The organism is Pollutimonas thiosulfatoxidans (assembly GCF_004022565.1).
GTDB lineage: Bacteria > Pseudomonadota > Gammaproteobacteria > Burkholderiales > Burkholderiaceae_B > Pusillimonas_D > Pusillimonas_D thiosulfatoxidans.
This window is the reverse complement of record NZ_CP022987.1, coordinates 3,130,436-3,245,778: the sequence shown is the minus strand read 5'-3', so window position 1 is coordinate 3,245,778 and position 115,343 is coordinate 3,130,436. Positions and strand designations below refer to the sequence as shown.

Annotated in this window: 101 protein-coding genes and 1 pseudogene (2 of these 102 running past the window's edge); 29 read left to right on the top strand and 73 right to left on the bottom strand. The window is 60.1% G+C overall.

What is annotated here, in order from left to right:
* The 8 genes in view from treY to glgA are tightly spaced (at most 44 nt apart) and all read right to left on the bottom strand, a layout consistent with a single transcriptional unit that may run on beyond the window.
* Window positions 1–1,721 carry the 5' portion of a malto-oligosyltrehalose synthase gene (treY, locus tag CKA81_RS15670; protein WP_128356130.1) on the bottom strand. It extends 955 nt beyond the left edge of the window, so only the first 1,721 of its 2,676 coding nucleotides appear in the window; it begins with the start codon at window positions 1,719–1,721; its stop codon lies off the left edge, out of view.
* Window positions 1,718–3,856 carry a 4-alpha-glucanotransferase gene (gene malQ, locus CKA81_RS15665; RefSeq protein ID WP_128356129.1) on the bottom strand — a complete coding sequence of 713 codons (2,139 nt, stop codon included), beginning with the start codon at window positions 3,854–3,856 and terminating at the stop codon, window positions 1,718–1,720. Before malQ ends, treY begins: the two co-directional genes overlap by 4 nt.
* Window positions 3,853–5,715 (bottom strand): malto-oligosyltrehalose trehalohydrolase, encoded by a 1,863-nt coding sequence (gene treZ / locus CKA81_RS15660; protein WP_128356128.1) that lies wholly within the window; start codon window positions 5,713–5,715, stop codon window positions 3,853–3,855. Before treZ ends, malQ begins: the two co-directional genes overlap by 4 nt.
* Complete coding sequence (glgX, locus tag CKA81_RS15655) at window positions 5,702–7,825, bottom strand: glycogen debranching protein GlgX (RefSeq protein WP_128356127.1); 2,124 nt, start codon at window positions 7,823–7,825, stop codon at window positions 5,702–5,704. Before glgX ends, treZ begins: the two co-directional genes overlap by 14 nt.
* A 3-nt stretch (window positions 7,826–7,828) precedes the next feature.
* Window positions 7,829–9,739, bottom strand: coding sequence for a 1,4-alpha-glucan branching protein GlgB (gene glgB / locus CKA81_RS15650; RefSeq protein WP_128356126.1), 1,911 nt, complete (start codon window positions 9,737–9,739; stop codon window positions 7,829–7,831).
* A complete protein-coding gene (treS, locus tag CKA81_RS15645) occupies window positions 9,736–13,152 on the bottom strand; it encodes a maltose alpha-D-glucosyltransferase (protein ID WP_128356125.1) in 3,417 nt (1,138 codons plus the stop codon). The genes glgB and treS overlap by 4 nt, the downstream gene beginning before the upstream one ends.
* A gap of 44 nt (window positions 13,153–13,196) precedes the next feature.
* The gene (locus CKA81_RS15640) at window positions 13,197–16,223 is read right to left on the bottom strand and encodes an alpha-1,4-glucan--maltose-1-phosphate maltosyltransferase (RefSeq protein ID WP_128356124.1); all 3,027 of its coding nucleotides are present in this window, start codon (window positions 16,221–16,223) and stop codon (window positions 13,197–13,199) included.
* Window positions 16,224–16,225: 2 nt separating this feature from the next.
* Window positions 16,226–17,866 carry a glycogen synthase GlgA gene (gene glgA / locus CKA81_RS15635; protein WP_128356123.1) on the bottom strand — a complete coding sequence of 547 codons (1,641 nt, stop codon included), beginning with the start codon at window positions 17,864–17,866 and terminating at the stop codon, window positions 16,226–16,228.
* A 210-nt stretch (window positions 17,867–18,076) separates the two neighbouring features.
* Between glgA and CKA81_RS15630 the strand changes: the two genes are divergently transcribed.
* Window positions 18,077–18,295 (top strand): hypothetical protein, encoded by a 219-nt coding sequence (locus CKA81_RS15630; protein WP_128356122.1) that lies wholly within the window; start codon window positions 18,077–18,079, stop codon window positions 18,293–18,295.
* 9 nt (window positions 18,296–18,304) lie between these two features.
* Here CKA81_RS15630 and CKA81_RS15625 read toward each other — a convergent pair whose 3' ends face one another.
* Both CKA81_RS15625 and CKA81_RS15620 read right to left on the bottom strand, forming a co-directional pair.
* Window positions 18,305–19,279, bottom strand: a complete 975-nt coding sequence (locus tag CKA81_RS15625; protein WP_228255742.1) for a glycosyltransferase family 2 protein — start codon at window positions 19,277–19,279, stop codon at window positions 18,305–18,307.
* Window positions 19,280–19,300: 21 nt separating this feature from the next.
* Window positions 19,301–20,650 (bottom strand): sigma-54-dependent transcriptional regulator, encoded by a 1,350-nt coding sequence (locus CKA81_RS15620; RefSeq protein WP_128356121.1) that lies wholly within the window; start codon window positions 20,648–20,650, stop codon window positions 19,301–19,303.
* A 201-nt stretch (window positions 20,651–20,851) separates the two neighbouring features.
* On the opposite strand from CKA81_RS15620, the gene CKA81_RS15615 reads away from it, so the two are divergent.
* A complete protein-coding gene (locus tag CKA81_RS15615) occupies window positions 20,852–21,814 on the top strand; it encodes a sigma-54 interaction domain-containing protein (RefSeq protein WP_128356120.1) in 963 nt (320 codons plus the stop codon).
* On the opposite strand, the gene CKA81_RS15610 is transcribed toward CKA81_RS15615, so the two are convergent.
* Genes CKA81_RS15610 through CKA81_RS15570 form a run of 9 tightly spaced genes read right to left on the bottom strand, consistent with a single transcriptional unit; the run spans window position 21,744 to window position 31,089 of the window.
* On the bottom strand, window positions 21,744–22,766 hold the full coding sequence (locus CKA81_RS15610; protein ID WP_128356880.1) for a UDP-glucuronic acid decarboxylase family protein: 1,023 nt from the start codon (window positions 22,764–22,766) through the stop codon (window positions 21,744–21,746). The two genes, CKA81_RS15615 and CKA81_RS15610, sit on opposite strands and share 71 nt — an antisense overlap.
* Window positions 22,766–23,830, bottom strand: a complete 1,065-nt coding sequence (locus CKA81_RS15605) for a glycosyltransferase family 9 protein (RefSeq protein ID WP_128356119.1) — start codon at window positions 23,828–23,830, stop codon at window positions 22,766–22,768. Before CKA81_RS15605 ends, CKA81_RS15610 begins: the two co-directional genes overlap by 1 nt.
* Complete coding sequence (locus CKA81_RS15600; RefSeq protein WP_128356118.1) at window positions 23,827–24,810, bottom strand: glycosyltransferase family 2 protein; 984 nt, start codon at window positions 24,808–24,810, stop codon at window positions 23,827–23,829. Before CKA81_RS15600 ends, CKA81_RS15605 begins: the two co-directional genes overlap by 4 nt.
* A complete protein-coding gene (locus tag CKA81_RS15595; RefSeq protein WP_128356117.1) occupies window positions 24,807–26,546 on the bottom strand; it encodes a carbamoyltransferase family protein in 1,740 nt (579 codons plus the stop codon). The genes CKA81_RS15600 and CKA81_RS15595 overlap by 4 nt, the downstream gene beginning before the upstream one ends.
* Window positions 26,534–27,622, bottom strand: coding sequence for a glycosyltransferase family 9 protein (locus CKA81_RS15590; RefSeq protein ID WP_128356116.1), 1,089 nt, complete (start codon window positions 27,620–27,622; stop codon window positions 26,534–26,536). Before CKA81_RS15590 ends, CKA81_RS15595 begins: the two co-directional genes overlap by 13 nt.
* Window positions 27,619–28,203: a D-glycero-alpha-D-manno-heptose-1,7-bisphosphate 7-phosphatase gene (locus CKA81_RS15585; protein WP_128356115.1), complete on the bottom strand. Its 585-nt coding sequence runs from the start codon at window positions 28,201–28,203 to the stop codon at window positions 27,619–27,621. The genes CKA81_RS15590 and CKA81_RS15585 overlap by 4 nt, the downstream gene beginning before the upstream one ends.
* Window positions 28,200–28,934 carry an SDR family oxidoreductase gene (locus CKA81_RS15580; RefSeq protein ID WP_128356114.1) on the bottom strand — a complete coding sequence of 245 codons (735 nt, stop codon included), beginning with the start codon at window positions 28,932–28,934 and terminating at the stop codon, window positions 28,200–28,202. Before CKA81_RS15580 ends, CKA81_RS15585 begins: the two co-directional genes overlap by 4 nt.
* Before the next feature lie 26 nt (window positions 28,935–28,960).
* Window positions 28,961–30,247: a glycosyltransferase gene (locus tag CKA81_RS15575; protein WP_128356113.1), complete on the bottom strand. Its 1,287-nt coding sequence runs from the start codon at window positions 30,245–30,247 to the stop codon at window positions 28,961–28,963.
* A gap of 2 nt (window positions 30,248–30,249) precedes the next feature.
* A complete protein-coding gene (locus tag CKA81_RS15570) occupies window positions 30,250–31,089 on the bottom strand; it encodes a BON domain-containing protein (RefSeq protein WP_228255741.1) in 840 nt (279 codons plus the stop codon).
* Between the two features lie 378 nt (window positions 31,090–31,467).
* Here CKA81_RS15570 and CKA81_RS15565 point away from each other — a divergent pair, with 378 nt between their 5' ends.
* The 6 genes from CKA81_RS15565 (at window position 31,468) to CKA81_RS15540 (ending at window position 37,083) form a co-directional block, all read left to right on the top strand.
* Window positions 31,468–32,949: an RNA polymerase factor sigma-54 gene (locus CKA81_RS15565; RefSeq protein WP_128356112.1), complete on the top strand. Its 1,482-nt coding sequence runs from the start codon at window positions 31,468–31,470 to the stop codon at window positions 32,947–32,949.
* A 21-nt stretch (window positions 32,950–32,970) separates the two neighbouring features.
* Window positions 32,971–33,783: an ABC transporter ATP-binding protein gene (locus tag CKA81_RS15560; protein ID WP_269467473.1), complete on the top strand. Its 813-nt coding sequence runs from the start codon at window positions 32,971–32,973 to the stop codon at window positions 33,781–33,783.
* A 100-nt stretch (window positions 33,784–33,883) separates the two neighbouring features.
* Entirely contained in the window at window positions 33,884–34,699 is an 816-nt protein-coding gene (locus CKA81_RS15555) for a transporter substrate-binding domain-containing protein (protein ID WP_128356111.1), read from the top strand.
* A 6-nt stretch (window positions 34,700–34,705) separates the two neighbouring features.
* Window positions 34,706–35,416 (top strand): ABC transporter permease, encoded by a 711-nt coding sequence (locus CKA81_RS15550; protein ID WP_128356110.1) that lies wholly within the window; start codon window positions 34,706–34,708, stop codon window positions 35,414–35,416.
* Window positions 35,417–36,091, top strand: a complete 675-nt coding sequence (locus tag CKA81_RS15545) for an ABC transporter permease (RefSeq protein WP_128356109.1) — start codon at window positions 35,417–35,419, stop codon at window positions 36,089–36,091. It begins immediately after the preceding gene.
* Window positions 36,088–37,083 (top strand): asparaginase, encoded by a 996-nt coding sequence (locus CKA81_RS15540; protein ID WP_128356108.1) that lies wholly within the window; start codon window positions 36,088–36,090, stop codon window positions 37,081–37,083. Before CKA81_RS15545 ends, CKA81_RS15540 begins: the two co-directional genes overlap by 4 nt.
* On the opposite strand, the gene CKA81_RS15535 is transcribed toward CKA81_RS15540, so the two are convergent.
* From CKA81_RS15535 to CKA81_RS15515, 5 genes are all read right to left on the bottom strand, one after another.
* Entirely contained in the window at window positions 37,077–37,994 is a 918-nt protein-coding gene (locus CKA81_RS15535) for a pseudouridine synthase (RefSeq protein ID WP_228255740.1), read from the bottom strand. The two genes, CKA81_RS15540 and CKA81_RS15535, sit on opposite strands and share 7 nt — an antisense overlap.
* Window positions 37,991–39,019 carry an L-threonine 3-dehydrogenase gene (tdh, locus tag CKA81_RS15530; RefSeq protein WP_128356107.1) on the bottom strand — a complete coding sequence of 343 codons (1,029 nt, stop codon included), beginning with the start codon at window positions 39,017–39,019 and terminating at the stop codon, window positions 37,991–37,993. The genes CKA81_RS15535 and tdh overlap by 4 nt, the downstream gene beginning before the upstream one ends.
* A gap of 12 nt (window positions 39,020–39,031) precedes the next feature.
* Window positions 39,032–40,234, bottom strand: coding sequence for a glycine C-acetyltransferase (locus CKA81_RS15525; protein ID WP_128356106.1), 1,203 nt, complete (start codon window positions 40,232–40,234; stop codon window positions 39,032–39,034).
* A gap of 13 nt (window positions 40,235–40,247) precedes the next feature.
* Window positions 40,248–42,875 carry a TRAP transporter permease gene (locus CKA81_RS15520; protein ID WP_128356105.1) on the bottom strand — a complete coding sequence of 876 codons (2,628 nt, stop codon included), beginning with the start codon at window positions 42,873–42,875 and terminating at the stop codon, window positions 40,248–40,250.
* Window positions 42,876–43,007: 132 nt separating this feature from the next.
* Window positions 43,008–44,006, bottom strand: a complete 999-nt coding sequence (locus tag CKA81_RS15515) for a TAXI family TRAP transporter solute-binding subunit (protein ID WP_128356104.1) — start codon at window positions 44,004–44,006, stop codon at window positions 43,008–43,010.
* A gap of 224 nt (window positions 44,007–44,230) precedes the next feature.
* Here CKA81_RS15515 and CKA81_RS15510 point away from each other — a divergent pair, with 224 nt between their 5' ends.
* The gene (locus CKA81_RS15510; RefSeq protein ID WP_164878424.1) at window positions 44,231–46,144 is read left to right on the top strand and encodes a putative bifunctional diguanylate cyclase/phosphodiesterase; all 1,914 of its coding nucleotides are present in this window, start codon (window positions 44,231–44,233) and stop codon (window positions 46,142–46,144) included.
* Window positions 46,145–46,151: 7 nt separating this feature from the next.
* Here CKA81_RS15510 and CKA81_RS15505 read toward each other — a convergent pair whose 3' ends face one another.
* The 4 genes from CKA81_RS15505 to panB all read right to left on the bottom strand — a co-directional run bounded on the left by CKA81_RS15505 (window position 46,152) and on the right by panB (window position 50,438).
* Window positions 46,152–46,976: a ZIP family metal transporter gene (locus CKA81_RS15505; protein WP_128356870.1), complete on the bottom strand. Its 825-nt coding sequence runs from the start codon at window positions 46,974–46,976 to the stop codon at window positions 46,152–46,154.
* Between the two features lie 77 nt (window positions 46,977–47,053).
* Window positions 47,054–48,520 (bottom strand): DNA recombination protein RmuC, encoded by a 1,467-nt coding sequence (rmuC, locus tag CKA81_RS15500; RefSeq protein WP_128356102.1) that lies wholly within the window; start codon window positions 48,518–48,520, stop codon window positions 47,054–47,056.
* The gene (locus tag CKA81_RS15495) at window positions 48,505–49,506 is read right to left on the bottom strand and encodes a LysR family transcriptional regulator (protein WP_128356101.1); all 1,002 of its coding nucleotides are present in this window, start codon (window positions 49,504–49,506) and stop codon (window positions 48,505–48,507) included. The genes rmuC and CKA81_RS15495 overlap by 16 nt, the downstream gene beginning before the upstream one ends.
* 110 nt (window positions 49,507–49,616) lie before the next feature.
* Entirely contained in the window at window positions 49,617–50,438 is an 822-nt protein-coding gene (gene panB, locus CKA81_RS15490; RefSeq protein ID WP_128356100.1) for a 3-methyl-2-oxobutanoate hydroxymethyltransferase, read from the bottom strand.
* Window positions 50,439–50,596: 158 nt separating this feature from the next.
* Between panB and CKA81_RS15485 the strand changes: the two genes are divergently transcribed.
* Window positions 50,597–51,439: an aldo/keto reductase gene (locus CKA81_RS15485; protein WP_128356099.1), complete on the top strand. Its 843-nt coding sequence runs from the start codon at window positions 50,597–50,599 to the stop codon at window positions 51,437–51,439.
* Between the two features lie 4 nt (window positions 51,440–51,443).
* On the opposite strand, the gene CKA81_RS15480 is transcribed toward CKA81_RS15485, so the two are convergent.
* Window positions 51,444–52,850 carry an MFS transporter gene (locus CKA81_RS15480; RefSeq protein ID WP_128356098.1) on the bottom strand — a complete coding sequence of 469 codons (1,407 nt, stop codon included), beginning with the start codon at window positions 52,848–52,850 and terminating at the stop codon, window positions 51,444–51,446.
* Window positions 52,851–52,877: 27 nt separating this feature from the next.
* A complete protein-coding gene (locus CKA81_RS15475) occupies window positions 52,878–53,315 on the bottom strand; it encodes a carboxymuconolactone decarboxylase family protein (RefSeq protein ID WP_128356097.1) in 438 nt (145 codons plus the stop codon).
* 111 nt (window positions 53,316–53,426) lie between these two features.
* Here CKA81_RS15475 and pdxR point away from each other — a divergent pair, with 111 nt between their 5' ends.
* Complete coding sequence (gene pdxR / locus CKA81_RS15470) at window positions 53,427–54,863, top strand: MocR-like pyridoxine biosynthesis transcription factor PdxR (RefSeq protein WP_128356096.1); 1,437 nt, start codon at window positions 53,427–53,429, stop codon at window positions 54,861–54,863.
* Between the two features lie 15 nt (window positions 54,864–54,878).
* Here pdxR and CKA81_RS15465 read toward each other — a convergent pair whose 3' ends face one another.
* The gene (locus CKA81_RS15465) at window positions 54,879–55,091 is read right to left on the bottom strand and encodes a SlyX family protein (RefSeq protein ID WP_128356095.1); all 213 of its coding nucleotides are present in this window, start codon (window positions 55,089–55,091) and stop codon (window positions 54,879–54,881) included.
* A gap of 26 nt (window positions 55,092–55,117) precedes the next feature.
* On the opposite strand from CKA81_RS15465, the gene CKA81_RS17125 reads away from it, so the two are divergent.
* Complete coding sequence (locus CKA81_RS17125) at window positions 55,118–55,282, top strand: hypothetical protein (protein WP_164878423.1); 165 nt, start codon at window positions 55,118–55,120, stop codon at window positions 55,280–55,282.
* On the opposite strand, the gene acnA is transcribed toward CKA81_RS17125, so the two are convergent.
* Window positions 55,279–58,092, bottom strand: coding sequence for an aconitate hydratase (gene acnA, locus CKA81_RS15460; RefSeq protein WP_128356094.1), 2,814 nt, complete (start codon window positions 58,090–58,092; stop codon window positions 55,279–55,281). The genes CKA81_RS17125 and acnA overlap by 4 nt on opposite strands.
* A gap of 1,110 nt (window positions 58,093–59,202) precedes the next feature.
* On the opposite strand from acnA, the gene CKA81_RS15455 reads away from it, so the two are divergent.
* Window positions 59,203–59,565, top strand: coding sequence for a DUF4148 domain-containing protein (locus CKA81_RS15455; RefSeq protein WP_128356093.1), 363 nt, complete (start codon window positions 59,203–59,205; stop codon window positions 59,563–59,565).
* A gap of 59 nt (window positions 59,566–59,624) precedes the next feature.
* Here CKA81_RS15455 and CKA81_RS15450 read toward each other — a convergent pair whose 3' ends face one another.
* Window positions 59,625–60,710 (bottom strand): FUSC family protein, encoded by a 1,086-nt coding sequence (locus tag CKA81_RS15450; protein WP_128356092.1) that lies wholly within the window; start codon window positions 60,708–60,710, stop codon window positions 59,625–59,627.
* Window positions 60,711–60,803: 93 nt separating this feature from the next.
* On the opposite strand from CKA81_RS15450, the gene CKA81_RS15445 reads away from it, so the two are divergent.
* From CKA81_RS15445 to CKA81_RS15435, 3 genes are all read left to right on the top strand, one after another.
* A complete protein-coding gene (locus CKA81_RS15445) occupies window positions 60,804–61,040 on the top strand; it encodes a hypothetical protein (protein ID WP_128356091.1) in 237 nt (78 codons plus the stop codon).
* A gap of 22 nt (window positions 61,041–61,062) precedes the next feature.
* Entirely contained in the window at window positions 61,063–61,713 is a 651-nt protein-coding gene (locus tag CKA81_RS15440) for a phosphoribosyltransferase (protein ID WP_128356090.1), read from the top strand.
* Window positions 61,714–61,775: 62 nt separating this feature from the next.
* Window positions 61,776–62,045 carry a hypothetical protein gene (locus tag CKA81_RS15435; protein WP_128356089.1) on the top strand — a complete coding sequence of 90 codons (270 nt, stop codon included), beginning with the start codon at window positions 61,776–61,778 and terminating at the stop codon, window positions 62,043–62,045.
* Here CKA81_RS15435 and CKA81_RS15430 read toward each other — a convergent pair.
* The 3 genes from CKA81_RS15430 to CKA81_RS15420 form a co-directional block, all read right to left on the bottom strand.
* Window positions 62,037–62,753 (bottom strand): TerC family protein, encoded by a 717-nt coding sequence (locus tag CKA81_RS15430; RefSeq protein ID WP_128356088.1) that lies wholly within the window; start codon window positions 62,751–62,753, stop codon window positions 62,037–62,039. The genes CKA81_RS15435 and CKA81_RS15430 overlap by 9 nt on opposite strands.
* Window positions 62,754–62,853: 100 nt before the next feature.
* The gene (locus CKA81_RS15425; protein WP_128356087.1) at window positions 62,854–64,062 is read right to left on the bottom strand and encodes a CaiB/BaiF CoA transferase family protein; all 1,209 of its coding nucleotides are present in this window, start codon (window positions 64,060–64,062) and stop codon (window positions 62,854–62,856) included.
* Between the two features lie 21 nt (window positions 64,063–64,083).
* Window positions 64,084–64,689: a 2-hydroxychromene-2-carboxylate isomerase gene (locus CKA81_RS15420; RefSeq protein WP_128356086.1), complete on the bottom strand. Its 606-nt coding sequence runs from the start codon at window positions 64,687–64,689 to the stop codon at window positions 64,084–64,086.
* Between the two features lie 128 nt (window positions 64,690–64,817).
* On the opposite strand from CKA81_RS15420, the gene CKA81_RS15415 reads away from it, so the two are divergent.
* Genes CKA81_RS15415 through CKA81_RS15390 form a run of 6 tightly spaced genes read left to right on the top strand, consistent with a single transcriptional unit; the run spans window position 64,818 to window position 70,891 of the window.
* On the top strand, window positions 64,818–65,510 hold the full coding sequence (locus CKA81_RS15415; protein WP_128356085.1) for a GntR family transcriptional regulator: 693 nt from the start codon (window positions 64,818–64,820) through the stop codon (window positions 65,508–65,510).
* Window positions 65,511–65,530: 20 nt separating this feature from the next.
* The gene (gene ilvD / locus CKA81_RS15410; RefSeq protein WP_128356084.1) at window positions 65,531–67,243 is read left to right on the top strand and encodes a dihydroxy-acid dehydratase; all 1,713 of its coding nucleotides are present in this window, start codon (window positions 65,531–65,533) and stop codon (window positions 67,241–67,243) included.
* Window positions 67,240–68,028 carry a hydroxypyruvate isomerase family protein gene (locus CKA81_RS15405; protein WP_128356083.1) on the top strand — a complete coding sequence of 263 codons (789 nt, stop codon included), beginning with the start codon at window positions 67,240–67,242 and terminating at the stop codon, window positions 68,026–68,028. Before ilvD ends, CKA81_RS15405 begins: the two co-directional genes overlap by 4 nt.
* 15 nt (window positions 68,029–68,043) lie before the next feature.
* Window positions 68,044–69,069, top strand: coding sequence for a TRAP transporter substrate-binding protein (locus tag CKA81_RS15400; protein ID WP_128356082.1), 1,026 nt, complete (start codon window positions 68,044–68,046; stop codon window positions 69,067–69,069).
* A 45-nt stretch (window positions 69,070–69,114) separates the two neighbouring features.
* Window positions 69,115–69,606: a TRAP transporter small permease gene (locus tag CKA81_RS15395; protein WP_128356081.1), complete on the top strand. Its 492-nt coding sequence runs from the start codon at window positions 69,115–69,117 to the stop codon at window positions 69,604–69,606.
* The gene (locus CKA81_RS15390; protein ID WP_128356080.1) at window positions 69,599–70,891 is read left to right on the top strand and encodes a TRAP transporter large permease; all 1,293 of its coding nucleotides are present in this window, start codon (window positions 69,599–69,601) and stop codon (window positions 70,889–70,891) included. The genes CKA81_RS15395 and CKA81_RS15390 overlap by 8 nt, the downstream gene beginning before the upstream one ends.
* Here CKA81_RS15390 and arsC read toward each other — a convergent pair.
* Window positions 70,884–71,243: an arsenate reductase (glutaredoxin) gene (gene arsC / locus CKA81_RS15385; RefSeq protein ID WP_128356079.1), complete on the bottom strand. Its 360-nt coding sequence runs from the start codon at window positions 71,241–71,243 to the stop codon at window positions 70,884–70,886. The two genes, CKA81_RS15390 and arsC, sit on opposite strands and share 8 nt — an antisense overlap.
* 48 nt (window positions 71,244–71,291) lie before the next feature.
* Window positions 71,292–72,326 (bottom strand): glycosyltransferase, encoded by a 1,035-nt coding sequence (locus CKA81_RS15380; RefSeq protein ID WP_128356078.1) that lies wholly within the window; start codon window positions 72,324–72,326, stop codon window positions 71,292–71,294.
* 54 nt (window positions 72,327–72,380) lie between these two features.
* On the opposite strand from CKA81_RS15380, the gene CKA81_RS15375 reads away from it, so the two are divergent.
* Window positions 72,381–73,433 carry an aldo/keto reductase gene (locus CKA81_RS15375; RefSeq protein ID WP_128356077.1) on the top strand — a complete coding sequence of 351 codons (1,053 nt, stop codon included), beginning with the start codon at window positions 72,381–72,383 and terminating at the stop codon, window positions 73,431–73,433.
* Here CKA81_RS15375 and CKA81_RS15370 read toward each other — a convergent pair.
* Window positions 73,430–74,857, bottom strand: coding sequence for an MFS transporter (locus CKA81_RS15370; RefSeq protein ID WP_128356868.1), 1,428 nt, complete (start codon window positions 74,855–74,857; stop codon window positions 73,430–73,432). The two genes, CKA81_RS15375 and CKA81_RS15370, sit on opposite strands and share 4 nt — an antisense overlap.
* 167 nt (window positions 74,858–75,024) lie before the next feature.
* On the opposite strand from CKA81_RS15370, the gene CKA81_RS15365 reads away from it, so the two are divergent.
* The gene (locus CKA81_RS15365) at window positions 75,025–76,140 is read left to right on the top strand and encodes an ATP-binding protein (RefSeq protein WP_128356076.1); all 1,116 of its coding nucleotides are present in this window, start codon (window positions 75,025–75,027) and stop codon (window positions 76,138–76,140) included.
* A gap of 15 nt (window positions 76,141–76,155) precedes the next feature.
* Complete coding sequence (locus CKA81_RS15360) at window positions 76,156–78,435, top strand: PAS domain S-box protein (protein ID WP_128356075.1); 2,280 nt, start codon at window positions 76,156–76,158, stop codon at window positions 78,433–78,435.
* Here CKA81_RS15360 and CKA81_RS15355 read toward each other — a convergent pair.
* Together CKA81_RS15355 and nirK are read right to left on the bottom strand one after the other, a co-directional pair.
* Window positions 78,432–80,027, bottom strand: coding sequence for a hybrid sensor histidine kinase/response regulator (locus tag CKA81_RS15355; protein ID WP_128356074.1), 1,596 nt, complete (start codon window positions 80,025–80,027; stop codon window positions 78,432–78,434). The two genes, CKA81_RS15360 and CKA81_RS15355, sit on opposite strands and share 4 nt — an antisense overlap.
* Window positions 80,027–81,475, bottom strand: coding sequence for a copper-containing nitrite reductase (gene nirK / locus CKA81_RS15350; protein WP_228255739.1), 1,449 nt, complete (start codon window positions 81,473–81,475; stop codon window positions 80,027–80,029). The genes CKA81_RS15355 and nirK overlap by 1 nt, the downstream gene beginning before the upstream one ends.
* 172 nt (window positions 81,476–81,647) lie before the next feature.
* Between nirK and CKA81_RS15345 the strand changes: the two genes are divergently transcribed.
* Entirely contained in the window at window positions 81,648–82,628 is a 981-nt protein-coding gene (locus CKA81_RS15345) for an alpha/beta hydrolase (RefSeq protein WP_128356073.1), read from the top strand.
* On the opposite strand, the gene phnP is transcribed toward CKA81_RS15345, so the two are convergent.
* The 13 genes and pseudogenes from phnP to yghX form a co-directional block, all read right to left on the bottom strand.
* Complete coding sequence (phnP, locus tag CKA81_RS15340; RefSeq protein ID WP_128356072.1) at window positions 82,569–83,351, bottom strand: phosphonate metabolism protein PhnP; 783 nt, start codon at window positions 83,349–83,351, stop codon at window positions 82,569–82,571. The two genes, CKA81_RS15345 and phnP, sit on opposite strands and share 60 nt — an antisense overlap.
* A complete protein-coding gene (phnN, locus tag CKA81_RS15335; RefSeq protein WP_128356071.1) occupies window positions 83,342–83,923 on the bottom strand; it encodes a phosphonate metabolism protein/1,5-bisphosphokinase (PRPP-forming) PhnN in 582 nt (193 codons plus the stop codon). The genes phnP and phnN overlap by 10 nt, the downstream gene beginning before the upstream one ends.
* On the bottom strand, window positions 83,923–85,065 hold the full coding sequence (locus tag CKA81_RS15330; RefSeq protein ID WP_128356070.1) for an alpha-D-ribose 1-methylphosphonate 5-triphosphate diphosphatase: 1,143 nt from the start codon (window positions 85,063–85,065) through the stop codon (window positions 83,923–83,925). The genes phnN and CKA81_RS15330 overlap by 1 nt, the downstream gene beginning before the upstream one ends.
* Window positions 85,058–85,759, bottom strand: a complete 702-nt coding sequence (phnL, locus tag CKA81_RS15325; protein WP_128356863.1) for a phosphonate C-P lyase system protein PhnL — start codon at window positions 85,757–85,759, stop codon at window positions 85,058–85,060. The genes CKA81_RS15330 and phnL overlap by 8 nt, the downstream gene beginning before the upstream one ends.
* A 10-nt stretch (window positions 85,760–85,769) precedes the next feature.
* On the bottom strand, window positions 85,770–86,540 hold the full coding sequence (gene phnK / locus CKA81_RS15320) for a phosphonate C-P lyase system protein PhnK (protein ID WP_128356069.1): 771 nt from the start codon (window positions 86,538–86,540) through the stop codon (window positions 85,770–85,772).
* The gene (locus tag CKA81_RS15315) at window positions 86,537–87,427 is read right to left on the bottom strand and encodes an alpha-D-ribose 1-methylphosphonate 5-phosphate C-P-lyase PhnJ (protein ID WP_128356068.1); all 891 of its coding nucleotides are present in this window, start codon (window positions 87,425–87,427) and stop codon (window positions 86,537–86,539) included. Before CKA81_RS15315 ends, phnK begins: the two co-directional genes overlap by 4 nt.
* Complete coding sequence (locus CKA81_RS15310) at window positions 87,424–88,545, bottom strand: carbon-phosphorus lyase complex subunit PhnI (RefSeq protein WP_128356067.1); 1,122 nt, start codon at window positions 88,543–88,545, stop codon at window positions 87,424–87,426. Before CKA81_RS15310 ends, CKA81_RS15315 begins: the two co-directional genes overlap by 4 nt.
* Window positions 88,545–89,140: pseudogene (gene phnH, locus CKA81_RS15305) on the bottom strand (phosphonate C-P lyase system protein PhnH). Before phnH ends, CKA81_RS15310 begins: the two are co-directional and overlap by 1 nt.
* Window positions 89,140–89,601 (bottom strand): phosphonate C-P lyase system protein PhnG, encoded by a 462-nt coding sequence (gene phnG / locus CKA81_RS15300; protein ID WP_228255737.1) that lies wholly within the window; start codon window positions 89,599–89,601, stop codon window positions 89,140–89,142. Before phnG ends, phnH begins: the two are co-directional and overlap by 1 nt.
* Window positions 89,602–89,614: 13 nt before the next feature.
* Window positions 89,615–90,421: a phosphonate ABC transporter, permease protein PhnE gene (phnE, locus tag CKA81_RS15295; protein ID WP_394342559.1), complete on the bottom strand. Its 807-nt coding sequence runs from the start codon at window positions 90,419–90,421 to the stop codon at window positions 89,615–89,617.
* A 2-nt stretch (window positions 90,422–90,423) separates the two neighbouring features.
* Complete coding sequence (phnD, locus tag CKA81_RS15290) at window positions 90,424–91,434, bottom strand: phosphonate ABC transporter substrate-binding protein (protein ID WP_128356066.1); 1,011 nt, start codon at window positions 91,432–91,434, stop codon at window positions 90,424–90,426.
* Window positions 91,435–91,472: 38 nt separating this feature from the next.
* Window positions 91,473–92,306: a phosphonate ABC transporter ATP-binding protein gene (phnC, locus tag CKA81_RS15285; RefSeq protein WP_128356065.1), complete on the bottom strand. Its 834-nt coding sequence runs from the start codon at window positions 92,304–92,306 to the stop codon at window positions 91,473–91,475.
* A gap of 116 nt (window positions 92,307–92,422) precedes the next feature.
* A complete protein-coding gene (gene yghX / locus CKA81_RS15280) occupies window positions 92,423–93,310 on the bottom strand; it encodes a YghX family hydrolase (protein WP_128356064.1) in 888 nt (295 codons plus the stop codon).
* Window positions 93,311–93,503: 193 nt separating this feature from the next.
* On the opposite strand from yghX, the gene CKA81_RS15275 reads away from it, so the two are divergent.
* Complete coding sequence (locus CKA81_RS15275; RefSeq protein ID WP_128356063.1) at window positions 93,504–94,190, top strand: GntR family transcriptional regulator; 687 nt, start codon at window positions 93,504–93,506, stop codon at window positions 94,188–94,190.
* Window positions 94,187–95,059, top strand: a complete 873-nt coding sequence (locus CKA81_RS15270; protein WP_128356062.1) for a phytanoyl-CoA dioxygenase family protein — start codon at window positions 94,187–94,189, stop codon at window positions 95,057–95,059. Before CKA81_RS15275 ends, CKA81_RS15270 begins: the two co-directional genes overlap by 4 nt.
* Before the next feature lie 19 nt (window positions 95,060–95,078).
* Here CKA81_RS15270 and ada read toward each other — a convergent pair whose 3' ends face one another.
* From ada to CKA81_RS15230, 8 genes are all read right to left on the bottom strand, one after another.
* Complete coding sequence (gene ada, locus CKA81_RS15265; protein ID WP_128356061.1) at window positions 95,079–96,167, bottom strand: bifunctional DNA-binding transcriptional regulator/O6-methylguanine-DNA methyltransferase Ada; 1,089 nt, start codon at window positions 96,165–96,167, stop codon at window positions 95,079–95,081.
* Window positions 96,164–96,811, bottom strand: a complete 648-nt coding sequence (gene alkB, locus CKA81_RS15260; RefSeq protein WP_128356060.1) for a DNA oxidative demethylase AlkB — start codon at window positions 96,809–96,811, stop codon at window positions 96,164–96,166. Before alkB ends, ada begins: the two co-directional genes overlap by 4 nt.
* Window positions 96,812–96,832: 21 nt before the next feature.
* Window positions 96,833–97,429, bottom strand: coding sequence for a methylated-DNA--[protein]-cysteine S-methyltransferase (locus CKA81_RS15255; protein ID WP_128356059.1), 597 nt, complete (start codon window positions 97,427–97,429; stop codon window positions 96,833–96,835).
* 145 nt (window positions 97,430–97,574) lie between these two features.
* Window positions 97,575–98,390 carry an ABC transporter permease gene (locus tag CKA81_RS15250; RefSeq protein WP_128356058.1) on the bottom strand — a complete coding sequence of 272 codons (816 nt, stop codon included), beginning with the start codon at window positions 98,388–98,390 and terminating at the stop codon, window positions 97,575–97,577.
* On the bottom strand, window positions 98,387–99,232 hold the full coding sequence (locus CKA81_RS15245; RefSeq protein WP_128356057.1) for an ABC transporter permease: 846 nt from the start codon (window positions 99,230–99,232) through the stop codon (window positions 98,387–98,389). Before CKA81_RS15245 ends, CKA81_RS15250 begins: the two co-directional genes overlap by 4 nt.
* Window positions 99,233–99,234: 2 nt before the next feature.
* A complete protein-coding gene (locus tag CKA81_RS15240; protein ID WP_164878421.1) occupies window positions 99,235–100,308 on the bottom strand; it encodes an ABC transporter ATP-binding protein in 1,074 nt (357 codons plus the stop codon).
* A 17-nt stretch (window positions 100,309–100,325) separates the two neighbouring features.
* The gene (locus CKA81_RS15235; protein WP_128356056.1) at window positions 100,326–101,372 is read right to left on the bottom strand and encodes an ABC transporter substrate-binding protein; all 1,047 of its coding nucleotides are present in this window, start codon (window positions 101,370–101,372) and stop codon (window positions 100,326–100,328) included.
* Window positions 101,373–101,390: 18 nt separating this feature from the next.
* A complete protein-coding gene (locus CKA81_RS15230) occupies window positions 101,391–102,803 on the bottom strand; it encodes an MmgE/PrpD family protein (protein ID WP_128356055.1) in 1,413 nt (470 codons plus the stop codon).
* Between the two features lie 262 nt (window positions 102,804–103,065).
* Here CKA81_RS15230 and CKA81_RS15225 point away from each other — a divergent pair, with 262 nt between their 5' ends.
* Window positions 103,066–103,956, top strand: a complete 891-nt coding sequence (locus tag CKA81_RS15225) for a LysR family transcriptional regulator (protein ID WP_128356054.1) — start codon at window positions 103,066–103,068, stop codon at window positions 103,954–103,956.
* Here the strand turns inward: CKA81_RS15225 and CKA81_RS15220 are convergent.
* The 11 genes from CKA81_RS15220 to CKA81_RS15170 form a co-directional block, all read right to left on the bottom strand.
* Window positions 103,953–105,116, bottom strand: coding sequence for a glycoside hydrolase family 1 protein (locus CKA81_RS15220; RefSeq protein ID WP_128356053.1), 1,164 nt, complete (start codon window positions 105,114–105,116; stop codon window positions 103,953–103,955). The genes CKA81_RS15225 and CKA81_RS15220 overlap by 4 nt on opposite strands.
* 95 nt (window positions 105,117–105,211) lie before the next feature.
* Window positions 105,212–106,498 (bottom strand): TRAP transporter large permease, encoded by a 1,287-nt coding sequence (locus CKA81_RS15215; RefSeq protein ID WP_199287548.1) that lies wholly within the window; start codon window positions 106,496–106,498, stop codon window positions 105,212–105,214.
* Window positions 106,495–107,010: a TRAP transporter small permease gene (locus tag CKA81_RS15210; protein WP_128356052.1), complete on the bottom strand. Its 516-nt coding sequence runs from the start codon at window positions 107,008–107,010 to the stop codon at window positions 106,495–106,497. The genes CKA81_RS15215 and CKA81_RS15210 overlap by 4 nt, the downstream gene beginning before the upstream one ends.
* Before the next feature lie 18 nt (window positions 107,011–107,028).
* The gene (locus tag CKA81_RS15205; RefSeq protein ID WP_128356051.1) at window positions 107,029–108,000 is read right to left on the bottom strand and encodes a DctP family TRAP transporter solute-binding subunit; all 972 of its coding nucleotides are present in this window, start codon (window positions 107,998–108,000) and stop codon (window positions 107,029–107,031) included.
* 211 nt (window positions 108,001–108,211) lie between these two features.
* Window positions 108,212–109,108 carry an endo alpha-1,4 polygalactosaminidase gene (locus CKA81_RS15200; protein ID WP_128356050.1) on the bottom strand — a complete coding sequence of 299 codons (897 nt, stop codon included), beginning with the start codon at window positions 109,106–109,108 and terminating at the stop codon, window positions 108,212–108,214.
* Window positions 109,077–110,453 carry an exopolysaccharide Pel transporter PelG gene (pelG, locus tag CKA81_RS15195; RefSeq protein ID WP_128356049.1) on the bottom strand — a complete coding sequence of 459 codons (1,377 nt, stop codon included), beginning with the start codon at window positions 110,451–110,453 and terminating at the stop codon, window positions 109,077–109,079. Before pelG ends, CKA81_RS15200 begins: the two co-directional genes overlap by 32 nt.
* Complete coding sequence (gene pelF / locus CKA81_RS15190; RefSeq protein WP_228255736.1) at window positions 110,453–112,000, bottom strand: GT4 family glycosyltransferase PelF; 1,548 nt, start codon at window positions 111,998–112,000, stop codon at window positions 110,453–110,455. Before pelF ends, pelG begins: the two co-directional genes overlap by 1 nt.
* Window positions 111,997–113,001 (bottom strand): hypothetical protein, encoded by a 1,005-nt coding sequence (locus tag CKA81_RS15185; protein WP_128356048.1) that lies wholly within the window; start codon window positions 112,999–113,001, stop codon window positions 111,997–111,999. Before CKA81_RS15185 ends, pelF begins: the two co-directional genes overlap by 4 nt.
* Complete coding sequence (locus tag CKA81_RS15180) at window positions 112,994–114,364, bottom strand: PelD GGDEF domain-containing protein (protein ID WP_128356047.1); 1,371 nt, start codon at window positions 114,362–114,364, stop codon at window positions 112,994–112,996. Before CKA81_RS15180 ends, CKA81_RS15185 begins: the two co-directional genes overlap by 8 nt.
* Window positions 114,365–114,375: 11 nt before the next feature.
* Window positions 114,376–114,912, bottom strand: a complete 537-nt coding sequence (locus CKA81_RS15175; RefSeq protein WP_128356046.1) for a DUF4136 domain-containing protein — start codon at window positions 114,910–114,912, stop codon at window positions 114,376–114,378.
* Window positions 114,913–114,927: 15 nt separating this feature from the next.
* Window positions 114,928–115,343 carry the end of a tetratricopeptide repeat protein gene (locus CKA81_RS15170; RefSeq protein ID WP_128356045.1) on the bottom strand. It continues 4,633 nt past the right edge of the window, so 416 of the gene's 5,049 nt are visible here — the last part of the coding sequence; its start codon lies off the right edge, out of view; it ends in the stop codon at window positions 114,928–114,930.

Below are 115,343 nucleotides of genomic sequence, written 5' to 3'. Positions count from 1 at the left end.
GTAAGTACCGCCAGACGCGCTCGCGCATCCTCACCCCGCTTGTGGTCATGCGTGGCCGTGGCAAGCAGGGCGCGCGGCGCGTGCGCGGCACGCCAGGCATTGCGCTCGTGGTAGCGGTCGGGCCGGATCGCAAAAACCGCGGGATCGGACCCGACTTCGTTACGCGACAGCAGGCGGCCATAACGGTAAAACGTCGTGTCCTCCAGCGATTTGGCAGCCAGGGGCGGTGTCAGTTGCTGCAACCGGCGTATCGCCAGGCCTTGTTTTTCCAGGGTCGACCCCGCAGTCTGTGCCGCTTCGGTTTGGCCAATCCCGGCCAAGCCTGCTTCCAGCCAGGTAAGCAGGGCGGCTCCCTCTTGTGCATCACCGCGGTCCAGGACGGCAAGCGCCTCGCTCATCACCCGGGCAAAAAGGTCGGCATCCTGCGGGTTGCGTCCCTGCGGCCCGACATAAGTGCGATAAACGGGAAAAACCTCCAGGAATCGGTCCAGCACACGCCCTATCAGCTCGCGACTCCAGTCGCGGCCCTGCACACTACCTTGCGCCAGGCCCCACAGCACGCGTAATAACGCCTTGCGCTCGGCCGCAAAATGCCGCTCCAGCAAGAGTTTCTTGGCTGCGCGAACGTGAGCTGCAGCATCGCGGTTGTCCTGGGCGGTCCGCGCCCACAAGTCGGTCAGTGCCATGCAGGCGTCCGGCTGATGCAGTACAGCACCAGCCTGATCCATGAAGTCGTAGCCGCTGGTGCCATCAACCTGCCACGAGGCGTCCAGGGTTTCGCCCGGCGCAAGGATCTTCTCGATGATGAGCCAGGGCGCATCGCTGCGCAGCGCTGCGGGCCGCTGCGCGCGGCGCTCGTCAAGCGCAGCACGAAGTTTGGCGCAGTAGGCCACGGGCTGTGCCAAACCATCGACGTGGTCAATACGCAAGCCGTCGATCAGGCCTTCCGCATACAGTTGCAAGGGAAGCGCATGGACGGCGTCGAACACCTCCGGAAGCTCGACCCGTACGCCTATGAGTTCGCTCACCTCGAAGAAACGCCGCCAGTTGATCATGTCGGCGGCGCAGCGCCACCACGCCAATCGATAGTGTTGCTTCTCGAGCAGCTCGTGCAAGCGTTGACGTCCATCTTCGGTGCTGCCGTCGTAATAACGGGCCGCCATCTGGGCGTCCAGCCCGGCCACCCGCATGGAATCTGGGGCGATGGGATAGCGGGCACCGCTGGCCTCTATTTGCGGCACGCCTTCCGTCTGCTCAAGTACCACTGCAATACTGCCATCGGCCAGGCTCTCGCCATAGGGCTTTGCCAGGAAGGGCGCCAACACCTTGCCTCGCAGGCCGGGCTGGGGCGTGTGCCAATCGACATCGAACCAATCGGCATACCGGCTAAGTCGGCCGTGGCGCAGTACGTCCCACCACCAGGCGTTGCTACTGTGCGTGGCCATGTGATTGGGGACGATGTCCAGCAACAAGCCCATGCCATGTGAGCGCACGACGTCCACCAGGGCGCGTAGCGCCGCCATCCCGCCCAGTTCGTCGCTGACCATGGTATGGTCCACCACGTCGTAACCATGGGTCGAGCCGGCACGGGCCCGCGTAATCGGGGACAGGTAGAGATGACTGATACCCAGTCTGGAGAAGTACGGTACGCGAGCCGCCGCATCGGCCAGCGTGAACTGGCCATGCAACTGCAGCCTGACGGTGGACAAGGGCGTGCTCATGCCGGGTTCCGGTTATTGATGACGGCGGCTACGCTGCGCTGCACCGACGGCTCATCGAAAAGTTGATCAACCGGCACCGGCAAACGTTGCACCCAATTCGGATGACCGGGGCCCTGCGCCGGCGGTGGGCCTGGCAAGTTGGGTTGCTCGGACAAGCCCAGTAGGTCTTCCACTGGCACCACACACAGGGCACTGGGCGCGCTCGAGACAAAAGACAGGATCTCATCACGCGGTGCCGCCTCAGGCACAGCGGCCAGCTTGCTTGTCGTGCAGCCCGCTGCCTGCAGGGCCCGCCATAAGGCGGTCTTCTCTTGCTCGCGTTGTACTCGCTGCTGCTGCGCGCCTGGCGTCTCGCCGGCCTCGCCCAGCCGCTCCCGCCATGCCAGATCGCGGCCGCCCCACCAGCCTTCGACCGTGGGCAAATCATGCGTCGTGGTCGTTGCCATCGCCGAAGCCGGCCAATCTGCCGGCAAGGTGTACGCCAGCTCTCCATCAGTGTCCTCATTGCGCTTCTGCTCAAACCACAACACGCTCATACCCATGATGCCCTTCTCTTCGAGTTTTTCATTGAAACCTGGAGGCACGGTGCCCAGGTTCTCGCCGATGACAATCGCCTTGTGACGCCATGCCTCCAGGGCAACCAGACGCAACATGTCGTCCAGCGGATAGCGCAAGTAGACGCCTTGTCGCGCCTGGGCGCCGTCTGCAATGACCCACATGCGAGCCAGCCCCAGAATATGATCGATGCGTATGCCGCCCGCATGCGCCAGGGCGGCGCGCAGGGTTTCGATAAACGCGGCGTAGCCACTGCTCTGCAGGGCCCGGGGCGAAAAAGCGGTCAGACCCCAGTTTTGACCCTGTGCCTGATACAGGTCGGGCGGTGCCCCGACCGATACGCCGACCAGGATCTCCTTCTTGCGGCTCCAGGCATGGCTGCCGCGCGGATCGGTTCCAATAGCCAGGTCGGCGATCAGGCCCACGCCCATGCCGGCATGGCGCGCCGCCTGTTGCGCCTCGGCCAGACCCTCATCGGCCAGCCATTGCAAAAAGGCGTGGAAACCCACCTCTTCCCCGTGGGCCGCCGCATAGTCCTCTGCTGCCGCGCCGCGTGGATCTTGCAGTGCGGCGGGCCAGTCACCCCAACCATTTTCCGGGCCCAGTTGCCGGCTATACATGGCATGCAAAGCCTCGTAGCGTGCGTGACTTTCCAGCGCTTCGCCACTCCGGCTACGGTAGGCGCGGTACGCTGTCAGCAGTGCCTCGGGACCGCTATGGCAGAACTGGACGTACATACGACGCAGAACCTGCAAGCGACGCTGCACCACATCGGGCCAGTCGATGTAATCGGACACGGGCGCGGGGCCGGCGTCGCCACCGCCTTCGTCGCGCAGGGCCGCCAGCATGGCGTCGCCGCCAAGTACGGCTGCGGGATCGATGTAAGCCGCATTCAGGAACAAGCGGCTGGACGGGGAATACGGGCTGTATCGCTCGGGCGCTGCACTGAACATGGCATGCACGGGACTGATCGCCAAGGCGCTTGCGCCATGACGGGCGGCCGCAGCAGCGGCCTGGCCGACTAGGGTATAGTCGCCGGCGCCATGCAGGGCTTGCCATTGAGGGTTCGTTTCGTTCCGCCTCAAACCATACGCCTGGACGGCGACTCCCCACGCGCGCCCACCGCCCGTGCCGTTACAGTCGGCGACGGACGGACACCTTTGCGGAGCAACCGCCAGCGTCAGCTCACGCGCTCCTATCGACAGCCTGTGGTAGCCGGGACGGGCCAGGGGAGCGATGACTGCGAGCCCCGGACCTTCAACGCTCGCCACCCCGCGAACCTGCCCCCCTCCATCAAGATTGACTTCATAAGACAGTGGGCCGGTGTAGGGGAACACTAGCGCGCGCCCGACCTCCCCGATCACCAGCGCCGCATCGGCCGACACCGACTCTGATCGCAAGGCAGCCAGGCTTTCGCGGATCTGGGCGTCGCTGCCACTGGGTAGATGCAGGCGGCCAAGCATATCGCGCAGTACCGACTCATCTACCTGCTGGGTATCGCCGAAGGCGTCCTCCCAGACGGCCTGCAGTCCTGCTGCCTCGGCGAGTTGATACAAGGGCGACGGGGCCCTCTTCTTCATGCCTGCCCCCCCACCGATGCGCGACCCGGCACCTTGGCCTCCACGGTTGCGATGGTGCTGTAGGGCGCCAGGCGCGCCGTCCGCAAGGTCTCGTCGGCGTGCGCGCCGCTGCTGAACAGAATGATTTCGCTCTTGGATACCTCTTCGGGCAGGTCGACTGCCTGGCCCGACAGATTGCAGTAAATTCGAAGCAGACTGCCATTGCCCAAGCGCCAGCATGCCGCCGCACAATTCGGACCAAGGACTGTCGCCCCCACGCTCTGCGCCCCTTCAAGATGTGGGGTGATGAACTGACGGCGCGCCTGCAGCAAGGCCTGATAGAACAACCTGCTGCGCTTGTGCCGCAAGTCATGTTCGTCGGCCAGCGGTATCGAGTTCTGCCAGGTTTGAAGGTCGTTGGGATCGGGTATGGCCGATCTGGCCTCGGGGTCTGAAAACGCCGGAAACGCCGCAAACTCGTTGCGCCGCCCCTTGCTGACGGCGCGCGCCAGATCCGGATCACTGAAACTGGTGAAGTACTGAAACGGCGCAAGAGATCCGTATTCTTCGCCCATGAACAACAAGGGAATATGCGGTGCCAGCAACTGCAGCGTGACTGCGGCGCGCAAGGCTTCCGGCTTCTGGTCGCACAAGGCGGTCAGCCTCTCGCCCAAAGCGCGGTTGCCGGTTTGATCGTGATTTTGCAAGAAGAAGATGAACGCGTATGGCGGCAGGCCCTTGCTGGGCTCGCCACGTGGCTCACCGCCGCGCGCAGGGCTGGGTTGCCCTTGATAGATAAAGCCCTCTGCCAGGCACTTGGCCAGGTCGCGCGCTGGATCCTCGGTATAGGCGCCGTAATAGCCATGGGCCTCGCCGGTCAAAATATGGTGCACGATGTGATGCGCGTCATCGTTCCACTGCGCATCAAAGCCTTCTCGCAACAGGCTGGCGGCATTGTCGTCGTTTTCCAGGATCAGGTGGGCATGCCGGTCCGGCGACAGGTGGCCACGCACATAAGCGGCCATTTCCACCAGCCAGTCCCGTTCCGAAATGGCATGGACGGCATCCAGGCGCAAGCCGTCGAAGCGGTATTCGTTGAGCCAGTACAGGGCGTTCTCGGCAAAGAAGGCACGCACCTGGGGCTTGCGAAAATCGATCGCCGGACCCCAGGCAGTTTTGATATCGTCCCGGAAGAACTCGGGTGCGTAGGACGGAAGGTAATTGCCGTCGGGACCAAAATGGTTGTAGACAACATCAAGAATGACCTGCATACCCATGCAGTGTGCCGTATCGATGAGCAGGCGCAGGTCTTCGGGACTGCCATAGGCGTTATCCGGCGCATAGGGCAGAACGCCGTCATAGCCCCAGTTGCGCGGACCGGGGAAATCGGCAATAGGCATCAGTTCAATAGCGGTGATGCCCAGTTCGCACCAGTCGGCAAGCCGCTCTTGCACACCGCGAAATCCGCCCAGCAAGCCGCAATGGACTTCGTACAACACGGTCTCGGTCCAAGGGCGGCCCCGCCACTCGACATTGCGCCAGGCGTAGGCAGACGCGTCAGTGAGCACGCTATAGCTGTGGACATCACCGTCCTGCAAGCGCGATGCGGGATCGGGCACACACAGGTCGGCGCTTATGCGGTAGCGATAACGGCTGCCCACCACGCACTCGCAAACCACTTCGTGGAACCCATCGTCTACGCGCTTCATGGGCAGTGGCGGCTGTCCGTTCAACTCCAGCGTCACAGCCTGGACACTGGGTGCCCATAGCCGAAAGCGCGCCGTGCCGTCGCCCAGCATAAGCGCGCCAAATTGATAGGAAGGCGCCGCCGGTGCCGTATCAACCCGGCCGCGGGCCACCTGATGCTCAGGTTCCGCCATTGTCTTGCTCCGTTGTCAGCGCACCCGTAAGCAGGACCAACCCATGCGCTGCCACCATCACACTATCGGTCGAAACGGCCGTGACAGTCGCTCCGGGTTCAGCGGTGTCCAGCTTCAAGGTCCACGCGCAGCCGTTCGCCGGTAGCTGAAAATTTACGTCGTCCGGGCCGCCGTTGACGATCAATAAAGATAGATCCAACTGGCCGTCCTCTTGCAGAAAGGCCCGCCGCAGGCCCAACACCTTTCCTTCCGCGAACTCCCATGCGCTTTCGCTCATGGCTTCGCCATCCAGGTCGTACCAGGCGATGCGTGGCACGCCCGAGATCAATTCGTGATTGCCATCGGCATAGCGCGGCAGGCGCAACGAGGGATGCGAGCGGCGCAGTGCAGTCAGCGAGGCAACAAAAGCGATGCGCTCCCGCCCCTCCGGCGTACTGGCTTCTTCCCAGTCGAGCCACGATATCTCGTTGTCCTGGCAATAGGCATTGTTGTTGCCTTGCTGGCTATTGCCGAATTCATCCCCCGCCAGCAGCATGGGGGTGCCGTTCGACAGGAACACCGTGGCGAGCATGGACCGCAACACACGCGTCCGTAGCGACTTGATGTCCTCGTCGTCGGTAGGCCCCTCCACTCCCCAGTTGTTGCTGAAATTCTCGCCGTGCCCATCGGTATTCTCGTCACCGTTGGCTTCATTGTGCTTGTCGTTATAGCTGACGACATCCTGCGCCGTGAAGCCATCATGCGACGCCAGGTAATTGATGGACGACCAGGGTCGGCGGTGCCGTCTATCGAACAGCTCCGGCGATCCGAGCATGTAGCCCGCCAGTTCGCCGCGCATCCCGGCCTCGCCGGCCCAGAAGCGCCGGACACCATCGCGAAATCGGTCGTTCCATTCGGCAAAGCCAGGCGGGTGGCTGCCCAGTTGATAGCCGTCGGGACCGGTGTCCCAGGGCTCTGAGATAAGCTTCAGGCGAGACAGCACAGGATCTTGCAGGATGGCGTCAAAGAAACCGGACCCGGGGTCGAAACCCGTGCCCTCACGACCCAGCGTCACACCCAGGTCGAAGCGGAAGCCGTCGACCCGATAGCTCTCGGCCCAGTATCGAAGCGAATCCATCACCATCTGCAAAACGCGGGGATGAGACAGATTGACAGTATTGCCACAGCCCGTGTCGTTGATGTAGTAACGCTCATCGCCGGGAATCAGGCGGTAGTAGCTGGCGTTGTCCAGACCGCGCCAGGATAGCGTCGGCCCCAGTTCGTTGCCTTCGGCCGTATGGTTATAGACGACGTCCAAAATGACTTCGATGCCGGCACTTTGCAAGCGCCGTATCGCCATGCGCAGATCATTGGTCTTGCGGTGCGTCAAGTAGGCTGGCTCGGGCGCAAAATAGGACAAGGTGTTGTAGCCCCAGTAATTGCGCAGGCCCCGCTCCACCAGGAAATGATCCTGCAAGAAGGCATGCACCGGCAGCAGCTCGATGGCCGTCACACCGATCCGCAACAGATGGTCAATGAAGCGCGGATTGGCCAGCGCGTCGCAGGTTCCACGGAACTCGCTGCGCACATCGCCCCGGCTAATGGTGACCCCACGCACATGAGCTTCATAGATGACCGTCTCGGCCCATGGGGTGTAGGCCCGGGACCGCTCGCCCCAATTGAAACCGCTATCGGCCACCACGGCTTTGGGTACCAGGTTGGCGGAATCGCGCCTGTCCATGCTCAGATCCGCCCGAGGGTGCTGGACACGATAGCCGAACAAGGCGTCCGACCAACGCACCGCGCCCTCGAGTTGGCGGGCGTAGGGATCCAGCAATAACTTGTGGGGGTTGAAGCGGTGCCCGTTCTTTGGATCGTAAGGCCCATAGGCCCGATAACCGTAAACCAGTCCCGGATCGGCATCCGGCAGATAGCCGTGCCAGACCTCGTCAGTGCATTCCGGCATCGTCAGGCGGCGCAGTTCCTTGCGGCCCCGAGGGTCGAACAGACACAGCTCGATCTTGCTGGCATTGGCGGAAAAAACCGCGAAATTGACGCCCAGCCCATCACTGGTGGCGCCCAGGGGATAAGGCAGGCCAGGTGAGAGGCGATCGGGCAAATGTGTACTCATGCGCTACTCCGCAACGAAAATCAAGGTAGATAAGGGAGGAAGCACCAGCGCCAGCGATTGATCGTACCCATGCGATGGGTGCCCCGATGTCGCCACAGCACCCATGTTCCCCATGTTCGAACCGCCGTAAGATCCGGCATCCGTATTCAGGCATTCCTTCCAGCGCCCCGCTTGGGGCACGCCGATGCGGTAAGCGATGCGAGGCACGGGCGTCATATTGCTGACAACCAGTGCGGTTTGCCCGCCATGGCGACGCAGAAAAGCGAATACGCTGTTGTCCTGGTCGTCTCCGATAATCCAGGCAAAGCCAGCCGGGACGGCGTCGCTGCCATGCAGTGCCGGCGTGCTGCGGTATAAGGCATTGAGGTCGCGCACTACACCTTGCACGCCAGCCTTCAGCGGGTCGTCCAGGGCGGCCCAGTCCAACTGGGCATCGTGGTTCCATTCATGCACCTGCGCCAACTCGCCGCCCATGAACAACAACTTCTTGCCAGGGTGGCCCCACATGAACCCGAAGTACGCGCGCAGGCTGGCGTGGCGCTGCCAGGGGTCGCCCGGCATCTTGCCCACCAATGAGCCCTTGCCGTGCACGACTTCATCGTGGGACAAAGGCAGGACAAATTTTTCCGAGTAGGCATAGACCATCCCGAAGGTCATGTCATGATGGTGATACCGCCGGTGCACCGGCTCATACTGCATGTAGCGCAAGGTGTCGTGCATCCAGCCCATGTTCCATTTGTACTGAAAGCCCAAGCCGCCCTCGCTGACCGGCGCGGTCACCCCCGGCCATGCCGTCGATTCTTCTGCTATGACCAGCGCGCCAGGGCAACGCTCGGCAACGACCTGATTCAACTCTTGCAGGAAGGCTACCGCTTCAAGGTTTTCCCGGCCGCCGTAGCGGTTGGGCGTCCATTGCCCCGGCTCGCGGCTGTAATCCAGATAAAGCATGGAAGCCACCGCATCGACCCGCAGGCCGTCTACGTGGTAGCGGCGCAGCCACTCCAGGGCGCTGGCCATCAGGAAATTACGCACCTCGTTGCGCCCCATGTTGTAGATCAGGGTGTTCCAGTCAGGATGGAATCCCTGTCGGGGGTCTGCATGCTCGTACAACTGCGTACCGTCGAACTCCACCAGTCCATGCGGATCAGACGGAAAGTGCGCCGGCACCCAGTCCAGGATCAGCCCCAGGCCCGCCTCATGGCAGGCATCCACGAACCCCGCAAATTCCGCGGGCGTCCCGTAGCGCGCGGACGGCGCGAACATCCCCAAAGGCTGATAGCCCCAAGAGCCGCCAAATGGGTGCTCGGTGATGGGCAGCAATTCCAGGTGGGTAAACCCCATGTCCACGGCATAATCGATGAGCCGGCGACCGACCGTCGTCCATACGCTGCCCTGCTCGTCCGTCGACATCCAGGAGCCCAGATGCACTTCGTAGATGGAAAGCGGTGCGTCGACCTGGTGACGCGCCGCTCGGTCTTGCATCCACGCATCGTCGGTCCAGACGAAAGCAGTGGGGTCGGTGACCACCGATGCGGTTGCCGGCGGCATCTCGGTCTGGCGCGCCACCGGATCCGCCTTTTGAGGTAATAGCCGCCCGTCGCTGCCACGGATCTGGAACTTGTAAAGCGCACCTGGCCCGACGTCAGGAATAAAGATTTCCCAAACGCCACACTCGCGGCGCAGATACATGTAGTGCCGCTGGCCATCCCAATCGTTGAAATCTCCGACGACCGTCACCTCGCGGGCGTTCGGCGCCCATACCGCAAAGCGTGTGCCGGGCACACCGTCGATCTCCGTCACATGCGCACCCAGGCAGTCGGCCAATTGCTCGTGCCGGCCTTCGGCGATCAAGTACATATCCAGATCGCCCAGCAGATTCCCATAGCGCAGTTTCTCGGTCTCTGTATGCGTCATTCCGTCTCTTTTCCAGAATCCTGGTCCGTGGCCGTCCTGATCAAGCGACGCGCTGCCCGCAGCAGGCCGGACAGGGGAATAGCAATCCAGTCCGGCCGGTGGGCTGCTTCGTAGCAGATTTCGTAAGCAGCTTTCTCGACCAGGGCCAGATCAAGCAAGGCGCGGTCCTGCGACGCCATGACAGCCATCGCGGCTTCGCCATCCTGCTGTTCTTCGACATTGCTACCCGGTTCGGCGATAGCGACGCGATAGCCGTTGAGGAATGCCTCGGTCGCCGTGGCGCAAAATTGGTCCAGCAAGCTGCGGCGCTGATCCATCAGGGCCGCCACCGCCGGTGCCTGCACTTCGCTCGCCCCGCCATCGGTCGCGGCGCCGTGGGGCGCCGTCGTGGTGTCCGAGGTCATGAACGATGCACCTGCATAATCGAAGGAGCGTATCAAGCCGGCCACGTCACGCCATGGCGATGTTTTCGCGCGGCGCTCTTCCAGCGATCTGGCCGGCTCACCCTCGAAGTCGATCAGGTACACATCGTTCTGGGCGATGAGCACCTGGCCCAGATGGAAGTCGCCGTGTGCGCGCGTACGTAGCGTGCCCACCAGATTGCCGGCCTGCGCGTCCACTGCTGCCAGCAACTCTTTCTTGATGGACAGCAATTCGTCGTGCGCCTGTCCGGCTCGCTCATCCAGTCCGATATTCTTGCCACCCAAAGCCTTCAAGGCCTGGCTGAGCATGCTGCGTATATCCTTGGCCCATGCCTGGGCGTGGCGTTTTTCGGCGACCTCCGGCTGGAAGGCAAGGTCGTCGGCCGGTTGCGCCAAGACACGGTGCAGCTCGGCCAGGCGCTTGCCTATGGTTGCCGCCACGGTGGCGTAGCTGCGCAATTCTTCCTGGAAATCGTCGCGGCTTTCACCCGTCAGGGCGGCGTCCTCCAGGGTGCCCGTCAGGTAGTCCTGTGTCCAGGTCCAGGCATCGCCCTGGTTGGCGATCCGGGCATGGACCAACGCCAAGGTATGAGGGGTGCCGTCGGGCGATATCCGCAGCAGTTCTGCCAGCAAGGCAGCAGAGTTGGCGTACTGGCTGCGGGTAAGCTGCCGCGTCATTTCCGCTTCGGGATGCATGCCGGGCACGACATGCCGTATCAGCTTCAGTACAGCGATATCGCCCAGCACCACAGAGCTGTTGGACTGCTCGCCATGGAACCAGTTGATTTCAAGATCGGCAGGCCAGTCCGTGGCGTCAAAGCCGGGCTCGGCGCGAAAGATCAACGTGCTGGGCTGTGACCCTTCAATATTGATCTCGAGCTGGCGGTGCCAGGCGTCGAGCATGGCATGGGTGAAATCGGGCACCGCGTAGGCGTCGGCGGCAAGCGCGAGCTCGGCACCGCGACGCACCTGCGCCAGTCCGTGCTGCGCGGGCACGCTCGTGGCGGCCTCGCCCCACAACAGCGCGAGCGGAAGAAAATACCGTTCAGCGGCCTCGTTGCCATCGACCTCGAACTCCGCGAGGAACAGCTCGGCCTGACTGGCATCCGAAGCGGGCAAAGGCGTTATGTAGCCTATCCGCGCCGGCCCGACAGGCCCCGCGCCGGGGAACCAACGCTGCCTTTCCAGATACTGAGGCAGCACTTGTTCGCACAGTGCCCGCCGCGAACCCTCCACCAACTGATTGCTGGGCCGCCGCCGCCATACCAGCGTGATGTACTCAGGCATTTGCTGCGGGCCGCTGGCATGCCAGGCAGGCGGCGCGGCGCTGGGGCTCAACTCGAACCAATAAAACCCATAAGGCGGCAAAGTAAGCAGATAGGGCAGCTCGCCTATCGTCGGAAACGGCGTGCCCCCCAGCAATTCAATGGGCACCCGGCCCGACAGCGCCGACAGATCCAGTTCCACCGGTTGGGATGCATTGGACAGGTTGGCTACGCACAAGACCGTCAAGCCTTCATGCTCCCGGAGGTAGGCGAGTATCTTGCGGTTGCCGGGATACAGGAAACGCAAGCTGCCTCGGCCAAAGACATGCGTCTGCTGTCGCTTTGCCAGCATCCGCCGCGTCCAGTTCAGCAGCGAATGCGGATCACGTTGCTGCGCCTCGACGTTGACGGCCTCATATCCGTAAAGGGGGCCCATCAGCACCGGCAGGGACAGGCGCTCGGGATCCGCGCGCGAAAAGCCCCCGTTTCGATCCGGGCTCCATTGCATCGGCGTACGGACACCATCCCGATCGCCAAGATGGATGTTGTCACCCATGCCGATCTCGTCGCCGTAATAAAGCACGGGCGTTCCCGGCATGGACAAGAGCAAGCTATTCATCAGTTCAATGCGCCGGCGGTCACGCTCGAGCAAGGGCGAGAGCCGCCGCCGTATTCCCAGGTTGATGCGGGCGCGCCGATCGGCGGCGTACACATCCCACAGATAGTCGCGTTCACTGCTGGTTACCATCTCGAGCGTCAGCTCGTCATGGTTGCGCAGAAATATCGCCCATTGACAGTTCTCCGGGATTTCCGGGGTCTGCTGCATGATGTCGGTAATCGGGAAGCGGTCCGCGCGAGCGATGGCCATATACATGCGCGGCATGAGCGGAAAGTGGAATGACATGTGACATTCGTCGCCATCGCCGAAATACTCCTGGGCGTCCTCGGGCCACTGGTTCGCCTCGGCCAACAGCATCCGGTCCGGGTACTCGCGGTCCATGACGGCCCGTATACGTCGCAATATGCCGTGCGTTTCGGGCAGGTTCTCGTTGTTGGTTCCTTCTCTTTCCACCAGATACGGCACCGCATCCAGGCGCAACCCGTCCACGCCCATGTCGAGCCAATAGCGCATGATCCCGATCAAGGCCTTCAATACCCTGGGATTGTCGTAGTTCAGATCCGGCTGGTGCGAATAAAAGCGATGCCAGAAATAGGCGCCCGCGACCGGGTCCCATGTCCAGTTCGATTTCTCGGTATCGCAAAAAATGATGCGGGTATCCGCATAGCCCTGATCATTGTCGGCCCATACATAAAAGTTACGAGCCGCAGACCCCGGCTTGGCATGGCGGGCGCGCTGAAACCAGGGGTGCTGGTCCGAGGTGTGATTTACAACGAGCTCTGTGATGACCCGCAGGCCCCGCTCGTGGGCTGCCTTGATGAACCGGCGCACATCGGCCAAAGAACCATAGTCTTCATGCACGCCGCGGTACTCCGCAATGTCGTAACCGTCGTCCAGACGCGGAGACGGGTAAAACGGCAGCAACCAGACAGTATTGACACCGAGGCTGGCGATGTAATCGAGCTTGGCGATCAGCCCGGCAAAATCGCCTTGTCCATCATTGTTGGCGTCGAAGAAGGATTTCACATGCAGTTGATAGATGACAGCGTCCTTGTACCAGAGCTTGTCGTCGACCAATTCGGACCTTTCTTTGTCGGGCTGGGGCATGAATCTTCCTACTTGATATGCGGTTGTGCTACGGGGGTGGATTCTCAGGCGGGCGACAATACACTCCATAAGAGAAATGGCCGGTCCGGCCCCAGCTCTACGTACTGCCGGTCTCCGTGCAGCACAAAAATACCGTCGTCGAACAGGCTGCGCAGGCGCGTGGACTGATCCGGCTCCCCACCCCATAGATCAACCGGAATCTCCAGGGTGCCCCCCTGTCGTGCAAACGGGTCCAGGCTAATGGCGACCAGCACGATGTTGTCGCCCTCTTCTGTTGCTTTAGAAAAGAACACAATCTGGTCGTTATCGACGCGATGAAAGCGGATGCCCAGATGAGTCTGCAGCGCCGGGTTGCTGCGGCGGATATGGTTCAAGCGACTGATTTCATCGATGATGTTTTCCGGCCTGTCCCAATCCCATGCGCGAAACTGATACTTCTCGGAATCCCGGTACTCCTCCTTGCCCGGCAAACTGTCAGCCTCGCACAGCTCAAAGCCGCTGTACATGCCCCATAGGCCCGACATCGTGGTGGCAAGCGCGGCGCGAATCAGAAATCCGGGTCGCCCCGAGGTCTGCAGAAAGTGCGGGTTGATATCCGGCGTGTTCACAAAGAAATTCGGCCGGAAAAAATCCGCCACCGGCGCCGTATTAAGCTCGGTCAAATAGGCCTGCAAGCCGGACTTGTCGTTGCGCCAGGTGAAATACGTGTAAGACTGGGTAAAGCCTACCTTCGCGAGTCGGTACATCATCTTGGGTCGGGTGAACGCCTCGGACAGAAACAACACGTCCGGGGCGCTGGCCTGAACCTGGGCGATCAGCCACTGCCAGAACGGCAGGGGCTTGGTATGCGGATTGTCCACACGAAAAATGCGTACGCCCTGCTCGACCCAGAACACCACCACATCGCGCAGTGCCCGCCACAAACTGGCTTGGCGGGTGGTCCCCGCCGCCGTGTAGAAGTCGGGATTGACGATATCCTCGTAGCGCTTGGGCGGGTTCTCGGCATAGCGCAGGCTGCCATCCGCCCGCCAATCGAACCATTCCGGATGCTGGGCGAGCCACGGATGATCCGGCGAGCACTGGATAGCGAAATCCAGCGCGATTTCCATTCCATGTGCGCGTGTCTCCCGCAGCAATTCCTGGAAATCGTCCAGAGTGCCGAGTTCCGGATGCACCGCATCGTGGCCGCCTTCGGCGGACCCGATCGCGTAGGGGCTGCCAGGATCATCCGACCCGGCCTGCAAGGCGTTATTGCGGCCTTTGCGATTACGCAGCCCAATCGGGTGGATCGGCGGCATGTACAGGACGTCGAACCCCATGTCCCGTATGGCGGGCAGGCGCGCGATCACATCGACGAAGCGGCCATGCTGCCCGGGGACGGGGCTATACGATCTGGGAAACAGCTCGTACCAACTGGCAAACCGCGCCTCGCGCCTATCCACCGTCAGCAGGTGAACGGGGGCGCTGACTTCGAACGGTTTGTCATCGGCTGCCGCCATGGCCGCTGCCATGTCGGATGACAGCAGCACCTTGATCTGCTCCGGGCTGGCGGCCGGAATCGCGGGATGTTTGGCCACGCCTGCTGGCCGTCGCTTCTGGGTGTTCTCGGCCCGGTCTTGCGGACGCCCCACCGACCGCAATAAGGCGGCCAGCGTAGTCGCCGTGTCGGCGTCGTCGTCCTGGATCCGTTCGATCGCGGCCGCGATGAGCATGCGTCCTTCTTCGGCTTCGAGCGATACATCTTGGCCACCTTCCACCTTCTTGCGCAGGCCGTCGGCGTAGGTATGCCAGGCGTCTCGCCATGCCTGGACCGTGTAGCAATGCCTGCCCAGGCGCTCCGGTACAAACGCCGCCTGCCACCGATCATTGCCCAAGGCCTGCATCGGCGCGCGGCGCCATGCCGCTTCGTCCCCAGGTCGCCAGAGCAGCTGCACGGCGATATGTTCGTGACCATCCACGAACACATCGGCCTGTACGACGACCCTCTCTCCCACCGTCCGCTTTACCGGGAACTGTCCCGCATCTACGTTGGGGGTGATGCTTTCGATCGCTATCCGGGGCGCATCCAGGGGTGGGGTGGCATTCTTGCGCGCAAGACCGGCCGCCGTACCGCTCAGGCTCACCGGGTCGGCAAGTGACACCGTAACGACGGCGCAGGCGTTCGGTTCCAGCGTTTCAGGCACCTCGTTGGTATCGCTTGCGGGCAAGATATAACTGGCCGGCATGCGCGAAGCCAACATGCCGCGATCGACCGGGGCCGCCCGTTGCGCGTCAGGATTAAGCAGCAGCAGACGAGCGGAATCTCCGCCCCGGAACACTGCGGTCATTGCAGATCGGGGGCCGGACAGCTTGCTGACGCGAGCGCCGGACTCAGCCCGCTGCACCAACCAGCGATTGGCCTGTATCACGGGTTGAGGACCTATCCGGTCTTCCAACCCTGCAGGCATCATCAAGCCGTCGCCAATGAAGGCGGCCGTCCACAATGCGCGCTGGCCCGCCGTGTCGTCCGAGCTGGACAGCGGTGCGATCACGCGGCCCAACTGGCACAGGCGATCACGCTCTTCCATCAGCCATAAGGACCGGTAATCCCACCAAGGCAAAGACAGAAAGCCAGCCGTGAAGCCGCAGTCCGCCAGTGCCTTGATTTGCGCCGCCGACAGACCGGGCGTCCAGGCAAGAAAAACACAGTCTTGATGCTTCTGGTGTACCGCTGCGACAAGGGCACACCAGTCCATTGCAGGCAACGCCGATGGATTACGGCAAAGGAATCCAGCAGCGCCTTCCTTGGCGTGGTGTATCAAGATCTCGATCCAGGCCTGCAAAGGCTGGTCAGCCGGATCAATCTCGACATCAAGGTAAAGATCCAGACCATGACGGGAGCAGACTTCCAGAGCCTGCGGCAAGCCCCCTTCGCCAAAGGGCGCTACCTCGGCGTCCGTCCGGGTCAGCACGGTGTCAAAGCCCAGTTCGGAGGCCCGCGCGCACGACTGCTCCCATGAAGCAGCGCCGCCCATCGCCGGCGGCGACCCGGTTCCGGCCCAAGGACGCCCGTGAACGCTATAGATTCGCATGATCAGGCGGCCGACGCTTCATGGCCGAGCATACTGCCCGCCCGGGCGGACTTGCGCGAGCGGCCCGCCATGCCCGCAGCCACAGTGGCATCCTGACTGGTCGGCACCACACCTTGCGTAACATTGGCCACCCAGGCTCGCACGGGCACCTTCTGGCGCTGCTGCTCCGGTATACGGCCCAAAGCCACGTCCGGCCGAAGGGACTGGTAAGCGCTTAAATACGCCGGCATGGTTTTAAGCCAGCTAAAGTCGGCCCGCATCCCATTTTGCTGCATGGCGCGCCATATGGCAGGCCGATTGCGCAAGACCAGGGCACGGGTAATGGCCGCTGCCATGTCCTCCGGCTGTTCGCCATCGAACAAAATGCCTGTTGCCGTTCCCATTAGCGCGGCGGTGGCATCCTTGCCCGGATCCCTGATCGTATCGACCATCCCTCCAACCCTGGACCCTATCGGTATCGTGCCATAGCGCATTGCGTACAGCGGGGTCAGCCCAAACGGCTCGAATCGGCTTCCGTGCAACAGCACGTCCGCACCGGCATGCAGCAGATGAGCGGTTCTTTCGTCGAATCCAATGTGGACACCGCAGCGGCCCGGGTAGCGCTGCTCCAGGGCCAGGAGGGCTTGCTCCAGCCCCTTGTCGCCTTGCCCGATCACGCACACCTGCAAATTTGGGTGGGCATCCAGCGCCAGCGGGATGGCAGATGCGGCCACGTCCGCCATCTTTTGATGGGTCAGGCGGCTTCCCATGGCCATCAGGGTCGCTTTGCCATTGACTTCCAAGCCAAACGCCCGCTGCAGCGCTTTCTTGCATAAGGCCTTATTGCCAAGACGGTCCGGTCCAAATCCCCAGCCCGGCAGGTAGCTGTCCGCCTCGGGGTTCCATAGCTCCGTATCGATGCCATTGGGAATGGAAATCAGGTCGCTGCCGCGCGCGGACAGTACGCCCTCCAGGCCGCAGCCAAACTGCGGTGTCAGGATCTCGCGCGCGTAGTTGCCGCTAACCACGGTAATCAAGTCCGCGTAGCGGATCCCGGCTTTCAGAAAATTCATTTGGCCCCAGAAGCCCAGGCCTTCGTCGTTCCGGTAACGATCTTCGATGCGCAGCGCGTCGGCATACGCCATCGGGAACACGCCCTGAAACGCGATATTGTGCAAGGTCAGCACGGTCTTCACGTCGTCCACATGCAACTGATGCATTAATAAGGGCGTCAACGCGGTATGCCAGTCGTGCAGATGCACCACATGCGGGCGCGTGACATTGGGCAGACCTTTTGCAACCTGGGCAGCGGCATGCGCCAGGGCGCCAAAACGTATGGCGTTATCGGCGTGCTCGTTCCCTTCAGGCGTCAAATACAGGCCTTCGCGATCGTATAGATCATCGTTCTTCAATAACAGAACGGGCACACCCAGTTCGGCGCAATCGCCTTGCCATAAGCTTGCCGCACCGCCGGGCAAGTCGGGTAGCAATGCGACCTGTCGTGCGTTTCGCAAGAAATCGAAAGTGGACGGATAAGCCGGCAACATCAGTGTCACCCGGGTCCCGCCCGCTGCCAACGAATGAGCCAGCCCGCTGACTGCGTCACCAAGCCCACCGGTCTTGGCCAGTGGAAACGCCTCCGAAGTCACTGCCAAAATATTCATCACCACGATAAGCTCTCCAAGATGTGGTCTGCGGCTCACCAGTCGGCCGAAGTCCTGCGCGAACTTCAGGCAAACGTCATGCCTGCGTGCCTTCGCAAGCCATGGCAATGTGTATTTTTTTGTGTGTTTAGGCGCGACGCATTGCCGCGGCACGCCGCTTGCTGAGGGCAAGCCTGCCGTAGAGCCTATGAATGACCACTGGAGACCATAATGAATACACAGCCCGGAATGCGCTCCGCCTTTCCTTTCCGCTCGCGACTCTGGGCCCACGTGCCCGAGCCCCCCGGACACGATCCCGAGAGTCCCCCCGAAACCCCGCCGGTGGACCCTGCACGTGAAGTCGATTTGCCGCCACGCGAGATTCCGGATCCGATCCAAGATCCTGATCCGCAGCAGCCGCAGGCCAGGCCCACAACCTGGATGCCCTAGGGTCGCAGATTAACGCTGCATCGAAGCGGCGTCTCGCCCGCCCTCGCACTCGGCCGGAGCAAAGAGCTTAAGCGCACTAAGGGTCTCGGCCCGCTCCATAAGTCGACACAGATGCTCCGTGGCCGGCGAGATCACTCGCCGACGCCGCAGTACACGCGGCATCCCGACCAGCGAGGCGCCCAGCACCTTGAACAGTGCACCATTCAAGCGCGCGCGCCCCAACTGTCGCAGGCTGATACGGCATGCCGAGACGACAGGGCGGCGCAGCCACGCGACCCAAATGGCGTTGCGCAAGAGCAAGCGCTGACGCGAAATAGTGTCCCGAATGACAGAAGGAAAATGGCGTGTCACCACTTGCGCTGCATAGACAATGTCCCAGCCTTGCTCCGTGAGATCCAGCGCCATTAGCGTCTCTTCACCGCCAATGAAAAAAGGCGGCCAGTACCCGCCAACATCGGAAAATGCTCTGGTACGCATGACACAGGCGCCGGCCATGAAGCCCATCAAACGGGGACCTGGCAAGCCGGCCGACGGCAAGGGACTTTCTGCCATCAATTGGCAAGTGGGATCCGGACGGCGATCCGGACCGACCTGAACATTGGCGCTGAGCGCCGCCACGGTGGGCGCCTGGTCGAGTAACGTTACTGCACGCTCAAGCGCGCCGGGTTCCCACTGCGTGTCGTCGTCGCAAAATGCCACGTAAGGGGTGTGCGCGTATGCCACGCCGATATTACGGGCCGCCGCGCCAAGATTGCGGCGCATCCGTATCAACATAACGGCGGGGTAGCGCGCTCGGATGGCGTTGGCTGTCCCATCGGACGAGCCATTGTCGACCACGATGATGGGCCACCCGCCGGGCAACTGGCTCAAGCACTCCAAAGTGCTTAGCGCCTGCTCGCGCCGGTTATATGTCAGTACGACTATTGTCGCCTTGCCTTCGACCATGATGATACGCCCCAGTGCCAACCTGGGCACAGGCAGCATGCCCCGTGCCCGCCTTGCGCCTTAGCGCAGCGTGGAGGACGGCTGGTCTATGTCGTCGGTGGCGCCGTATTCTTCAAGCCGGTTGTACAGGGTCTTGAGACTGATGCCCAACATTTCGGCGGCCGTCTTCTTGACCCCGCCGCACTGCTTCAAGGTGGCGAGTATCAGTTGCCGGTTGGCGTCGGCCAAAGGCACCCCCACTGGAACGAGGATTTCCGAGCCCCAGCCTGGCGAACGGCTTTCCAACTCGAAGGAGTTGAAGTCGCCTTTGATAACATCGTCGGCAAGAATGTAGCTGCGGTAAACATAATTGCGAAGTTCGCGTATGTTGCCCGGCCATGTGTATTCGCGCATGGCCTTCAAGGCCTCGGGCGAAAACGCCTTCTGTGTGCGTCCCTCTTCGTTCAGATGCCGAAGGAAGTGCTCGGCAAGCAGCAGGATGTCGTCTTCGCGCTCGCGCAAGGGTGGTAATTCCAGCGGGAAAACACTAAGGCGATGGTAGAGGTCTTCGCGCAAGGTACCGTTGCTGACCGCCTGTTCGGGATTGCGATTGGTTGCCGCGATGACGCGCACATCGGCAACGGTCTCTTCGTGCGTGCCAACCCGCATGAATCGTCCGGTCTCGAGTACACGCAACAGACGGACCTGCAGCTCCATGGACATTTCTGTGATTTCGTCGAGGAACAGCGTGCCGCCCCGCGCGCGCTCGAAGTAACCTTTATGTTGTCGATCGGCCCCTGTGAAGCTGCCCTTCTCGTGGCCGAAGAGCTCGCTCTCGATAAGGTTGGGCGAGATCGCGCCGCAGTTGATGGGCATGAAGGGCTGCTTGTGCCGGGGGCTGGCCAGATGAATGGCTTCGGCAGCCAGCTCTTTGCCCGTGCCGCTCTCGCCCACCAACAACACGGTGGCCTGAGTGGGGGCTACTTTCTCGATATGCGCACACAGCAACTGCATGGCGCGCGAATTGCCTATCATTTTGGTAAAGCAGTTCTGCGCGCCCGGCTCGGGCTGACGCGTCAGCATCTCTTTGAGTTCGCTCAAGACGCCGCGCAATCGCCGCAGACTGACCGGCTTGAGCAGATAATCGACAGCGCCGCAACGCAGAGCTTCGATGGCGCTGTCCACACTGGAAAACCCAGTAATGAATACGACTTGCGTGTCGCCCAGCGCGAGCTCTTTCCAGAACTCCATGCCGTCGCCATCGGGCAACTGCATATCAAGCAAAACCACATCCGGCTTTTGACGATCAATCTGAATGCGGGCCTGGCGTATGTCGCCTGCGTGGGCAACGGTATAGCCATCATCGCCTGCAATCTCAGCGATCAACTCGCGCACGGCTGGCTCATCGTCTACGATCAATAGATGCGGCATATTAGCTTCTTGAATAATTCATCTCTTTTTAACCGCCGTAGTCCAGGCAGTTGCGCGGATCACGGCGACCATCCCGTTTTTTTTGCTCGCTTTCAAGTCATCGTACGCGGTTTTAGGGGGGCACCGCGTAACGGCCTATAATTTTTGAAACGAAATACGAAAATCTGTTTTACATGATTTTTTCATATTAGACTTTTTATTATGATCTCATCGTCCAAGACCCTGGGGCGCTCCCCCGCCGCGTTTGAGCTTGCACGATCCATCGTCAAGGCAGCGCCTACCGAAGCCAGCGTGCTTATTATCGGCGAAAGCGGAACCGGCAAAGAAATCGTGGCCCGAGCAATCCATCAACGTAGCTCCAGGCACGATGGCCCCTTTGTCGCTGTCAACTGCGGCGCCATCACACCTTCGCTGGCCGAAAGCGAGCTGTTCGGACACGAGAAAGGCAGCTTTACCGGAGCCAGCGCAACCACCATGGGGTGCTTCGAGCGCGCGCATCCGGGCACCCTGTTTTTAGACGAAATCACCGAAATGCCCCTGTCCATGCAGGTGCAATTATTGCGGGTACTGGAGACCGGCCAATACCATCGCGTGGGTGGTTCAGAACAACTTAAGGTTAATGTGCGCATCGTTGCTGCCACTAATCGAGATCCCAAAGAAGCCGTTCTGGCAGGGTCCTTCCGTTCCGATTTGCTATACCGTCTGGCTGTGTTTCCCATACGGGTGCCGCCCTTGCGGTCGCGCCAGTCAGATATTGCCTACCTGGCCCAACGCTTCCTGGACGAGCTGAACACCCAAGAGAAGACCAGCAAAACTTTCTCTGCGGCCAGTATAGAGCACCTGGAAAACTACAATTGGCCGGGAAATATCCGCGAACTTAAAAACACCGTCACGCGTGCTTACATCCTGGCAGACGACATTATCGAGATCGCGCCGCTCAGCCCTGTTTTCCGGGCTCCGGCCACTGAAGTCAATCGCGGTTTTCTAAAGATACCGGTGGGCACGCCACTGAACAGCGCCCAGCGTTCCATCATCATGGCAACGCTGGAGCATTATGCGGGCGACAAACGGCGCACCGCGCTGGCCCTGGGGATCAGCCCGAAAACGCTTTATAACCGCCTTGAGCAGTTTCGAAAGTCGGCCGGTCCGGCCGAGCTGGCTTGAGCGCTCCACTGAAATAATCAATGGTGCGGCGCAGGCCCACGTCGAGGCTGACAGTGGGCTGCCAGCCGAGTTGTCGGCGGGCCAGCAGGATATCGGGGCAACGTTGCACCGGATCATCAGAAGGCAAGGGGCGAAACTCGAACGAAACGTCCGCCCCGGTCAGACGGCGTATGCGGCGGGCCAGGTCGATAATGGTGCACTCGCGCGGACTGCCCAGGTTGACCGGACCCCGTAATAGCTCGGTACTGTTCATCAGGCGCAGCAAACCGTCCAGCAGATCGTCCACATAGCACAAGGAGCGCGTCTGGGTACCGTCGCCGTATATGGTGAGCTTGCGGCCATTCAGCGCCTGCGCGATGAAGTTGGACACGACCCGACCATCGTCGGGCGCCATATACGGGCCATAAGTATTGAAGATGCGGGCAATCTTGACCACCACACGCTTGCGCCGCCCATAATCTGCAAACAGGGTCTCAGCACAGCGCTTGCCCTCGTCGTAGCAAGAGCGCAGTCCCACAATATTCACATTGCCCCGGTAAGCCTCCGGTTGCGGATGCATGTGAGGGTCGCCGTAGACTTCGCTGGTCGAGGCTTGCAGAATGCGTGCCTTGCAGCGGCGAGCAAGTTCCAGCAGGTTATAGGCGCCGTCCACACAGGTACGCAAGGTATGGACGGGGTCTGCCTGATACTGCACCGGCGATGCCGGGCAAGCGAAGTTGTAGATTTGCGTAGGCCGCAAGTCGTATCGTATGGGCTCTATGACATCGTGGCGCAGCAAGGAAAACCGGGGCTGGTCCATCAGGTCGGCAATGTTGCCGCGCTTCCCGGTAAGAAAACTATCGAGGCAAATGACCTCATGGCCTTCGCGCAGCAGACGACGGCAAAGGTTGGACCCCAGGAAACCGGCGCCGCCGGCTACCAGGATGCGCTCGCGAGCGTTTTGCGATTCCATCATGTGGCACTCCAGTTCAATTTGTGCCGGGCACGCTCGACCACCTGCTCCACCGTTATGGCCCGCGCACAAACGTGCCCCACCGGGCACTCCCAATAGCCACAAGGTCTGCACGCTACCGGGTGATGCAGGACCACATGGCGTTGCTTGTCCTGAGGCGCCCACCGCGCCACGTCGCTGCCCGAGGCGATGACCACACTGGGCAGCTGTACGGCCGCAGCAATGTGCGAGATGCCCGTGTCGTTGCAACTCAGCAGCCGCCCCCGGCTTAATAAACTGGCCAGGGCGCCCAAGGTCGTGGCCGCACACAGGTTCGTTGCCGGCACGGTGAGGGCCGACAAGAGGCTGCGGACCAGCCCGGACTCATCCGGGCTACCCGTTATGGCAATACGCCAGCCCTCGCTCCCAAGCGCGTTCGCCACGGCAGCAAAGCGCTCGACCGGCCACCGTCGCGATGGCAGGCGAGCGCCCGGATGAACGAATATCGTCACGTCCGGGTTCACGCCACAGTCCGCAGCAATGCGGTCGGCAGCCTCATGATCGGCCGGTTCCAGGGGAAACTCCATGGCCGAGTCGCTGGCCTGCAGCCCCAGCCATGTCAACAAAGAAAGATAGCGCTGCACCTCGTGCTGATCATCGGGCCAAGCCATCAGTTGGCCCGGCGCTTGCGATTGGGCATCGGGCACGAAGCCCGCCCACCGCTTGGTCGCCATGGATTGCACGATGGCGTTGGATTGTGCGCCGCTGCCATGCATCTGCAGCACAAGATCGTAGGCGCGCGATCGCATGCGTCGATAGAACGCCGGTAGCGCTGCCGGCCTGGCGGGCTGTTCGGGAAAGGCAGGATCCCCTGGAAAGAGCTCGAGGTCGTCGATATATTCGCTGTAGCGCGCCACCACCGGGCGCGCGCTCTCCAGCCCGACCAGCGTGATATGGGCAGCGGGAAACGCGCGGCGCAGGGCCCGGAACGCCGGCATGCTGCACAGGAGATCGCCCAGGTTCAGGGCCCGGAACACGGCTATGCGCCGGGGTGGTGGATCCCAAATCGACAGGGCGGCCATCATGGAAAGGCAAGCCCGAAGCGCCGTGCACCGACCACTCTCCAGAACAGGGACAAAGGGGGAATCACCAGCGACGAGACCAGCAGTTCGCCGACATTACGCAAGGTAAAGGCGCTAAGGCGCAAGCGCCGGAAAAAGAAGAGCAAGGTCAGCACGGCCCACACCAGCAAGGATGCGAATCCCAAGCTCTGCCAACCGGCCAGCACGCTGCACACACCTGCCAGCAAGGTGGCCGTAACTGCCGTATAAAGCCAGGGCGGCGTGCGCCGAATTCGCTCGCGATACAAGCGTGGATGATTGCGATAGAGCAGGACGTCGTACATGACTTTTTTCTGGCTGCTGATGCTTGCCGCGAAACGGGCCGACCGCAAGGGGTGTATGACAACAGCGCCCGGCGCCGGGACAATGGTGTAACCACGCTCCAGCAAGGAGAAGTGCAGATCGGAATCCTCGCGCCATGCCTGCGTGTAGCGCTCGTCAAAGCCACCGACCGATGCCAGCGCGCTACGTCGGACGAATACATTGGCCGTTGCGAACTCGGCTTCGCCCAGGCGCGCGGCGTCGCGCTCGTAATCTGTGGCCCGCTCTGGCAGCGGCATGACAATACGACCGGCGGCGGCCTCGACGCCGGAAGCCATCGCCTGAACGCCCGCCTCCAGCCATGCCGGCTCGGGTACGGTGTCGTCATCGGTGAAAGCGATGAGCTCGGCCCGCGCCGCTTGCCATCCTACGTTACGGGCGCCGGCCGGCCCTTGCGTGCGTGTCACCGGGAAGTACCGCACCTGGGGCCGGCCCTCGGTACGCTCGTTAGCCGCCTCGGCCAGGTCTTGCGCAGCGCGGCTCGGGCCATCGTCACAAACGATGATCTCGTAGGCATCCCGTGCCAATGTTTGCTTCAGTAACGCAGCCAGGCAGCGTTCCAGCAAGTCGGGTCGTTGATAAGTCGGGACGACCACTGAGATGACAGGTACCGGCGCGCTCATCGGGTCTTCTCCACCAGGAAACTGCCGATCACCAATGCGTCCAGCGGCGACGTCCAGAATGACTCCAATGCGTCCCGCGGTGTGCACACGACCGGCTCGCCACGCGTATTGAACGAAGTATTGACCAGCACGGGCACGCCCGTTTTCTGTTCGAACGCCTGCAGCAGCCGGTGCAATACTGGGTGCTGCCCCCGGGTCACCGTTTGCACTCTGGCCGTACCGTCGGTGTGCCTTACGGCTGGTATCTGGTCCGCTTTGTCGGCCAGCACATCAAACACAAAAAGCATGAACGGCGCAGTAATTGATGGTTTGCCGCGAGCATCAAACCATTCGTGCGCCCGCTCGGCCAGCACCACGGGAGCAACCGGCCTGAAGTCCTCCCTGTCTTTAAGCTCGTTCAAGCGCGATTGCATCGCGCTGTCGCGCGGCGAGGCCAGGATGGACCGGGCACCCAGCGCGCGCGGGCCGAATTCCATCCGCCCCTGGAACCATCCAATGATCTTTTCGTCGGCAAGCAGTGTGGCCGTTACCTCGGCGATATCGTCCAGGCGCGTGTAGGGGGTGCGGGAGCGCTGCAGGAAGGCCTCGATTTCTTCATCGTCGAATGCCGGGCCAAGATAGGCGTGATCCATCTCCCAGGAACGATCCGTGGTTTCCCGATTGAGGCTATCTACCCAGAGCGCAGCACCCAGCGATGTGCCGGCATCGCCGGCCGCCGGCTGCACCCATATATTGTCGAAGGGACCCTCAGCGGCCAGCCTGCCGTTCATGACGCAATTGAGCGCCACGCCGCCGGCCATGCAAAGGTTGGGCGACTGCGTCGTATGGTGCAGCCACCTGGCCATGTCCAATACGGTTTCTTCCAGCACCTGTTGCAGTGAATGCGCAATGTCCATGTGCTGCGCATCAAAGCTTGCGCCACGAATTCGCGCCGGCCCGAAGCGCGCGACCAGCCTGCTGGGCTCGACGGTGTATCCACCGGCATCGTCGGACCGCAGGATTTCTCGAAACTCGTTGACGTAGGCGGGACGTCCATACGAAGCCAGCGCCATCACCTTGTATTCGTCGGACGAGTGCAGGAAGCCCAAATACCGGGTCACCTCTTCGTACAGCAGGCCCAGCGAATGCGGCAGATTGATCTGTCGCAGCCTTTCGTATTTGCCATCGCGATAGTGCCCATAGCTGGTCGACGCCCGTTCGCCCCGCCCATCCATGGTCAACACCGCCGCCTCCTGGTATGGGCTGGCCAGGAAGGCACTGGCTTCGTGGCTAAGATGATGCTCGACGAACTGCCAGCGTGCCATGACGTGGTCCAGTGTTGTGCCGGCATAGCGTTGCTGCAGGTGATGGGGTACGCCGTCCACGAGCTGGCGTGGGGCATTAATGATGTAGGACAGGAACAGCGGGTCCCAGGGCGATCCGTTTCCTTCGACATGCCGGGCTGCGGATGGCTCCAGCGGCAGCGACATCCTCCCGTCCGGCGCGAGGGCCGGGATCAACAAGGCAGGATCAAACGAATACGCAATATGATCGACGTCGCGCAAATGGATGCCGGCTTCCTGCAAGCAATAGTCGATCGCATGGTAGGGCAATTGCCAGGTCGAAAATGGCACTGGTCTTTTGCCATGCTTGATGCGGGTAAAGCGCTCTTCCTCCGCTGCCGCGACCACGAGGCCATCGCGCACCAGCGCGGCGGAGCAATCGTGAAACGCGGCGTTGATTCCTAAAGTGTGCATGCCGTCTCCTCCAGCAGTTCGCAGGCGGCCCTGGCGACCGCTTCGGGCGCAACCCCATTCAGGCATGCGTTGTCTCCCTGCGGGCAAACGCTGCGATAGCAATACTTGCAAGGCACGTCGTGCGACAACAATCGGTGAGCTACCTGCCACGGGGTATGTTGCGGGTTCGTGAGTGCGTAAAGGTCCACTACCGGCGTCTGCACCGCCGCGGCAATGTGGACGGGACCCGTGTTGTTCGATATAAGCAGGTCGGCATCTTCGATCAGGCAGGCGAATTGACCCAAGGACAGGCACCCTGTCAGGTCGACCACGGCAAGGCCGGGCGCGCAGCGGCCGCGTATGCTTTGTATCAGGCCGCGCTCCGCCTCGGTACCGGTCAACAGTACGGTACGTCCCTGCTGCTGCAGCAACGACAAAGCGCGGGCAAAGCCTGCGGCGCCATAACGTCGCGATTCGGCTGTGGCGCCGCAATGGGCAACGATCCAGCCACCCGGCGCATCGACCTCGTGGCGGCGCAAGATGGCCCGCAATGCCAGCCGGTCCGCCTCGCGGGTCTGGAACGACAGCTGTGTATTGCCACAAGCCATGCCGACCGCCGCCACCAGATCAAGCTGGCGCTGCACCTCGTGCCTGATCCCGCTTTGCGGCTCGGTATCGCGCACCCAGGGGTTCAACAGACGGTAGGGGTTTTCGCGCGCGTGCGCCAGTATCCGGGGTATGCCGGCCAGATGGCACATCAATGCCGCAGGCAGGGCGCTTTGACTGAACACGGTGAAGATGACTGCGGCGTCGAACTGACGCGCCGCCAAGGTATCGATGATGGCCCTGTCGGCCTCGTTGCCGGAGGAATCATTCTTGACCCAGGCGGCATCGTAGACGATAAGATCGTCGACCTCCGTCAGGTGGGGCCGCAACACGGCACCCGAGGCGGACGCCATGAGGGTCAGGTGTCGCTGCGCCCGGGCAGTCTTGATTGCCCGGATGGCGGGCGTAGTCATCAGCACATCACCCATGTTGTCCAGGCGCACGCACAGGATGTTCTGCGCCTTGCTCCAGTCCATAGCCGACGTCGTCATGCCCACATCCGCTCCGCCTGTCTGCTGAACTGGCTGCAGATCCACCGGCTTGCAGCATCCAGGTCGGGTTCCATCTGGTCGGGCGTGCGCCAATCGCTCTTGCGCCACTCCGTTTCATTGCCATTATTGATCAGCAAGGTGCGGCACCCCGCGCGCCGGCCTGCTTCGACATCGTCCAGGATATCGCCAACAAACCACGACGATGTCAGATCTATACCGCGCCGCTGCGCTGCAATCGTGAGCAAGCCAGGCGCCGGTTTGCGGCAATCGCAGATGATGGTATAGGCCGGGTGCACGCCTTGGGGATGATGAGGGCAATAGTAAAAGCCATCCAGTTTGGCGCCTGCCAACAGGAACATTTGCTCCAGGTGCCGGCGCATGGGGACCAAGTCGCCAATGCTGAATTTGCCCAATGCCACGCCAGGCTGATTGCTCACCACAATGAGAGGCACGCCCAGGGCGCCGAGGCGGGCCAACCCCGCCTTGGCCCCCGGGGCAAACTGCATCCGTCTGGGATCCACGTTGTACGGCACATCAGCCAGTAAGGTGCCGTCCTTGTCCAGAAATATCGCTGCGGTCATGGCCAGGAAGTCTCCTTCATCGGTAGGACCATGACCTCGGGGATCACGGTTTCGGGCGGCTGTGTCAGCACGAACTTGACTGCCCTGGCCACATTCAAGGGATCTTGTAGCAGCGATGCGTCAATGTCGGGAAAGCGATCCAACAGGAAAGGCGTGCGCATGCCGCCCGCAATCACGGCCGACACTTTGACCCCTACGGATCGTAGTTCTGCATGCAGGGCGTGGGTCAAGCCCATCAGGCCCCACTTGCTGGCGTGATAAACGCTGGCATTGGGCCAGGCCCGTCTTGCCGCAGTCGACGCAATGTTCACGATGTGGCCACCGGGCGCCAGGTGTGCCAGGCAATGTTTGGCCAGCAGAAAAGGCCCGGTCAGGTTGGTCCGCAGCACTCTGTCCCAATCGGCGCTGTCCAGCTCGCGTATGCCCACCGTCACATCGATGCCGGCGTTGTTGATCACCGCGTCCAGGCGCCCGCAGTGCTGGACCGCAGCAGCGAGCACTTGCTGAACCTGTTGCTCGTCCCCGACATCAAGCTGAAACCCGCAGGCCTCTCCTGAGGCGCTCTTGATCTTGTCCACGATCGATAAGGCCGATTCCTCGTTCACATCCGTCGCCACGATATAAGCGCCATCGGCGGCCAGCGTCTCGCAGATTGCCGCGCCCAGGCCGCGACCCGCACCGGTCACGAGTACCACCCGCCCTTGCAAGGTACCGAAGTCATCCTTCCCCATAAGTCACCCTTTCTTGTTTTTGACCCTTACGCCGAAAGCCGTTGCGCGGCGCGCCACGCAGGCCTTGCCGCTGAAGTCACCGTTCCGGGAACCAACTCGTCGAACACCTGCGCCAGGTCGCTTCCGACCTTCTCCCAAGTGAATAGCCGCTTGGCGCGCCGGGCACCGGCGGCGCCCATGCGTTTGCCCAATGCCGGGTTACCGGCCAGCAGGGCCAGTCGGGCAGCCAATGCATCCGGGTCTTTTGGTGGTACCAGGAAACCGGTATCGCCATCGACCACGGTATAGCGTATGCCGCCGGTATCAGACCCTATCACCGGACGCGCGCAAGCCATGGCTTCGACCGGCGTGATGCCAAACGGCTCGTACCAGGGCGTCGTCACAAACACGTCTGCCGCGCCGTAATAGCGCGACAGCAGGCGTCTGCCTTTGCGCCCTGCGAAATCGACGTAATCTCTTACGCCTTCCGCCTGCGCGACCGCCTTGAGGCGCGCGAGTTCGGGGGCATCACCCGTGGATGAGTCCGCCGCCTCGCCCCCCACGACGCACAGCCGGGCATTCACGCCATACCTCTTGCGCAAACGGCTCAGTGCCGAGATGACGTTATCAATACCCTTGCGAGGCACCATCCTTCCCAGCTGCAGCAAATAAAAGGTATCGGCTTCCCATCCCAACTCAGCGCGCTGGCCGGCCTGATCCATTGGCCGCATCTCGTTATGGTCGTAGCCACAAGGAACCATGTCGATGCGCTCGGCGTCCGCGCCATACAATTCGATCAGATCAAGGCGATCTTGCGGGCATTCCGCGATGATGCGGTCGGCGTGGCGCACGATATCGTCCTCGATCCGGAATCGGGCGTCGGGAAAACGATCCGCCTCCGCCTGATGTTGGCGCCTTACCCGCCCCAATGCGTGAAAGGTCACAGCCAGCGGAATTGCGGCGCGGCGCGCCACAGGCAGGGACGCCATGGCCGACATGAAGAAGTTGGCGTGTATCAGACTGTAGGGTTCGTCGCGCGTCGCGACATAGTTGGCCATCCAGGCCCCGAAGTCGTCCATGTGTGCAAGCAGATCTTCCTTGGGCATGGTGCGCGCCGGACCGGCAGGAACATGCACGATCCGCACGCCCAGATCCCAATCCATCTCTTCAGGCAAATAGGGATTGTCCAGTCGTGTGAAAACGTCGACGCGGTGGCCCAGGGCCGCCAGCTGGCGCGCAACATTGGCCACATAGATGTTCTGGCCGCCACTATCCACCCCTCCCGCTTGCGCAATGGGCGAGGCATGTTCGCTAACGATGGCTATCCTGTGCATGATCACTCTCCTCTGGACGAGGCGCTCGCCCCACCGTCACGAGTGATGCGGATACGATTGTCGACGTCTTGCACGCCGGGAACGCCGTCAACGCAGTCTTCGATCGCATGCTTGGTTCGCCTGTCCGCTACGCTGCCTTCCAATGACACCGTGCCGGCAGAAACTTGCACCGACACCTCGCGCACGTCCAGCCCACGGCGGCTAAGGCGCTCGCATACGTCATCCATCAGCCTCTCGTCGGAGCGCTGGTAGCCCTTGGGCATCGTAGGGCGGCCACCATAGGCGTGCTGCTGGCGCTCGCTGCGCGAGCCGGCTTGCTGACCGCCTTGTGCGCTGTGGTGATAGCCCGGATAACCTCGCCCACCTTCGTAATGCTCCAACTGCTGCCGCTGAAAGCGGGGATCCTCGTTGACAAATCCGCCATAGCTGCTTTGTCCGGGATCGGCGCTGCGGCTACGCAAGCCCTGTCCGGGCCGGGCTGCATGCGCGCCGCTATACCGGCCCGGCTCATCCCGCTCGTCCCGCACCGTTTCGTTGCCTCGGCCAAAGTCGTCAGAGCCATGGTCATCCGGCGCGAACCCGCCGTCACGGCGCCGCTGCTGGCTCTGCCTGCGTGCGTGGGCTCCCGCCTCGCCGTATTGGTTACCCGTGCCATAGGAACGTCTGTCGAATTCTGGCTCGTCGCGGTAGGCACCGTGCTCTCCAGAGTCCTTGCCCTGCCAATGTCTCGGGCGATTGCCCATGCCATGCTGGGGATCACGCTGGTCTGCGAAGGAGTCGTCGTAATCGCCTCTGTTGTCGTGATGCGAACGGTTGCCCCGTCCCGATTGATGGTTGCTCACTCTCGTCTCCTTCAGAATTGGATGCGAACGACCGCCGTCTGGCGGGCCACCCGCGACACCCTGCCACAGCAAGCGTTGTGCCGAGACGTCATGACGGCAGACCGCCGCTTCGCCGCCAAATGAGCTGCAGCACTTCTTACACCGCTCGGTAATTTATCTAGAACCGCTGCCCCGCTCTGGCCGGGCCGCCATCAGCAAATTGCGGGCCGGATAAATTTGCTTACCTGCGCGAGGGCGCGCAAATCCACGCCTCGCGGGCGTCCGGCAAGATTCCGACACAGCTTGAAAAACCGTCCGTTTAAGTTGGCATGCCTTTTGCGTGAACAGCAATGCGTGTGTTCAACGTGAATTCAATAAGGGAGACACGAAGTGGGACAAATGACTTATGAGCTGCAGGCTCGCCAACAAACCACCTTGACGCCTCGGTTGCAGCAGTCCGTAAAGTTGCTGCAAATGTCGACGCTGGATTTCAGCCGCGAGGTGGCTGAAGCTATCGCCAATAACCCCTTTCTCGAAGAGCAAGAGGAAAGCGATGGCGTAACAGCAGATAAGGGGCAAGGCACGATCCTGCCCGACAACGAGCTGCATGGCCAGAACCATGAGGACATCATCATGGGCGACGCGGCATCGGACGACTCGCCCGGCGACGACATGCCGGAAACCCAGCATATCGCCCCCGATACCAGCGAGTCCGCGGCCAGCTATTCCGGCGACTATCCGGCCAGCCGCAACAACGACCATCCCGACACCGACGTTGGCCAATGGGCGCGTAGCGAAACCAGCCTGCACGAGTCCTTGCGGGCCGATCTGTGCGGCTATCAGTTAAGCGAACGGGACCGCTATATGGTCGAGTTCATTATCGAAGCCATAGACGACGACGGCTACTTGCGCGTGCCCTTTGCCGAGCTGGCCGAACCCTCGCAATTCTCGCCTCCGGCCAGCAACGAAGAGTGGGAAGTGGCGTTGCGGCTGGTCCAGCAACTGGCCGCTAACGGTCTGGGCGCCCGCAACCTGGCCGAATGCCTGACCTTGCAATTGCAAGGCATGCCGGACGACACCCCCGGTCGCGCGCTGGCCATGACCATCGTTGACGGCCACCTGGATCGCCTGGGACGCTGCGACTATGCAGGCTTGGCCAAGTCGCTCCATCATCCGGCGGACGACATCCAGGAAGCCTGCATGTTGATACGCAAGCTGGATCCGCGGCCCGGGCGCCGCTACAGCAATGTCGATCCCGCCTGCTATGTCATCCCGGACGTCGTGGTGCGCAAGGTGGGCAAGCTGTGGGTGGCTGTTCCCAATGATGACGCCATTCCCCAGGCGCGCCTGAATAACGCCTACGCCCAGATGTTCCGCGAGACCCGCTACAGCGAACGCTCCCTGATGGCGCAAGCGCTGCAGGAGGCGCGCTGGCTGATGCGCAGCCTGGAGCAGCGCAGCAGCACCATACAGCGGGTCGCACAAGCTATCGTGGCTCGGCAACAAACCTTCTTCGACTACGGCGAGATCGCACTGCGTCCCATGATGCTTAGCGAGATCGCCGACGAACTGGGCATGCACGAGTCCACGGTATCGCGTGCGACCAGCAATAAGTACCTGGCGTCGCCTCGCGGGATCTTCGAGTTCAAACACTTTTTCTCCCGGGAGCTTGCCACGCGGACGGGTGGCACATGTTCGGCCGTAGCGGTTCGCGCTCTCATCCGCGAGATGATCGACGAAGAGAACCCGAAGGACCCGCTCTCCGATGTCACCCTGGCCAGCAAGCTGGCCCGCGAGGGTGTGATCGTGGCGCGACGCACCGTATCGAAGTACCGGGCGCAGATCAAATACCCGCCGGCGGAAATGCGCCGCGCCCCTTAGTGGAGAAAGGCCAGTCGCGTCATGCCGCTAAAATGGGGCTTTCCAGTCCCATTTAGCGCCATGACTATCGAGCATTACGCCGTTCGCGTCGAGAACATCCATAAGGCCTACGGCAGCAATGAAGTGTTGCGCGGTATCTCGTTCAGCGCCGAAAAGGGACATGTGCTGTCCATCATCGGCGCCTCCGGCTCAGGGAAAAGCACGCTATTGCGCTGCATTAACCATTTGGTTGTCCCCGACCAGGGCGAGGTTCATATCGCCGGCGAGGTCCTGCGCAGTCACCGCAAACGCGACGGCGTCGTCGTCAGCAGCGACGCCCGCCAACTCGAGCGGGTACGCGCCCGGCTGGGGATGGTCTTTCAAAGCTTCAATTTGTGGTCGCATCGCAGTGCCTTGCACAACGTCATCGAAGGTCCGGTGCATGTCCAGGGCATCGCGCGGGACGAAGCCATAGCTCATGCCATGCAGTTATTGGACAAGGTGGGCATGGCCGACAAGCGCGATGCCTATCCGGCCGAGCTGTCGGGCGGACAACAGCAACGGGTCGCCATCGCCCGGGCCTTGGCCATGAACCCCGATGTCTTGCTGTTTGACGAGCCGACCTCTGCGCTGGACCCTGAAATGGTCGGCGAGGTGCTTAGAGTCATCCGGCAACTGGCTGATGAAGGCCGCAGCATGATACTCGTTACCCACGAAATGAAGTTCGCTCGTGAGGTTTCCGACCACACCCTGTTCATGCACAATGGCCTGATCGAGGAAGAGGGCCCGCCGGCTGCCCTGTTCGACCAACCACAGTCGCCGCGATTGCGTCAGTTTTTGCTGCCTACGCAATAAAAGCCAGGCGCCCGACGCCCGCTGCTCTGCGGGCCGCGCGGCCCCCCCACTTTGGTAACATCACGTCTTCGGCAACGCCAATATCCACTAAGGAAACACCGTGATCAAACCATTCATACAGAGCGCCGCGCTGTGCGCGAGCCTGGCGCTGTTCGCCCTGAGCCCAGCCGCTGCTGACACCATCAAGATAGGCACCGAAGGCGGCTATCCCCCCTGGAGCATGGTCGATGCAGCCGGCAAGGTCAGCGGGTTTGATGCCGATATCGGCGCCGCACTTTGCAAGGAATTGCAGTCGGACTGCCGCTTCGTGGTCCAGGCGTTCGACAGCCTGATTCCGTCACTGGATGCCAAGCGCTTCGACCTGATCATCTCGGGCATGTCCGTCACGCCGGAGCGCAGCAAGCGCATTACCTTCAGCATCCCTTACGCCGTGGAAGACGCGATCTTCGTGCTGCCGCGCAGCAGCGACCTGGTTAGCGCAAGCAGCGCGGAAGCCATCTTTGCCGGCCTGAAGGGCAAGACCGTCGGCGTGCAGGGCGGTACCACTCATGGCGACTACCTTCGCAAGATGGCGCCTGACGTCACATTGAAAAACTACGACACGCTGGATCAGATGCAGATCGACCTGGATGCAGGGCGCCTGCATGCCACCTTTGCCGACCTGACCTCGCAATCAAAGTTCCTGCATAAAGTCGGCGAGAAAGACTTCGCGCTATCCGAGCTCATCATCAAGGGATCATCTGCGCCCGAAGTGCTGGGCTACGGAATCGGAGTAGGCATCAACAAGGACAACACCGAACTCAAAGCGAAAGTCGACGCCGCGTTGTGCAAGCTGATCAATGACGGCACCGTCAAGACCTCCAGCGAAAAATGGTTCGACATCGACATCTCGAACTATGAGGTCTGCAAGAAGTAAACCTCCATGATAGACACGATACTCAGCGTGCTGGGCGAGGGCTGGGGCTGGACCCTGCTGCGCGGCACCGCCATGACACTGCTGATATCGGTGCTGGGCATGGCACTGGGTATCGTGATCGGCATTGCGGGGGCCAGCATACGAACCTCGGGCATCCGTCCATTGCGGGTGCTGGTCAGCACCTACACGACCCTGGTGCGCAGCATACCCGAGCTGCTGATCATCTATCTGCTGTTCTTCGGAACGGTCCAGGCTGTGGCCGATCTTGCCGACGTCCTGGGATGGCAGGAAGCCATGACAGGCTGGTTTCCGGCACTGATCGGCATTCTTGCCATCGGCTTGATTTCCGGCTCTTACGGCGTCGAGGTATTCCGCGGGGCCCTGGCTGCCATCCCGACCGGCCAGATCGAAGCGGCCCGAGCCATCGGCATGAACGGCCGTCAGCGGCTTTTTCGTGTCGTCATCCCGCAGATGTTCTGGTACGCCCTGCCCGGCACCAATAATGTCTGGCAGACGGCGCTAAAGGATACGGCGCTGATTTCACTGGTGGGCCTGGTCGAACTGATGCGCGCCGCCGTGCTGGGCGCTGCAGCGACACGCGAGCCCCTGGCGCTCTACGTTATGGCGGGCGCCCTGTACTTCATCGTCGGCGTTGGCAGCCAGGCCCTGTTCGTGATGGCCGAAAGGCACTTCGGTCGCGGCATGAGGGGGCACTGAGTGGACTTCGCCCTCTTCCAGCACACCATCGTCAACCTGTTCCAGGGTTTCGGACTTACCGTTTATATCGGCGTGACCGCCATTGTGCTGGCCAGCCTCATCGGCCTGACCCTGGCCTTGATGCGCATGTCGACCCGTGCATCGGCCGCCCGTTTCGCATTCGTGTACAGCACCTGCTTTCGCGGCACGCCGCTGCTGGTGCAGCTATTTATTGTGTATTACGGTATCGGTACCCTGGATTTTGTGCGCGGCAATGCGGCGCTGTGGTGGCTGTTCAGTGATGGCGGGCGCTGCGCCATACTGGCGATCGCCCTGAACAGCGGCGCCTATATCAGCGAAGTGCTGCGCGGCGGCTTTCAGTCCGTGCCCAATGGCCAGATCGAGGCCGCCCGCGCCAGCGGCATGTCCGCTTTGCTGCGCTTTCGGCGCGTCGTGTTCCCGCTGGCCATACGGCAGGCCTTGCCCGCTTACAGCAACGAGATCGTCCTGGTCATCAAGGGAACCAGCCTGGCATCGACCATCGCCGTCATGGAGCTTACGGGGCACGCCAAACGCCTGATGAATCAGAATTACGCCATTATCGAAACGTTTGTCCTGGCAGGCGCGCTCTACCTGATGATCAACTTCTCCTTGCTGGCATGCCTGGCATTGTTCGAAAGGTGGCTTAAACGATGAAACAACGAACTCTGCCCTCGGTGGTCCTGCTCGGCACGGGCGGCACCATTGCAGCGACCGCGGCCGCCTCTACGACTTTAAGCGACTACGCCGTTACCGAGGGCATCGAGGCCTTGCTTGCCGCCGTGCCCGAGATCGCCGGTATTGCTGACATTCGTGGGCGACAGGTTTTCAACGTGGATAGCCGCCGCCTCACCAACAGCATGCTGCTGCGCCTGGCAAAGACAGTCAATCGTGAGCTGGCCGACCCGGCGACAAACGGGGTGGTGATCACCCACGGCACTGACTCGCTGGAAGAAACCGCCTACTTCCTGAATCTGACCGTCGACAGCCACAAGCCGGTCGTGATGGTGGGTGCCATGCGGCCTGCATCGGCCATCAGCGCCGACGGCCCGCTTAACCTGTACAACGCCGTGCTGCTTGCCGGACGGCCGGAGGCTTGCGGTCACGGCGTGCTGGTGGCCATGAACGACAAGGTTCACGCCGCTCGCCATGTCAGCAAGGCCAACACCACGCAAGTCGAAGCGTTTTATACCGGTGCCCAAGGCTGCCTTGGGCAGATCGCCAATGGCGTGGTCCACATGCACCAGACGCCCTTGCGCACTCATACCAGCAGCAGCATGTTCCGGAATACTCCGGTAAAAATACTGCCGGCGGTCGATATTCTGTATGACCATCAAAGCGCCGGCTTGCACTTGTACCAAGCTGCCATCGACGCAGGGGTGCAGGGCATTGTGGTTGCCGCCATGGGCAATGGCAGTCTGTCGCCGCAAGCCGAGAAAGGCCTGCGGATGGCAGCAAGGCAAGGCATCGCTTGCGTGCGGGCATCACGTACCGGTACGGGCTTGGTCACGCCCGCGGCAAGCGATGTTCGCCGCGGCTTCATCACCGCCGACAACCTCAACCCGCAAAAGGCGCGCATCCTCTTGATGCTGGCGCTGACCCAAACGCGCGAGCGCGCTGCGCTGCAGGGCTTTTTCGACAGCTACTGATGCAGGGCCAGCCGGCGCGAACTGGTGAAGCGCCGGGGGTGACCGCTAAGGGGATCGGTAAACGCGATGGTTTCCGCCAGCAATTGCAGTGGGCGCTCGTGGTCGTCGCTATCGTTGTAGGGCTGAAGCTCCGGATAGAACCGGTCATGGCATATGGGTATGCCAAGGGCGCTCATGTGCACCCTTAATTGATGTTTGCGGCCGGACAGCGGCTCCAGGCGGTATAGGCCCAGCTCGCCATGCCGTGACAACAGCGTAATCGCCGTTACGCTGTTGGGCGTGCCTGGCACTTCCTGCATGGTGAAGTGGCCCGGCCTGGGCTCGAGGCGACTGCGGCGCTCCAGGGGCGATGACAAATTCAAACGCCACGGCGCCATGGCCAGGTACTCCTTGTGCACCAATCGGTTCTGGAACAAGCTTTGGTAGGCACCTCGACTGGCCGGGTCAACACAAAACAGCAGAACTCCCGCGGTTTCCCTGTCCAGCCGGTGCATGGGACTAAGATCGGGCAGGTCCAGTGTTTGTCGCAAACGGGTAAGCGCTGTTTGGTACAGGTATCGACCGCCCGGCGTGCTGGCCAGAAAGTGCGGTTTGTCGACCGCTACCAGGTGCTCATCTCGATAAAGCACCGGCAAATCAAAAGGCAGTTGCACTTCGTCGGGCACGGCGCGGTAATACCACAGCCAGCCTCCCGGGTGGTAGGCGGCTTGCGCCGATTGCGGTGTGCCAGTGCTGTCAACGATCTGACCAGCGGCCAGCCTGGCTTGCAGGATAGCGGGGTCTACATGCGGAAAACGCTGAACCAAAAATTCGCCCAGACACTGCCACGGGCCCTGCGGCAAAAATACCCGGCTGGGCGCCACGCCTTCGCGCATCGGCAACGGCGCCACGCTGGCCGGCTTACGCGTCATGCCGCCCAGTCCAGCACCACCTTGCCGCTCTGCCCGGACAGCATGGCATCAAAACCCTGTCGATAGTCATCGACCGAAAAACGATGCGTAATGATGGGCGACAGATCAAGGCCGCTTTGCAGCATGGCAACCATTTTGTACCAGGTCTCGAACATCTCGCGCCCATAGATGCCCTTGATCTCCAGGCCCTTGAAGATGACTTTGGTCCAGTCTATGCCAAAGCCTGCCGGGGGAATGCCCAGCATGGCGATCTTGCCCCCATGGTTCATTTGCTCGAGCATGCTGGTAAATGCGCTGGGCACGCCGGACATTTCCAGGCCCACGTCAAACCCTTCCGCCATCCCGAGCTCGGCCATCACATCGGGCAAAACCTCATTGCTGACGTTGACCGTGCGGGTGGCGCCCATGCGCGCCGCCAGGGCCAGCCGGTAGTCGTTGACATCGGTAATCACGACATTACGGGCGCCCACGTGTCGGGCGATGGCAGCCGCCATCGCGCCTATGGGCCCGGCCCCGGTAATCAGCACGTCTTCGCCGACCAGGTTAAAGGCCAGCGCGGTATGCGTCGCGTTGCCGAACGGGTCGAAGATGGCCGCCAGTTCGTCGGGGACATCATCGGGAATCTTGAAAGCATTGAAGGCTGGAATGGCCAGGTAATCAGCAAACGCCCCAGGCCGATTTACCCCGACGCCTTCAGTGTTACGACACAGATGTCGCCTGCCCGCCCGGCAGTTGCGACAGAACCCGCAAGTGATGTGACCCTCTCCGGACACGCGGTCGCCGATACGAAACCCGCTGACCTCCTGGCCGACTTCGACGATCTCACCGACATATTCGTGGCCCACATGCATGGGAACCGGGATGGTCTTGCTGGCCCACTCGTCCCATTTCCAGATATGGATGTCCGTGCCGCAAATTGCAGTCTTGCGTATTTTTATCAGGACGTCGTTGTGGCCGACTACCGGGCGGGGGACTTCCGTCAGGGTCAGGCCCTCGGTGGGCTCGAGTTTCGCGAGTGCTCGCATTGCGTGCTCCGATTAGACAATAACGCCCAGGCGTCGGCCTACGCGCTCGAAGGCGGCTACGGCGCGTGAGATCTGTTCTGGCGTGTGGGCTGCGCTCATTTGTGTGCGGATGCGGGCCTTGCCCTTGGGCACCACGGGATACGAAAAGCCGACAACATAAACGCCTTCTTGCAACAGTTCGTCTGCCATCCTGCCGGCCAATGCCGCATCGCCCAGCATGACCGGAATGATGGGATGCTGGCCCGGAACCAGATCGAAGCCCAGGTCTGCCATGGCCAGCCGGAACTGCCGCCCGTTGGCTTGTATCCGCCCGCGCAGGGCAACGCCTTCATCGCCCTGCAACAGCTCCAGCACCTTCAACGAGGCGGCAACAATGGCGGGCGCCAGCGTATTGGAAAACAGGTAGGGTCGCGAGCGTTGCCGCAGCAGTTCCACTACAGCGCCGCCAGCCGCTACGTAACCGCCCGACGCCCCGCCCATGGCCTTGCCCAAGGTACCGGTAAGAATATCTACGCGGCCCTCGACGCCGCAGAACTCTGGCGTGCCGCGGCCATGGTGGCCGATGAAGCCGACCGCGTGCGAGTCGTCGACCATGACCAGGGCGTTGAACTCGTCGGCCAGATCGCAGATGGCGCGAAGATCGGCAATGATGCCATCCATGGAGAACACGCCATCCGTGGCAATCAGCTTGTAGCGCGCCCCCGCCTCGTCCGCCGCCTGCAATTGCTTGCGCAGGTCGTGCATATCGTTGTTTGCATAGCGATAGCGCGCAGCCTTGCACAGCCGAACGCCATCGATGATGCTGGCGTGATTCAGCGCGTCGCTGATGACGGCATCGCGCTCGTCCAGCAAGACCTCGAACAGGCCGCCATTGGCATCGAAACAGCTGGAATACAGGATGGCGTCTTCAGTGCCCAGGAAAGCGGACAGACTTTGCTCCAGTTGCTTATGCCCCACCTGCGTGCCGCAGATGAAACGAACCGAAGCCAGGCCGAAGCCGGCAGCGTCCATGCCGGCCTTGGCCGCCTCGATCAGGCGGCTGTCATTTGCCAGGCCCAAATAGTTGTTGGCGCAGAAATTAAGGACATGACTGCCATCCTGCAAATTGACCTGCGCCGACTGCGGTCCGGCCATGACACGCTCGGGTTTATAGTAGCCGTCATCCCGCAACTGGCGTAGTTGCCCCTGTATATGGTCGAGAAAGGCAGGCTGCATACCGTGGGCCTGGTCAAGCGGCGGCCAGGGTGCCCAGGCGACGTCCGCGCCTGCCCTGTGCCATCCAGATGAATACCAATAGCGCCAAGGCCGGCACATAGACCCAGAACTCTGAAGGTCGCCGTGGATTGGGCACCTGCACTTCGGCAATATCCCAGCCCTGCTCCCAGCCCGACCGTCTGGCCTGGCTGCCAAAGCGAACTGCTGCAATCTGGGCTTGGTCGCCAAAAGCCATCACGGTCAAACCGGCCATCGACAAGCGCTGCAGCCCGGCGGCGTCGCCGCTTGCCTCGCTGTCTTCGGGCAGTGCCGGAAGGGGCACGGCCACGGTTTTTTGTAGCTCGTCGCCTTCCAGGTTCATGCCGCTAAGCACTGCGACCAGACGCCCCTTTTCGGGCATTTCAGCGGCAATCTTCAGTAGCTCTGAGGTAGGCCGTGGCGCGTACTTGGGCTCGATATAGTTCATGAAGAAATCCGGTCGGAACAACATGAAGGTGACCAACAGCAGCAAGGCGATCTCGAGCCAGGTTGCCTTGACTCGCATCCATGCCATGGTGGCGGCGGCGAAGGTGAGCGAAGCCAGGGTAGCGCCCCCCACGACGAGCAGCAGCTCGGACCAGCCCTCCACGTCAATCAGGAGCAACAGCGGATTGAAGATAAACATGAACGGCAACACGGCGGTGCGCATGGCGTAGGTGACACCCTGTATACCGGTCTTGATGGGATCTTCGCCCGAGATCGCGGCTGCGGCAAAGGTGGCCAACCCCACAGGCGGTGTAATGTCGGCCATGATGCCGTAATAAAACACAAACATGTGAACGGCAATAAGCGGAATGACCAGCCCGCTTTGCGCGCCCAACTCGACTACGACCGGGGCCATCAGGGTCGCCATCAGGATGTAGTTGGCGGTGGTGGGCATGCCCAGGCCCAGCACCAGGCAAACCGCCGCGGTGAAGAACAACATGACCAAGACGTTGCCCATGGACACCAGCTCGACAAAGGCGGTCATGCGCAAGCCCAGCCCCGTCAGCGTGATGGCGCCCACGATCAGTCCCGCGGTACCGCAGGCGATGGCGATGCCTATCATGTTGCGGGCACCTTCCTGCAGGCCGGTAACCGTATCAGTCACGCCGACCTTCACCATGGGTGCAACCGCCTGTTTACGGAACCAGGCAACCAGTGGCCGTTGCGTCAGCATCTGGATGAGCATCGCGACCACCGCCCAAAAAGCCGAAAGCCCGGCGGACAGGTGCTCGACGGTCAAACACCAGACCAGAATCCCGATGGGGATCAAGAAGTACAAGCCTGCGCGTATGGTCGGCCAGGCTTCCGGGCGGGTCGGGTTGGTTATGTTGACCTCCGTGGGGAGATCCGGGTGCTGGGCCGCCACGCGGAGTAGCCACAGGTACAGGGCCACCAGCAAACCGAGAAGGATGGCAAACGCAGCCTCGCCCGCCACCGCCTGCACACCCACACCGATCCAATACACCAGGCCCATCACAATCAGGGAGCCCGCAATGCCCATGCCCCAGCCGCCCAGCTTCTGCAAGACGGTGCGCGGCTTGCCGGCCGACATCATGGGCTGTATACCCAGCTTGAGCGCTTCCAGGTGAACGATATAGAACAGCGCAATATACGAGATACTGGCCGGCAGCAAGGCGTGCTTGATGATGTCGGTATACGGAATGCCCACATACTCGATCATCAGGAAGGCCGCAGCACCCATGACCGGCGGCATGATCTGGCCGTTGACGGACGATGCCGTCTCGATGGCGCCGGCCCGTATGCCGCCATAGCCCGCCTTCTTCATGAGCGGAATAGTAAAGATGCCCCCGGTTACTACGTTGGCCACCGATGACGCCGAAACAATACCGTTGACGGCCGACGATACGACGGCGACCTTTGCCGGGCCGCCGCGCAAATGACCCAGCAGCGCGAAAGACACCTGCATCATGTAGTTGCCCGCGCCGCAACGATCCAGCAGCGAGCCCAGCAACACGAATATGAAGATATAAGACACCGACACGCCCAGCGCCACGCCGTAGACGCCTTCGGTAGTCAACCACATATGGGATACCAGGCGCTCGAGCGATGCGCCGCGATGGGACAAGGCATCGGGCAACCACGGCCCCAGGAACACGTAAGCCACAAAGATGGCGCCCAAGACGGCCATGGGAGCACCCAGGGCGCGTCGCGTGACTTCCAGCAAAAGCACCAGGCCGATAGCGGCAACGGTGATGTCCATCGTGGTCGGAATACCCGGCCGCGTGGCCAACTCGTTATAGAACAGAAATAGATAAGAACCACAAAATCCAGCGATCAGCGCGAACACCCAGTCGTGCCAGGGCATCTGATCTCGGGGCGAACTCTTGCGCGCCGGATAAGCCAAATAGCCTAAAAACATGGCGATGCCCAGATGCAGGGCGCGCGCTTCGGTATCGTTGAAAATCCCGAAACTGAAGGTGAACGGCAGCGGCGAGGCATACCACAACTGGAACCCGGACCACAGGACCGCGCCCCAGAACAACACCGCGCCGGTGATGCCGCCGACATCGCGGCCCCCGCGGTCGACGTCGGCAACCAATTGTTCAAGATTGGCGTTGGTCGCCGCCGCGTCGATCGTTGAGGATGTTGTACTCATGTTGATTCTCTGGTGGGTTCCTTCCGGGCTGCGTCTTCCTTGGTATGGAAGACGAGCGAACAAACTTGCACGGGCGGCTTGTAGCCGCCCGTTTATCTACCACTGCATCGCTGATGCGATGCATCACTATGGTTACAGCAGGCCTTTTTCCTTGAAGTATTTTTCAGCTCCGGGATGCAATGGCGCTGACAGGCCGTTCTTGACCATGTCCTTGGGCTCGAGATGGCCAAATGCCGGGTGCAGCTTCTTGAAGTCTTCGAAGTTATCGAATACCGCCTTCACGATCAGATACACCGTTTCTTCCGGCACGTCGCTAGACGAAACGAAAGTGGCCAGAACACCGTAGGTGTTGGTTTCCTGAGGGTTGTTCGGATACAGACCGGCGGGAATGCTGGCCTTGGCGTAGTAGGGGTTATCGGCTACAAGCTTGTCGACCACCGGCCCGGTAAGCGACATCAGTTGCGCACCGCAAGTCGTGGTCGGATCCTGGATGTTGGCCGAGGGGTGGCCCACACCGTACATGAAACCATCGATCTTGCCGTCGCACAGCGCCGGTCCGTGTTCGTCAGGCCGCAGCTCGGACGCCAGCGAGAAGTAGCTCAGGTCCAGGCCTTTGGCTTGCAGGAACTGTTCCATGGAAGCGCGTGTGCCAGACCCTGGGTTGCCGACGTTGAAGCGCTTGCCTTTCAGGTCGTCGAAAGATTTGATATTGGCATCCTTGCGGACCACGTAAGTGAAGGGCTCGGGGTGCAGCGAGAAGACCGAACGCAGTTTGTCGTAAGCGCCGACGTCCTTGAACTGGCCCTCGCCCTTATAGGCGTTGTACCCGACATCGGACTGAACCACGCCCAGATCCAGCTCGCCTGCCTTGATCGTATTGATATTGAATACAGAGCCGCCTGTGGATTCGACGGAACAGCGGACGCCGTGATCCTTGCGGTCTTTATTGACCAGGCGGCAGATGGCGCCACCGGCCGCATAGTAAACGCCTGTTACGCCGCCCGTGCCGATGCTGACAAACTTTTGCTGAGCCGCTGCGGGCAGCGGCGCAGCCAATGCCGCGAACATGGCCGCAGCGCTGGCTGTCAGGGCCAGTCGCTTGCTGAATGTAGTCGTAAATAACTTGCGCATAGTGGATCTCCGTGGGTTTCCCCAGTTGTTATTTGCTGGCTCCCGGTCCAGCCCGTACTAAAAATCGACGAAACGCCTATGCTACCGCGTGAGAATAAAATCGAACAAAATTTTTCCTCAGGGTTTGCCCTAGACATGGACGCGGCATGCCACAAGAGGCCCGGCGCTTGACGCAAGCGTATCTCGCTTCTACGATGCAACCATTCTTAACACAAGCTGTCCGAGTGATTCCTATCGTACACGACCAACGAGCACCCAAAGTCGATCGCCGCGAGGCATGCGGGCTCATCATCGTCGCGCTGACTGTTTTCTACGCCCCGCAGGCCCTGGCTTCCTCCCACAGCATCGCCGACCACCCGGGTGCCCGGTGGTGGCTGGTGTGCTGCCTTGCTGCGCTGCTGGCCCTTGCGCTGGCGACCGCCATATGGCTGAAGATAAAGGTGGCCCGCCAGACGCGTCACCTGGTCGCCAGCGAAGCCCGCCTGAACACCATCCTGGACAGCGTCGATGCCGCCATCTATATCAAGGACAGGCAGCTTAAATACCAGTATGGCAACCGCAAGGTTTGCGGGCTGTGCCGTCTCGACCCTCCCGACCTCATCGGGCATACTGACGATGACTTGCACGATACGCCCCAACTCGCGACCATCCGCCGCAACGACTTGCGCGTGATCAACCAAGGGGAGCGGATTGCCAGCGAAGAGCAGTTTCGCGACGTGGACGGCAAAGTATCCACCTACTTCTCGATCAAGATCCCGCTATTGGACGCCCAAGGCCGCGTAGAGGGCCTGTGCGGCATATCGACCGACGTCACTGAGCATAAGGAAACGCAGGAGGCCGCCCACCGACTCGCCCATTTCGATCCCTTGACCGGCATGCCCAATCGACGACAACTGCTCGAGCGCATAGAGCAAGCCATGCAATTGATTCAGAATGGCAGTGGCGTCGGGGCGCTGCTGTGTATCGATCTGGACAACTTCAAACGCGTAAATGACGCGCGCGGCCACATCGTTGGCGACACACTGCTGCAGATCGTCTCAACGCGCCTCAAGGAACTCAGCCCCGAGGACAGCATGGTGGCGCGTATCGGCGGCGACGAATTCGTCATCCTGCTGCCACATCTTGGACGCAATACGGATTGCGCCGCCCGCGAAGCCATACAACTGGCCGAACACCTGCGCGCCGCTCTGGAACAGGCCGTTATCCTTGACGATCAGTCTTTTGCTTGCAGCGGCAGTATCGGCGCGACGCTCCTGCGGCCCGACGGCAAGACAACCGAAGACGTCCTGCGCGAAGCCAACACAGCCATGCATCGCTCGAAAGGAGCCGGACGCAATCGCGTGGCCTTCTTCGAAACCGCCATGCAGACCGAACTGGAAGAGCGGCTGGCGCTTGAACATGACCTGGCGCACGCCATAGGCACCGACCAGTTGGACATGCATCTACAGCCTCAATACGATGCCTCTGGCAGCGTCGTGGGGGCCGAACTGCTGATCCGTTGGAACCATCCCGAGCGTGGCGCCATTTCACCGGCGCGTTTCATTGCCCTTGCGGAAGAGACAGGCATTATCCTGCGCATTGGCGACTGGACATTGCAGCGCGCCTGTCAGGCACTGCGAGAACTGCAGGCGCACGGTCATTCCTATCCCATCTCTATTAATGTCAGCCCACGGCAGTTTCGTCAATCAGACTTTGTAAGCCGGGTGCGGGAGATTCTGCTTGAGCCGCAGGCTCCTGCCGACCGCCTGACCTTCGAAGTGACTGAAGGCACACTGATACAAGACATTCAGGATGCGATCGACAAAATGACCCAACTGACGGCCCTGGGCATACGCTTTTCCATCGACGACTTCGGCACAGGTTATTCGAACCTTACCTACCTGAAACGCTTCCCGCTGCACGAGCTGAAAATCGATAAATCTTTTTTGCATGACACGCCGGCCGACCCCGACAACCGCGCTATCGTGAAGCTGATTCTGGCCATGGCCAGGCAACTGAACCTGAAAGTGGTGGCGGAAGGCGTGGAAACCCAGGACCAGGCCGACTTCCTTATCGCGCATGGCTGCGACAGCCTGCAGGGTTATCTGTATGCTCGCCCCATGCCAATTTCGCAATGGTTGCAGTCGCCATCGACTTAGGCCGGCATTAGCCCAACGCGGTATCAAGCAACATCATGAGCACGAAGCCTATGATCAAACCGAGCGTTGCATGAGATTCATGCCCCTGCCTATGGGACTCGGGAATGATCTCGTGGCTGATGACGAAGAGCATGGCGCCAGCTGCAGCAGCCAGCCCCCAGGGCAACAGGGTGGCCGACACGGCGATCACGGCAACGCCCAGGACTGCAGCCAAGGGTTCGATGAGGCCGGACAGCAATGCGACGCCTACAGCCACACCGCGCCCATAGCCCACGCTTAGCAAGGCAATGGCGATCACCAGCCCTTCGGGCACGTCCTGTATGGAAATGCCCATGGCCAACGCACGTGCGCCTATGGGGTCCGTGCCTGCAAAGGCAACGCCTATGGCCAGGCCTTCGGGGAAGTTATGCAGGCAAATCGCCAGGACAAACAACCATACACGCCTGAGCTTGCGCGCCTTGGACCCTTCCAGGCCCTTGACGAAGTGCTCGTGCGGCAGCGCACGGTCCAGCCACAGCAGGCATAGGGCACCGAAGACAATACCACCGCCCACTATGGCACCTGCTTGCCAGGGACCTGCGCCTTGCGACTCGGCTGCCACCAGCGCCGGCAGGATCAAGGAAAACGAGCTGGCGGCCAGCATGACCCCGGCGCCAAAACCCAGCATGGCATCGTGCGCCCGCTGCGAGAATTGCAGGGACAGCACCACCGGCAGGGTGCCCAGCGCCGTGGCGAACGCCGCCATCAAGCCCCAACGCAAGGCGCCCGACAATTGCGGGTCGTTGGCGACCAGGCGGGCATAGATCTCGACTGACAATAGCACGATGGACATTGCCAGGATCAGAAAAATAATGGTCAGGCGGGGGCGCAAGGCCTGGGTGTCATCCACGGTGTCGTCCTCGGTGCCGTCTACGATTTATAGCATGAAGCAAGGCTCGATCCCGCGAGCTCCGCACCGGTTTCCTTCTGCTCCGCCGGCAGCACAAGGTCAAGCTTCTGGACCTCCAGGTCGACGTGCTGCGGCTCGATTGCCGGCATGGTCTTGTTGGCTCGCGATGACAGCTCGCTGAATCGTGACGCCTTGCCATAAAGCCCTTGCTGGCCAGCCACCGCGGTAACCGTACTGTTGTAGTGCCGGCTTGCGGTGGCCAGGGTTTCGCCGAGCTTTTTCAGACGCTCGGCAATCACCACGACCTGGTTGTAGATATCGCCCGCGCGGGCGCTGATTTCGTGCGCCTGCTCGTTGCTGCGTGCCATCATCCACAGGTTCCCGACGGTTTTCAGGATGGGCATCAATGTGGTGTAAGACACGAGGATGACATTTCGCTGATAGCCATAGTCGAAGAGATCACCCTTGTGTTTCATGGCTTCGATGTAGGCCGGCTCTACCGGCATGAACATCAGCACGAAGCTGGGGCTGTGCATGCCAATCAGGTTGCTGTAGTCCTTGCGTGACAAATCGTCGATATGATTGCGCACCGCCTTGACATGGGCGTCCAGCGCGACGCGCAGCTCTTCTTCGGTCTGGGCGCCAACGGCCCGATCGTAATCCACCAAAGACACCTTGCTATCTATCACCAGGTGCTTGTCGTCGGGCAGTTTGATCACGAAATCGGGCTGGCGGCTGCTTCCGCCCTGATCCCGGAAGTGCGCCTGGGTCTCGTAATGGTCGCCCTTGGCCAGCCCGGCCAATTGCAACGCCCGCTCCAGTTGGACTTCGCCCCAATTCCCGGTGGTCTTCTTGTCGCCTTTGAGCGCGCTGGCCAGGTTGTTGGCCTCGGCACTCATCTTCAAACCCACCTCCAGCACCCGCCGTATTTCTGAGCCCAGCGTGACATTGCCGCGCAAGGTCTCGTCATGGACTTGATTCACGCGTTGCTGGAAGCCCTGGATCTGCTGCCGAAACGGCTGCAACAAGGCGTCCAGCGAGCTCTGGCTGGTCTGCGCGAATGTGCGTCCCTTCTCTTCCAATATCTGATTTGCAAGGTTCTGGAATTCAGTCTTCAGGTGGTCGCGAGACTGCTGCAGACCCGCTCTGAGCTCGTCCAGGCCGGCCAGCTTTTCGGCATGTACTGCTTGCAGATGCGTCAGTTCGTGCTGAGCTTGTTCGCGCTGCCGGCTCATCCGTTCAAGCTCTGCCGCTTTCACGGACAGCGCTGCCCGCAGCTCGTCCAGCCGTTCATGCAAGCCGTGCATCGTGGCCTCGCTGGCCGCCAGTTCGCGATCAGCCAGCGCGGCGGCAGCCAAAGCCTGAGCGGTGCGCCGATTCGCCGCGGCCCAAACGCGCCAGCCTATCAGGGCTGCCACAAGAAAGCCGGCCAGCGCGGCCAGCGCCAGGGACGCTGCCGGATCCACACCGATCAGCAGTCCTCGCATGCCTCACCTTCGGGCCCCTTAGGGGCTGACTCGAGGAAAGGGTCTGCTTCAGCCGGTAGGCCGCTCGGATCGCCCGGAATAAACCGAGGCACGCAACGGCTTGCGTATTCCCGCAAGGCCTGGATCAGCGTACGCTCATCGGCTGACAAGTCCCGGTCACGGCGCGTGATCACACCCATCACGTAGGGCACGTATCGGTCGACCGACTTGTAAACGACATCGGCTTGCGGCATGACAGTGGCGGTAAGGGGGTCGACCAAGGCAAGCCCAACACCGGCCCGCACCAGCATCAGGGCATTCATTGAGGACGAGGTCTCGATGTGGCGGCGTTGCGGTGTGGCCAGGCCGGGGCGCAGCAGCGCGGTAGACAGGCGATGACGCAAGCCCGACCGATTGGACAAAGTGATAACCGTATTGTTGCCCAGCGCATCGAGCTTGACCGTCGGCGAGGCGGCCAACGGATGGTCGACCGGCATGGCAAGCAGATAGGGAGCCTGGCCCGACCACTGCAAGGTGCACCGGCCCAGATCGACCGGCAGGCTTACGACGCCGATGTCGGCCCGGCCGTCACTGATGGTCTGGACGGTCTCTTCGGAATCCATCGTGTCGATGTAGAGCTTATGCTCGAAAACCGGGGCGGTGCCTTCCAGTTCGCCGACTACCGAGGCCACCAGCGTAGCCCCCAAGGAATAGGTTGCTGCGATGCGCATGGGCTTGGCCTGCCCGCGCGCAATCTCGCGTGAACGGACGTCCAATTGCTGGATGCTGGCCAGTACCGTGCGAACCTCTTCGTAGAACTGCCGACCCTGGTCGGTCAAGGTGACCTGGGGCCTGCTACGAGTGAACAGCGTGAAGCCGAGCTCTTGCTCAAGATCCTGGATCTGTCGGCTGACCATAGGCTGGGATCGATCCAGCAATCGTCCCGCCGCCGTCACACTGCCCGCCGAATACACGGCTGCGAAGGCTTCCAACTGGCGGATTTCCATGAAGGGCACCGATAGGTAACTGCATAGCCGGTGAACTATGCATATAGAAGATATGTTGCCAAAGTATACCGTTATTGAATTTATAACTGCTGTACCGAAGGCCACCTGACTTATCGCTTTACGCCAAAGCAGTTTTCCGGGGCTGGAAATGCGCCGCTGCGCACATCGCTTGCATACTGCTCGACTGCCGTCCGTATGACAGCGCCGACATCGGCGAACTGGCGGGCGAACTTCGGAATGCGGTCGCCGCTTAAGCCCAAGATGTCCTCGGTTACCAGGATTTGTCCGTCGCACGCCGGTGTGGCGCCTATGCCGATAGTAGGGATCGCCAGCGCGTCAGTGATACGGCGGCCCAGGCCTTCGGCTATCCCTTCCAGAACCAGCCCGAACGCCCCCGCCTGCTCGTGCGCGACGGCATCGCGGAGAATCACCTCTGCCGATTCGTCCGTCATGCCTTGGGCCTTGAACCCGCCCATCGTATTGACGTACTGGGGCATCAGGCCGACATGTGCCAGCACGGGGATGCCGCGATCAACCAGGAAGCGCGTGGTGTCGGCCATGACCGCGCCGCCCTCGAGCTTGACGCCATCCGCGCCGCTGGCCGCCAGCATGCGGGCGGCATTGGCAAATGCCTGCTGGGGCGACTCCTGGTAACTGCCAAAGGGCATATCGACGATGATGCAGGCATGACTGGTGGAACGTACGACAGCGGCGGCATGCGCCGCGAGCTGGTCTGCGCTGATCGACAGCGTGTCCGGCAATCCGTAACCGACCATGGCAGTGGAGTCGCCGATCAAAATCATGTCGAGTATGGGATCAAGCAGACGTGCGAAGGGCGCGGTGTAAGCCGTCAGTGCGGCGATTTTTTCCTGCCCTTTACGGGCCATCAACTGCGGCACGCTGATCCGCTTTATCTCGGCATGAACACTCATTTTTATCTCTCCACAAATAACAGAATAGCGCTATCGCGTGACAGGCAGTGACGCTTTACCGCAGTGCAACAACCGTATAATCGGTTAGATTGAGGAAAACGACAACTCGCCGATGTCCGCATCGGCCTTGTACGCAGTCAGCATTTCGGAGGGCACCCATGTCTGGCAATCCACGCACACTCTCTTTCCATGACGGCCGCAGCGCCCCGCAATTGGGCTTTGGCGTCTGGCAAGTGGAAAACGACGTCACACCCGCGGTCGTTCAAAAAGCACTCGAACTCGGATATCGATCCATAGACACCGCAGCCATCTACGGCAACGAAGAAGGCGTCGGAAAAGGCATCGCCCAAGCGGGCATAGACCGCAGCGAACTGTTCATTGCCACCAAAGTCTGGAACGACAAGCACGGTCACGACAGCACAAAGGCATCGTTTGAAGAAAGTCTGGAGCGCCTGGGCCTGGATTACGTCGACCTGTACCTGATTCACTGGCCGGTACCCAAGGTCGACAAATTCGTCGACGCCTGGGAATGCATGATCCAGCTTCGCGACGAAGGCAGGGCCAAATCCATTGGCGTCTGCAACTTCAACGTCAACCATCTTGAGAAGCTGCTGGACAAAACGGGCGTGCTACCGGTCGTCAACCAGATCGAGCTGCACCCGCGCTTCCAGCAGGCCGCCCTGCGCGAGTTCCATGCCGAGCACGACATCATCACCGAAGCCTGGAGCCCATTGGGTCAAAACCGTCTTTGGGAAGAGCCCGAACTGTTGCGTATCGCAAAGAAGCATGGCCGCTCTGTGGCGCAGGTGATGCTGCGTTGGCACGTCCAGCTGGGCAATATGGTGCTGACCAAATCGGTCACACAAAGCCGCATGCAGGAAAACGCCAGCATTTTCGATTTCGTGCTCGACGACACCGACATGCAGGCTATTGCCGAGCTGGACCAGCCCGATGGGCGCGTGGGGCCAGATCCGGACCTCTTCCGCGACATCAAGCGTTAACTACTCAGACCGCCCGTCTGGCAGGCCCGCTCAATAAGGCCGCCAGGGCAGGCGCACATGCAAACACCGCAAACAAGGCCAGCGCGGCGTGACGGGCTCCAGGTACGCCGCCGGGCTCGGTAAAGCCGGCGCTGTTGGCAACCATCCCGGCCAGCGCCGCGCCCATTGCCATGGCATAGAGCTGCAGCGTTGTGATTGCCGCTGAGGCGATGTTTTCTTGGCCTTTGGGCGCAGACCGGAACACGCGCGTCAAGAGGTTAGGCCAGCATAGGCCCACCCCCAGACCCACGCCCAACAGCGGCACGATCAGCCAATACGCGCCGCCACCATCTTGCGACAAGGCCAGCAGCGGCATCAGGCCCGCGAGCATCAACAGGGCCGCGGTTGAAACAAGAGGCCCAGCAAGTATCAGGCGATTCACCATGCGGTCCGAGCGCCCGGAACTGATGAAGGAGCCGGCCGTCCAGCCTGCCGACATCAGGGCGGCCCAGTAGCCGGCCACCAGCGGGCTTTTGCCGTGGATAAGCTGCAGGAAGTAGGGGATGTAGATCTCGGTCGTTACGCCTATGCTAAGCAGGCAAATACAGGCGTACAGGCTGCCCAGGGCCGTACGGGGCGAGTACGAACCTGTAGGGAAAAGCCGCGTGTCGGCGTGCTTGTCGGCGTAGGCGATAAAAGCCGTCATGCCAACGCCGGCCACAATGCCGGCCAGATTCCAAACCCAGAATTCCGACAGACTGGCGACAGACACCAACAGCACCGACAACGCCAGCAACGAAATCTTGCCCAAGGGCGCGCGCACGCGCGCCCCGCCCGAGGCCATGGCCGGCCCCACCTGCGTGAACACCAGCAAGGCCAGGCCGGCCGCCAGCGGCAGCACCGCCCAGAAGGCCCAGCGCCAATGCCCCGTTTGCGCAAAGATGCCGCCAATTGCTGGCCCGGCCAAGGTGGCAATGCCCCACATGCTGGACACCAGCACCATGGCGCGGGACCACAGGCGCTCTTCGAACATCACCCGCACCGCGGAATAGCACAGGCCCAACAACAGTCCGCCGCCAAGGCCCTGGATGGTACGCCCCACCAGCATCCATGGCATCGTTGGAGCAACAGCGCACACCATTGTGCCGCAAACAAATATGGCGATCGTGACCAGGAAGCTGCGCCGCAGCCCAAAAAAATCCATGGCCTTGGGCGACAGTGCCGAGCCGAGGATGGAGGCGACGACGAACAGCGTGGTGTTCCAGGCGTAGTACTCCAGGCCGCCGATATCTTGCACGACCGAAGGGAGAATAGTGGTAACAATGTAGACATTGACGGCGTGTAGGGCTACACCCCCGGCCAAAGCCAAGGAACGCAAGCCATTGCGTCCCCATAGAAGCTCCGACCACGATCCCGAATGTTTCCTGTGCATACCCGTTACCACTGACAATGACACGCCCTATGCGGGCATTTTTCGGAAGGATACGGCAAGGCGGTTCCATCCGTTGATCGCGACGATCAATAAAGTCAGATCCACGAGTTCCTGATCACTGAAATGCGGCCGCACTGCTTGCCACACTTGGTCGGGCACATGGTTCTGGGCAATCAGTGTAAGCGACTCAGTCCATTCCAGCGCGGCCCGCTCCCGATCCGTAAAGAACGGCGCTTCGCGCCATGCCACCAAGGTATCGAGGCGCCTGTCCGTCTCGCCACGTTTGCGGGCGTCGGAGGCATGCATATCGGCGCAGTAGGCGCAGCCATTGATTTGCGAGGCACGCAGCCTTACCAGCTCGGCCAGCGGTTTCTCGATGCCGGATTTGTCGACAGCTTTTTCCAGGCCCAGCATGGCTTGGTAAGCCGCCGGCCCAGTCTTGGCAAAGTCCAGACGTAGTTCCATTTCTTGCTCCTTAACGTTGCGGTAAACAAAATGTCAGATCGACATCACGCAGTGTAGGAAGTAGACTGGCACCTGAAAATAGCCATTTTTGTATATTTACAGGTAGCCACTTTGGATATCCATCTAACCGTGCACGCTGGCAGCGATCTGACTGGTCAAATCTATCGCCAGATCCGTAGTGGCATCCTGGAAGGAAGGTTGGCATCGCGCGAAAGGTTGCCTTCGTCCCGGTTGCTGGCAGCCCAGTTGGGCGTGTCGCGCAAGACCACGCTTGATGTCTATGAACGCCTGATGGCAGAGGGCTTTCTGTATGCGCGCAGCGGCTCGGGAACCTTCGTGGCCGACGCCATGACGGGGCTGCCATCAAGGAAGACCAAGCCTGTCGCCACGCGTGCCATGCCCAGTCCGGTATGGCGCAGCTTGCCCGAACCAATAGTCATGCGTCGGCCCGGGCCGGCGCTCGCCATGGACTTCGCCGGCGGTGTCACCGACAAGAGCCGCTTTCCCGCCGCCAGTTGGCGCCGCAGCCTGTTGCATGCATTGCGACAGCAACTGCGCGATGGCAGCGGCTACCGCGAGCCGGGTGGCGACCCATCCCTCCGGCTGGCGATCTCCCGCTACCTCGGCTTCAGTCGGGCGCTAGTCTGCTCATGGCAAGAAGTCATCGTGACACAAGGCGCACAGCAGGCGCTGGATCTCCTGGCTCGCGTCATGATCCAGCCCGGAGACGTCGTTGCTGTGGAAGACCCGTGCTATCCACCGGCCAGGGCCAGCTTTATCGCCCAGGGCGCCCGCGTCGTTCCTGTTCCGGTTGACGAGCAAGGCTTGATTGTTGAGCGGCTACCGGGCAAGGCACGGCTGGTTTATGTCACGCCATCGCACCAATTTCCCCTGGGCATGCCCATGGGCGTTGAACGTCGGCTGCAATTGCTGGAATGGGCCAAGCGTCGGGATGCCGTAATCATCGAAGACGACTACGACGGCGAGTTTCGTTTCGAAGGCCGACCGCTGGAACCACTGAAGTCACTCGATCCCGCAGGGCTCGTCGCCTATGTCGGCACGTTTTCAAAAACCATCTTCCCCGAGTTGCGCATGGGCTATATGCTGGCGCCCGCCAGCCTTGCACCGGCCTTGCTTAAAGCCAAGCAGATCGTCGACTGGCATGGCTGCACCCTTACCCAGGCGGCCCTTGCGCACTTCATGCTCGGCGGAGAGTTCGCGCGCCACCTGCGCCGTATGCACAAGCTGTATACCGCAAGAAGACAAACCCTCCTGAAGCATTTACAAGGCCCCTTGGCCGCGTGGTTCCAGCCACCCAAGCAGGCGGCGGGCATCCATATGGGCGCCCGCTTCAGCCGGCCCGTGGCGGAAGACGCCTTGAGGATGGCGGCGGAGCAAGCGTCTATCGGACTGCATGGTCTATCGCAGTTTTATATCGAGCGGCCCGCAGAACCGGGCTTGCTGTTCGGCTACGGCAATATCGAAGTCCACGAGATCGAGAAAGCATTGGACATACTGGCCGGCATCCTGCCTCAATCGCTGCGCTAGTGCTCGCGCGTCGGCTCAATAGTGCGGCGGGCGCTCGTGCGTGTAGGCGTCAGCGGCCCCACTGTCGTCGGCTACTTCGCCCAGGCGTTTTACCAAGGCCGCACACAACGCCTTGAGGTCGCTCAACTGCTTCTGTTGCTGATACACCTGTTCGTTCAGCGTTTGCACCAGGTCTTCCTGCGCCGTCAGCTTCAACTCGATTTCGACCAGACGTTCTTCCAGTGTCACAATACATTTTTCCTTGGGGGATGACGATGAACGCCGAACCGACTGCAAGCTCGCAGCTCGCCCTGTTTGCCGCTTACCATGGCTGGGCAAACGCCGTCTTGTTAAGCCATGTCGGCAAGGTGTCGGACCAGCAATATCGTGCGCCGCTGCGACAGGCGCGCACGCCCGCCGCAGGGTCGACCAGGTCTTAGTTCAGCAAGCTGCGCAATACGTATTGCATGATGCCGCCATGCCGGTAGTAGGCGGCTTCACTGGGGGTGTCGATACGCAGCAAGGCGTCGAACTCTTTGGCGCCCGCCCTGACCTTCACCGTCGCTGGGATACCGCCGTCGTTCAGTGCGGACACGCCGATGATGTCAAAGGTCTCTTCGCCGGTCAGCCCCAGTACCTGCGCGTCTTGGCCCTCCTGGTATTGCAGTGGCAGGACGCCCATGCCCAGCAGGTTAGAGCGGTGGATACGCTCGTATGATTCGGCGATGACTGCGCGCACACCCAGCAACACGGTCCCCTTGGCGGCCCAGTCGCGCGATGATCCCGACCCGTATTCCTTGCCGGCAAGTATCACCAGCGGCGTGCCGGCTGCGAGATAGGATCGCGAGGCATCAAAGATGGACGTAACGGGCGCGTCAGGCTGCGTAAAGTCGCGCGTGTAGCCGCCCTCGGTACCCGGAGCCAGCTGATTGCGCAATCGCACGTTGGCAAATGTGCCTCGGATCATGACCTCGTGGTTGCCGCGCCGCGACCCATACGAGTTAAAGTCCGGCTGTGCCACGCCATGCTCCATTAAATAGACTGCAGCGGGCGAGTTCTTGGCAATGGATCCTGCAGGGCTGATGTGGTCGGTGGTGACCGAATCGCCCAGCTTGGCCAGCACGCGCGCGCCGGCGATGTCAGTGACCGGCTCGGGCGCATGCGGCATGCCGACGAAATACGGCGGCTTGCGCACGTAGGTCGAAGCCGCATCCCATTCAAAAATGTCGCCATCCGGCGTAGGCAGTTGTTGCCAGCGCTCGTCGCCGGCGAATACATCGGCGTAGCCGGTTTTGAACATATCGGAAACGATGGACGACTCGACCACAGACGCGACTTCGGCGGAAGAAGGCCAGATGTCGCGCAGATAGACCGGCTGACCGTCCTTGCCTGTGCCCAGGGGCTCTTTGAACATGTCGATGTCCATGGTGCCGGCAAGCGCATAGGCAACCACCAGGGGTGGTGACATCAGGTAGTTCATCTTGACTTCGGCGTGGATACGGCCTTCGAAGTTGCGGTTGCCCGACAGTACCGACACAACTGCCAGATCGTTACTGTTCACAGCCTGGCTGACTTCGGGAATCAGCGGGCCCGAGTTGCCTATGCAAGTCGTACAGCCGTACCCGACCAGATTAAAGCCCAATGCTTCCAGGTAAGGGGTCAGGCCGGCCTTCTCGTAGTAGTCGGTGACGACGCGGGACCCAGGCGCCAGGCTGGTCTTGACCCAAGGCTTGCGGTTAAGGCCTTTCTCGACCGCCTTCTTGGCCAGCAGAGCCGCCGCGATCATGACGGTGGGATTGGACGTATTGGTACACGAAGTGATGGCGGCAATAACCACCGACCCGTGATCCACCTGGCCCTTGCTGCCATCGGGAAAGGTGATGGCAGCGGGATTTCTTGCCCGCCCAGCACCCGCCGACGGTTCGTCCATATGGTCCGTAGGCAACTCGGAGCGCTTGTCGGAGTCTTCATAGGCAGGAGGGTCGGACGCGGGGAAGGACTCGGCGACTGCCTTGTCGTAACCCTGGGGCTTTTGCTTCGGCTCGCCTATCAACGTCGTCAAGGCGGCACGGAATGAGTCTCGCGAGTCGGTCAGCGCGATGCGGTCCTGTGGCCGCTTGGGACCAGCGATGGACGGCACCACCGTGGACAGGTCCAGCTCCAGCTTTTCGGAAAACCGCGGCTCGGCTTGCGGATCGTGCCACATGCCTTGCGCCTTGGCATAAGCTTCGACCAAGGCGATTTGCTCGGCCGAGCGGCCGGTAAGTTCGAGATAGCGCAGCGTGACATCATCAATGGGGAAGATGGAAATCGTGGAGCCGTATTCCGGGCTCATATTGCCGATGGTCGCGCGATTGGCCAGCGGCACTGCCGCCACGCCCGGCCCGTAAAATTCAACGAACTTTCCGACCACGCGGTGCTGGCGCAGCCTTTCGGTAATGGTCAGCACCAGGTCGGTGGCCGTGGCGCCTTCCGGCAACGAGCCCGTAAGCTTGAAGCCCACCACGCGAGGAATCAGCATGGAAATGGGCTGGCCCAGCATGGCCGCCTCGGCCTCGATACCGCCCACGCCCCAGGCAACGACGCCCAAACCATTGACCATAGGAGTATGCGAGTCGGTCCCGACACAGGTATCGGGGTAAGCCGCCGTGATGCCCTCGCCCGGCTGCGTAAACACCACGCGCGAAAGATGCTCCAGGTTGACCTGGTGCACAATGCCGGTTCCCGGGGGGACGACCTTGAAGTCATCAAAGGCATTCTGCCCCCAGCGCAGGAACTGGTAACGCTCTATATTGCGGCCATATTCGATGTCGACGTTGCGCTGGAAAGATTGATTGGTGCCAAACGCATCCACAATAACCGAGTGGTCGATAACCAGCTCAACCGGCGCCAGCGGGTTGATGCGACTGGGATCGCCGCCCAAATCCTGCATGGCTTCGCGCATGGCCGCCAAGTCGACAACTGCCGGCACACCGGTAAAGTCTTGCAGGACCACGCGCGCAGGCGTGAATGCGATTTCTCGATTGGGTTCCGCATTGGCATCCCAACCGGCCAGGGCCCGTATGTCGTCCGCCGTGATGTCGGAGCCGTTTTCGGTACGCAGGAGATTCTCGAGGAGGATCTTGAGGCTGTAAGGAAGGCTCGCTACGTCCAGGCCGGCCTTTGCTACGGCGTCCAGACGGTATATTTCATAAGACTTCCCTGCAACGTCCAAGACGCTTTTAGCGCCGAACGAATCGATACTGGCCATAACGGAATCCTCCTGTGTATTGGGCATACCCGACTACTGGTGAGATTCCCACCATATCACGATCGAGACTGGCGATAAAGAATGGGCTTACTGTTCTTTGGTGATGTTGTTATTGGTTTCTTAAGAAGGCGCGCACGGGCAGGTGGCGGGGCGGCTTAATGGTCACGGTCCGGCAAGCCGGACTTCCCGGCTATCAGCACGGATCAGGGCGGCCGCGAAACTCGGCGGATGGATAGCCCCCCGGGCTATCCAAAGCACCCGCCTCAAACAGTCGCGGCCTTGCATCCCTGATCCGCACTGACAGCCGGCGTGCCCAATGCGCCACCCCGCCACCTGCCCGTGCACGCCTTTTGCAATCTATCCAATTGATCCACGCTGCCTTGCCGTGGCCTCGGACTCTGAAGTACCGGGGTCGATCTTGAACGGGGGACAGAGAGAAGGTGCATGCGCGAGACCTCGCTTTGAATCATTGTCAGTCAATACGGACCGCCGAATCCACCTCGCCCAATAGTCCTTCACAAAACCGGAGTGCCGATCAAGCGGCCAAGCCTGCAGTCCAGCGGGACGTCAGTATCACTGCGTCAATTATCTCCATCGGAGGCCTGGGGTGGGTGGGGCTGGCTGGGCGGCTTTAGGGCACGCCTTGTGGCAGTGTCGCGGCGGGGAGGCAAGCCTGCGGCTGACCGAGCAACGCGCTTGTCGGGGCACTGCCCCGACGTTGCGAGTTCCGCAGGCGCCCCGCCGTGGCGCTGACGCAAGGTTTGCCCCGGCGCAAGCCGGGGCCGTGACCGTCGAGCCCAGCCAGCCCCACCCACCTCAGGCCGGGTTTAGAAAACGACAGTGAAGTGCCAGCCTCAGAAAGACTAATCAGTCCAAAAGAAACATCGAATCAAAAGGAAAACGCGAACAATTTCCTCAATGACCGTCATAGCCTCAGCCTAATCCCCTATGAAACGCACTCATTGTTCGCTTTAATGGAACTATGTTTCCCGCAAACCAGGGTTTATCCCTAGTGATTCGATCTGCATACTGGAACCCATCGAGACACACATTGCCGGCCACAAGCCAGCATCCCGATACCTTAATCCATCTACCTCATTGGAGTTCAGTATGAAAACCGTAGCCACCACCCTCATCATCTCCGCAGCCATGTTTGCAGGGGCAGCACAAGCCGAGCAAACCACCACAGTCACCCGCGCTCAAGTCGTTGCCGAGCTTCAGCAAGCCCGTGAAAGCGGCCAGCTTACCCGCGGCGAACTCAACTACCCGCCAGCAATCGTTTCCAGCGAAAGCAAAAGCCGCGACCAAGTACTGGCCGAACTGGCAGCCGCACGCGCCGCTGGTGAACTAAGCCAAGGCGAACTGGACTATCCGCCCGTCGCAGCCGCTGAAAGCACCAAGACCCGCGCTCAAGTCGTCAACGAACTGCACGAGTACCTGGCGTCCGGCAATGTTGATCAAATCGAGGCTTGATCGCCCCGTGCAGCGCCCGCCTTCGGCGCTGCACGCCCCCTTCACCAAGGCAGCGCCATTCAGGTGGCCTGCTGCGCCCGATCACGGCAATGATTAACCTGCTCGGCAAGCGACGTCATGTTGGAAAGCACCGTATAGAAAGCGCCTTTCAAGGCCATCATGCGTTCTGTGTCGCCCGCTGAAAGGCGGCCCTCATCGACCGTTACGTCCATGTGCTCTGAAAGCTCCTTATAGCGGCCCCATACATCCCTCAAGTCGGTGCACTCCTGGCCAGACTCTATCGCGTCGGCCGCCACTTTCAGCCATCGAGCCATATCGTCCGCCAGATCCACCAGCGCCATCTTGTGCCGTCCTAGCAGTTCCTCCGAAATAGGCTCATCGCTGTAGCGGTCCAGTAGCGTCAGCGTATAGCGGAAGCGCTCGATCTCCGGTAGGAGCGCGTCGACAGAGAATCCATGGCGCATGATGGGGGCCTTTGCTTCGATCCGAGCCTGACGCGACATTTCACGCGCGCCGTCCAGGGCTCTGCCGATAAGACGGTCGGAACTGCGGTTCTTGCCCTCGCGCCCTCCCACCAGACAGCTCGTACACTCGACCACAAAGTCGCCACAAGATCGCAAGGCCGCAGCCAGATAAGCTTGCTGGGATCGACATGCCGACATGGGCAGGACAGCAAAAGCCGCAGCTATCCCGCAACTGGAGCCAACGACGATTGCCACTACCTTCTTGAAAGCGCCCTCGACCAGTGCGAACTCCGGCGCAACGGCAATGATGGTCACGGTCACCAACCCGTATCCCAAAATCGGCCAGCGTGCCGTCAAGACGCTCATGAAGCCGACACCTATCACCAGCGCGAGTGCGCTACGCCAGTTGCCCTCGCCAAGCACCATAACGAGCAACACCGCAAGCGCGGCGCCCAATAGTGCGCCCGCCATGCGCCCCAGTGCGGCGCTAACGGTCCCGCCTATGCTGGCCTGGACGACAAAGAGCGATGAAAACACCGCCCACGATATGTTCTCGGGATCAACGATGCTACCCACAACGTAAGCGAGCAATACAGCGCTTGCGGTCTGCACGGGTATTCGAACCTCGTCGTACCGCAACCATCTCTTGATGGCATCCCGATAGTTTCGAAAAATTTGCATGCGACGTAGAGGCAACTGCCATGCCGTCTTTTGGTCAGGCACTACATTTGCTGCCCTTCGCAAGGTTGACCAATAAACTTTGAGGAGAATCGTATGTCTGAATTACCTGAGCGCCCGGACAATTCCTCAGCGCCGTCCGCAACCGATCCGGGCAATAAGACGCGTGACCAGCCGGCGCCGGACACCGCCAAATCGGACGTCGAGCCACAGCACAAGGCCACACGTTTCGACGGGAACCCCAATCCGCAAGCGTCCGAGGATGCCCCTTCCGGACTGAGCCCGCGCGACGACACGCCCGCCTTCCTGGAAAAGAAGCCCTCTGGAAAATAACCCACTTATCTGAAGAGCATGCATGAATGCCCTGTTCACGGATCGGGCAGATGCCGGCCGGCAGTTGGCCGACGCTTTGCTACAAGATTACGGGCGCCATGGCAACTTGCTGGTACTGGGGCTGCCTCGTGGCGGCGTGCCCGTCGCCTACGAAGTTGCGGCAAGGTTGCATGCGCCGTTGGATGTGCTGGTGGTGCGCAAGCTGGGCGCGCCCATGAACCGGGAATATGCCATGGGCGCCATCGCCCCGGGAGGCATCACCATACTGAAACAGGATGTGGTATGCGCATTGAACATCCGGCAGGAAGCCATCGCCCAGGTAATAGAGATCGAAAGCGCGGAGCTGGACCGTCGGGTGGATGCGTATCGCGGTGATCGGCCACCCCCTGTGGTCGCCGATAGAACCATCATTGTCGTGGACGATGGGCTTGCGACGGGATCCACCATGCAGGCAGCCATCATGGCCATACGCCAACAAGATCCGGCCCTGATTGTGGCTGCGGTGCCAGTTGCATCGTCGGAGGCTCACCAGTTAATTCGCCGGGAGGCCGATCGTATTGTGTGCCTGGCCACCCCGGCCATATTTCGTGCCGTGGGCCTCTGGTATGTGAGCTTCCCCCAAACCAGCGACGCACAGGTCACCGAGTTGCTCGCCAGAAGCAGGAGCGCCTAGCACTCGGGTACGACAATTGCCTTGATGCGCATGTCCGAGCATGCCTAACCACGAGGTGTCTTATGCCTTCCAAGTCTGAACAGCCGCAAACGGATGTCCGCAAGGATTCTTTCCAGAAGGAAACCAGTGAGAAGGATCACCAAAAAGTAAAGAACAAGATCAAGGGCGAACATCGATCGATGATGAACGCGCCAGTGGATCCGAACTCGCCAACCACGAAGGCGAATTTTCCGCCCGGACTGGAAGCGGAAGATGCGGCCGACCCGGGCCGAGCCACGCCGGACGCTCCGCCGGTGGATAATCGGTCAGGAAGCTCTGAGGACTCACGCTGAACGCTGGACTTCGTCGCGCTCGGCATGGTGCCGGGAAGCAATCCAGTGACCCGTGGCCATGACCAGGGCCGCACAGAAAACTTCGACCGCCACCTTGGTAAGCGTATCGGGTGGCCCGAAAAAACGGAAGACAAAAACGTCGGTCAGCAGCATGCCGCCGGCTATCCAGCCGAGCAGGCCGGCGCCCAAGGTGACGATGATGGGAAAGCGATCGAGCAAGCGCAGCAATAGTGTGCTGCCCCAGATAATGATGGGAACACTGACGAGTAAGCCAAAGATGATCAGGGTCATTTGATGATCAGCGTGTGCGCGTTGCGCCGCGCCAGCGATCGCCACCACGTTATCCAGGCTCATGACAAAGTCGGCGGCAATAATCGTCTTGATGGCAGTCAGCAAAGAACTGCTTCCCTGGATATCGCCGGTGTGCTCTTCAGGTATCAATAGCTTGATGCCGATCCAGAGCAACAGCAGCCCGCCTACGATTTTAACGAAAGGTAGCGCCAGCAAGGTCAGCGCGAAGAAGATCAACACGACCCGAAGTGCGATCGCCCCCCCGGTGCCCCACAGTATGCCTTGCATGCGCCGCTTGGGTGGCAGATTGCGACATGCCAGCGCGATAACCACGGCGTTGTCTCCGCCCAGCAGGACATCGACCATAATAATTTGGAATACGGTGATCCAGCTAAGCTCTTGGAAGAACGCGATCATGTCGGCCTCGTGGCTGTGCAGCCGGATAGGGATGGTCCGGCCACCTACATATTACGATATGTATCCATAGTATTCCCCCAGCGGGCTCGTGGCAAGGACGCTAGATCACGCCTCGGCGGCGCAGTTCGTCACGGCTTGCCTCGCTGATCCCCATGGACTCAAGCAGGCTGTCGGTATGCTCGCCCAGCAGCGGGGCCTCGCGCCTGACGCGTCCGGGCGTACTTCCCAGCTTGGGAATAATGCCAGGGACATCCACCCGCTTGCCGTCGGGCAAGGTGCTTTCGAGAATCATGTCGCGTTCCCGGTAATGCGGATCCGCAGCAATATCTTCAGCCGTATAGATGCGCCCCACTGGCACTCTGGCAGCGTTAAGCACGTCCAGCACTTCTTGCAGCCCCCGTTGCATCGTCCACTGTCCTATGGCGGCGTCAATTTCGGATGCACGACTTGCCCGCCCATCGTTTTGCGCGAGTTCCGGGTCTTCTGCGAGATCGTTGCGCCCTATCGCCTGCATCAGGCGCTTGAAGATGCTGTCGCCGTTACCGGCAACCAGTGCGTACTTTCCATCGCGGCACGGGTAGGCATTGCTGGGGGCGATACCCGGCAGGCTGCTGCCGGACGGCTCACGCACGGCACCGAAGGCACTGTACTCGGGCAGCAAACTTTCCATCATGTTGAAGACTGACTCGTACAGGGCCACATCTATCATTTGCCCCTGGCCGCCGGCCTTGCTGCGATGGATCAGCGCCATCAGCACCCCGATGACGCCATGCAGGCCTGCCAGGGAATCCCCAATGGAGATCCCCGCCCGCACAGGCGGGCGTCCCGGCTCGCCGCAAAGATAACGCAGGCCGCCCATCGCTTCGCCGATCAGTCCAAAGCCAGGCAAGTCGCGATAAGGCCCCGTTTGTCCATAGCCCGAGACGCGCAGCATGATCAAGCGCGGATTCAGCGTCTGCAGGGCTTCCCAGCCCATGCCCCAGCCTTCCAGAGTCCCAGGCCTGAAGTTCTCGATCAGGACATCGGCTTCGGCGATCAGCCTGCGGGCGATGTCCTGGCCTTCCGGTTGACGCAAGTCCAGCGTGACCGAGCGCTTGTTGCGGGACTGCACCTGCCACCAGACCGATGTGCCCTCATGCAGCAAGCGCCATTTGCGCAAGGGATCGCCGGTTACCGGCGGTTCGAGCTTGATGACGTCCGCACCGAAGTCGCCCAGTATCTTGCCTGCGAATGGGCCGGCTATCAGTTGCCCCATCTCGATGACCTTGATGCCTTCCAGAGGAAGCGCGCCGCTGGTTGATGTCTTCATGCGAACCTTACGAACAAGAATCTACCGCGCCGGAGCAGCCAGCGCACGATCAAGGAAATCCAGGCGGTCCTGGCCCCAGAAAGACTCCCCGTTGTATTCATACCAGGGGGCACCAAAAACCTTCAAGTCGATGGCTTCTTGGGTATAGCGCTCGAGAAGTGGGGCCCCGTTCTCGTGCGCGGCGTAAACGGCGTCGCCATTCAATCCACTTTCATTAGCAAGCTGAATCAAGGTGTCGGTGTCGGCGATGTCGCGCTCCTCTGCCCAGACAGCTCGCAACATTGCGCCGGCCAACCGCAGGGCGCTGTCGTTTCCGTGTGCCTGTGCGACCGAGATGATCATCTTCGAGGCGGCCAAATCATCCACCGGGAAATGCTTGGGGTGCAGCGTGAGGGGCAAGCCAAGGTAATCAGACCAGCGCTGCAACTCTACCAGCCGATAAGCTTGGCGCTGGACGGGACGCTCGTTGAGCGGCAACCCGCCCGAAATCGGGAAGACCGCCTGGGTCAGTCCGAATGGCCGGGGCTCTATCGCGGCCCCATGCTTGCGGGCAAGCTCGAGCAAGCGCTCGTGTCCCAGGTAGGTCCAGGGTGACTTGGGCACGAGATAGTAGCGTATTGTCTTCATTGGTGTCTCTGTATCGCAGCGCTAACGCACCAGGACCTTCATCATAGCGCCCCTTCTCGGGATTTCCCGAGTTCCGTGGGTCGACATTAGCAGGCATCATGATGCTTTGATGTTTGATCAAAGATAGCATGGCGTCCCATATTGATATTCAGCCGGTGGTCCATACCTCGGTCAACGAAGCGGTGTACTGTCGCTTGCGCGATCACTTGATGCGCGGTGACTACGCCGCCGGCGATGTCCTTGGCATACAAGACCTGGCCGATGCTTTCGGCACCAGCGCCATGCCGGTACGCGAGGCATTGCGCAGGCTGGCCGCGCAAAAAGCCCTCGAACCCATGAAAAGCCGCTCCATGCGGGTGCCGGTCATTTCACGCGAACGTCTGCAAGACATTCGACGGGCGCGGGTACTCATCGAGGGCACGGTAACCGGCTGGGCGGTAAACCACATCAGCGCCGACGAACTGTCCCGTCTACGTGTACTGGCCGAACAGATCGGCGCATCGCTGAACCAGGCGGGCGCCATCGACTACGGGCTGGAAAGCAACCAGCAATTTCATTTCACGATCTACCGGGCGGCCAAGTCAGATTCCATGATGGCCATGATAGAAAGCCTTTGGCTGCAGTCGGGCCCGTATCTACGGGCAACGCGCAAGCTCATGCATTCGGAAGAGCGCCCCTCCAGCGAGCTGCATGCCCGCATCGTCGATGCCATGGCAAGAGGCGACGCCGAAGAGGCCCGCGCCGCCATGGAAAGCGATATTTGCTGGCCCTTCGATAAACTACTGGCCGAGCGCGCTGCGCTGGCCGAATCCAGCTTTTAAGCAAGGCCTTGCCACACACTATGTCACTACATAAACATCGTTCGCGCATGGTTACCCAGGGCTTGTCCCGCGCCCCCCACCGAGCCTTTCTGCGTGCCACCGGATTCGATGACGACGCGCTCAACAAGTCTATTGTTGGGATCGTCAGCACCCAGGGCGAGAACACGCCATGTTCCATGGGCCTGGCTCCTCAGGCTGATCGCGCGCGCCTGGGCGTGGCCGCCGGCGGCGGCGTTCCCGTCAGCTTCACGACGATTTCCATTTCGGATGGCACCTCGATGAATCATGCCGGCATGCGCATGAGCCTGCTGTCCCGGGAAACCATCGCGGATAGCGTCGAGCTGGTCGTGCGCGGCCATGCCTACGACGGCCTGGTGGCCTTGGCCGGCTGCGACAAAACGCTGCCCGCCATGATGATGGCCATGGTGCGGCTTAATGTGCCGGCCGTCTTTCTGTATGGCGGGGCAACCCTGCCGGGCCACGCATTGGGCCAGCAGGCCACCATACTGGACACCATCGAAGCGGTGGGCCGCGTGCAGGACGGCAAGATGTCCCGTGCAGATCTCACCCTGATGGAGCGCAGTTGCATCCCCTCGGCAGGCGCCTGCCCCGGCCAGTTCACTGCCAACACCATGGCCATGGTAGGCGAGGCCTTGGGCTTGTCGATGCTGGGTTCAGCCATGTTGCCCAATGTATACAGCGAGCGCCTGGCCATCGCCCAGCGTGCCGGCGAACAAGTCATGCGTACGCTGGAGCAGGGCGGCCCTCTGCCACGCCAACTGGTCACGCGAGCCAGCATCGAGAATGCCTGTGCCGCCGTGGCCGCCACGGGAGGCTCGACCAATGCCGCGCTGCACATCCCCGCCATTGCTCACGAGGCCGGCATCCGGTTTACGCTGGACGATGTTGCCGAAGTTTTTGCCCGTACGCCGCTGATTGCCGACTTGCAGCCCGGCGGCCGTTACCTGGCACGCGATCTGCATGAAATCGGCGGCGTGCCGGTGGTCCTGAAGGCGCTGCTGGACGGCGGCTTTATTGACGGCACCGTGCTGACCCTGGACGGCCGGACGCTAAGCGAGGCATTGGCCGACGCACCGGAACCCGACGGCAAGGTGGTGCGCGGCTGTGCCGATGCCCTGCATGCATCGGGCGGGGTAACCGTACTGAAAGGCAACCTCGCCCCGCAGGGCGCCTTGCTCAAGATTGCCGGCTTGAAATCATTGACCTTCTCGGGCCCGGCGCGCGTCTTCGAAACCGAAGACGCCTGCATGAAAGCCGTATCGCAGCGTGGCTATCAAGCCGGAGAGGTATTGGTCATCCGCAACGAAGGCCCCAAGGGAGGGCCCGGCATGCGCGAGATGCTCAGCGTGACCGCCGCCCTGTATGGGCAAGGCATGGGCGAGCGCGTTGCCCTGCTGACCGACGGGCGGTTCTCGGGTGCCACGCGGGGCATGTGTATCGGCTATGCCAGCCCCGAAGCGGCGGCGGGCGGTCCCATAGGTTTGATTCGCGACGGCGACATCATACATATCGATGCCATCAAGAATACGCTTGAGGTGGACCTTAGCGCCACCGAACTGGAAGCCCGTCGTGCGGCCTACATACCCCCGGTTCCACAGCGCCTGGCGGGCGCGCTCGAAAAGTACGCCTTGCTGGTGCGCTCCGCCCACGAGGGCGCTGTCACGCATTCGGGCAATGTAGAGTGGCCTTATGAAACGCCGGAGGAAGAATGAAGCTGGCGGCCAATCTCAGCTTGCTTTATCCGGGGTTGCCGCTACCCGAGAAAGCCGCTGCCGCTGCGCGCGACGGATTTGCCGCCATCGAGTTGCTGGATCCCTATACGTCGGACAGTGCCGATTTGCATGCCGTGTTGCTCCAGCACGGTTTGACGCTGGCTTTGATCAACACCCCCATGGGCGCCCCAGGGGAAAAAGGCCTGGGCTGCATACCGGGCCGCGAAGACGAGTTCAGGGCGGGTGTGTCGCGGGCCCTGGACGTCTGCGCCGCCACGGGTTGCCGCAGCATCCATGCCATGGCTGGTGCACCGCCGGACGGCAGCTCCCGCAAGGCCTGCCGGGAAACGCTGCTAGCCAACCTGCGCCAGGCTGCCCCCATGGCGGCCGAGGCGGGCGTAACCCTCACTCTGGAGGCGCTCAACCGACATGACGCCCCTGGCTATTTCTACCATCTGCCCACGGAGGCGGCCGAAATCGTAGCGGCCGTCAACCACCCCGCCCTACGCCTGCAGTTCGATTTCTATCATGCACAGCGAGAGCAACTGAATGTGGACCGCGCATTACAAGAGGTTTTGGCCTGGGTCCATCACGTGCAGATTGCCCATCCCGAACAACGACAAGAACCCGACCCTTCTGATCCCCCGGTGGCGGCCGCCCTGCGCACCTTGCGCCGCGCAGGCTATACCGGCTGGATAGGGTGCGAATACCGCCCCAAGGGCGACACCACCGCCGGCCTCGGCTGGCGCGATGCCTACCAAACCATCATCACCGATGCCGTATAACACCAAGGAGACCCTATGAAACTCATCGCTACCGCAGTCCTCGCCGGCGTGGCCCTGGCCGCTTCCCTGCCAGTCCAGGCGCAAAAGAAAACGCAGCTTACCGTTTCAAGCTGGCTGCCTCCCACACACGCTGTCGTCGCCGATTTCCTGGTTCCATGGGGCGAAGAGATTACAGCCGCCACTGATGGACGCGTCACCTTGCGCATACTGCCCAAGCCCGTAACAAACCCGCCAGGGCATTACGATGCCGTACGCGACGGTCTGGTGGACATTACATTTGTGTCCCATGCCTATTACCCCGGCCGTTTTGAACTGACCAAGTTCGCCGTGATGCCCTTCTCGGGCAACACCGCAGAGTCGCGCTCGGTAGCCGCCTGGAATACCTACGAAAAGTACCTGCTCGGGGCAAACGAGCATGAAGGCGTACGCCTGCTGGGCATGTATGCACATGGCCCGGGTATGGTCTTCACCACCGACAAGTCCGTCGCCAAGATTGAAGACTTCCAGGGCCTGAAGATACGGGTCGGCGGCGGCATGGCGGCGGATGTCGCCAAGGCCGTGGGCGTGTCGCCTATTGCCAAGCCGGCCCCGGAATCCTACGAGCTGCTAAGCACCGGCGTGGTGGACGGCGTGTTCTTTCCGGCCGAGACGCTGGTGTCCTTCAAGCTGGACTCCGTCATCGAAAACGTCACGATCTTTCCAGGCGGCCTGTATTCCGACACGCATGCCGTCATCATGAATGAAGACGCCTTCAAGCGCCTGTCCGAGCAAGACCAGGCCGCCATCCTGAAGGTGTCGGGCAGCCACTTGGCGAGCCTGGCGGGGCGTGCCTGGGATAAACACGATGCTGTGGCCCACAAACTTCTGGACGGCGGCAGCATTAAAGTCATCAAGGCAGACGACGCGCTGGTACAGGCAGTTCGCGAGCGGACCAAAAGCTTTGAACAAACCTGGCTCGACGCCGCCGCCGCCAAGGGCTTGGACGGCCCCGCAGCTCTGGCCGCTTTCCGCAGCGAGATCAAGGAACTGGACAGCAAGTAAGTACGCATCCGGCATGGCCTTTGGCAACGACTACCTGGACGACCATTGAAACTATTGAACTGCGCAATCGTCATGGCGCTAAAGGCCATCGCCGTGCTGGGCTTGTGCTTCATGAGCCTGCTGACCGTGGTGGACGCCACGGGCCGGTACATCTTCAACCACCCCATCATCGGCTCGGTCGAGTTGACCGAACTGCTGATGGTGACGGTTATTTTCAGCAGCATCCCCCTGATGACGCGCAGCCGCGGTCACATTACGGTGGACAGCTTCAGTCAATTATTCTCGGCCCATGCCCAGCGCATGCAAGACCACATCGCCAACTTGATCTCGCTGGTGGTCAGCGCATTTCTTGCCTGGGTAACCTTGAATAAGGCGCAAACAACAGCGGCCTACGGTGACATCACCGCCATGCTCAGCATCCCGCTGGCTCCTTTCGTCTATTTAATGGCGGCCTTGCTGATGCTGGATGCCGCCTATCACGCCGCCAACCTGGTATCCGGGCTGCGCGGAAACACTGCGGAGGCCGGCCATGACTGAGGCGCTACTGGCCCTGGCCGCCATGTTGGGTCTGATTCTGGTGCGCGTGCCCGTTGCCTTTGCCATGGCACTGGTGGGCTTTGTGGGTCTGGGATTGTTCCGCAACTGGCCTTCCGCCTATGCCATGGCTGGTTCGGTCATCTACGAAAGCGGTTTCCAATACCTGCTGTCCGTCCTGCCGCTCTTCATCCTGATGGGAAACTTCATCACCGAGTCGCGCATGTCTCGCGAGCTGTATGCCGCAGCGCATACTATGCTGGGGCACCGCCGCGGCGGACTGGCCATGTCCACCATTGTGGCCTGCGGCGGCTTCGGTGCCATCTGCGGGTCCAGCCTGGCCACTGCGGCGACCATGTCCAAAGTGGCGTATCCCGAAATGCGGCGCCTGGGCTACAGCCAGGAGCTCGCTGCTGGATCGATAGCAGCAGGCGGCACGCTGGGCATCCTGATTCCCCCGTCCATCATCATGGTGGTGTACTGCCTGCTGACTGAGCAAAGCATAGGAAAAATGTTCGCAGCAGGAGTCCTGCCTGGGCTGCTTGCCATCTGTTTCTACTTGCTGGCCGTGCGTTGGGTCATACGCCGCAATCCGGCCGCCGGTCCGCAAGGCGAACGCAGCACCTGGCGGCAAAGAGGCAAGGCACTAAAGCAAGTCTGGGCCGTGCTGGCATTGATCACCATGCTTATGGTGGGCATCTACGGCGGCGTCTTCACCGCCGCCGAGGCAGCCGGGATCGGGGCGTTTCTGGGCTTTCTGTTTGCCTGGACTCGCAAAACACTGACCTGGGCGTCCTTTGTCGAGGTGGTGGTGGAGTCTGCCAAGACCACGGGCATGATCTTCATGGTGATGATAGGCGCGCTGATGCTTGCCAATTTCATCAACTTCACATCGTTGCCGCAAGACCTGCTCGACATGGTTGATCACTTCAATCTCAGCCCGCTGGCCGTGATTTTCATGATTGCCGCGATCTATATCGTGCTGGGATGCGTACTGGAAAGCATGTCCATGATACTGCTGACCGTACCGGTGTTCTATCCGCTGGTGCAAAGCCTGGGGTTTGACCTGATCTGGTTCGGCATCATCGTGGTGGTCGTGACGGAAATCAGCTTCATTACGCCGCCCTTTGGCATGAACGTATTCGTACTGCGCGGCCTGCTGCCCGGTGTCAGCACACAAACCATCTTTCGCGGGGTCATGCCTTTCGTGATCAGCGATATTTTCCGGCTGATGGTGCTGATTTTTATCCCCGCGATTTCTCTGTACCTGCCGTCGTTCGTCAAGTAGATGGCGGCAGGATATCCAGCACGAGCTCCGACGGCCGACATAGCCGGGTACCTGCGGGCGCAACCACAATGGGCCGATTGATCAGGATGGGGTGGGCCATCATGGCGTCAAGTAAGGCATCATCCGACAGCGCGGCATCGGCCAGGCCCAGCTCGGTATACAGGCTTTCCTTTTGACGCATGGCCTCGCGCACGGAAAGGCCGGCGTCGCTGATCAGCTTTTGCAGCACATCGCGGCTGGGCGGAGCCTGTAAGTATTCAATGACGGTGGGCTGGATGCCGGCCTTGCGTATCAGGTCCAGCGTGTTGCGCGACGTTCCGCACTTGGGATTGTGGTAGATAGTGACATTCATGCATCGATTCTACTCATAAGAAGGATGGCGCGCCAAGACGCGGTGGCCTCAAGGCGCGGCCATCGCCGGCGCCGGCAATACACTGCGTCCGCCGGCGGTCTCGTCGATGACAGCCAGCCAATCCGCTACAAATCTATTCATGCCGAAACGCTCCTGGGCGGTCTTGCGGCCGGCCTCGCCCCAGCTGCGCGCCAGTGCGGGCTCAGCAATCAATTGCCGCATGACGTCCACGATCTTGTTCATGTCGGTATGAACGTAGCCGTTCGTTCCGTTCACAATCACCGTCGGGAGTTCCGTCGCCGCCACCCCCACCACCGGCATGCCGATCAACATCGCTTCCACCAGAGCCAATCCCAGGCTCGTATATCGGATGGGGGTATAGAAAAAGCGGTAGGGCGCCATGGTCGCGGCAACGCTAAGGTTGGACACTTCGCCCAAGCCACCCATCTGCTCGCTTTGCATGCCGATCAGATCCAGCGGCACGCGATCACGGCTCCATGCAAACAGGTCCGCCCCCATGCGTCGACCTCGGCCGGGCAGACCGTTGATGACCGTGATACCCGCCGCGCGCTCACCGGTATATGACACCTGCGGGTCCACCGGTACACCGTGTTCTATGACGCGCGTGGGCATGGCGCCGGCATCCCAGTTCAAGGCGTTGTAGTGCGTCACGTGCACCAGGAGGCCGCGATCATGCTGAAACCAATGTTGGGTATCGACGGGATACGGCCGAGGCGGATCGTGCTCGATATAGATGCTCGGCAAGGCGCGCTGCGAGGCGGTCAGCAGCTGCAAGGCGTCCTCTTCGTAAGCGGCCCGCGACTGATAAATAATACAATCGAAGTCTTCGTGGACGAGCTCATCGGCATTGACCTGGCGCATGTTGTCGCCCCATGGGATCTTCGTGCCCAAGGGCGAGTAACCAGGCTTGCCGTCCGCCCGTACGGGAACAATGAACTCATGCGGTACCTGCGACAATGCGTACAGGTAATTGCCATGGACATGCCAGGTAAGGATGCGTAGCCGCCTCCCGGCTGTCTGATAAATATTATCCACCGGCTCCTCCAATGTTGATGTTTGCATCGTGGCTGGCAAGCAACTTCTATACCGATCGGTGGGCAACAGGAGAACTCCCTCATGCGTTACAGGAAATTCGGCCGTACCGGCCTCTTTGTTTCGGAACTGTGCCTGGGTACCATGACCTTTGGTGGGCAAAGCGGGATGTGGTCCCAGATCGGCGCCGTCGAGCAGTCGGACGCCGATGGTCTGGTCGGGCGCGCGCTGGATGCCGGCATCAACTTCATTGACACGGCTGACATCTACGCCGACGGGCGATCCGAAATCATTACCGGGCAGACGTTAAAGAACCTGAGAGTTGCACGCGAAGATGTCATCGTCGCAACCAAGGTGCACGGCGAAACCGGCACCAAAGGTGTAAATGCTCGAGGCCTGTCGCGCCACCACATCATGGACGGCATCAAGGCCAGCCTGTCGCGGCTGCAACTGGATCATGTCGATCTGTATCAAGTCCACGGATTCGATCCGGCAACGCCCATGGAAGAGGCACTGCGAGCCATGGACGACCTGACGCGGCACGGTCATGTGCGCTATGTGGGCGTGTCCAACTGGGCCGCCTGGCAAATCATGAAGGCGCTGGGTATTTCCGAGCGCCTGGGGCTGGCCAGCTTCGCATCCTTGCAAGCCTATTACACGGTGGCGGGCCGCGACCTCGAACGCGAACTGATCCCCATGCTGGAAAGCGAAGGGCTGGGCCTGATGGTATGGAGTCCGCTTGCCGGTGGGCTGCTTAGCGGCAAATACGATCGCAACACCGAGTCTACCGATGGCGGCCGCCGCACACAGTTCGACTTCCCTCCCGTAGACAAAGCGCGTGCCTATGATTGCATCGACGTCATGCGCCAGCTTGCCGCCCAGCGGGGCGTCTCGGTTGCGCAGATTGCACTGGCCTGGGTGCTGCATCAAAAATCGGTTACCAGCGTCATTGTGGGCGCCAAGCGCATTGAACAGCTGGACGACAATATCGCTGCAACGCAGGTCAAGCTCTCCACCGACGACCTCGATCGACTTGACGCGGTCAGTGCGCTCGCACCAGAGTATCCGGGATGGATGGTCGATCGGCTGGGTGCAACACGCCGCCAGCAGATGCAGCAATCGGACGATAGAAGCTAGCGTCTACCGGTCAGCGCCGGTGCGATATCCTCCAGTGCACGCCTTTCGGCATCCACCCCGTAACGCAGGGCGATCAACCCCGCCGCGATCACCAATAGCGCGCCCAGACCGTATCCAGCCACGACAGCCCACCGCTCCCCCGTTTCGATCAGCGCGCCGAACAATAGGGGGCCGGCCAGGCCGCCGGCCCCAGTACCGACGGCATAAAAGAGAGAGATGGCCAGAGCACGCATCTCCAGCGGGAAGACCTCACTAACCGTCAAATAGGCAGAGCTCGCCGCAGCCGAAGCCAGAAAGAACACTAAGGACCAGCACAATGCCTGGCTGCGCGCGTCCAGCAGGCCAGCCATGAATGCCCAGCCCGTCAGTGCCAGACCGATCCCGGCCAACACATAGGTCAGCGCAATCATCTTGCGACGGCCTATTCTGTCGAATAAAGGACCCAACAATAATGGGCCCAGGACGTTGCCCAGGGCAAAAGGAAAAATATAGAGACCCACCAGCGTATCGGGCACAGCATAGAAACGGGTCAATACCAGCGCATAGGTGAAGAAGATGGCGTTGTAGAAAAACGCCTGCGAGACCATCAGGGCCAGCGCAACGACGCTGCGCCGCCGATAGGTATGTAGCAGGACCTGCATGATTTCCGCCAGGCGCGGTGGCGCGCGCCAACCCATGCTGACCCCGGCTGCAACTGGGACGGCAGGCAAGATTCCGTACTGTCTATGCACGCGCCGCTCGATATCCGCCACGATGTCTTCAGCCGCCTGGATGCGCCCATGGGTCAACAGCCAGCGAGGGCTCTCGGGCACGTCCCGCCGTACCAAAGCAATGGCAATGGCCAGCACGGCACCCAAAATAAAACCCAGCCGCCACCCCCACTCCACCGGTATCAGCGCCTCGTCCAGAACCAGCAAACTGAGCCCCGCACCCAACGCCGCGCCGAGCCAGAAGCTTCCATTGATGGCCAGGCTGACGCGGCCTCGTACGCGCGCCGGCATGAGTTCGTCGATGGCGGAATTAATGGCCGCGTACTCGCCCCCTATGCCCAGGCCAGTTGCAAAGCGGCACAGCAGGAAGAACCACGTTTCGGTTGAGAACCCAGTGGCCAGTGTTGCCAGCATATATACCGCCAAGGTGACAAGAAACAGCTTCTTGCGGCCCCAGACATCGGCCATGCGGCCGAACACCAGCGCGCCTATGACCGCGCCTGCGATATACAAAGAACCAGCCAAGCCGACGTCCGTCGCCGTCAGGCCCAATGTTTCGGGGCGTTCCAGTATGCTGCCGAACGAGCCGACCAGCGTCACTTCCAGGCCATCCAACATCCAGGCCACGCCCAGCGCAATGACGACTCGCCAATGCCAGGCAGACCAGGGCAACCGGTCCAGGCGAGCAGGTATATTGGTGTCGGTTGAAGTAATAGCTGCTACCTCCGGGTGTGCGGCGTGCCGATGAGTAAAATAATAAGGGCAAGAGAGCGGAAGCTGCACCAGAGCCGGCCGCCTGCCCATACGCCGTTTGACGGGCACAGCTCTTGCTGGCGTCAGCTTTTATCCCATGCCGCACCACCCTTTTTCAGGAGTGCTCAATGAGCATACTGCGCAGCCTGCCCGAACAGGTGGACTTTGAAGCGCCTGCCCTAGCTGCCGCCGGGCTGGGTCAGTGGGAGATCGATCTGTCCTCCGATTCAGCGCGCTGTTCGCCGCGCGCTGAAGCGCTGTTGGGCCTTGCGCAAGGACCCAGCCCCCGGACGCTGTCCTCGTTGCTTGATGCCTTCATCCCTGAAGACCGCTCGGCAATCGCCGCTGCGTTTTCGATGGTTCGCAGCACAGGTTGCCTGCAATTCGAACGTCGCATACGCCACGCCATCGACGGGACGATACGTTGGCTCCATGTAAAAGGGGGACTCAGTGAAGACGCATCGGCTCCGGCGAGGTTAATGGGCATCGTTGCCGACGTAACGGAATGGCGATCGCACCAGGAAAGGCGACACCAGTCAGAAAGTATGGCGGCCATCAGTCATGTTTGCGGACGCATCGCGCATGATTACAACAATTTCCTGATGGCGGTCGGGACCAATCTGGAAATGTACGAGGAACAAGTCACAGGCAGCGAACGTGCCAGGCGTTTTTACGATGCGGCTCAAGACGGACTGCAGCGCGGCGCGCGCTTTAATGAAAGCCTCATGAGCCTTGCCGGCCGCCACCAATTGCATCTGGCTCCGGTACGCGTCGACGCGCTGCTGCTTGCCTTGGAGCCGGCCTTGCGCACCCAAATGGAAGCAACGATCAATATCGAGTTGCTACGCCCCAGCGGACCACTGATCTGCACGACCGATGCCAGGCAGCTGGAAGCCGCCATACAGCAACTAGCAACAAACGCTCAAGACGCCATGCCCGGGGGCGGTACGCTGAGGCTGTCGCTAAAAGAGCGGGTGTTTGACGACCGCGAGGCGGCCACCTATGGCGTTGCGCCCGGGCCATTTGGGGTGATTGCCGTAGACGATACGGGAATCGGGATTGATGCCGATGGCATCGCACATGTGGTCGAGCCTTTCTTCACCACCAAGGCGGCGCGCCGCGCGAAAGGGCTAGGGCTTAGCCTGGCCTATATGCTGGCTCGGCGTTCCGGTGGCTTCATCGATATTGCATCCAGACTTGGGCAGGGGACCTCAGTGCAAATCTACCTGCCCCATATCATTTAGCGCGGGGCGGAGCTTATGTCTGATCAGTCGGTCTCCTATTCTGTCCTGCATCAGAGGGCGATGGAGAGGCTGGGCCCGCCCACCGTACTGATCGACCACGCCTTTCGCATCGTCCATCTGTCTGAATCGGCGGGGCGTTACCTGCGTCATGTGGGTGGCGAGCCGTCACACCATTTGCTTACTCTGGTTCATCCTGCATTGCGTGCGGATTTGCGCGCGACTGTCCACGAAGCCTTGAAGAAAGATCAAACCGTCCAGAGCAGGCACATGCCTTTTTCGAATGGTGGACCAAGCGTGCAAGTGCGGATAGCTGTGTCGCCTTTTCATGATACCGACACATCCGAGCATCTGCTGCTGGTCGTCTTCGAAGAGCTCCAGGGTAAAAACGGCGCAACCGCCAAGACCAAACAAGAGCTGCTTGATTTGATTTCGTCCACGGATGTCCTGACCGTGCTTGTGGACGGCAGCATGCGCGTGAAATGGTTTACCCCCCAGGCGGTCAGGCTGTTTGATCTGAAGCCTGCCGATGCGGGCGAGGGCCGGCCGCTACAGGACGTGCGCCACCGCCTTATCTATCCCGAGCTTCTGAACGATGTCTATGAATCATTCAAGTCGCTGCGGGTAATAGAACGCGAAATCAAGGCAACCGACAAGCGCTGGTATCTTACCAAGATACGCCCCTATCGCAGCGCCGATGACCGCATTGAAGGCGTCATCATGAACTTCGTGGACATCAGCGAGCGCGTCAAGGCGCAAGAAGCACTGCGCGAAGGCGTTGAGCGTTTGCGGCTAATCGCCGAAAACACCAAGGACTTTGCGATTATCAGCATGGATGAAACCGGGCACGTCACGGGATGGAACCGGGCAGCGGAGCTTATCTTTGGCTACAGCGAAGACGACATGCAGGGCCAGCCGCTGGACCGTATCTTTACCCCAGAAGACAGGGCCAGCGGGAGACCCGCGCAAGAACTCCGGCTGGCACGCGAGCAGGGCCATGCCGAAGACGAACGCTGGCACCTGCGCAAGGACGGCTCGCGCTTTTACTGCAGCGGAGTCGTGTACCCGCTAATGGACGGCGAACTGAAGGGCTACGCGAAAATCGCACGCGATCTGACCGACAAATGCCTGGAGGACTATCAACAACAGTCGGTGCTGGAACGATGGAAGGAAACGAACGTCTTGAAGGACCAGTTCATCGCCATCATGTCGCACGAGCTACGCCATCCCTTGAACCTTATTCAGTTGAACATGGAGTTACTGGCCCGCAGCCCCGAGATCCGGACGGATCCCAAAGCGGTGGCGGCCCTCGATGCCGTACGCCGCGCGGTGCACAATCAGTCGCAGATTATTGAAGACCTACTGGACCTCTCGCGCGTCCAGACTGGCAAGCTGAAGCTGCAAATCGAACCCGTACCTGTGCAGCGTATCTTGCACACTGTGCTCGCCGCCGTCAGCACGCAGGCCCGGGAAGCCCGCGTCACTTTGCATGGCCCACGCCATGACGCTGATACAGCAAACTTGATCGTGCATGGCGATGCCAGCCGTATCGAGCAGATCGTATGGAATCTGTTAAGCAATGCCATCAAGTTCACGCCCGCCGGTGGTACAGTCACCGTAACGCTGGTCCGAGAGGGAGACGAAGCACGTATCGATGTCCAGGACACCGGAGTGGGCATCCCGAGCGAATCCATCGAAAAAGTTTTCACCATGTTCGGGCAGGTCGAACGCCACACGCAAGGCAACCACAATGGGTTGGGCATAGGGCTGGCACTAGTCGAACAACTTGCCCAGGCGCATGGTGGACGAGTTCGCGCGCAATCTCCCGGCGAGGGCCTGGGCTCCACTTTTACTATCTGGCTGCCGCTGGCAGGCCATGAATCGCCACAGGAAGTTCATCCCATGCCCAGTTCATCCGGGACACTCGAAGGCTTGAGGCTGCTGCTGGTGGACGACTCGGAAGAGATCGTCAGCATGCTGGCCACTTTATGCGAAATGGAGGGTGCGCAAGTGCACACCGCCTTGGATGGGCAGCAGGCGCTGGAGCTACTGGAGTCCTTTGATTTCGACATACTGATCACGGATCTGGGCATGCCGGTAATGGATGGCTACACCTTGCTGACTCGTCTGCGTAGCGGCTCGCGTAATGCTGATATACCGGCTATTGCATTGACCGGCTACGGTTACAGCGAAAAAGCGCAGCTGGTGGGCTTTACGGATCAATTATGCAAACCGGTGCCCATGAAACGCCTGCTCGAAAAACTTACCGAAGCTGTCACGCAACGAAGAACCGCTTAGTGCGCAGTGCGCAGCTTCTGGGCCAGTTCGGCCAAGCGATACGGCTTGTTCATGAAACTGAATTCGTCGATGGTGCCATGCTCGCTCTGCAATACGGGCAAGGGGTAGCCCGAGGTCAACAATACTTTCAGTTGCGGACGCAAGCTCAGGGCGAGGCGTGCGAGTTCGATGCCGTTTATCCCGGACGGCATCATGACATCGGTGAACAAGACATTGATTTGGGGTTGCTTGCGCAGCAGCTCTAGTGCGTCTTCGCCGTTGGTGGCGGTGACCACGCCGTACCCTATGCTGCGCACGAGTTCGGCCGCCACATCGAGCACATCGGGTTCGTCTTCTACAACCAGCACGGTTTCGGCGTCACCTGATGAGTGGCCGGCTTCCTTTATGGGGGCGTCGTCTTCAACGGCAGGGAGATACATGCATATCGATGTGCCTTCGCCGGGCTTACTGTTGATGATTAAGTCGCCGCCCGATTGCGTAATAAAGCCGTAGACCTGGCTTAAGCCCAGGCCCGTACCCTTGCCCAGCTCTTTGGTGGTGAAAAACGGCTCTACCGCGCGCTTGACTGCCTCTTGCGGCATGCCGGTACCGGTATCGGTCACCGTTATCTTGACATAGTTGCCCTCCGGGAGGGTACCGACTTCGTGTGCTCGTAGCGCCGTATCTTGCGTCGACATGCGGATATGGCCGCCATCCGGCATGGCGTCCCTGGCATTCACTACCAGGTTAAGCAACGCCGCCTCGAATCGCGCGGCATCGATGAGCACGGCGGAAATCTGGGAACTAAGTTCGATACTGAGGCTAATGCTTGCGTCTATCGCCCGGCGCAAGACGGGGTCGAAGCTGGATATCAGCGAATTAATGTTGTAATACTCGGCCTTAAGAGGTTGTCGCCGGGCAAAGGACAATAGCTGCTGAGTCAACGCCGCGCCACGCTCGATCGCCCGGCGCATGCTTTGGATCATTTTCAGTTCTGAATGCGCCTGCGCATGGGTGGTCAGCACATCCAGGCCGCTGGCCAATACACTGAGAAGGTTATTGAAGTCGTGCGCCACGCCACCCGTAAGCTGGCCCAGGGCCTCCAGTTTTTGAGATTGAAACAATGCGGCGTTCGCCCTTTCCAGCTCCTGTTCCGCCTGCTTCTTTTCGGTGATATCGCGGGTGATCTTGGCAAAACCAACGACCGCGCCGTCGGGGTCGTACAAGGCGTCGATGATGACATGGGCCCAGAACTGCGACCCATCTTTGCGGACCCGCCAGCCTTCTTTCTCGTACCGCCCGGTTTCCGCCGCTATCACCAAGGACTTGCCTGGCAGACCGCAAGCCTGGTCTTCCTGAGTGTGGAAACGCGAAAAGTGAGTATTGAGGACCTCGCTTTCGGTATAACCCTTGATGCGCTCCGCGCCGGAATTCCAGTTACTGACCATGCCTTCAGGCGACAGCATATAGATGGCGTAGTCCGTCACCCCCTGCACCAGCAACCTGAACCGCTGCTCGCTGGCGTTTAACTGGTCTGCATTGGGGTCATCCGCAGGTTCATGCAGCCCCTCCGGGGCTGCATGGTTGCTCGCAGGGTCGCTGGGCTTGCTCATTAGTGACCGGAATTTGGGTCGATGGCTTCGCTGCTGTGAAAGATGGTGTCATCAGCCTTGCCTTCGACAGTAAGGATGCCGGCCAAGCCCTTTTCCATACGGGACAAGGCATGGTCGACCAGAACATAGCGCCCCGGGTAATCGACCTTGAATTCCAGCATGGTGGCGCCACCGGGAGGAACCAGGGTGGTTTGCACGTCGGTAAGCGGCGGGCTGGTCAGCGAGGCCTGATCATAAACACGATCGAAAATTTCGCCTATGAGGTGCACACTAGAGGTGAGGTTGGGGCCACCCACACCGAAATACATGCGCACCACATCGCCCACTTGGGCCTTCATGTCGTAGATCTTGGTTAGAGCGTCCATGGAGCCGTTGAACATCAGGTGCTCGGGGTTCTCGGCCAGCAATTTTTCGAGCGAGAACTCTTGCAGGCCGCTGGCTCCGTGGGCCTGCGCCGTGTAGAGCTCGCCCTGCATGACGTAGAACTCGCGATCTACCGCCGGCAAGCCCCCCTCGGGCTCGACCAAAATCATGCCGTACATACCATTGGTGATGTGCTGCGCCACCATGGGTGTGGCGCAGTGATACACGAACAGGCCTGGATGCAGCGCCTTGAAAGTGAAGCTTTTAGTTTGCCCGGGGGCTACCTGCGTGACTGCCGCGCCACCGCCGGGCCCGGTTACTGCATGGAAATCCACCGAGTGGATATGCGTGCTGTCCTTGGCATTGGTGACATTGACGGTAACGGTGTCGCCCACCCGCACGCGAATCATCGGGCCGGGTACCTTGTTGTTGAAGGTCCAGAAGCGATAAGTGCTGTTGTCACCCAGACGGGCCTCAAGTTCGGTGGTGAGCAGGTCTACCGTCACTTGCTTTGCAGGACGGTCGCCGACGGGTTCGCCAACCTCGGCCGGATCGTGCGCGATCTGAGGCGCCTGCCGGGTGTCGGCGGCCACCGGCTCGCCGACAATAATTTTGCCGACCATCCCCGCGGCCTTATGGCCGGGCAGTGTGCAAAGGTACTCGAAGACGCCGCTTTTGTTGGCGCGGAAAACGATGGCGGTGGCTGAGCCCTTGCCCGAAATCACATCGGACTTGGCGTTGAACTCGGGAACGGCAATGTCGTGGCCCGCACCGTCATCATTGATCAGGTTGATCTGGACCACGGCCCCTTCAGGAACTTTCAGGTCGGGGTTGACGACGTCAGCAATAGCACCTGTATGGCCGATAAATACCAGCTTGCCCCCCGCTATAGCGGTACGCAGCGAGATCGTGACATCGGGCATCATGGTTACCGAGGTGTCCGCTGCGGAGGCGGCGACCGGCGCCGCGGAAGCCGCCGCGGCCCCGTGGCCGGCGTGGCCGCTTTGTGCATGGCTGGCTGCCATCGGCATAGCGGCCATGGCCATCGTGATCAGGAAAACCCATATCTTCCAGAGCGCTCTCATTCTTCATTCCCCACTTTTTTGCTTTAACGGCAATCCGCGACATGCTGCCCCCAAGGCAGCGACGACGTCCCACCCATCATTCTATGGGCAAAACGGCGATAGCGAAACTTGCGCGTGCACGGTTCGTTAATTGCTTGTGGGAACTACCGCCGATGGCAAGAGTCGAAAATCCATGCTCGCCCGCCTACGCACTCCATTCCGACGCCACTTTTACCGACGCCTGCTGGCGGCCACACTGGTGGGGCTGGTTGGCATCGTAAGCTGCACGCAACTGGACGCCTGGCAGCGGCAGGCCATTTTCTCGCCCGAAGCCGACCAAAGCCGGTGGTGGCGCGAGCCTTTGCCCGGCACGGAAGTATTCGACCTGACCTTGGACGATGGCGACCGAGTGCATGCCTGGTACTGGCAACATCCACATGCCGGCGCGCCGACGGTGCTCTATCTGCATGGGTCGCGTTGGAACCTCAATGGCAGCGTTTTCCGTATGGCACGCTGGACGGAAATGGGCAATTCCGTCCTTGCCATCGATTACCGTGGTTTCGGCAAGTCTACGCCGCTGCTTCCCTCCGACGAATCTGCTCTTGAGGACGCCGTCGCCGCACTGCAGGAACTCGCGCGGCGCCAGCCCGATCCGGCGCGCCGCTTCGTCTACGGTCATAGTTTGGGTGGAGCGGTAGCCATCGACCTGGCCGCCCGTCCCGAATCACCGCCTTTTGCCGGCCTGATCGTTGAGTCCACATTTACCAGTATCAGTGCCATGCTGGGCACCTTGGAATGGGGCAAACTGCCGGGCGCCAGCCTGCTGGTAACCCAGCCTTTCGCGTCGGTGAAAAAGCTGGCGGAAGTCACGACGCCCATGCTGCTTATACATGGCACGGCCGACCGCGTCGTACCGCATACGATGAGCGACGAACTCTTCGCTGCAGCGGTCAGCGTGCCGGATGGCATGAAGCGGCTGGTGAAGATCGACGGGGCGTCGCACTCGGGCGCCGTGCGTAGCGGAGAAGTCTACGAATCCGCAATAAAAACGTTTATTAAAGACGCAGGCGATGCTTATGCAGGTTCAAGGCCGGCTCGGGCTCATGCGCCGCCGTCACCGGCCGCCCAGATCGAAAACATCGCCGTCTCTGCCGATAACAACGCCCGGCGGTAAGTGGCCGGGATGCTCCATTAGAAAAGCGTCCAGCTTATGGCCGATATGAGTCAGTACAGCCTTGCCTGGCCGCAGCATACTAACGATATCCAGCGCACGCGTCAGGTCATTGTGATTACGCGGCATATCAGCGGCCGGTGGATGGGTACAGTCGAGAACCAACAAGTCCAGCGGATGTTCGCTTAAGCGGCTAGCCGTCGGGCCCGGCAATCCGACCGTGTCGGTAAGGTAGGCCATGCCTCGACTGCCCTGCCGGATCGCGTAGCCATAAGTCAGCCGCGAATGCAGCAGCGGCAGAGGCGTGAGTTGCATCGCGGCGGACTGCTTTCTGCCAGACAACGCTAAGGTCTCGAACGGCACTAGCTTTCGCGAAAAATCCAGGATCCCGGGATGCTTGTATAAATCGGCCAAGCCTTCCTCGTCGGGCGGGCCCAACACCGGCAGCGTCATGCCAATGCCCCAACGCAGGGGCAGCAGCCCCTGCGCATGATCAGCATGATAATGCGTCAACAAAATCCCATCGAGCGAGCCGGGCGGGTAGCGCTCTGCAAGATCCGGCAGGCCTGCGTCGATCAGCCAACGTGCACCGTCGCCTTCAAGCAAGGCCGAACAGGGCCCACGGCGAAAGCCCGGCGTGTGTCTTGCCCGGCCGCAAGCGACGCACTGACAGTTATAGACGGGGACTTGGGCGGCATTGCCGGTGCCCAGCAGTGTCAAGCGCACAGACTACCGGCAATCAAGGCGGCCTGTTGTTCGAGCTGCCGGTAAAGCGATCGCACGGCATCTTCCGGCGTTCCGGAGTTGTCGATACGCACCATGGGCCGGGCCAGGCCGGCGGGAACATCTTGCAACGCGACATTGCGGGCCAGGCGCTCCTGGATCTGCATATCGGTCTCCCGGCCGCGATACCGCAGACGCTCGTGCAGTACACAGGGGTCTACGTCAACCATGACGGGCACCAAGTCGCGATAGCGGGACACGGCGGTAGGCAGGTAGGCACGCGAACCATTGACGAACACATCTTTTCCGGCCGCCATGCGCTCGTTTATTTGTTGCAAAACGCCATAGGCAAAGCCATGGGCCCGCCACGACATCGCCAGCAAGCCGGCCTCTTCCATCTGATGAAACTCCTGCAGCGTAACGGTAAGGGCGCCTTCGGCCGTGCGATCGGCCTCGCGCGTGATGACGCGTGGCGCAAGGTAGGCCCGACTGCCCATCAAACGCATGACGCCGTTCAGCAGCGTATCCTTTCCGGCACCCGATGGACCCATGAGATAAATGAGGCGTCCTGCCATCAGAACACCCGCTCGCCGCCACGCCACACCTGGCCCACCGCAAGATGCTTGGTTCGGGCTGTGACACGGACGAGATCGGCACGCAGGCCGACACGAATCTCGCCGCGATCAAGCAAGCCGGCTGCCCGCGCCGGCGCGAGCGAGACGCTGGCCACCGCCTTGGGCATGTCGTAGCCCGGCACAGTCGCCGCAAGTATGCCGGCGGCCTGCAACAGGCTGGATGGATAGTAGTCGCTGGACAAGATGTCCAGCACGCCTTGCTCGGCAAGCTTGCTGGCAGCCACATTGCCAGAGTGCGAGCCACCACGCACGATATTCGGCGCGCCCATCAATACTTTCAAGCCGTACTGGTGACTGGCCCCCGCCGCTTCCACTGTGGTGGGGAATTCGGCAATGCTCATGCCATAGTCAGCAGACTCGCGGGCATGCTCGACCGTGGCATCGTCATGGCTGGCGACTGACAAGGTACGTTCGCGGCAGTGCTGCACGATGGACCGTCGATAGCTGTCGCTGTAACGCTGGGAGTTTTGCTGATGCTGATCGATGAAATCGTCCATTTCCTGGTCGCTCAGGTTGTACTTGCCCTGGTAGTACTCCCGATATTTCTCGATCTTTACAAACTGACGCTGACCGGGCGAGTGATCCATCACGGACACCAGTTGCACCAGGGGAGCCTCGACCAACTCATGGAACAGGTCCAAGGTCTTCTCGTGGCTTAACTCGCAACGCAAATGCAGTCGGTGATCGGCCCGCATGTGGCCATCCCGATGCGCATGGCTGATAGCCTGGAGCATGACGGGCAACTGTCGTAAGCGGTTTCCCCGGGGGCTGACATCGCCTATGGACAGGGCATCGAATACCGTGGTGATTCCAGCCGCGATCACTTGGGCGTCATGCGCAAGCACAGCTGACTCGGATGGCCAGTCCACACCGGGCCGGGGGTTCATGTACTTCTCAAGATTATCGGTGTGCAGCTCGACCAAGCCGGGCAGCAAATAGTCGCCGTTGAAGTCCTGGGCCCGAGGCAGGTTGCAGCGCCCTGAACTGACATCGGCAATTTGCCCGTCTTTTATCTGTACCGTCCCGAAGACCACCTCGGTGGCGGTCACGATACGGGCATTGGTAAATACCTGTTCAGTCATGGAGGGCCTCCTGGGCTGTCAGGTCCAGATAGCGGTCGCCGATTGCGCTGCGGGTCTTCTCGTCGTGAGAAATAGCGATCAGCGCCGAGCCACCGGCCTTGGCCTCAGCCACCAGTTCAAGCACGACGTCCCGGTTGATGTCATCCAGCGAAGCCGTGGGCTCGTCCAGCAGCAATAGCGGCCAGGGGGCAATGAAGCTGCGTGCGATGTTCACGCGCTGCTGTTCACCGCCCGAGAATGTGGAGGGAGACAAGCCCCAAAGGCGCTGCGGAATCGCCAGCCGCCGCAACAAGGCTGCCGCCTTGGCGCGCGCGAACTCCGCCGGCACGCCGCGCAACAACGCAGGCTCCATCACCACGTCCAGGCAAGCCACGCGCGGGATCACACGCAGAAACTGACTGACATAGCCCAGGGTATTGCGGCGCAGGGCCAGCGTCTGACGTGGTTGAGCCCCGACCATTTCGACTATGCCGCCGTCGTGCAGTACACGTATGCTGCCATCCGCCGGCAAGTAGTTGCCATAGAGCGTACGCAGCAAGGTGGATTTTCCCGCACCAGACTGGCCATGCAGGACCAGGCACTCGCCCGCCATCACATCAAACGCAATATCGCTCAATACATCGAGCACGGCGCCCTGCTGCTGATGCAGCACAAAACGCTTGGACAGCCCGCGCACTTGCATCGCTGGAATCATCATAAAGTCCTCAAGGCTGCAAAACAGAAGAAACCAGCAACTGGCTGTAGGCGTGCTGGGGGTCGTCCAAAATTTGGTCGGTCAGTCCGGCCTCGACCACGCGTGAGCGCCGCATTACCATCAGCCGGTCCGCCAGCAGGCGTGCCACCGCAAGATCATGCGTCACAATCACCACCGCCAACTGCAACTCTCGCACCAGGCCGCGCAGCAAATCCAACAAATGCGCCTGTACCGAAACATCCAGGCCCCCTGTGGGCTCATCCATGAATAGCAAGCGCGGCTGGGACACCAGATTGCGCGCAATCTGCAATCGCTGCTGCATGCCACCCGAAAAAGTTCGGGGCAAATCATCGATGCGCTGGGTATCAATTTCGACTTGTGCAAGCCAGTCCAATCCTGCCTGGCGCAATTGGCCGTAATGCCGCAGCCCCTGCGCCATGAGCCGCTCGCCGATGTTTGCACCCGCCGAGACGCCCATGCGCAGTCCGTCGCGCGGATTCTGCTCCACGAAACCCCATTCGGTGCGCAGCAGGGTGCGTCGTTGCGCTTCGCTGGCGCTGTATAAGTCCACAGCCCGACCGTCCCGATCCAGATAACTGACCGTACCGCCGTCAGGCCGGGAACGGCCGGACAGCACGCTCAACAGCGTGGATTTTCCTGAACCCGACTCGCCAACGATGCCCAGCACCTCGCCAGGGAAGAGATCAAAACTGACTGCCTGGCAGCCCTGGTCCGTGCCGTAAAGGCGGGTCAGTTCACGTACCGTAAGCAGGGGCTTCATAAGGCCATCTCCTGACAATGTCGGCGCTGGTGGCAGTAATCGGTATCCGAGCACACGAACTGACGCCCGCCCTGGTCATCCACGATCAGTTCATCAAGGTAGGACTCCGTGCTGCCGCAGTGCGCGCAGGCCTGATCCCACACAGGCAGCTCGAACGGATGATCTTCAAAGTCCAGGCTGACCACGGGGGTGTAAGGCGGTAAGGCATATAGGCGCTTTTCTCGCCCGGCACCAAATAGCATCAGGGCTGGGCTGAGGTTCAGCTTGGGATTGTCGAATTTCGGTATGGGCGAGGGGTCCATCACATAGCGCCCATCCACCATTACAGGATAGGCGTACGCCGTAGCTATATGCCCGTAGGTGGCGATGTCCTCATAAAGCTTTACATGCATGACGCCATAATCATTCAGCGCATGCATGGCACGGGTTTCAGAATCCGAGGATTCGATAAAACGCAGCGGCTCCGGAATCGGCACCTGAAACACCATGATCTGGCCCTGGCGCAAGGGCGTCTCGGGCACGCGATGTCGCGTCTGGATGATGTCCGCCTCGGGCGTGCGTTCCGTCGTAGCCACGCCTGCGGTACGCATGAAGAAACGCCGTATGGACACCGCATTGGTGGTGTCGTCCGCCCCCTGATCGATTACCTTCAGCACATCGTGGCGACCGAGGATGGCGGCGGTTACTTGCATGCCGCCTGTCCCCCAGCCATAGGGCAGGGGCATCTCGCGCCCCCCAAATGGCACTTGATACCCGGGTATCGCCACCGCCTTGAGCAAACCGCGCCGCAAGCTGCGCTTGGTCTGTTCGTCCAAGTAGGCAAAGTTGTAGCCTGTCGCTGCTGCGGCATTGGCGTCAGCCGCCGCGTGTGCCGCTACGCGTGTCATGATTGTTTCTCCAGTTCGTTGTCCGACTGAGTGCGACGCGCCTCGTGGTCGCGCCGCAATTTGCGTATCAGATCCAGCTCGCTCTGGAAGTCCACATAGTGCGGAAGCTTCAAATGCGATACGAAGCCTGCCGCCTCGACGTTATCGCAATGCATCAGCACGAACTCTTCTTGCTGCGCGGGCGACTCAATGTCTTCGCTGTACTCGGCGGCTCGCAGGGCGCGATCGACCAGCGCCATGCCCATGGCCTTGCGCTCAGCGTTGCCAAAAGCCAATCCGTAACCACGGGTGAACTGCGGCGGCTGCGTTCGGCTACCCGTGAACTGGTTGATCATTTCGCACTCCGTCACCTCAATGTCGCCTATCGGTACGGCGAACCCCAACTCCTCGGGTTCTATCCAGACCTCGACCTGACCGACACGGACCTCACCGGCGAATGGATGGTTTCGTCCGTAGCCACGCTGCGTCGAGTACCCCAGCGCCAGCAGAAAACCTTCGTCGCCACGCGCCAGCGCCTGCAGGCGCTGCGCCCGATTCGTGGGAAAGTCCAGAGGCTCGCGGGTGATGTCAGGAACCGGCAGATCATTGTCTTGCTCAGTTGCCAGTAGTCCTTCGTCGCCCAACAAGTCGGCAACACGCGGCATGCGCAACAGGCCTGCTTCGCCGGCGTGCCGCAGCGCAGGCGCATCGTTGTGGCCCACTGCCGGTTGCGATTCCAACAAGCTGAAGTCCAGCAGCCGATGCGTATAGTCAAAGGTTGGGCCCAACAATTGGCCGCCGGGCAAATCCTTGAAGGTTGCCGAGATGCGCCGCTCTGCGCGCATCTGGGCGGAATCCAGCGGCACGCTGGCCAGGAAGCGCGGCAGGGTAGTCCGATACGCCCGCAGCAGGAAGATGGCTTCGAGCATATCGCCCGCCGCCTGCTTCAAGGCCAGTGCTGCCAATTGCGGGTCATATAGCGAGCCCTCGCTCATAATCCGCGAAACCGCCAGGGGCATCTGCTGCTGCAGTTGCTCAACCGATAGCTCCGGGATGCTGAGGTCGCCGCGCCGGCGCTCCGCCAGGAGTGCGTGGGCATTGTCGATAGCCTGCTCGCCGCCTTTCACTGCGACATACATCAGTTGATCTCCTGCACGGTGCGCAATACGCGGGTGCTGCGCGGCAGCCCCGTCAGTTGTCGTCCGGCGGTAAAGAAAAAATCCAGGCCTCGGGGAACCCGGTTAAGGTTCGTAGCGTCCAGAACGATGCCGGCACGGGTAGCCTGGCATGGTGCCTGTCTGCAATGCCAGGCCCCTGCCATGTAGTGCTGCGCCCACTTTCCAGGCTGTCCAGTTGAACAATGACCGTGCACGACAAGTGGGGATCGCGATCCGTGCCCTGCTGAAACGCCGACAGATCAGCCAGATCGCTTTCTGTTACCAAGGCAAATGCCGCCTGCTTGCGCTCGCGCGTGACGGGGCAGGCACAATGAAATGCCAGGTTTTCTCGTATTTGTGCCGTATTAAGTGATGGCGCCAGCCATATCGGCGTATCACTGTCGAACAAGGTGAGGCAAAGGGCATAGGTGGCCGGCGCCAAGCTCGCCAGCCCGGGCAAGTCGCCCACATCGTGCACAGACCCTGGCTCCGATAAGGCAGTCAGCGCCAGTCTGAACACGTGTTGGGCGTCATCACCCGGCGCCGCGAACGCGGGCAGCAAGGTTTTATGCTGCATCAGTCTTCTCCTCGGACCAAAGTGGTGAAGTCGACGCGCGTTGCAGCGGCTTGGCCGTCTCGCAACGCAGCACGTGTATGCTGCAAGGCCTGCAACGGATCGATCAAGTCGGCTTGCCAGCGGCTGCCTTCCGCGCCCTGCAACAAAGCGTCGGCCAAAGCGGCCAGCTCGGCATGCTCGATGGAGCGCCCCGCCACGTAGCTATAGCCCGTCGTTCCGTCTCGCAACTGGACCACGCAGCGGGTCACGCTCATTTCACCCAGATTGAACGGCGCGCCGTCGCCGCCCATACGACCGCGAACCATTACCATCCCGGTCTCAGGCTGGCGGACATGGCGAAACGCCTGCCCACGCAAGATATCGCTGTAGTCTCCCAGGTCTTGTCCGGCCCGAGCGAGGACCTGCATCCAGCGCTGACGCTGGGTGTGGTCTATCTTGGCGGTTTGCATGTCTGTGCTCATCGAATCATCCTGTTCAAATGAAGTACTTGCGCAAGTGCTGCGACACGATGTCAATGACACTGACTACCGCGATGATGCAGATGAGGATGGCGCAGGTCTGGGCCAACTGGAAACCTCTGATCGCTTCCCACAAGGTCACCCCTATCCCACCCGCGCCCACCATGCCCACGACGGTCGCCGAGCGCACATTGGATTCGAAGCGGTAAAGTGAATACGAGATCCACAATGGAAGTACCTGCGGTATCACCCCGAAGATGACTTCCTGCAGCCCTGTCGCGCCGCTTGCTCGCACGCCCTCCACCGGTCCGTTCTCGATGGCCTCTACCGCTTCAGCGAACAGCTTTGCCAGCACGCCAGTGGTTCCCACGAACAAGGCCATCACGCCGGCGAAGGGTCCAAGCCCCACCGCCACCACGAAGAGCATGGCAAACACCATCTCATTGATAGACCTGAAGGCGTCCATGACTCGCCGCACCGGCTGGCATATCCACCAGGGCGCGATGTTCTCCGAGCACAGGATGCCCAGCGGTACCGAACAGACAATGGCCAGGGCCGTGCCCCAGACAGCGATCTGGACGGTAACCAGCATCTCTGTCAGGTATAAGCGCCAGTATCGGAAATCGGGCGGGAAGAAATCGGCAAGGAAGGTCTGCATGTTGCCGGCATCTCGCCAGAGCATGGCCGGGTTCATTTCTGCTCCGTCCCATGCCCATGCCAGCACGAGCGCCAGCAGTATCCAGGCCAACCACGCCCTGGTGTTGCGGCGAGGGGGCGGCGGGCTTGCCGCCACCAATGCCGATGCTGTAGTCACGTTCACCAGCCTCAGTCGACGCTGGCGACTTTCTTGGCGCCTTCAAGCGCCGCCATCCGGGCCGACAGCTTCTCCAGGTCGGCATCGATCTGCTTGACGCGTGCCTGCTGCTGCGCGGCGTCCAGCGTGCTATCGGCCAGAACCTGGCTGCGCTCCTTGAACAGTTCAAGTTGACGGATAGGCAGTAGCTGATCGTTATCCGAGGCCCGAAACTTGCCCCATTGCAGCCCTGCCAGAATAGCCATCTCTTGCTCGGTGCCGCCATAGGTTGTAAAGAAGTCGCGAATCTTGACCTTGGTTTGCTCCGGCAGATTTTTCCGCCACACGATGGGGTCGGCCGGGATCAGCGGCGACTTCCAGATCACCTTGAGGGCGGCCGCTTTCTGAGGGTTGGTTTCTTCCAGCCGCTCCATGCCCTCAGTATTGAAGGTGGCCAGATCTACCTGCTTGTTGGCCACACTTAGGGCGTTGACTTCGTGGCTGGCGTTAAGCGTGCGCTTGAATATTTTCCTGGGGTCGACATCGTTCTTGGCAAAGACGTAATAGCCCGGAACCAGGTATCCGGAGGTCGAGTTGGGATCGCCGTTACTGAAAGTCAGCTCGCCGGCCTTTGCCAGCATGTCTTGCACTGAGTTGATCGGGCTGTCCTTGTGAGCAATCAAGATGCTCCAGTAGCCTGGCGCGCCATTGGCGGCCACAGTCTGGGCAATGATCTCGCCGCCGGCGCGGTCGACCGCTTCCATTGCCGACTTGTTGCCGTACCAGGCAACATCCACCTTATCAAAGCGCATACCCTGGATGATGCCGGCATAGTCAGGGGCAAAGAATGCCCGGATGTCCATACCGGTCTTTTTGCTCATGTCGGCCAGGAAGGGATCCCACTGGGCCTTAAGGTTCTGCGAAGACTCGGTCGAGATGATGCCGAAATTCAATTGCTGGGCGGGCTCTGCCGCTGACACGCCGCAGAACGCCGCGCCGGCCAGTAGGGAAGCCGCGAGGCCACTACGTACTGATGTGAACATATCGATACTCCAGAAGTTGGTACGGCGGAGGCTTGCGGTCACGCCGCAGCCAGTTCGAATTGGGGAAGGGGATGGCTGCGCATCACCGCAGCCGGAGGCAGTAGCGATGCATCGAGATCACCACCGTAGAGCTGGTTCAGAAAGGGCACAGTCAGCGCACTGACGGAACCATCAAAATGGACGGTGCCGGATTTCATGGCGACCACGCGCTTGCAATAGCGAGCGGCGTAGTCCACCTGATGCAAGGTCACGACAACAGTCTTGCCGTCGGTTTCGTTGATATCGCGCAGGATCTCCATGACCTTGCGCGCAGATTCCGGGTCCAGCGAAGCAATGGGCTCATCGGCCAGAATAAGCTCGGCCTGCTGGGCCAGGGCCCGAGCAATCGCCACGCGCTGCTGTTGTCCACCAGAAAGCGTCGAGGCCCGTTGCCCAGCCAGGTCGGCCAGGCCGACGCGCTCCAGCGCCGCCATGGCCAGGGCCTTGTCATGAGCGTTGAAGCGACCAAACGTGCCACGCAGAACCGATATGCGGCCCAGCCGGCCCATCAGGACGTTGCCCAGCACGCTGATGCGGCCAATAAGATTGAACTGCTGGAAGATGTAGCCGATGTCGGCGCGCACCCTGCGTACCCGACGGTCCAGGCGCCCGTCCTCTTGTACGGAGCGCCCCAGGATGCGAACCGAGGCAGCGCCACCATGGTCGCTGCAAGCCAGGCCGCTCAGATGGCGCAGCAACGTCGACTTGCCGGATCCCGAAGGACCAATCAAAGCCACCATTTCACCGGTGCCGACGTGCAATTTAAGGTTGGACAGCGCTTGCTTGCCGCTGAAGCTTTTAGTCAGCCCTTCGACGCGAATAACTGTATCCATGTGCTTGCACTCCTGTCAGGAAGGCGTTGGTGCCTTCATCGACCGGAATGTTAAAGACGGGATAAGTCAGTCGCGTTACGGAAAAATGATGTTTTGATGACAGCCTGCTAAGTCAACTACGCAAGATACCGCTTGAACCAATCCACCGTACGCCGCCAGGCAAGTTCGGCGGCCTCTTTGTCGTAACGCGGCGTGGAGTCATTGTGAAAGCCGTGGTTCGTGCCGGGGTAGGTGTAGGCTTCGTAGGTTTTGCCGTGCTCTTTCAGAGCCGCCTCATAGGCCGGCCAACCGCCGTTAACCCCTGCGTCGTTTTCGGCGTAATGCAATAGCAGAGGTGCCTGAATTTTGGGCACGTCGCCCGTGGCAGCCTGTCTGCCATAGAACGGAACGGCCGCCGCCAATTCAGGATAAGCCACCGCTGCCGCGTTGGAGACACCACCGCCATAACAAAACCCGGTAATGCCGACCTTGCCTGTCGCAGCCTCATGCGCCGCCATGAACTCGACCGCTGCGAAGAAGTCATTCATGAGTTTCTCGGGATCGACCTGCGCTTGTAGCTCGCGGCCCTTTTCGTCGTTGCCTGGATAACCGCCCTTCGAGCTCAGCCCGTCCGGCGCAAGGGCAATGAAACCCTCTTTCGCAACGCGACGTGCAACGTCCTCGATATAGGGGTTTAGCCCCCGATTCTCGTGCACCACCACCACAGCAGGCCGCTTGCCTTCCGCCTTGGCCGGCTGTACCAAATAGCCGCGAACCTCTCCGTGACCCTTCGGGGACGGGTAGTTGATGTATTCGGCCTTAATGTCTGGATCGGTAAAGGACACCTGCTCGGCCCAAGCGTAGTCCGGCTGCAAGGACGCCAGGATCGAAGCGCCCGTCAAGCCTCCCACCGCGAACTTGGCAGACCGCAAAAGGAACTCGCGTTTGGTGATCGCGCCATGTACGTAAAAGTCATAAAGCTCGAGCAATTCGGGGGCAAAGTCTTTGGCTGTCATGCGCGTCATTGCGGCTCTCCTTGAGTGGCAATATTGATCTGGCAACGTGGGCAAATTATGCGGCTAGACATACGAGCGCTCCAGCATTAATTTTCCGGCCCGCTTGCTTTCCTCAATGCGGTCACCCGCACAAACCCCTAGATACTCCATCGCGACACGGGTTTACTGTATACAGTATCCAGTACTTCATCTGCCCATCAATATGTCATCCGGACTTATCCAGATCACCCCCGTTCCCGACCTGGTAGACCAGGTCTATCGTGGATTGCTTGATGCCATCTGCAGCGGCGCCCTGATGCCGGGCGAACGCCTGGCCCAGGAAGACATCGCCCAGCGAATGGATGTCTCGCGGCAGCCGGTACTGCAAGCCCTGCGTTTGCTGAAGAAAGACGGTTTCGTGCAAGACGCGCCGGGCCGAGGCGTACAGGTGACCGCACTGGAGCCCCAATCGGTGCGCAAGGTCTATGAAGTGCGGGGCGCGCTTGACGCATTAGCTGCCCGGCTGGCAGCACAACGCCGGTACAGTATTGACCCCCTGCTTATCAAGAACGGCCGCTTGGCATCGCGCGCAAGCAATGTGCAGGCAATGATAGCTGCCGATCTGGCCTTCCACCATGCCATTTATCTGGCCTCCGACAACGAGCTGATCGGCCAGAGTGCGGAACAGCATTGGATGCATCTGCGCCGCGCAATGGGCGCCGTCCTGCAATCGCAAGCGCAGCGCGAAGCTCTGTGGGACGAACACGAAGCCATTGCGCTGGCCATTGCCGATGGTGATGCGCAGCGGGCCGAGAAACTGAGCGAGGATCATGTCTCGCGGGCCAGCAATGCGCTCAATGATCGGCTGACCCAACTTTTTCCCCTACAGGCACAAGGAGACCGTCGATGAAACTCACCGAAGCGCAACGCCTGCAGTTTGAGCAAGATGGCTATCTATTCTTTCCCGGCCATTTTTCCGCTGAAGAAACCCGTATGCTTACCGAAGCAGTGCCGGCGCTTTATGCCGAACGGGAAGCCTGGAACGTGCGTGAAAAAGGGTCTGATGCGGTCAGGACCAACTTTGCCGCACACTTGCATAGCGAGCCCTTCGCCCGACTGGCGCGCCATCCCCGCATGGTGGGACCGGTCATGGATCTGTTCGACGAACAGGTCTACATGCATCAGTTCAAAATCAACGGGAAAATGGCCTTTGAAGGTGACGTCTGGCAATGGCACCAGGATTACGGCACTTGGCTCAACGACGACCAGATGCCCACTGAAAGAGCCATGAATGTCGCCATATTCCTGGACGATGTCAGCGAATTCAATGGCCCGCTGATGTTTATTCCCGGCAGCCATCGCAAGGGCGTTATCAATGCTCAGCATGATCTCACCACCACCAGCTACCCACTATGGACCATAGACAACGCGCTGATCAGCCAATTGGTGGACCGTGCAGGCGGCCGCAATGGCGGTATCGTCGCACCCAAAGGGCCGGCAGGCTCGATGATCTTGTTCCATAGCTGCCTGGTGCATGCCTCCGGCAGCAACCTGTCACCCTTCAATCGTGTAGCGGTCTACCTAAGCCTGTGCGCCGTCGGCAATCACATCCGTCGGTTCAAGCGCCCCGAATACATTGCTCATCGCGACTTCTCACCGATCGAACTGCTGCCCGACGACTGTCTGCTCAAACCTTACCCCGTCGATGTGCCCTGGAAGAACGGCCTGCCGGAAAGCGCCCTGCGTACTTCGCTGGAGCCCATAGAAGTAACGGCCTGAGCGGGCTTGCTGTCATGCCTTATCGCTCCAGCGCTTCGCGCCGGAGCAACTCGCGCTTGCGCTCCACCCCCCAGCGGTAACCAGAGATATCTCCATCGCGACGAACGACGCGATGGCAGGGAATGGCCACCGCAAGCTGGTTGGCCCCACATGCCTGGGCAACGGCGCGCACGGCTTTAGGCGCACCGATGCGCTCGGCCACCTGGGCGTAGCTGACCGTCGCGCCGGGCGGGATCTCGCGCAAAGCTTGCCACACCCGCTCTTGAAATGCCGTGCCTTGGACGTCCAGGGGAAGGCTCAGGCCCAAAGCGGGCGCCTCAACAAAGCCAACAACCTGTGCCACCAATTTTTCAAAATCGCCGTCGCCACCCAGGAGTTGAGCCTTAGGAAACCTGTCTTGCATCTGACGCACCAGTTGGTCCGGATCGTCGCCCAGCAAGATGGCGCAAATACCGCGCTGGCTTTGTGCAACCAGGATGGCGCCCAAGGAGCACTGGCCCACCGCAAAACGTATCGTTGCACTGTGCCCACCAGCGCGATAATCGCGCGGTCGCATGCCCAGTATTGCTTCCGATGCTTCATAGAAGCGACTGTTGGTATTGAACCCCGCCTCGTAAATCGCATCGGTGATCGTGCCCGGTTCGGCCAGCTCGTCGCGCAACTTAACGGCGCGGCAGGCATAGGCATAGGCTTTGGGAGTCAGACCCGTTTCCATCTTGAAAACGCGGTGAAAGTGGTAGGGGCTCATACCAGCCCGGGCGGCAAGCTCGTGCAAGCTAGGCGGCGTCTCTGATGTTTCAATCAAGCGGCACGCGCTTGCAACCAGTGCTGCGCGATGCGCCGCCACAGCGGTTCGGTCGCCAGAGGCGCGTCGGCTGGCGCGGTATCCCGCTGCCTCGGCAGCGGCGGCGCTGTCGAAGAATTCAACATTGTCGCGCTTGGGCAAGCGGGCCGACGAGCTGGGTCGGCAATACACGCCGGTCGTTCTGACCGCGTAAACGAAATACGTGTCCGCCGCCGAATCGCGCGCCAGCACCGCCGCCCAGCGCTGTGCGTCGGTCGTATAGGCGCCGACAGCCGGCGCATCAGGGCTAGTGATCAGCGTCATGAGCCGGCCTTGCGAAATGTGAAGTTGATACGCTGGCTACCCAGCAGCGGATGAGGACGGACTTTGAGCGGCAACACGCCATGAAACCGTAGCCTGTCTTCGCCGCCCCATACCACGACGTCGCCGTGCTCGAGAGGGATCTTCACTGTCTTATCGGTCCGTTCGTGTCCGCCAAACAGGAAAACCGCAGTCATGCCGAGTGAAACGGACACGATAGGCGCATCGTAGTCGTGTTCATTCTTATCCTGGTGCAAGGACAGCCGCGCGCCGGGGACGTAGCGATTTACCAGGCAAGCGTCGGGCTCAAAGCCGGCAAACCCCGCAGCTGCAGCGGCCGCCCTTGCCAGCCGACCGAAGGCGGCTGGCATAGGGGGCCAAGGCTGGCCACGGTCCGGGTCTATGATGGTATAGCGATAGCCACGGCGGTCCGTGGTCCAACCCAGCGCGCCGCAATTGGTCAGCGCAACCGACATGGTGAACCCGCCGGGCGTAACCATGTGCCTGAATGGCGCCTCTTGCGCCAGGCGGTCGATGGCAGGCAACAACTCGTCAACAAACGGCAAGGCAAAGCGCCGCAGGACGAACGCTTGCGTACCTATCGACTCACGCTCTTCTGCGACATGTGCAAAAAGTTCCAGATTCATAGCATCCTTACCCCCTTCGCATCACCGCGCGTCATGGAAGATCAGGCCCAGGGTATGACGGTGCCCACTACGCTCTCGCAGCAACTGCGCGCGTTTGCGCTGGACGCCCCATCGGTATCCGGACAGTGATCCATCGCTGCGCACGATCCGATGGCATGGAATGAGCATCGCCAGCATGTTGGCCGCGCAGGCACTTGCTACGGCGCGCACCGCCTTGGGCGCGCCTATGGATTCGGCCAACTGGGTATAGGTGCGCGTCTGCCCTGCTGGTATGTCGCACAGTGCAGCCCAGACCTGCCGCTGGAAGGCGGTACCGCCGATGTCCAGCATGATGGGCGCATCGACGGTCTGCTGGTGAATAAGGCGGATAATCTGCTCAAGGTCAGTCTGTAGGGATTGCGAGGCTTCCTCCAGCGCTGCCGCGGGGAAGGCTTGTGCCAATTGAGCGCGCAACCCTTGCGCATCATCGTCGAGGAATATTGCGCATATCCCTTGCGGGCTGCGCGCAACCAGAATAGCGCCCAAGTCACAATCGCCGATGGCGTAGTGGATAGCACCGGGCAGCGACCCCGGTGTACGGAACCCAAGCGAGAGGGTGGGGCTGGTATAGGTTTCCATCGTTGGCTCTCGAACTGTAGTGAAGGTAGTACGAGTGTAGAAAAACCGGCCGCAAGTGAAACTCCGTTCCTTGCGGTCGAATTCGAATCACGGATAGAAACATTCTAGACTCGCCTGTCCCTTATAGACAGTCGATTGCGTAGTTTTAGCTGCGCATGCTCGCGAACGAATCTATGCCAACCAGTCTATCGATCAGAACTACCGCCAAGATCGCTATGTAGACCGTCGAAGCTGACACCGCAGCAATGATGGGATCGACGGTGTATAGAACATAATTGAAAATCTTTAGGGGAAGCAAGGTGTACTGAGCGCTAGTGTTGAAAATGCTCAGCTCTATATTCGTCCACGAGATCACAAAGGCGAAAAGGCCGGACGCTATTATGCTGGGCTTTATCAACGGCAGCGTGATCAAGCGGAACGTAGCAAAGGACGTCGCACCGAGGTCTAGGCTGGCTGCTACCAAACGGCGATCGAACCCCATATACGCCCCCAAAACCATACGGATGATATAAGGCAAGACCAACACAATATGTCCCCCCAGGAGGACGTAGAAGTTCCTCGCAATACCGAATGATGCGGCGAATTGAAGTAGAGCCACACCGATCACCACATGGGGTACCACCAAGGGAGACATAAATATCGCCTTAAGCGTAGCGGCACCCCTAAACTGAGCTTGAGAAAGCGCTGAGGCCGCGCTGACGCCTAAGACGAGTCCGAAAAAGGTGGCGAACAATGCCAACTGCGTGCTATGAACGATCGATGCAATGTACGATGCGTCGCTCAGAAACTCCTTGTACCACTTGAGCGTAAACCCCTTCGGCGGAAAGGATAAAGCGCTCGCCTCATTAAAGGACACGCCTATTATTATGATCAACGGCAGTAAAAGAAACCCGAAGATCATTAGCGCTACCGCGGCAAATACCAGTTGCCCTACAGACCCCGACCGTGACTTTGCACTCATGTCCGTGCCCACTTTAGTTTCCGCTCCATCACCGTTGACTGGAACACCATTAGTACAAGTGCTGTGATCGTTAATGCGACGGCAAGCGCTGCGCCAAAGTTGAAGTTCATGGCTGCCATGTACTGATCATAGATAACAATTGACATCACCGAACCACGGCCACCCAGCATGACGCTAGGCGTAACGTACGCACTTACACTTATCGTAAACGCAATGACTGTTCCGCCCAGGACACCAGGAAGGCTGAGTGGCCATGTAACGTTCCAGAAAGTTGACCAAGCGTCTCCGCCTAGATCGGTGGAGGCCTGAAAAAGAGACTTATCGATGCTTTGTAGTGATGCCACGACAGCCAGAACGACAAAGGGCAAGCAAATATAGGTCAAGCCTATGACCACACTGGCTTCGGTGTAGAGGATCCTGAGCGGTCGCTCGATCAGTCCGAGCTGAAGAAGCGTATCGTTAAGAAAGCCGGAACGCCCCAGAATAATCATGAAGCCAAACGACCTCACAATATTACTTGTGAACAAGGGCAAGATTACTATTACGTAGGCGATTCGCCGCGAGAGCTTACTCTGTAGAACCATCACCATGTAGTAGGCGATGATATAACCCAGCACAAGGGAAAACGCCGCCACCAGCAAAGAAATCCTCATGGTCGAAACCAACGCCGACAAATATCGTGGTGTGCTCACGATCTTTACGTAGTTATCTAGTGTTATGCCCTGCTGGCCGGAGAAAACGCTGGACAGCGCGGTTACTGCCAAAGGCGCTATAAAAAAAACAATGATAACTAGCGTCGGAAAGCCCAGCAGAATAAAAATGCGGAATCGATTCGCTGCCATAGCTAGCCTTTCACTTCCACTTTGAAGAAATGAGGCTTCCTTCTTTTCAGCGTCACGAGCACGGTCTTTCCCACTTCGGGCGCGCCCGATAGGCCGCCCTCTTCAGAGTCCCAATGCTTAAGCGCGATTTCACACCCATTTTCCAGCCGGATGAAGGTCTTGAACGCCTCACCGGCAAAAATTATGCGCTCCACCCGGGCGTTGAAAACGATTGGAAAGCCCTCCACGCGCCCAATAGCAAGATGCTCAGGCCTAGCCAATAGCTTGTAGGCGCCATCATCGTACCCGTCGACAGATGCGATACGCGACGCGGAACCGGCCAGCATAACTTCACCAGTGCGCAGTTCAACGTCGACTAAATTGGCCTCACCAACAAAATCGGCAACAAACTCGTTATGCGGACGGTGATAGATATCCTCGCCCGACCCGAACTGCACGATCCGACCGGCATTCATCACTGCGATACGGTCGGCCATTACTAGCGCCTCTTCCTGATCATGCGTGACGAATATAAAAGTTATACCAAGGCGCTGTTGCAAAGACTTGAGTTCAATCTGCATCTGCCGCCGTAGCTTCAGGTCCAGCGCTCCTAATGGCTCATCGAGCAGAAGCACCCGGGGTTGGTTGATTACCGCACGGGCCAATGCGATGCGTTGCTGCTGCCCCCCCGACAACTGACTCGGATACTTATCGCCCAAATGACTTAGCCCAACCATGTTCAGCGCTTCAGCCACTTGTGACTTGACCTCGGGCTTTGCTAGCCGGGCTCTTCTGGGCCCGTACGCAACATTATCCGCAATCGTCATGTGCGGAAATAAAGCATAGCTTTGAAACACCGTATTGACAGGCCTTTTATTAGCCGGCATCCCTGACATCGGACGGCCATCTAGGAGGATCTCTCCACTAGTAGGGTCTGTAAACCCTCCGATGCATTTCAGCAGAGTCGTCTTGCCGCAGCCACTGGGGCCAAGCAGAGCAATGAACTCGCCGCGCTCGATCGTCAAGTCGACCGCGTTCAGGGCGGTCATATCCCCATACTTGCGAGTCAACTTGCGAGTTTCTAAGATGGCATCCATGCGGTATCGACCTATCTCTATCGAGTAACGACTTCGTTCTCGAATTTCTCGATGAGCTGATCTCTCCTGTTCAGGAGCTCAGGCCAATTCGGAAGCGCCAGATCATCGATACTACCGCTTTCGCCCCACGGCATGTATGCCGCATATTCGGAAGGAACCTTTACGCCTTTGATGTATGGCCCCATATTGAATTCCCGCACGAAACAAAGAGCCGCCTCTTCGGTCAGCGAGAAGTTTACGAGTTGCTCGCCTAGCTCGCGGTTGGGCCCGTTGCGTACCAGATGAATTCGCATGTCGTTCGCGATACCTTTGTCGGAGGGGTTGACGAACTTATAGGGTCCACCAGCCTTGATCAAGGCGAAGGCGCTACTGGAAAAGTGAGGCGCTACAGAGATTTCTTGAGACTGGAACATATTAGAGACCGTACCGGCGCTGTTGTAGAAAGCTGCGACATCCAGCTTTCGAAAAGCATCAACCGCTGGCTGCGTGTCTTCAATCGAACCGCCATTGAGCTCTGCAATATGGACGAACAGAGGTAAGCCCATCGACACTTGCGCCAACGGAAGCGCTACCATGCCCGCATATTCTTCTTTCCACATATCCTGCCAAGAGGTGGGTGCAGTCTTTACTAGGTCGGTGTTATACAGGATTCCGAGAGAGTAATACCCATTACTCGCGGCGTAGATCTTGTTGTCAGCCACATACTTTGCCTGATGGATGAGGTTCTCAAGGTTGGGAATTCGCGAAGGATCCTGCTCCTCAAGGACCCCTTGGCTCCAGGCCTGCTCAGACACCCCTCCATCGACCCAGGCAACGTCAATGCTGGGTTTGTTCCTTTGCGTGACAAGCTTCGTAAGTGTCACTGCTGAAGAGCCAATATCCGGGGTAATGGTAACGCCCGTCTTCTGGCTGAACGGATCCAATACGCAAGTGGTAATGGCCTTCTGGGCTATCCCCCCGTATAGGGCAACTGTCATACTCTGCGCATAGACGCTCTGCCCAGACATTGCTGCGGCGATTACTAAGGCGATGCCCGAGTGAATGGCGGTCCTTTGGAGTTTCATTGGGTTCCCTTTTAAAGATTAGTTGTCTAATAGAAGTTGAGTCGTTGCCGAGAAAGCACTTTGCGCATCGTTTTCAGTAAGTACGTTCCAAAGCTGTTCTGCGCGTTGCGCGCCAATCACCGGAACAGTGCACGTCTCAAACTTTCGTTTAAAGCCGTCACGACTCAGAGGATTAGCAGGATGGCCGATTTGTATAGCACGCTTACCCGTGTATTTAGGCGCATCTGCGTGGGTGACGACTATCGTTGTGTACGCCTCGCCCTTTAGGTACAGCGCCTCAAACTCTTCTTTGGAGCGCTGTTGCGGGTCGATAGTCACCTTGACCATGGACATTGCTCTGCGCACGCCTTCATTCTGAATGGCTTCGTCAGTGAAATGCTCGTTTTTGATGCTTCCATAAAGCAGGGCAACCGCGATGCAATAGGGAATGCAAAACCGCGCTTCTGCGGGCGTGCTGCAATGGGCATAGCGCATAATATTTGCGGCGTGATAGCTGACACGGCACTCTACTTCCACCACTTCATCTGGACGCACCAAGCCACTGCTTAACCCTTGAAGGACCACATCCAGGCCTGCATGAATCATGGAGCAAGTGGGGTAAACCTTTGGCCCTGAATTCAGAATTTCGAATGTCGAGCTCAGATCCTCCGCGAAGCCGCCTAAACAATCCCGCGAGCCATACAGCGCGAAGAAACCTTCTTGACCTTCCAGGGCCGACGAACCAGAAGTCAGGCCCTCTTGCGCAAGGCGCGCCGCAAGCAGCCCATTCTGAGCAGCAAACCCAGCATGCATCGCCTTGGTAGGCGTGCCAAAGTTTTCTCGAATTCCACCGATCAGCGAGGCGGCGATACCGAGAGCATTGGCGGTCCGTTCATAATCCAGACCCAACAACTTCGCGCAGGCGGCTGTCGCGCCAAAAGTGCCCAACGTAGCAGTTGTATGCCATCCACGAGCGTTGTGCTCCAAGGTGATCGTCGCTCCGAGGACACTTTCCACCTGCACACCGACTACCATCGCCACCACGATACCTTCGAGCGTTACGTTTAACGAGTCCGCTAACGCCAGCAGGCCGGGAAGGACCGGAGCACAAGAGTGTCCAATCATGGACAGGTTGTTGTCATCGAAATCGAGTACGTGGCTCAACGCGCCATTGACGAGTGACGCATTACGCTCGGTCGTCTGAATGTTGGTTCCCCAAATGGCGCTCCGTCCCACGTCCCTCTTAGCTAAGTTGATCACGGGCGCCACGGATGAATCCGTGCTGCCGGCGAGAGCGACGCCCAGGGTGTCGGCGATCATTAGCCTTGCATAGTCGAATACCCGGTCGGGAATTTCAGTGGATTGCAAAGACACAATGTAATGCGCCAGCCGTAACGACATACTTGTCTGGTCGGCTTCTTGACTGTCAGGACTTACCACCTGGAATTGCATCTAAGATTCTCCAAAAAGGGCTTTGTCTGTCGCCACCTAATCGTGGCAGAGGAACTGGCACACCTTCGCTGCATGATTCCTACAGCGCACTAGCAACATCCTAAAGAAGCCTTCGTCGCCCATAAAGTGATATTTCACAAGCTAAGCAATCGAAATACGCGATGGCTGCGGCGCAGCCACTATGTAGTGAGGCCTATGCACACGGGGAAACCCTAAGGTAATCCCGTTGACGCGTAGGTACAGAGTTCGGACAATCCGATGGATGAGCAATTACGACCTCACCGATCTGAAAATCTTCCTTGCAGTTGCGCAGGAAGGAAATATCAAGAGAGGCGCCGAGCGATCTTACCTGGCTCCTTCGTCCGTCAGTCTCCGCATCAAGAACCTAGAAGAAGCGATAGGAGCTTCCCTGCTTACGCGCGGAGCCAGAGGAGTGACGCTCACCCCTGCAGGTCAGGTGTTCGTAGAGCATGCCAGCCGTTGCGTAGCGCAACTGAATCAAATGCATGCAGACCTTTCGCCTTATGCCCAGGGCGTTACGGGCCATTTGACGCTTTTCGCTAATAACAACGCCTTGAGTTCGTTCCTCCCGGACGATCTGGCCACATTCTTCAAGCTCTATCCGACAGTGCGGGTGACCCTCGAGGAACGTATGAGTCACGATATTGTGGCTGCGGTCGCGTCTGGCCGGGCAGACGTCGGGATAGTCGCGCTCGATACGACTCATCCAGGCCTCGAATTATTACCATACAGAGTTGATCGTCTAGTTTTGTTGGCGCCTTTGAAGAGCCGTATCGCGCGGGAAAAATCAGTGAGCTTTTCTCGCTGTATCGCCGAGCCGTTCATCAGCCTGCAAAGCGGTGCAGCGCTACATACTTATTTGGTGAACCAGGCGATGGCTCTTGGCAAGCGGCTGGACATACGCGTGCAGGTGTCCGGCTTCCGAGCTATTTCGCGACTGGTCGCATCCGGCGCCGGGGTGGGCGTCGTGCCTCGAACCGCTTTAGAGCGCACCGATACGGAGCGTCTGGCAGTGATTGAGTTGACGGACGATTGGTCGTATCGCAATCTGCAGATATGCTGTCAGCCACACACTCCGCAACAAAACGTCTTTGCACGCTCTCTAATCGAGATATTAAGAAAACCATCTTAGGCGGGCCGCTGAGAACTCCGCAAGAGCCGTTCACTCTGCCTTAGCACCTCCTCGCCCAACTCCTGGTAGACCGGACGGCATCCCGCTGCATCTGCAAACCCCAGCATACCTGTTGGGCAATGCCGATCATTGTCCCAGCCGGGGTAATCGGTGATGGGATACAGGCAGATGCCGCCTACCGGAACACCGTTGTCCAAGGCGCTAGCCACCTCATCGCAGACGTAGCGCAGCCAGGGAATACGGCGGTCACCCTCCGCGCCGGTCTCCGCGATGAATAGAGGTCTTTCATAACGCTGATAAACCTCGGCCAGAATCTCGCGCAACGGACGATACAGCGGCTCCCCCCGGCGAATCGGGGGACCGTTCAAATACCATTGATTGTGTGCATAAACATTGACGCCCACGATGTCCAGATGCTCGGGCTTGCCTCCAAGCTCCGGCATCAAGCGGCCGGCGATCATGTCCCAAGCCTCGTATTGCGCCAGACGGGCGTTCTCCGCCCGCCGCAACTGGCGCCCGTCCTTGGGAACCACGTTAATGACCGGATCCACGCAGACAAATCGGGCCCGCGTATCTACCGCCCGGATTGCCTCCGTGGCCGCAACCGTTGCACGTACCAGTTGCCGTTTGAGCTCCATGCCGCGCCTGCGCTGGCAAGGGCCGATGTCTCCGGTGTCGCCGCCTGCCCAGGCCCAAAACGAAATCTCGTTAACCGGACAGTAGTAGGGCACCCCGGGCGATTCGTCGCGCACCAGGGAAGCGACTGCGGCCGCAAAGCGCGCAAACCTGCTTACGAAAGCTGACGACCAGATATCAATATCGTCCGGCCAGCCGTAATGACACACGTCCCAGATGGGTTGCACACCGGCCTGGTGCGCGGCGCGTAACATGGGCAAGAAGCTGGACCAGTCATAAACGCCGGGCGAGGGCTCGGCCAGATGCCAGCGTATGCCATCCCGCACGGTTCTGATGCCATGCTCGACCAGGGACTGATAGTCCTGAATTGCGTATACATCGTGCTGCGTTCCTCGCAGCAGATCCAGCCGCTGGCCGTCTTTACGGCGATGGCTCGAGCATTCGAAGCCGCCTAGAAAATAACTGTCGAATAACGGTGCAATGGCTCCCACCGCAGAGTTGTAAGATGCGATTCCTGGAGTCATGAATGCCCATCCGTAAGCTATAGATGGCGCTTACAGTGCAAGAACCGCGCCTGCTATTCCTGACCTCCGCTCCTCGGATGATGGCCGCCGCAGACTCAGTGAAAGCCCATGTAGTTTGGCAAGGCCAGGGTCACCCACGGCACGTAGGTCACTATCATCAGAATGGCGACCAAGGGTACGAGAAATGGGAGTACGGCTCGCGAGATCTTTCCAACCGAGAGGTTCGTCACAGAGCTAAGGACAAACAACACCAGACCAACTGGCGGAGTAAGTAGTCCGATCATTAAGTTAAAGATAATGATGGAGCCCAGCCTTATCGGTTCTATTCCGTACTGGGCCGCTATAGGCATGATCACCGGTACCAGGATCAGCACGGCAGAGTTTGGCTCCATAACAGTGCCGATAAACAGCAAGAATATATTAAGGATTATCAAGAAGACGACGGGATCTTCTGTCAGTTGCAACATCCCGGAGGCCAATAGCTGTGGCACCTGTTCCCGGCCCAACACCCACCCGAAAAGACTGGCAGCGGCAATAATCAGCATGATAGATCCGCTGATTGAAGCGGTCGACGAGAACACTGACTTGAATTGCTTCAGACCCAGGGTTCTATACGAGAGGCCCAATACGATCATGTACAAGGCTGCCGCGCTTGCCGCTTCTGTTGGTGTAAAAATCCCACCAAATATCCCTCCCAGCACGATGACTGGAGTCAACAAAGAGAACGATGCCGACACCCCCGCCCTCGCAATTTCCTTCCGGGGAGCTCGCGGCAGCCGCAGGCCAGGCTTGTTTCGGGAAAAAAGAAAAACCAGCGCCATCAGCACCAAGGTAATCAACAGCGCCGGAACAACGCCGGCCAGGAATAAACCCCCAATAGACACGCCAGATACGACGCCATACACGACCGCCGAGACACTGGGCGGCATGATGGGACCGATGAGGGTTGATGAGGCAGTCAGCCCCACGGCGAAAGACTCACCGTAGCCTCGCTTGGTCATGGCTGGGACCTGTATCTTGCCCAGGGCTGCCGCATCGGATATTGCCGAGCCGCTCATCCACGAAAAGACAAGGCTCGAAGCAACGGTAACGTACCCCAGGCTGCCCCGTATATGGCCAAGAGCGCTCAGGGCGAATTTATACAAGCGGTCTGCAACGCCTGCTTCATTGGCCAAATTGCCCATCAAGATGAACATAGGCACGGCAAGCAGCGGGAACGAATCCACGCCGGCGGTCATGCGCTGCAGCACGATCATCAAAGTAACGCCGTCGGCATAGTGGATATAAAACAGCGATGGAATCAATAGCGAAAATGCGATCGGCACGCGCAACAACATGAGCCCTATTACGCCAAAGAGCATCCACGTGATGTCCGGGCTCATATGGACTTTCCGCCAAGCTCGGCTGTTACTGGCTCGTCCAGGCGGATGCTGCCATCAATTCGTCCACAGGCAATCAAAATGATATTGGCCAGTGACTGGATCATAATCAGGAACATCCCGGAAAGGCTGGCCAGGTATACCCAACCCATAGGGATGGACATTGCCGGTGACGTCGCCATGAACATGCGTGATACAAACGTCCAGCCCGGAACCATAAGCACCAGGCAGGTGCTCGCTACGATTAAATACGACAGGGCGATCACCCACTTCACCGCAGCGGCCGGTACGATACTGTCAATCAAGGTAATAACAATATGTTCGCCGGTGCTGGTCAAGTGCACCGATGCCACGAAGATCATCCAGATCATCGCGTAACGGGCCAGCTCTTCGGTCCATGAGAACGGGTGCTCGAACAGGTAGCGACTGATGACCTGGACCACGATCAATACAAACATGGCGACCAGCAGCAGCAGGGAAAGCCACGTTTCAATCTTGACGATCCGCTTGTACATGGCTGTCCGCCCCTAAACTTAGTTGGCTACACCCATGTGCTTCTTATATACGTCACCCCAGGAAGCGTCGGGTTTGCTCGAATAGTGCTCGATCGTTTTTGCTCGAAAGGCATCGATGTCCACCTCGATGATTTCAATCGTTTTGTCCGAACGCCACTGATCCAGGATCGCCTTTTCCTCGCTTTGAATGCAGCCCGTAATAGCTGCCGCAGTTTCAACAGCGGCCTTTTCTACGGCGGCTCTCTGTTCGTCGTTAAGCGTCTTCCAGAAGAACTCGGACACCAGAGTAAAACTGGGCATGACGAGATGAGACGTAAGCATCAGATATTTTTGTTGCTCATAGAACTTCATATTCTGGATGGTCGGAAGGGGGTTCTCTTGCGCATCAATCGTCCCCTGTTGCAAGCCTAGGTAAACCTCGCCGAACGCCATCGGTGTTGCACTGCCTCCCATCGCCTGAATATTGCTCATCATGATGGCGGCGCCAGGCGTCCGAATCTTCAGCCCAGCCATTTCAGCAGTGTTGCGAACGGGCCGGTTAGCAGTCAGGTGACGCGTTCCATACAACCAGGTCCCGACGATTCTAATGTTTGCCGTTTTTACGACGTCGGCATACATCTGCTTCCCGACATCACTTCCAGCGAACTGCATGATCGCGTCATAATCGTCAAAGAAGTAAGCAACGTCCATCACCGAAATAGGCTTGTAAAAAGCGCCTAGGTCAGACGCTGCAGCAACGGTAAGCTGCGCTTCGCCGATGGCCAACTGCTCCACCAGTTCCTGAGGGGTCCCTAACTGGCCGTTGGTAAAAACTTTGACATCCAGGCCGACGTTCGCGGCGTTGATGGATTCGGCCATGGGTTGTGCAAGGCATGTGTGCCCCGGGTGGGTGGGTTCATAGTGATGCGCAAAGCGAACCGTCGTGGCAGCTGTAGCGTGGCTGGATATTAGCGCCGCGAGCACTACGCCAGAGAATAGGTATCCCTTCATATTCTTGTCTCCATTGCCACCCGGGCAAATTATTAGAATTAGATCGGCCACTTCAGCACGTGCTCAAGCCGTTATGTCAGGAAAGGCTGTCACTCCACCTTTCTCGCCGATTATAGGTAGGCGAAATTCGCACCGCTATTGTCAGAGTCTACAGAACTAGGCGTCGCAATTTGTATTGAAGATACAAATTTCGCCTATGCGAGTGCCGTGTTCAAAACGGGGCCTTGTCCGAGTCGGACAGTGCGCTTGTGCTGATGGTGCGCAAATGACCGTCCCCCACATAAGGAATCACGCCCAAGGCGCGGATCTGCTTGACCGTCTGCCGTGCGCAATCCATATCGTCCGGAGGACAATAGTCAATAGCGATGATGGGAAGCTTGTAACGTTGTTGTATTCGTTCGATTTGCTTCAACAACCAGGCACGGTCGTCTTGGCTGACCTCAACGTAGCGGCCTTCTGTTTGATCCCAACCGCGATAGAGCGATTCGAACGCTACGGCATACACGTCCTGATGTATGGCCGGCAAAAGCTCAAAACCCCGATTGAGAATCAGCTTGGCTTCGGGGTACTTATCCTTGATGGCGCGTATCAAACGCAACAGGCCTTGCCGGCTGTGCTCCAGCTGAGCGTCGTTAAGATCCAGCAGCTCGTAGGAATCGAGCGTATCAAGAAAGAAGCCGGTGTAGCCGCGGTTCCACAACGGTGTCACCACGCTTTCAACAAAGAAGGAAGGCCAGCCGGGCGTTGCCGGATCGATGATTTCGGACTGCCAGGCGCTATTCAGGCCTGCCCGCCAGCTCAGGGGAACATCAAAGTAGTAATCGCGAAAGGCCGTGATCTCTGTGGCGCTGACATAAGCGAACCAGTCGGTTTTTGAGGCCCCTGCTGTCGCATGCGGTGGCGGGGGAGACAGTAGACCGGCATCGGGCTCGACGACGGCCAGCTGGAAGGCCCGCAAGCTGTTCCAGTTGGCCGCATCACCATAATAGAAGACAGCGTTGCGCAGCGCTTCCGCGGAGATGGCCGCCGGGGCCGCCAACGACAAAGAACCCAGGACAGCCGCTAAGACGCGGCGGCTAGCCCTTGCCTTGAGCCATGTAGGTGTCATATTCCAATGCCTCAAAGTGGCGGTCCAGTAAATATAAACCCAGCACGACGGTGATCAAAAGCGCGACGACGAAGCCATAGCCGTATGCGGACGGCCCCAGCTCCAACGTCGTCCACGTCAGCGTGCCGTTCAACACGACAAAGAGCGATGTCAGCACCAGTACCAGGCGCCGCTTGTCAAGATAGAAAAAAATATTAAGCACGCCCAGGAATACTATCTGCAGGCTGGCGGCCACGACATCTATACGCAGCAAGGGTAAATAAAGCGGCGAGATCCCGATGTACTCCAATAGCCGGTCGCCAAAGCCATAAACCAATAAGGCGACCACCGTCTGTATCTTGAGGATTTCGTACAGCGCAGCACGGGCGCTATACACCATCTCGTCGCGCGAACGCCGAATATCATCCAGCGTGCCGCCATCGCGCACGGCCCCGTAGTAGTCGTTGTAATGGTCAGCGAAATCGGTCTCCATACGAAGCAGGAAGACGGCAATGCCCGGAATAATGCAAAGATAAGAAATGAAGATCGGTATGTCGTAGATAACGGATGCCCGCAACGGGCCAATAATGTTGGCACCGGTGGGCGCAAACCAGAACATGAACTTGTCCAGCCACACGCCCAAGTTAAAGAGGAAGCCCACGGCGATCAGGATGGGATAGGCGCGACGATAATCGAGCATCTGCCAGGATACATAGTGCGTTGAACGAAAGCGTCGATGAATGCTGCCATTGAGCACCATCAGCAAGATGGCCTGCCCCGCGACAAAGCCGGCCAGGAGGCCATTGAGGCCATGCTGGGCAAACCACACCGCCCCCAGCACAGTCAGGCCATAGCCTAGAAAGAAAGCCAGCAGGATCGCACCGTACTGTTTGATACTGGCCAGGAAGGTAGTTGCCACCCACGTGTTACTTAGAATCACGAAGGCCATCACCATGAGCAAGCGATACACCAGGGACAGACCATCGAAGTATGCCCAGCTGATCAGCACCCCCATCAGCCCCGTAACGGCTGTCGTCAGCAGGCTGATGGCATGGTAGCTGGACAATATCTGGTCAAGTTGGCGCTCGAAGACGCGATCAGATACGTAACGTGTAAAGGCCAGTTGCACCAGGCCCGTGACGATCAGGCTGACGGCAATAAGATAAGTGACCGACACCTGAAACTGCACGAGTTGCTCGGGGCGCTGCACGGCAGACAGGCTAAGCAAGCCGACCAGCAAGATACCCACGATTGACAAAACCAGCGGCCCGGCGCTGATTACGCCTGCATACAGATAGGCGGTGACGGTGCTGCCCAGCGTTCCTGGACTGAGCAGCCGACGTAGCTGCAAGCTGATGCCCGACATCAATCTTCCTCCATCGCGCGATCGCGACGATAGCTCAAAAGATTGGCGTAGACGCTTTCGTAGCTTTCCCGCATCAGGCTGTCCGCGTAATAACATTCTACGCGTGTTATCCCAGCCGCTTGAGCCGCTGCCCAGCGCTCAGGATCATGAAGCAAGCCCAGAACGGCAAGGGCGAACTGATCCGCGTCTGCGATTTGGACTACTGCACCCGCCTCGCCGAGCGCGCGGTCAGCGTCGCTGCGGCCCTGTATCAGTTGACGGCACGAACCCACATCCGTCGCGACCACGGGCACGCCAGAAGCCATAGCCTCGAGTATGACCAGTGGCAAACCTTCGCTGATGGAGCTCAACGCGACAAGACCGATCTGTGGCATGAGCTCGTCTATCTTCTGGAAACCCTTGAAATGGATATGAGACTGCATCCCCAGGCTGGCCAATAGGTCGCGGCACTCGCCTGCATAGGCGGGGTCTTCGTCCTGAGGGCCGACTATCCAGGCTTCGATTTCTGGATCGTTGCGCCAGGCGATATACATCGAGCGTATGAAGGTCTTGATGTCCTTGATGGGGACCACCCGACCGATCAATGCGACCACCTTGGGGATATGGGCAGGCCGCAGGCTGCGCAGAGGCTCGAACCGGGCAATGGAAATGCCATTGGGAATACTGCGTGTCTTCTCCTCCGGCGCCCCGTCCCGTATTTGCCGCTGGCGGTTGCCCTCGTAGAGAGCAATGATCTCGTCGGCCGCGTCGTAGCACATCCGCCCCATGGCCACGAAAAACCGCAGCCATAGATCCTGAAAATATCCCAACTGAGAAATATCCCGCTCGATCAGTCCGCGGTTGTCATGTATCCATTGACTTTGCAGCAGATCGATTTTGCGCTCTTTGGTATAGATGCCGTGCTCGGACACCACCAATGGCACTTTGTTTCGATGGCGCAGCATGGCGCCCAGCAGGCCCGCATAACCGGTTGAAACGGTGTGGTAAAGCCTGACCGGAATAAGCTGCTCCGCGATCTGGGCCAGTTGCCACAACGGGCCGTGTATCATACGCACCGTCCAAAAATAATCAGTGAACGATGGGTCGGTACAATGCTCATCGTAGCGCTCGGCAATGAAGTCCCAGGCATGACGGCCATGCAAAAACTGCGCTTCGTCCAGGTCCTCGCCGGGCCGCATCGCAGGCAGTATGTCGTGCAGCACGCGCCCCAGTGCACCCGGGCATGACTCTGATCGAAACTGATCATGCAGTTGAACCATCCGCTGCTTACTGCCGGCGCTGGCCTTATGCTTGGGCGATGATGGCGTCGCCCGCAGTTCATGAATGAAGTGCTCTTCGAAGTGAACGACGTTGGGCGGCAATTCGTACTGTGGCTTGCCATAATCTTCACGCCGCCCGCCAATAAAGACCACCGCAAATCGATACTGCGGGAAGCTATGTATCATCTGGTGCACCCAGGCCGATACACCGCCCCGCACATAGGGAAAAGTCCCTTCCAGCAATAGCGCGATGTCCGCGGATTTGGCCTTGCGATCGGTGATGTTCATGTGAACCAATACCTCTTGACGGGCTCGTAGGGCGACGGGGTGGCAATGCCCTTGAGGGCACTCAGGCTACGCGGAACGGCGGCGTACTGGCCTTGCTGGAAATCTGTTTCGGCCAGCCAGGCCGCCAATCGATGAGCCGGAAAGCCGTGTTCCTGAGCGCGCGCCAGATACTCGCGGGCCTGTTCGGGCTCGGATTCGATCAACGCGCTGCGGCCAAGCAAATACCACAAATTGGCCTGTTTCGCATTGCGCATCAGTGCCTCGTGCGCATATTGGCGCACACAGCGCAAGGTGAATTGCCGTAGCTCGCCGTGTACGAGATTTTGATAAACAAGCTCCCAATGCAGCTCGGCCAGCCGCCCGGCAAGCTGCGCATGTTCGCTGTCGGACTCGGACTCGTCCAGCAACTGGCGGGCGATGAGGATTTCCTGACGGATACGATTTTCCGCCGCGTCGAAGATGCCATAGGCAAGCAGGCGAATCTCTTCGACCGGGTCGGACAACAGCTTCCGCAACAGTCCGCCACTTACATTTGAGGGCAGTTCGCGCAGCCCAACCATGGCTTGCAAGCGTTCATCGGCCGACAAGCGGACATCGCGCAATCGACCCAGCAAGCGCAATCCCGCCCCGTAAGTGACCTGCCGTATCAGGCTGGGGACAACCCGCGGTCGCGGTACGAACTGAACCAGCGGTACGCGCCGGACAGGCGGCATGAACACTATGCCCAGAGCCGTGGAGGCAATGATGGCCTGCCCCACGATCGGAAGCAAAAGGCAGAGCAGAAAGCCATGCACAAACAAGCTGCGCCATTGCCCATGATGTTGCGTGGTCCCCATGTTGGCCATCCAGCAACCGGCGGCGAGAGCCGCCCCCAGTTGCCATAACGCGCTCTCCACCAACAGCCGCTGAGCATCAAGAAATTCTGCGAAGCGAAATAGCGCCATGCCCTGCAACATCAATGCCAAGGCCCCCAGCAAGAAGAACAATAGCGCTCTAGTCATGCTGACCTCGGTACAGCAGGTGGCGCAGCGCGAGGCCAGGAGCCTGGACGGGCACCGCAAGCGCGTCCACGCGTACACCCATGCCGTCCAGGTCGAGGCCGAGCCGGACCTGACATTCTCGCTGCATGCGTAAACGGTAAGCATGGGCCGCTAAGGTATCGGTCAGCGGGAGCAGCACGAAAACAATGGAAGCCTGGTCGCTTGCGTGTACCCAGATCAGATCCAGGCTGCGCCGTTCGCTGCGCAGGATATCGATTGCGGATTGATAAGCCGCAGCCTGCGGGAACCTGAATGCCATTAGCGTAGAGGGTATCCCTGCCTCATCCGACACGCGCGCCAGCCGCCCGAGCTCGAGCGCAAACTCATCCGGGCAAGCTGGTACATGCTGACGGATGCCTTTGACAGAAGCGGTCTGGCTCCAGCCGTCGACGTAGTAATTGGACAAAGTGCGCAGCAGCTGAAGATTTTCTGTGGTCAGCGCCAGAAACGGCATACTGCGCACCACCAGCACGGCAACCAGTCCTCTGTCGTGAGCGACAATGGGAACACAGGCAATATATGCACTGCTTTGGCAATCAGGCGAGCGCAAATGGGTAAGCTGATGAGTCTCCAGGCAGGCGACCAACAGGGAGTCCTCAGGCTCCAACGGAAAGTCCGCGCCTATCGAGGCCAGTGCGTCTGCGGCCAGACCGTCGCCCGTCGCCCGGAAAATTGCGGCCTGATCTACGCTGCATACGCTGGCCGCGTATTCCAGCAATTGCTGCATACCGGGAGCTTCCTCCGAGCCCTGCATCGCGCGGCCCGCCTCACGCAATTGTGCGACGGCATCGCGTAGCGTCACCGGGCGTCCCAGCATCTCCCTTTCCATATGCTCGTGTGACGCACACAACAGATAATGACTGGTAATAAGCGAGCCCAGCCTGTCATCCAGATAGTCGTTTGCGGCGCTCAAACGCCGTAAACGTCCTCTCCACAGGTCGCTACAGTGCCCGGCCACAACCAGCTGTATCATGCCGCCTGCAAACAGGACCGTGGGAATCGAGTACTTGGCCGGGTCATAGAGCAGCCACGCGGTAGCCAGGATGCACAGACCGGCCACGACGCCCAGCAAGGCGCCATAGCGCAATGCAAAAATCGTCGCCAGCAGCCACAACCACGGATACGGAGAGTCGATCAGTAGCGGATCACCCGGTCGCAAAACATAGCTCAGCCCCAAAGCCACTGCCATCCCTGCCAAGACCTCCACGACTGCAAAGCCTCGTAAACCATTCGGTGCGACGATGGCGAGATAGCGGCTTTCGCGGCCAGCGGAATCAGCGGTGGTGCGTCGACCGGTGTCGGTAGACAGGGTGACAGTGTTCATGATGGCGTCGCTCACGGTTGAATAGGTGCAAGAAGCTGACTGATCAGATCATGACCGACGCCGGCAAGCGTCGAGCGGCTCCAGCCGCTACGACTGCCCATTGCACTCCAGACCACCTCACCGGTATTTAAATCAACGACATCGAACGACAGCCCGACGACCGGCTCCCCGTCTATCCCGACCTTGTACCGCCACTCTTGCACTGCACCAGTCAAGGCATATTGAGCGCCCGCATCACGTGCCCACTCCAAAGCCTGCGCGCGCTGCTGATCGGTGTTGTTCAACAAGTAGGTTCCTGCTGAATCACTGAAGGGATAAGTGGCAAGCTGCGTAAAGCCCTTTTGATGCAACAGATTCTGTGCGATGCTTTGCGCTCCCAGCGCTGCGCCGGGGGTCTCGGTGTAATTGCTTAAAGGTACCAGGGCAAGCTTGTTCAGTTGCGTCCATGATGGCGCTAGCCCGACTTGCGTACTGGAACATGCGCTGAGCGCCAACAGCGCTGCTAATCCAGCCCATCTGTTGCACCGCGCTTTGATTTGCATCTTCATATTGTTGCTCCCTAATCAGAAAAACAAGCGGTAAGTCAGGCCTATCTGCCTGGATGAACGTGTACCGTCGCCGGCGGCGTTTTCGTACTGGTAGAAGAGACTGAGACGGTCTTTTCCGAGCACCGGTCCACTCAAGCCTATTGCTACCATCGGACCCCAGCCTTGATTGCTGTCTCGAACCAGGCCGACATCAGCATAGGGCCGCCAGGACGGGCCAAATGAATTGGGGTTCGATGCCCCAAAACCCACGACCACGCCATACCGGGTGTAGCTTTGCGGCATGATCACCGACGACAAGGGCGCTTGGCCATCAGGCATAAGTCGCGAGAAGCCAGGCACCAAGGTATCCTTGGCCGAGAATGAGCCACGCTCAAACACGCCCCTTACGTTCAGATCCGGTAGCAAAGGGGGCAGGCGCACACCGGCTTCTG

Bases quoted from the DNA above. Each gene is read 5' to 3' on its own strand.
- malQ (WP_128356129.1), bottom strand. From the start codon at position 3,856: ATGAAGAAGAGGGCCCCGTCGCCCTTGTATCAACTCGCCGAGGCAGCA.
- treZ (WP_128356128.1), bottom strand. From the start codon at position 5,715: ATGGCGGAACCTGAGCATCAGGTGGCCCGCGGCCGGGTTGATACGGCA.
- glgX (WP_128356127.1), bottom strand. From the start codon at position 7,825: ATGAGTACACATTTGCCCGATCGCCTCTCACCTGGCCTGCCTTATCCC.
- glgB (WP_128356126.1), bottom strand. From the start codon at position 9,739: ATGACGCATACAGAGACCGAGAAACTGCGCTATGGGAATCTGCTGGGC.
- treS (WP_128356125.1), bottom strand. From the start codon at position 13,152: ATGCCCCAGCCCGACAAAGAAAGGTCCGAATTGGTCGACGACAAGCTC.
- CKA81_RS15640 (WP_128356124.1), bottom strand. From the start codon at position 16,223: ATGCGAATCTATAGCGTTCACGGGCGTCCTTGGGCCGGAACCGGGTCG.
- glgA (WP_128356123.1), bottom strand. From the start codon at position 17,866: ATGAATATTTTGGCAGTGACTTCGGAGGCGTTTCCACTGGCCAAGACC.
- CKA81_RS15630 (WP_128356122.1), top strand. From the start codon at position 18,077: ATGAATACACAGCCCGGAATGCGCTCCGCCTTTCCTTTCCGCTCGCGA.
- CKA81_RS15625 (WP_228255742.1), bottom strand. From the start codon at position 19,279: ATGCTGCCTGTGCCCAGGTTGGCACTGGGGCGTATCATCATGGTCGAA.
- CKA81_RS15620 (WP_128356121.1), bottom strand. From the start codon at position 20,650: ATGCCGCATCTATTGATCGTAGACGATGAGCCAGCCGTGCGCGAGTTG.
- CKA81_RS15615 (WP_128356120.1), top strand. From the start codon at position 20,852: ATGATCTCATCGTCCAAGACCCTGGGGCGCTCCCCCGCCGCGTTTGAG.
- CKA81_RS15610 (WP_128356880.1), bottom strand. From the start codon at position 22,766: ATGGAATCGCAAAACGCTCGCGAGCGCATCCTGGTAGCCGGCGGCGCC.
- CKA81_RS15605 (WP_128356119.1), bottom strand. From the start codon at position 23,830: ATGATGGCCGCCCTGTCGATTTGGGATCCACCACCCCGGCGCATAGCC.
- CKA81_RS15600 (WP_128356118.1), bottom strand. From the start codon at position 24,810: ATGAGCGCGCCGGTACCTGTCATCTCAGTGGTCGTCCCGACTTATCAA.
- CKA81_RS15595 (WP_128356117.1), bottom strand. From the start codon at position 26,546: ATGCACACTTTAGGAATCAACGCCGCGTTTCACGATTGCTCCGCCGCG.
- CKA81_RS15590 (WP_128356116.1), bottom strand. From the start codon at position 27,622: ATGACGACGTCGGCTATGGACTGGAGCAAGGCGCAGAACATCCTGTGC.
- CKA81_RS15585 (WP_128356115.1), bottom strand. From the start codon at position 28,203: ATGACCGCAGCGATATTTCTGGACAAGGACGGCACCTTACTGGCTGAT.
- CKA81_RS15580 (WP_128356114.1), bottom strand. From the start codon at position 28,934: ATGGGGAAGGATGACTTCGGTACCTTGCAAGGGCGGGTGGTACTCGTG.
- CKA81_RS15575 (WP_128356113.1), bottom strand. From the start codon at position 30,247: ATGCACAGGATAGCCATCGTTAGCGAACATGCCTCGCCCATTGCGCAA.
- CKA81_RS15565 (WP_128356112.1), top strand. From the start codon at position 31,468: ATGACTTATGAGCTGCAGGCTCGCCAACAAACCACCTTGACGCCTCGG.
- CKA81_RS15560 (WP_269467473.1), top strand. From the start codon at position 32,971: ATGCCGCTAAAATGGGGCTTTCCAGTCCCATTTAGCGCCATGACTATC.
- CKA81_RS15550 (WP_128356110.1), top strand. From the start codon at position 34,706: ATGATAGACACGATACTCAGCGTGCTGGGCGAGGGCTGGGGCTGGACC.
- CKA81_RS15540 (WP_128356108.1), top strand. From the start codon at position 36,088: ATGAAACAACGAACTCTGCCCTCGGTGGTCCTGCTCGGCACGGGCGGC.
- CKA81_RS15535 (WP_228255740.1), bottom strand. From the start codon at position 37,994: ATGACGCGTAAGCCGGCCAGCGTGGCGCCGTTGCCGATGCGCGAAGGC.
- tdh (WP_128356107.1), bottom strand. From the start codon at position 39,019: ATGCGAGCACTCGCGAAACTCGAGCCCACCGAGGGCCTGACCCTGACG.
- CKA81_RS15525 (WP_128356106.1), bottom strand. From the start codon at position 40,234: ATGCAGCCTGCCTTTCTCGACCATATACAGGGGCAACTACGCCAGTTG.
- CKA81_RS15520 (WP_128356105.1), bottom strand. From the start codon at position 42,875: ATGAGTACAACATCCTCAACGATCGACGCGGCGGCGACCAACGCCAAT.
- CKA81_RS15515 (WP_128356104.1), bottom strand. From the start codon at position 44,006: ATGCGCAAGTTATTTACGACTACATTCAGCAAGCGACTGGCCCTGACA.
- CKA81_RS15505 (WP_128356870.1), bottom strand. From the start codon at position 46,976: ATGTCCATCGTGCTATTGTCAGTCGAGATCTATGCCCGCCTGGTCGCC.
- rmuC (WP_128356102.1), bottom strand. From the start codon at position 48,520: ATGCGAGGACTGCTGATCGGTGTGGATCCGGCAGCGTCCCTGGCGCTG.
- CKA81_RS15495 (WP_128356101.1), bottom strand. From the start codon at position 49,506: ATGGAAATCCGCCAGTTGGAAGCCTTCGCAGCCGTGTATTCGGCGGGC.
- panB (WP_128356100.1), bottom strand. From the start codon at position 50,438: ATGAGTGTTCATGCCGAGATAAAGCGGATCAGCGTGCCGCAGTTGATG.
- CKA81_RS15485 (WP_128356099.1), top strand. From the start codon at position 50,597: ATGTCTGGCAATCCACGCACACTCTCTTTCCATGACGGCCGCAGCGCC.
- CKA81_RS15480 (WP_128356098.1), bottom strand. From the start codon at position 52,850: ATGCACAGGAAACATTCGGGATCGTGGTCGGAGCTTCTATGGGGACGC.
- CKA81_RS15475 (WP_128356097.1), bottom strand. From the start codon at position 53,315: ATGGAACTACGTCTGGACTTTGCCAAGACTGGGCCGGCGGCTTACCAA.
- CKA81_RS17125 (WP_164878423.1), top strand. From the start codon at position 55,118: ATGAACGCCGAACCGACTGCAAGCTCGCAGCTCGCCCTGTTTGCCGCT.
- acnA (WP_128356094.1), bottom strand. From the start codon at position 58,092: ATGGCCAGTATCGATTCGTTCGGCGCTAAAAGCGTCTTGGACGTTGCA.
- CKA81_RS15455 (WP_128356093.1), top strand. From the start codon at position 59,203: ATGAAAACCGTAGCCACCACCCTCATCATCTCCGCAGCCATGTTTGCA.
- CKA81_RS15450 (WP_128356092.1), bottom strand. From the start codon at position 60,710: ATGCAAATTTTTCGAAACTATCGGGATGCCATCAAGAGATGGTTGCGG.
- CKA81_RS15445 (WP_128356091.1), top strand. From the start codon at position 60,804: ATGTCTGAATTACCTGAGCGCCCGGACAATTCCTCAGCGCCGTCCGCA.
- CKA81_RS15440 (WP_128356090.1), top strand. From the start codon at position 61,063: ATGAATGCCCTGTTCACGGATCGGGCAGATGCCGGCCGGCAGTTGGCC.
- CKA81_RS15435 (WP_128356089.1), top strand. From the start codon at position 61,776: ATGCCTTCCAAGTCTGAACAGCCGCAAACGGATGTCCGCAAGGATTCT.
- CKA81_RS15430 (WP_128356088.1), bottom strand. From the start codon at position 62,753: ATGATCGCGTTCTTCCAAGAGCTTAGCTGGATCACCGTATTCCAAATT.
- CKA81_RS15425 (WP_128356087.1), bottom strand. From the start codon at position 64,062: ATGAAGACATCAACCAGCGGCGCGCTTCCTCTGGAAGGCATCAAGGTC.
- CKA81_RS15420 (WP_128356086.1), bottom strand. From the start codon at position 64,689: ATGAAGACAATACGCTACTATCTCGTGCCCAAGTCACCCTGGACCTAC.
- CKA81_RS15415 (WP_128356085.1), top strand. From the start codon at position 64,818: ATGGCGTCCCATATTGATATTCAGCCGGTGGTCCATACCTCGGTCAAC.
- ilvD (WP_128356084.1), top strand. From the start codon at position 65,531: ATGTCACTACATAAACATCGTTCGCGCATGGTTACCCAGGGCTTGTCC.
- CKA81_RS15405 (WP_128356083.1), top strand. From the start codon at position 67,240: ATGAAGCTGGCGGCCAATCTCAGCTTGCTTTATCCGGGGTTGCCGCTA.
- CKA81_RS15400 (WP_128356082.1), top strand. From the start codon at position 68,044: ATGAAACTCATCGCTACCGCAGTCCTCGCCGGCGTGGCCCTGGCCGCT.
- CKA81_RS15390 (WP_128356080.1), top strand. From the start codon at position 69,599: ATGACTGAGGCGCTACTGGCCCTGGCCGCCATGTTGGGTCTGATTCTG.
- arsC (WP_128356079.1), bottom strand. From the start codon at position 71,243: ATGAATGTCACTATCTACCACAATCCCAAGTGCGGAACGTCGCGCAAC.
- CKA81_RS15380 (WP_128356078.1), bottom strand. From the start codon at position 72,326: ATGCAAACATCAACATTGGAGGAGCCGGTGGATAATATTTATCAGACA.
- CKA81_RS15375 (WP_128356077.1), top strand. From the start codon at position 72,381: ATGCGTTACAGGAAATTCGGCCGTACCGGCCTCTTTGTTTCGGAACTG.
- CKA81_RS15365 (WP_128356076.1), top strand. From the start codon at position 75,025: ATGAGCATACTGCGCAGCCTGCCCGAACAGGTGGACTTTGAAGCGCCT.
- CKA81_RS15360 (WP_128356075.1), top strand. From the start codon at position 76,156: ATGTCTGATCAGTCGGTCTCCTATTCTGTCCTGCATCAGAGGGCGATG.
- CKA81_RS15355 (WP_128356074.1), bottom strand. From the start codon at position 80,027: ATGAGCAAGCCCAGCGACCCTGCGAGCAACCATGCAGCCCCGGAGGGG.
- nirK (WP_228255739.1), bottom strand. From the start codon at position 81,475: ATGAGAGCGCTCTGGAAGATATGGGTTTTCCTGATCACGATGGCCATG.
- CKA81_RS15345 (WP_128356073.1), top strand. From the start codon at position 81,648: ATGCTCGCCCGCCTACGCACTCCATTCCGACGCCACTTTTACCGACGC.
- phnN (WP_128356071.1), bottom strand. From the start codon at position 83,923: ATGGCAGGACGCCTCATTTATCTCATGGGTCCATCGGGTGCCGGAAAG.
- CKA81_RS15330 (WP_128356070.1), bottom strand. From the start codon at position 85,065: ATGACTGAACAGGTATTTACCAATGCCCGTATCGTGACCGCCACCGAG.
- phnL (WP_128356863.1), bottom strand. From the start codon at position 85,759: ATGATTCCAGCGATGCAAGTGCGCGGGCTGTCCAAGCGTTTTGTGCTG.
- phnK (WP_128356069.1), bottom strand. From the start codon at position 86,540: ATGAAGCCCCTGCTTACGGTACGTGAACTGACCCGCCTTTACGGCACG.
- CKA81_RS15315 (WP_128356068.1), bottom strand. From the start codon at position 87,427: ATGACACGCGTAGCGGCACACGCGGCGGCTGACGCCAATGCCGCAGCA.
- CKA81_RS15310 (WP_128356067.1), bottom strand. From the start codon at position 88,545: ATGTATGTCGCAGTGAAAGGCGGCGAGCAGGCTATCGACAATGCCCAC.
- phnG (WP_228255737.1), bottom strand. From the start codon at position 89,601: ATGAGCACAGACATGCAAACCGCCAAGATAGACCACACCCAGCGTCAG.
- phnD (WP_128356066.1), bottom strand. From the start codon at position 91,434: ATGTTCACATCAGTACGTAGTGGCCTCGCGGCTTCCCTACTGGCCGGC.
- phnC (WP_128356065.1), bottom strand. From the start codon at position 92,306: ATGGATACAGTTATTCGCGTCGAAGGGCTGACTAAAAGCTTCAGCGGC.
- yghX (WP_128356064.1), bottom strand. From the start codon at position 93,310: ATGACGCGCATGACAGCCAAAGACTTTGCCCCCGAATTGCTCGAGCTT.
- CKA81_RS15275 (WP_128356063.1), top strand. From the start codon at position 93,504: ATGTCATCCGGACTTATCCAGATCACCCCCGTTCCCGACCTGGTAGAC.
- CKA81_RS15270 (WP_128356062.1), top strand. From the start codon at position 94,187: ATGAAACTCACCGAAGCGCAACGCCTGCAGTTTGAGCAAGATGGCTAT.
- ada (WP_128356061.1), bottom strand. From the start codon at position 96,167: ATGACGCTGATCACTAGCCCTGATGCGCCGGCTGTCGGCGCCTATACG.
- alkB (WP_128356060.1), bottom strand. From the start codon at position 96,811: ATGAATCTGGAACTTTTTGCACATGTCGCAGAAGAGCGTGAGTCGATA.
- CKA81_RS15255 (WP_128356059.1), bottom strand. From the start codon at position 97,429: ATGGAAACCTATACCAGCCCCACCCTCTCGCTTGGGTTCCGTACACCG.
- CKA81_RS15250 (WP_128356058.1), bottom strand. From the start codon at position 98,390: ATGAGTGCAAAGTCACGGTCGGGGTCTGTAGGGCAACTGGTATTTGCC.
- CKA81_RS15245 (WP_128356057.1), bottom strand. From the start codon at position 99,232: ATGGCAGCGAATCGATTCCGCATTTTTATTCTGCTGGGCTTTCCGACG.
- CKA81_RS15240 (WP_164878421.1), bottom strand. From the start codon at position 100,308: ATGGATGCCATCTTAGAAACTCGCAAGTTGACTCGCAAGTATGGGGAT.
- CKA81_RS15235 (WP_128356056.1), bottom strand. From the start codon at position 101,372: ATGAAACTCCAAAGGACCGCCATTCACTCGGGCATCGCCTTAGTAATC.
- CKA81_RS15230 (WP_128356055.1), bottom strand. From the start codon at position 102,803: ATGCAATTCCAGGTGGTAAGTCCTGACAGTCAAGAAGCCGACCAGACA.
- CKA81_RS15225 (WP_128356054.1), top strand. From the start codon at position 103,066: ATGAGCAATTACGACCTCACCGATCTGAAAATCTTCCTTGCAGTTGCG.
- CKA81_RS15220 (WP_128356053.1), bottom strand. From the start codon at position 105,116: ATGACTCCAGGAATCGCATCTTACAACTCTGCGGTGGGAGCCATTGCA.
- CKA81_RS15215 (WP_199287548.1), bottom strand. From the start codon at position 106,498: ATGAGCCCGGACATCACGTGGATGCTCTTTGGCGTAATAGGGCTCATG.
- CKA81_RS15210 (WP_128356052.1), bottom strand. From the start codon at position 107,010: ATGTACAAGCGGATCGTCAAGATTGAAACGTGGCTTTCCCTGCTGCTG.
- CKA81_RS15205 (WP_128356051.1), bottom strand. From the start codon at position 108,000: ATGAAGGGATACCTATTCTCTGGCGTAGTGCTCGCGGCGCTAATATCC.
- CKA81_RS15200 (WP_128356050.1), bottom strand. From the start codon at position 109,108: ATGACACCTACATGGCTCAAGGCAAGGGCTAGCCGCCGCGTCTTAGCG.
- pelG (WP_128356049.1), bottom strand. From the start codon at position 110,453: ATGTCGGGCATCAGCTTGCAGCTACGTCGGCTGCTCAGTCCAGGAACG.
- pelF (WP_228255736.1), bottom strand. From the start codon at position 112,000: ATGAACATCACCGATCGCAAGGCCAAATCCGCGGACATCGCGCTATTG.
- CKA81_RS15185 (WP_128356048.1), bottom strand. From the start codon at position 113,001: ATGACTAGAGCGCTATTGTTCTTCTTGCTGGGGGCCTTGGCATTGATG.
- CKA81_RS15180 (WP_128356047.1), bottom strand. From the start codon at position 114,364: ATGAACACTGTCACCCTGTCTACCGACACCGGTCGACGCACCACCGCT.
- CKA81_RS15175 (WP_128356046.1), bottom strand. From the start codon at position 114,912: ATGAAGATGCAAATCAAAGCGCGGTGCAACAGATGGGCTGGATTAGCA.